The sequence below is a fragment of the Curtobacterium sp. SORGH_AS_0776 genome (assembly GCF_031453355.1).
GTDB lineage: Bacteria > Actinomycetota > Actinomycetes > Actinomycetales > Microbacteriaceae > Curtobacterium.
This window is the reverse complement of the sequence record NZ_JAVIYU010000001.1, coordinates 229,031-341,653: the sequence shown is the minus strand read 5'-3', so window position 1 is coordinate 341,653 and position 112,623 is coordinate 229,031. Positions and strand designations below refer to the sequence as shown.

Genomic DNA, 112,623 nt, shown 5'->3' with positions numbered 1-112,623 from the left:
CGTGGGGAGCACGACCTTGAGGATCGTGAGGTACTTCGGGACGCCGAGGGCGTACGAGGCCTCGCGGAGCTCCATCGGCACGATCTTCAGGACCTCTTCGGTGGAGCGCACGACGATCGGGATCATCAGCACCGACAGCGCCACCGAGCCGACCAGGCCGAAGCGGGCGCCCGGGCCGAGGAACAGCGCGAAGAGCGAGTACGCGAAGAGGCCGGCGACGATCGAGGGGATGCCCGTCATGACGTCGACGAAGAACGTGATGCCCTTGGCGAGGGCGCCCGTGCCGTACTCGACGAGGTAGATCGACGTGAGCAGGCCGATCGGCACCGAGATCAGGGCCGCGAACAGCGTGATCTCGAGCGTGCCGATCAGGGCGTGCAGCGCGCCGCCGCCCTCGGAGATGACGCCGCGCATCGAGTACGAGAAGAACTCCACGTCGAAGCGGGCGAGGCCGTCCGCGAGCACCGTGTACAGCAGCGAGACGAGCGGCAGGACCGCGATCACGAACGCCGTGATGACGAGTGAGGTGATGAGCCGGTCGACGGCCTTGCGACCACCCTCGACGATGCGCGAGACGACCACGATGAGGACATCGAACAGGACCGTGCCGAGGAAGAGCGCCGCGACGACGTTGAAGTCCTTGACCGCGCCGCCGGCGTTGAGCAGGGCGAAGACGAGGATCAGCGCGACCCAGGAGCCGACGAGGAGCAGCCACGGCACGGACTTGTGCAGCTTGCCGTTGGCGTAGACGTTGCCGGCGACGCCGGACTGACGGATGGCGAGGGACATCGGGTCGTACCTCTCAGCTCACTCGCTTGCGGACGATGTACCGCGCGAGCATGTTGATGACCAGGGTGATGACGAAGAGGATCAGACCCGACGCGATGAGCGCGTTCAGGGCCGTGCCGGACGCCTCGGCGAACTGCAGGGCGATGTTCGCCGCGATCGTCGAGGGGTTCAGCGACGTGAGCATCTGGAAGGTGACGTTCGTCGACACCGACAGCACCAGCGCGATCGCCATCGTCTCGCCGAGCGCACGACCGAGGCCGAGCATGATCGCGGACACGATGCCGGACTTGGCGAACGGCAGGACCGACAGGCGGATCATCTCCCACCGGGTCGCGCCGAGGGCCAGGGCCGCTTCCTCGTTGAGGCGCGGTGCCTGCAGGAAGATCTCGCGCATGACCGCGGTCATGATCGGGATGGCCATGACGGCGAGGACGATCGACGCGGTGAGGATCGTGCGACCCGTGCCGGACACCTGCCCGGAGAAGAGCGGGATCCAGCCGAGGTAGGTGTTCAGGAAGACGTAGAACGGCTTCACGAACGGCGCCAGCACCACGATGCCCCAGAGGCCGTAGACGACCGACGGCACCGCGGCCAGCAGGTCGATCACGTAGCCGAGCACCGGGGCGAGCCGCCGCGGTGCGTAGTGCGAGATGAAGAGCGCGATCCCGAGGGCGAGCGGCACGGCGATCACGAGCGCGATGAGCGCGGACCAGACGGTGCCGAAAACGAGGGGGCCGACGTAGTCCCAGAAGTTCGTGGCGCTGTTCGGCAGCTCGCCGACCTTCGCGGAGAACGCCGGGATGCTCTGCCAGACCAGGAAGGCGGCGACGAGCACCAGCACGAAGAGGATGAGCCCGCCGGCGATGACCGACGCGGCGGAGAAGACGCGGTCGCCGATGCGGACGACGGGCTTCGGCTTGGGGGTGACGGGGGCCACTGGCTGGGCCGGTGCGGTCGTCATGGGACTCCTGTCGGAGGAACGCCGGGGGAGGCGACGGGTCGGGGGTGTCCGGTGGTGCGCGGTCCGCTCGGAGCGTGGAGCGGACCGGCGAGGGCCCGGACGCCGGTCAGGTGGGTGGGACCGGCGTCCGGGCGCTCAGGGTGTCTTACTTGATGGAGGCGACGGCCTTCGCGGCCTTCTCGGCGAGGTCGGTCGAGAGGGCGGCCGACTTGGCCTCCTTCGCGGCGGCGTCCTGCGCGTCCTTCGAGACGACGTAGTCGAGGTAGCCCTTCACGAGCTTGCCCTTGTCGGCGTCCTTGTACTCCTGGCAGGCGATCGCGTAGGAGACGAGCACCAGCGGCCAGGCGTTCTCGGCCGTGTCGGTGCGGTTGATGTCGATCGCGAGGTCGTTGTCCGCGCGGCCGGAGGACCGTCTCGGAGTCCGCGACGACCTTGGCAGCACCCTCGGCGGAGATCTCGGTGGCCTTGTCGCCGACCATGAGCTTCGCCTTGTCGAGGTCACCCGCGCCGGAGTCGTCGATGTAGGTGATGGCGTTCGAGGCGCTGGCCATGGCCGAGGCCACACCCGAGGTGCCCTTCGCGCTGTCGCCGACCTGGTACGGGAAGGTCTGGCTGGGGGCCTCGGTCCAGACGTCCTTGGCGTTCGCCGCGACGTACTCGGAGAAGTTCTGCGTGGTGCCCGAGTCGTCGGAGCGGTGCACGACCGTGATGTTCGCGTCCGGCAGGGTCGCGTCCTTGTTCAGGTCGGCGATCTGCGAGTCGTTCCACTTCGTGATCTTGCCCGAGAAGATGCCCGCGATGGTCTTCGCGTCGAGCGTGAGGTCCTTGACGCCGTCGACCTTGTAGGCGATGGCGATCGGGGAGATGTAGACCGGGATGTCGATGGCCTTCGAGTCCGCGGCGCACAGGGCGAACGAGCCCGCGAGCTCCTCGTCCTTCAGCGCGGCGTCGGAGCCGGCGAAGTCGGCGGCACCCGAGATGAAGTTCTTGCGGCCGGCGCCCGAACCGTCGGGCGAGTAGTTGACCGTCACGCCGGAGGCGACGTTCTGGAAACCAGCGGCCCAGGTGGCCTCGGCCGTCTGCTGGGCGGACGAACCCGAGCCGGTCAGCGTGCCCGAGAGCTTCGAGTAGTCGGTGCCGGAGCTCGAGCTGGACGAGGGCGTGTTGCCCGCGTCCTCGTTCGCCGCGCACGAGGAGAGCACGACCGCGCCGGCGATCGCGATTGCCGCGACCGTACCGATTCGCTTGATGTTCACAGGGGTCCCTTCGGGAATGTCAGTGCAGGTGGGACCGCTGCTGGTCCCGTGGGCCGGTGCTGACCCGGGAGCGACTGTAGGGACGCGAGGTGACGGGGATCACCCGCCCTGGTGAACGGGAGGTGAACGAGGGGTTGTCCTGGACGGGGCGCCGTGCGTCGGAGCGCGCGCGGGTGCAGGATCGGGAACGCCGCGCCGTGCGCGGGCGCATGCGTGCGCATGCACACCGCAGAGGCCTGGAGGCGCGGCTCGGCCCGGACGCTCGGCCTACGCCGAGACGGGGTTGCGGTGCGTCTCGACGGCGACGAGCCTGCCGTCGGCGATGTGCAGCACCGAGAAGTCGCCGACCGAGAGCATCGCGGCACGGCGGAGGTCGAACCGGCCGGACTCGTCGGCCGTCGCGGTCGCGATGCGGGCGATGATGTCCGGCAGCACGGGCCCGTGCGAGCACAGGACCGTCGTCTTCGCCTTGTCGAGACGCTTCTGCACGACGCCCTTGACGTCGGCGGCACCCCGGTCGTGGGCGTCCTGGCTGATGTCCGGCGTGCTCGAGACCCCGAGGTGCGTCCGGTCGGAGAGCGGTTCGACCGTCGCGAGGCAGCGGGCCGCGGTGCTGCTGACGATCTTCTTCGGACCGAAGGCGGCCACCGGCGACGCGACCGACTTCGCCTGCGACCGGCCGACGGGCAGGAGCGGACGGGTGGCGTCCGGTCCGTTCCACTCCGAGCCGGGGACCGTCTTGGCGTGCCGGAGGGCGATGAGGGCGAAGGTGCGGTGTTCCCCGGCGGCGACGCGGTCGGCGAACCGGTCGAGGATCGCGACGTCGCGCTCGTACGTCAGTCGGTGCCGGGCGTCGTCGAGCGTGACCCACTCGACCGAGGCGACCTCGTCGTTCGGGCGGAACTTGCCGGCGCGCTCGTACTCCTTCGCGGGGACGCGGGCGGACCAGTAGTGCACCACCTTGTCGCGGCCGCTCGGCAGGACGTACTCGGCCGTGCCCAGGGGAGCGCCGAGGTGCACGCGGTAGCCGGTTTCCTCGTCGATCTCGCGCACGGCGGTCGTCGGGACGCTCTCGCCCGGGTCGACCTTGCCCTTCGGGAACGAGACGTCCTTGTGGTGGTCGCGGTGGATGAGCAGCACGAGCGGGACGCCGTCCTGTTCACGCCAGACGACGGCACCCGCAGCGACGACCGGCCCTGAGGAGCCGCCGCTCACCGAGTGGAGCGCTTCCGCGCCGAGATCTTCCGCATGAGGACATTCTGCACGTCATCGAGCGGTCGGCCGTCCTCGTCCGTCGAGTGGCGCGTCCACTCGCCGTCCGACTCGAGGTGCCACGAGCTCGTCGTGTCCGCCATGGCGAGGTCGAACATCTCGTGGATCTCGTTCACGTGGCCGGGGTCGGACAGCCGCACGAGCGCTTCGACGCGGCGGTCGAGGTTGCGGTGCATCATGTCCGCCGAGCCGATGAACACGGCCGGGTCGCCGTCGTTGTGGAACGCGAACGCCCGCGAGTGCTCGAGGTACCGGCCGACGACGCTGCGCACCCGGATGGTGTCGCTGACGCCTTCCATGCCGGGCTTGAGCGAGCAGATGCCGCGGACCCAGACGTCGATCGGCACACCGGCCTGGCTCGCCAGGTACAGCGCATCGATGATCTGCTCGTCCACCATCGAGTTGACCTTGATGCGGATCCCCGAGGGCTTGCCGGCTCGAGCGTTGTCCGCCTCGGTCGTGATGCGCTTGAGCAGGCCCTTCCGCAGGTGCAGCGGCGCGACGAGCAGGCGCTTGAACTTCTTCTCGATCGCGTAGCCCGACAGCTCGTTGAACAGGCGCGTGAGGTCCTTGCCCACGGTGTCGTCCGACGTGAAGAGCCCCATGTCCTCGTAGATGCGCGAGGTCTTCGGGTTGTAGTTGCCCGTCCCGATGTGGCTGTAGTGCTTGAGCGTGCCGCCCTCCTGCCGGATGACGAGCACGAGCTTCGAGTGCGTCTTCAGCCCGACCAGGCCGTAGACCACGTGCACGCCGGCCTTCTCGAGCTTGCGGGCCCACGTGATGTTGTTCTGCTCGTCGAAGCGCGCCTTGATCTCGACGAGTGCGAGCACCTGCTTGCCCGCGGCCGCGGCGTCGATGAGCGCCTCGACGATGGGGCTGTCGCCCGAGGTGCGGTAGAGCGTCTGCTTGATCGCGAGCACGTTCGGGTCGGCCGCGGCCTGCTCGAGGAACGCCTGCACACTCGTCGCGAAGGACTCGTACGGGTGGTGCACGAGGACGTCCTTGGCCGCGATCGCGCGGAAGAGGTCCGGCTTCGTGTTCGGTTCGCCCGGCTGGAACTGCACCGGGGTCGTCGGCACGTGCTTCGGGTAGTGCAGGTCCGGGCGGGCGATCTTGGCGATCTCGAACAGGCCGCCGAGGTCGAGCGGCGACGGCAGGCGGAACACCTCCTGCTCGGTGATGTCGAGTTCGCGCACGAGCAGGTCGAGCGTCACCGGGTCCATGTCCTCGGTGATCTCGAGACGGATGGGCGGCCCGAACCGACGACGGAGCAGCTCGCGCTCGAGGGCCTGGATGAGGTTCTCGGCCTCGTCCTCCTCGATCTCGACGTCTTCGTTGCGGGTGACCCGGAACACGTGGTGCTCGAGGACCTCCATCCCCCGGGAAGAGGTCGTCGAGGTGGTTCGCGATGAGGTCTTCGAGGGGGATGAAGCGGAGCAGCCCGGAGTCGTCGTCCGGCAGCTTGATGAACCGCGAGAAGTTCTGCGGGACCTTGAGGCGCGCGAACTCCTGCCGCTGCGACTTCGGGTTGCGCACGCGCACCGCGAGGTTGAGCGACAACCCGGAGATGTACGGGAAGGGGTGCGCCGGGTCGACCGCGAGCGGCATGAGCACCGGGAAGATCTGCTCGTTGAAGTACTCGCGCATCCGGAGCCGGTCGGCCTCGTCGAGGTCGGACCAGTGCTCGATGTGGATGCCAGCCGCGTCGAGGTCCGGCTTGAGCGACCCGATGAACGCCTGCGCGTGGCGGTCCTGCAGCTCGTGCGCCTTCGTCGCGATGTCGCGCAGCACGTCGCTCGGTGCGCGACCGACGTTGGTCGGCACGGCGATGCCGGTGTCGATGCGGCGCTTCAGGCCGGCGACCCGGACCATGAAGAACTCGTCGAGGTTGGACGCGAAGATCGCCAGGAAGTTCGCCCGTTCGAGGAGCGGCTGCGTGCGGTCCTCGCCGAGTTCGAGCACGCGCTGGTTGAACCGGAGCCAGCTGAGTTCACGGTCGAAGTAGCGGTCGGTGGGCAGCGACTCGTGCTCGATCTCGACGACCTCGTCGAAGTCGTCGAGGTCCGGTGCGACGGAGTCGCCGTCGAGCTGCGGTTCGGTGTCCATGCCCACATCCTGCCACCCGCCCCCTGCGCCAGGAGGGCCGCACGTGGACGCTGTGGAAACGGGCGGTGAACGACGCCGTGTGGAGGAGCGTCAGCCGGCCGCGTACTGGACGTCGATCGAGTACTGCTCGAACCCGGATCGGCGGTAGAGGGCCAGCGCCGGGGCGTTGTCGCCCTCGACGTAGAGCGCCGCGGCGGAGAGGCCCCGGCCGGTCAGGCGTGCCGTCCCCGCGCGCATCAGGACGCCGCCGAGTCCCCGGCCCTGCAGGTCGGGTCGGACGGCCACGGCGTAGAACTCGCCGGTGTCGCCCTCGACCTTGAGCCAGCACGACCCGGCGAGCTGCCCGGAGTCGTCGCGGAGCAGGAGCAGGTCGTCGCCGGAGAACCAGTCGTCGGCCTCGCGGGCGCGCAGGTCGTCGAGCGTCATCCGGCCCTGTTCCGGGTGGTGCGCGAACGCGGCGGCGTTGAGCGTCAACCAGTCGGCCTCGTCGGCGGGGTCGCCCGTCCGGAACGACGACAGGGACCAGCCGGTGGGCACCGCGGGGTCGGGGGCGACGGACGCGATCGCGGCGCGGAGCTGCAGGAGTGTGCGGACCGCCGTCCAGCCGAAGCGGGCCGCGAGTGCTCGGGCAGCGGGGTGGTCCCCGTGCGCCCACGCGAGCCGAGGGGCCGACCCGTCCACGGGAGCGGCCCCGCCGCCCGGGGTGAGCGCCTGCCGGGCGAGGGCGGTGCCGAGACCGTGGCCCCGCGCCTCCTGGGCGACCACGAGTTCCAGCTCGCCGTCACGGACCACGGCGACCCCGCGCTCGTCGCCGAGCACGGTCGCGCGACCGGCGCGCACGTCGACCAGGGTCTGGTCGGAGAACGGCGGCGCTTCGCCCGGGACGACGAAGCGCGACAGGTCGACCACTACTGGCTCGCGAGCCGGTCGGCCTCGTCGTCGTAGACGTTGAAGCGGTACCCGACGTTGCGGACCGTGCCGATGAGGGACTCGAGGTCGCCGAGCTTCGCGCGGAGGCGCCGCACGTGCACGTCGACCGTCCGGGTGCCGCCGAAGTAGTCGTAGCCCCACACCTCGCTGAGGAGCTGCTCGCGGGTGAAGACCCGCGAGGGGTGCGTGGCGAAGAAGCGGAGGAGCTCGAACTCCTTGAAGGTGAGGTCGAGCGGCCGACCGCGGACCTTCGCCGAGTAGCTGGCCTCGTCGATGACGACACCGGACGCCTGGATCTTCGACCCGGTCTGGTTCTTCGACGCGCGACCGGCCGTGAGACGGATGCGGGCGTCGACCTCGGCCGGGCCGGCGGTCTCGAGCACGACGTCGTCGACGTTCCACTCGCTGTTGACCGCGGTCAGACCACCCTCGGTGACGACCAGGATGATCGGCGTCGTCGAGCCGCTCGTCGCGAGGATCTTGCACAGGGCCTTGGCGCTCGCCAGGTCCGTCCGGGCGTCCACGAACATGAGGTCGCTCTGCGGGGCGTTGACCAGCTGTGCGGCCTCGGCGGGGACGTGGCGGATCCGGTGGCTCAGCAGTCCGAGGCTCGGCAGGACGTCGCCGGGCGCGGCTGAGGTGAGTACCAGGAGCTGGGCCACAGGACCTCCAGGGCGTGGGGGAGTCGTGCACACATCCTAGTGATGCTCGGGAAGCATCCCTCCCGGCCGGACGGTCGGGGACGCGTTCCGGGCACCTTCGGCACGCGGCCCTGTCATGATGGGGCGCGTGACCGAGCCTGTTCAGCCCACCGACCAGCGCCGCCTCCGGCTGACGTCCGTGCTGCCGGTCTGGCTGCTCGCGGTCGTCGGCGCCGTGCTCGTCCTCACCCTCACCGACAAGGACTCGTTCGCGTGGCTGCTGCTCGTGTTCGTGCTCTGCGTGCTGGTCAGCTTCGTGCTGCAGCTCATCACCGCGACGAAGGACGGGCTGGTCGAGCGGATCAGCATCGCGTCGTCCGGGGCGTTCGTCGTCGTGCTCGTCACCGCGGTGGTCCTGCTGGTGCGCTGACGCGCCGCCGTCCGCCTGGCGCCGTCAGGCGTGACGCGTAGACTCCAGCCATGGATTCGCTGCTTGCGCTCGAGCTCTTCTACGTGGGCCTGCTCGGCCTCGCGTCGCTCGCGATCGCGTTCGTCTCGGTGACCGTCGTCGTGAAGCTGTTCAAGGGTCAGCGTTGATCGAACTGCCGGAGGGCCTCGCGCCGGAACTCGTCCCGCTGTCGTGGCTCGTCGGCGTCTGGGAGGGCACCGGTGTGGTCGAGTACCCCGTCGGTGACGAGGACGAACCCCGGAAGTACGAGTTCGGCCAGCGCGTGAGCTTCAGCCACGACGGTCTGCCCTACCTCAACTACTCCTCCACGACGTGGCTGCTCGACGACGAGCACACCCCGCTCGCGGCCGAGATGGGCTACTGGCGGATCGACCGTCCGTCCGAGCCCGGTGACCGCGGCCCGGCGATGCTCCTCGGCGAGGGGCCGACGCCGTTCGGCACCGTCGAGAGCGTCGAGGCGCTGCGGAACACCACGGACGGTTTCGACGTCGAAGCGGCGATCATCCACCCGACCGGCGTCAACGAGCTCTACGTCGGGCGGGTCCGCAAGGGCCGCATCGACCTCGCGACCGACGCCGTGATGCGCTCGCCGAACGCCAAGGACTACTCCGCGGCCACCCGGCTCTACGGCCTGGTCGAGGGCAAGCTCTTCTGGGCGTGGGACATCGCCGCACTCGGCAAGGAGCTGACCTCGCACGCCTCGGGGCAGCTCGCGAAGGTCGACTGATGTCCGCCTTCGCCGGCCGCGCCGGCTTCGTGGCGACGGAATCCGGCCCCGCCGCGCACTTCGGCAACCCGCTCGGCGAGCAGCGTCTGCTCGCCCGCGGCCGTGCCGTCGTCGAACTCGGCCTCGGTGTCGTCACCGTCACCGGCCCGGACCGTCTGTCGTGGCTCAACTCGATCACCTCGCAGCTGCTCACCGGGCTCGCCGCCGGCGTGAGCACCGAGACGCTCGTGCTCGACCAGTCCGGTCGGGTCGAGCACGCGGCGCGCGTCGTCGACGACGGGTCGGTGGCGTGGCTGCTGACCGAGCCCGCCGACGCGGCACCGCTCGCTGCGTGGCTCGACTCGATGCGGTTCATGCTGCGCGTCGAGGTCGCCGACCGTTCGGCGGACTTCGCCACGATCGGCTGGTTCGGCGAGTCCGCGCCGTTCGCGTCGACCGACCTGCCCGAGACCCCGGTCGCCGAGTGGGTCGACCCGTGGGCGTCCGTCACGCCCGGCGGGTGGGGCTACGCCGACCAGGAGGCGCACCCCGCCTCCGACTGGACCCTCCGCATCGCCGTGGTCACCCCCGGCACCGCGGGCGCGATCGCCGCGTCGGACGAACCCGTCGCGGGACTCCTCGCGTACGAGGCCCTGCGCATCGCCGCCTGGCGACCCTCGCTGTCCGACGTCGACGAGCGCACGATCCCGCACGAGCTCGACTGGCTCCGGTCCGCCGTGCACCTGTCGAAGGGCTGCTACCGGGGGCAGGAGACCGTCGCGAAGGTCCACAACCTCGGACACCCGCCGCGCCGGGTCGTCATGCTGCACCTCGACGGATCGGACGGCGTGCTGCCGGCTCCGGGGACGCCGGTCGTCTCCGGCGAGAAGGAGGTCGGACGCCTGACGGCGTCGGGCATCCACCACGAGCTCGGGCCGATCGGGCTCGCGGTCGTGAAGCGTTCCCTCGACCCCGCCGCCACGCTGACGCTCAGCGCCGACGACGTGGTCGTGTCGGCCACGCAAGAGGTCATCGTGCCGCCGGGGGCCGGCGCCACCGCCGACGTCCCGCGCCTGCCCCGCCTCGGCGCCGTCCGCCGCTCGTAGCCGGCGCCGGCCCCCCGGCGCCCGGCGCCCGGCCCCGAGTCTCCGCTCCGCGGACACGTTCGCGCCATCAGGGCCACGAAACTGTCCGCCCGGCCGAGTCTCGGGGTCCCGCGGCGCGCGCCGGCTGGTCAGGCCGGGGCCACCGCGGCCCACGGGACGCTGAGCTCGCCGAGCCGCCACCGCGTCACCCCGTGCAGCACCGGCCACCCCCGGTCCCGCATGCCCCGGACCGTCGCGATCCACCGCTGCCGGGGGCCGTACGTGCCGAGCGGCGCCGCGACCGCCCACGCCAGGTCGAGGTCGCCGAGGAACGCGTGCACCCGCTCGCCGGGAACGTTCCGGTGGATGAGGGCCTTCGGCAGCCGTTCGGCCACGACCGAGGGGACGTCGAGCCCCGCCAGCCGGAGCGACACCGTGAAGGTGCGTGGTGCGACGTCGTCGAGCGTCACCCACGAGGCCACCCGCCCGACCTCGTTGCAGGTCCCCTCGACGAGCGCGCCGCCCGGTTGCAGGCGGTCCTGCATGATCCGCCAGGACTCCACAACCGCGGACTCGTCGTACTGCCGCAGCACGTTGAAGGCGCGGATCACGGCGGGCCGGCGGTTCCCCGGTGTCGGTGTCTCGAACCCGCCGAGCCGGAACGTCACCCCGTCCCGCGTGCCGGCGTTCGCGAGGGCCACCCGGGCCGGCTCGATCTCGATGCCGGTGACCTCGACGTCGGGGCGGACGGCGGCCAGGCGGTCCCGGAGTTCGAGCGTCGTCGTCGGCGAGGCCCCGTACCCGACGTCGGCGACGAGCGGGTCGGCGCTCCGACGGAGGGCCGGCAGCGTGGCGATCCACCGGTCGACGCGGCGGAGCCGGTTGTACCCGGTCGTCCCGCGCGTCACGTTCCCGATGGGCATGCCGACCAGGGTACGGGTCCGGGGACCGGCTGCACGGCGCTCGGTAGACTCGGGGCATGACCTCCACGCTCGTCCTGCTCCGTCACGGCAACAGTGACTGGAACCAGAAGAACCTGTTCACCGGTTGGGTCGACGTCCGGCTCAGCGAGCTGGGCGAGAAGGAGGCGAAGCGCGCCGGCGACCTCATCGCCGAGTCCGGCATCGTCCCCGACGTCCTCTACACGTCGCTCCTCACCCGCGCGATCCAGACGGCCGACATCGCGCTGCTCCAGGCCGACCTGGCGTGGCTGCCGGTGAAGCGCGACTGGCGCCTCAACGAGCGCCACTACGGCGACCTGCAGGGCAAGGACAAGGCCCAGACGCTCGAGCAGTACGGCGAGCAGCAGTTCATGGAGTGGCGCCGGTCGTTCGACGTGCCGCCGCCCCCCATCGCCGACGACGCCGAGTGGTCGCAGTTCGGGGACCGCCGCTACGCCGACCTCGGCGACCAGCTGCCCCGCACCGAGTCGCTCAAGCTCGTGATCGACCGCCTGCTGCCCTACTGGGAGTCCGACATCACGAAGGACCTCGGCGCGGGCAAGACCGTCCTCGTCACGGCGCACGGCAACTCGCTCCGGGCGCTCGTGAAGCACCTCGACGGCATCTCCGACGAGGACATCGCCGGCCTGAACATCCCGACCGGCATCCCGCTGGTGTACGAGCTCGACGACGACTTCCGTCCGACGAAGCCGGCGTACTACCTCGACCCCGAGGCCGCCGCTGCCGGAGCCGCCGCCGTGGCCGCGCAGGGCGCAAAGAAGTAGCAGCGCTGCACACACGAACGCCCCGCCCGGACTGACCGGGCGGGGCGTTCTGCGCGTTCTGTGCGTTCACACGAAGTGGGAGGCGATCTCCTGCACCAGGGCGCCGACGTCGTACGGCTTCGTCGTGTCGACGCGGACCACCGGGACGCCCGGCAGGCCGACCGGCTGGGCGGCGTCGCCGTGCTCGTCCCAGAACGCGAGCACGTCGGCCAGGTCCCCGTGCACCTCGTGGCGCACCGGCACGGTGCCCGGGTCGTACCGGTCGCGCAGCCGGTCCTCGGCGGTGGCCCGGTCCGTGTCGCACCACACCTCGACAGCGCGCGGCGACCCGGCGGAGGCGAGCCGCGCCTCCAGGAGTCCGCGGTCCCGCGACGGCAGCCAGACGGCGTCGAGGACGACCCCGTTCTCGACGGCCTGCGCCATCGACCACATCGTCTCCATCGCGATGGCGCCGAGCGGACGCGACGCGATCATCGGGCCGACGAGGTCGGCGAGGGGCTCCTTGATCCGGTCCTTCGACAGGAACGGGCAGCCGAGCACCTCGGCGAGGGCGGCACCGATGGTGCTCTTGCCGGAACCGGGCATGCCGTTGACGATGATCGCGACCTGGGCCATGCGTCGATCCTGTCAGAACCCAGCGAGCCGAGCGGAACGCAGCGAGCCGGGCGGACCGTGTGGTCCGTCCGGCTCGGTGACGCCACAGCGTCGGGTCAGGCGGGCGACACCGTCACCGAGGACGCGCCGGCCCAGTCACCCGTCGCCAGGTACTCGACCTTCTTGGCGATCGAGACCGCGTGGTCCGCGAAGCGCTCGTGGTACCGCGATGCCAGGGTCGCGTCGACGGTGTCGATCGGCGCACCCTTCCAGGTCTCGCCGAGCACGAAGTCGAACACGCTCGCGTGCAGCTCGTCGATGGCGTCGTCCTCGTCGCGGATCTCGCCGGCGAGGGCGATGTCCTCGGTGGCGAGCAGCCGCGTGAGCTTCTGCGCCATCGCGACGTCGAGCTGGCCCATCTTCTTGAAGGTGCCGCGGAGGCCCTTCGGCACGACCTTCTCGGGGAAGCGCTGCCGGGTGAGCTGGGCGATGTGCTCTGCCATGTCGCCCATGCGCTCGAGCGACGAGCTGACGCGCAGGGCGGTGACCACGACGCGGAGGTCGCGGGCGACCGGGGCCTGGCGCGCGAGGATGTCGATCGCGATCTCGTCGAGGCTGTTCGCCGCCTCGTCGATCTTGGCGTCGTCGGCGATCACCTCCTCGGCGAGGGACACGTCGGACTCGCTGAACGACTGCGTGGCTCGGGTGATGGCGGACTCGACGAGCCCGGCGATCTCGGTCAGTCGCTCCTGGACGTCCTGAAGTTCCTGCTGGAAGACTTCGCGCATGGGGGAGTACCTCTCTCTGCGTACCGGTCGAGTGTCGTCACGTCAGGTGAACGAACGGTGACGTGCGGTTGAACGCTTCGCGATCCGGCCTTCCGCAGACGGTGAACGGTACCGGAACCCCGCATGACCATCCCTACACTGACGGCATGGACAACGCGTGGCTCGTGCCACTGTCGATGCTCCTCGGCGGGGTGTTCGGAGCAGGCGTCGTGGTGCTGATCATCACCGCCGAGCGCACGGCTCGTGCTGCCGACGTGGCGGAACGCACCCTGCCCGACGGCGTCGCCGCGGTCATCGCCACGATGCACAACCCGGCCGTGGTGGTCGACCCCTCGAACACGGTCGTCGCTGCCTCGCCGCAGGCACTGACGGTCGGGCTGGTGGTGCGGCGGAAGCTCGTGCACCGCGAGCTCGTCGACCTCGTCGACCGCGTGCGCAAGAGCGGGGAGATGGGCGCCGAGGACCTCGAGCTGCCCCGTGGTCGGGGCAGCGACCAGATCGGCTACCTGAGCTTCCGCGCCGCGCAGCTCGGCAACCGGTACGTGCTCGTCACGGCCGACGACCTGACCGAGACCCGGCGCATCGACGAGGTCCGGCGGGACTTCGTCGCGAACATCTCGCACGAGCTGAAGACCCCGATCGGCGCGATCGGCCTGCTCTCCGAGACCCTCGTCGCCGCCGCGGACGAACCCCAGCACGTGCGGAAGTTCGCCGCGCAGCTCGTCACCGAGTCGGAGCGGCTGGCCGCCCTGACGAAGGACATCATCGAACTCTCGCGGCTGCAGTCCGTCGACACGCTGGAGAACAGCGAGGAGACGTCGATCGACCGCATCGTGCAGGCCGCCGTCGACGCGAACGAGATCGTCGCCCGCGCCCGGGACATCGAACTCGTGCGGGCGAAGAAGTCGAAGCTGCGGGTGATGGGCGACCCCGCCCTGCTGCAGATCGCGGTGTCGAACCTCATCGCCAACGCGGTCAAGTACTCCCCGGACCACACCCGCGTCGGCGTGGGCGTCCGGTCCGCGAAGGGCTTCGTCGAGATCGCGGTGACCGACCAGGGCGTCGGCATCCCCGAGGCCGACCTCGACCGGGTGTTCGAGCGGTTCTACCGCGTCGACCCCGCCCGGTCCCGTGCCACGGGCGGCACCGGCCTCGGCCTCGCCATCGTGAAGCACGTCGTCGGCAACCACGGCGGGGACGTGCGCGTCTGGTCGCAGCCCGGCAAGGGCTCGACCTTCACCATCCGCCTGCCCGAGGCGGACCCGGAACTGACCACAGCACTCGAAGAGCAACTGGAAGAGCAGCCATCGTGACCAAGATCCTCATCGTCGACGACGAGCCGGCCCTGAGCGAGCCCCTGGAGTTCCTGCTGCAGCGCGAGGGGTACGACACCTCCGTCGCTGCGGACGGCGTTACCGCGCTGTCGAAGTTCGACGCGGAGAACCCCGACCTGGTGCTGCTCGACCTGATGCTGCCGGGACTCTCCGGCACCGAGGTCTGCCGACAGATCCGGACCCGCTCGAACATCCCGATCATCATGCTCACCGCGAAGGACTCCGAGGTGGACATCGTCGTCGGGCTGGAGCTCGGCGCGGACGACTACGTGACGAAGCCGTACTCGACCCGCGAGCTCCTCGCCCGCATCCGTGCGGTCCTGCGTCGCCGGACCGAGGACGACCCCGCGGACAGCGGGATCCTGCAGGTCGGTGGCATCCGGATGGACGTCGAGCGGCACACCGTGGCGGTGGACGGCTCGGAGACGCCGATGCCGCTCAAGGAGTTCGAGCTCCTCGAGCTGCTGCTCCGCAACGCCGGGCGCGTGCTCACCCGGGGGCAGCTCATCGACCGGGTGTGGGGCTCCGACTACTTCGGCGACACGAAGACCCTGGACGTGCACATCAAGCGCATCCGCTCGAAGATCGAGCGCGTGCCGAGCGCGCCGGAGATCCTGGTGACCGTCCGCGGGCTCGGCTACCGCATCGAGGGCTGACGCGAGGTCGGCTGACGCACAGGAGGCGCGGTGCCGGTCCCTGGGACCGGCACCGCGCCTCCTGTGCGTGCGTCTGCTGCTAGTTGCCGGCGTCCTGCGTCGCGTCGTCCGTCGGCGTGGCCGCGGGCGTCTCGACCGGGAGGGTGATCTCGCTGGTGGGCTCCGGCGAGGAGGTCGGCGCGAGCGTCGCGTACTCCTCCTGCTGGCTGGTCAGCACCGGGACGCTCGCCGAGACGCCCTCGGCGCCCGAGTACGAGAAGTAGACCTTGACCAGCGAGCCGGGCTTGGTGTCGGCGTCGTCGAAGACGACCTCGCGCGAGTCGCCGGCGGCCGTGCCCTGCGTGGTGCCGTCGCCCTCTTCCGTCGAGGCGGTGGCCTGCTCGGAGGGCTCCGCGGCCCCGCCGAGGTCGATGTGCGTGTTCGCCGGGACCGTGACGGTCTGGGTGTCCCCGCCGACCTCGATCGAGAGGGTGATGTCGTCCCGCTCGGCGTTGTTCACGATCGTGCCCACGAACCGGGCGCCGTCGGCGTCGTCCGCGATGAGGAGCGCGTTGCGGATGTCCACCTTGCCGGTCGACACGTTCACGCCGTCGGTGATCTGCTTGATCTCCGTCGTCTGTGCGGGCGACATGAACTCGCAGCCGGTGGCGCCGAGCGCGATGGTTGCCGCAACGGCGACGGACACGAGTACCCGAGCTCGCAAGAGATTCCTCCGGAAGATCACGATTGTGGACCGGACGGTCCGGCACCATCCTACCGATCAGCGGGGGTGCCAGTTGTTAGGCGCCCCTTACCCGAACAACGCTTGTGGTAAACTGGGTGTCTCGGAACGGAGCCTGATACATGCAATTCGAGGTCGGCGAGACCGTCGTCTACCCCCATCACGGGGCGGCAACCATCTCTGAAGTCAAGACGCGCGTCATCAAGGGTGAGGAAAAGGTCTACCTGAAGCTGCGGGTCACCCAGGGTGACCTCACGATCGAGGTCCCGGCGGACAACGTCGACCTGGTCGGAGTCCGTGACGTGATCGGCAAGGAAGGCCTCGACAAGGTGTTCGAGGTCCTGCGTGCCCCCTTCACCGAAGAGCCCACGAACTGGTCGCGTCGCTACAAGGCGAACCTCGAGAAGCTCGCTTCCGGTGACGTCATCAAGGTGTCCGAGGTCGTCCGCGACCTCTGGCGCCGCGACCAGGACCGCGGCCTGTCCGCGGGGGAGAAGCGGATGCTCGCCAAGGCGCGGCAGATCCTGATCTCCGAGCTGGCGCTGGCCGAGAAGACCGACGAGGACAAGGCATCGACCGTCCTCGACGAGGTCCTCGCCTCCTGAGCGCACCGAACCACTGAACACGTCCTCGACCGTTCTGTTCCCCCACGGGGTGGACAGGGCGGTCGTCGTCGTTGCGGCCGGTTCCGGCACGCGGCTCGGCATCGGGACGGCCAAGGCGTTCGTCCCCGTGGCCGGCACGCTGATGCTCGCGCGGGCGCTCGAGCCGCTGTTCGCCCTGCCGTCGCCGACGCTCGTCGTGGTGGTCGCGCCGGCGGCGCTCCTCGACGACTGCCGACAGGTGGTCGCGTCCGTCGCCGGGGCTGCGGTCGCCTACACGGCCGTCGTCCCCGGAGGCGCGGATCGCCATGCCTCGGTCGAGGCCGGCCTGGCCGTGCTGCCGGACTCCGTCACCGCGGTGCTGGTGCACGACGCGGCGCGCTGTCTGACGCCGCCAGCCCAGTTCGAGCGGGTGTTCGACGCCGTCGCCGGTTCGCTGCACGACGGGGCGGGTGCCGGGTTCGTCCCCGCACTGCCCGTCACGGACACGATCAAGCGCGTCGACGGGGACGCCGTCGTCGAGACCGTCGACCGCGCGGCACTCGTCGGGGTGCAGACGCCGCAGGGCTTCCCGCTCGCCGCGCTCCGGCAGGCGTACGCCGTGTCGCAGCAGGCCGAGACCGACGACGCCGGGGTGTTCCAGGCGGCGGGCGGTACCGTGCGGTTCGTCCCCGGCGACGCCGACGCCTTCAAGATCACCACCCCGTGGGACCTCGGTCGTGCCGAGTCGATCGTGCGTGCCCGCGCCGCCACCCCCGAGGACACCCGGGTCGGCCTCGGGGTGGACGTGCACGCGTTCGACGCGGCGTCCCCGTGCCGGGTCGGGCTGCTCGACTTCCCCGGTGAAGCGGGGCTCTCCGGCCACAGCGACGGCGACGCGGTCGCGCACGCGGTCTGCGACGCCCTGCTCTCGGCGGGCGGGCTCGGCGACATCGGCGGGACGTTCGGCACGTCGGACCCCGCATACGCCGGGGCGGCGGGTGACGTCTTCGTCCGGGGTGCGGTCGCGATGCTGGCCGCCGCCGGTCTGGTGCCCGTGTCCGTCACCGTGCAGGTCATCGGGAACCGCCCGCGCATCGGCGCACGTCGGACCGAGATGCAGGACGCCCTCGGCGCCGTCGTCGGGGCCCCGGTCGCGGTCTCCGGCACGACGACGGACGGTCTCGGGTTCACCGGCCGCGGCGAGGGGCTCGCCGCGATCGCGACAGCCGTCGTCCGACCGGTCTGACGTCCTAGGCTGGACGCGTGACCGTTCGCCTCTACGACTCCCGCGCCGCTGCCGTCGTCGACCTCGTCCCGCTGGTCGACGGACAGGTGAGCATGTACGTGTGCGGTCCGACCGTGCAGTCGTCGCCGCACATCGGGCACCTCCGCTCCGCTCTCGTCTACGACATCTGGCGCCGCTGGCTCACCCACCGCGGCCTCCGGGTCACGCTCGTGCGGAACGTCACGGACATCGACGACAAGGTGCTCGACCTCGCGCACGGCACCGACGAGGCCTGGTTCGCCCGGGCGTACCGCGTCGAGCTCGAGTTCACGGCCGCGTACAACGCCCTCGGCATCCTGCCCCCGACGTACGAGCCCCGGGCCACCGCGAGCGTGCCGCAGATGCACGACATCATCACCAAGCTCATCGACCGCGGGCACGCCTACGCGGCGGCGGACGGCTCCGGCGACGTCTACTTCGACACCGGCAGCTGGGCGTCCTACGGGGCGCTCACCCGGCAGCGGCGCGAGGACATGGTCGAGGCCACCGACGCCGACCCCCGCGGAAAGCGCGACCCCCGCGACTTCGCGCTCTGGAAGGGCGCCAAGGCCGGGGAGCCGTCGACGGCGAACTGGGACTCGCCCTGGGGCCCCGGCCGCCCGGGCTGGCACATCGAGTGCTCGGCGATGTCCCGGCGCTACCTCGGCCCGGCGTTCGACATCCACGGCGGCGGGCTCGACCTGCGCTTCCCGCACCACGAGAACGAACTCGCGCAGTCCACGGCGGCCGGGGATCCGTTCGCCTCCTACTGGCTGCACAACGGCCTCGTCTCCGTCGACGGGCAGAAGATGTCGAAGTCGCTCGGCAACTCGATCTTCGCCGCGGACTTCCTCGGGTCCGCGCGTCCCGTGGTCGTCCGGTACTTCCTCGGCGCCGCGCACTACCGCTCGTCGATCGACCACCACGACGGCTCCCTGGCCGAGGCCGAGGCGGCGCTCGACCGGATCGAGGGCTTCCTGACCCGGGCCGCACCGCGGCTCGAGGGCGTCCGGCTGGCCGACGCCCCGGGGGTGCCCGAGGCCTTCGCCGCGGCGATGGACGACGACCTCTCGGTGCCCCAGGCCCTCGCCGTGCTGCACGAGACCGTCCGCTCCGGGAACGCCGCCCTCGACGCGGACGATGCGGAAGCGCTCGGAACCGCGTACCATCAGGTGGCTGCGATGGTGGAAGTGCTCGGCATCGATCCGCGAGCCGCCCACTGGTCGGGTGCTGGCCACGACGCATCGGCCGCACCGCTCGCAGCACTCGTCGAACGCCTCGTGCAGGAACGCGCCGACGCCAGGGCCGCACGCGACTTCGCCACGGCCGACCGCGTGCGCGACGACCTCGCATCCGCGGGCATCACGATCGAGGACACCGCAGCAGGTACACGCTGGAGCATCGCCTGACAACGGCAGTGCCGGACAGGAGAGAGCAATGAAGAACGTCTCGGGCAGCAAGAAGGGACGGCCGGGCGCCGTCCGGACCGGTCGCAAGGGCAACAAGCAGGTCGGCTCCGGCGGTCAGGGCGCACAGGCGCTCGAGGGCCGCAAGCCCACGCCGAAGGCCGAGGACCGTCCGTACCACCCCGCCGGCAAGCGCAAGGCGGCGAAGGAGCGCTTCGAGGCCGCTCGCGGGCGTCATGGTGCATCGAGCTCGCCGCAGCAGCGCACCGGTCGTCCGCCGCAGCGGAAGACCGACGACTCCGAGCTGGTCACCGGCCGCAACTCGGTGCTCGAGGCCCTGCGCACGAAGACCCCCTCGACGACGCTGTACATCGCCTCCCGCATCGAGGTTGACGACCGCGTCAAGGAGATCCTCGCGCTCGCCAACCACCGCGGCGTCCCGATCATGGAGATCATGCGTCCGGAGCTCGACCGCATCACGGGGCACGACAGCGTGCACCAGGGTGTCGCGCTCAAGGTCCCGGCGTACGAGTACGCCGTGGCCGAGGACGTCGTCGAGCGGGCGTTCGCCAAGGACGAGGTCCCGCTGCTCGTCGCCCTCGACGGCATCACCGACCCGCGCAACCTCGGTGCGATCATCCGGTCCACCGCGGCCTTCGGCGGCCACGGTGTCGTCGTCCCGCAGCGCCGTTCGGTCGGTGTGACCGCGTCCGCGTGGAAGACCTCGGCCGGTGCGGCCGCCCGGACCCCCGTCGCGATGGCCCCGAACCTCACGCAGACCCTCAAGTCGCTCAAGTCGATGGGCCTGTTCGTCCTCGGCCTCGACGGTGACGGCGACGTGGAGCTCGACGGCCTCGAGCTCGCCGACCGACCGATCGTGATCGTCGTCGGTTCCGAGGGCAAGGGCCTCTCACGCCTCGTCACCGAGACCTGCGACGCGATCGTCTCGATCCCGATCTCGAGCGCGACGGAGTCCCTCAACGCGGGCATCGCCGCGAGCGTCACCCTGTGGGAGGTCGCCCGGCGCCGTCGCGCCGAGTAGTCGCGCACTTCGTGAGCAGGAATGGTCGCCTCCCGGTTCGGGAGGCGACCATTCCTGCTCACCATGCGAGGCGCGCGGGCGCGCGGGCGCGTGGGCGCGCGCCGGGGCGCGGGCGTGCCCGGGGCGCGGGCGTGCCCGGGGCGACCCCGCGCCCGTCAGACCCCGGCGCGCCAGTCCTCGACGTCGTCGGGCGACGCCGGCACCGCGTCGTCGACGACCGGGATCGGCAGCGTCATCGACGACGTCGGCGGGTTGATCAGCAGCCGCTCGTCGCGACGGTGCCGGAGCACGTCGTTGATGTACGCGGTCGTCGCCTCGGGGAGCGACACCGACCGCTCCTCTTCCTGCGACATGAACCAGCGGTGCTCGAGCAGCTCGTGGAAGACCTCGGCCGGCTCGAGCCGCCCGCGCAGGTCCCGCGGGATCGAGCGGATCACCGGCTCGAACACCCGCGACACCCACTCGTGCGCCACCATCTCCTCGTCGAGCAGGTCGCGGCCGTTGCGCGCCCGGTACGAGTCGAGGTCGTTGAGGAGCCGCCGCGCCTGGTTCTCGCCGGCGTCGATCCCGGTGAGGCGCAGGAGTCGTCGCTGGTGGTGTCCGGCGTCGACGACCTTCGGCTGGATGCGCACCTGCGACCCGCCCTCGGTCGTGTGGATCGAGAGCTCCTCGATGTCGAACCCGAGCGCGTTGAGCCGTTCGACGCGGTCGTTGATGCGCCAGCGTTCCTTGACGTCGAACTGCTCGGTGCCGGTGAGTTCCTTCCAGAGCGTCCGGTACTGCGCGACGATCCGGTTCGAGACGTCCACGGCGTCGGCGTTCTCGTCGAGTCGACCGCCGGCCTCGAGGTCGAGGAGCTCGCCGGCGATGTTCACGCGCGCGACCTCGAGGTCGTTCTCCCGCTGACCGTTCGACAGGCCGCCGGGGTAGAGCTTGCCGGTCTCCGCGTCCACCAGGTACGCCGCGAAGGCACCGGCGTCACGTCGGAACAGCGTGTTCGAGAGCGAGACGTCGCCCCAGTAGAAGCCGATGACGTGCAGCCGCACGAGCAGGAGCGCGAGGGCGTCGACCAGACGGGTGGCCGTCTCGGGCCGCAGTGTCTGCGAGTACAGGGCACGGTACGGCAGCGAGAAGCGCAGGTGCCGGGTGACGAGCACCGGGTGCAGGGCCTCGCCGTCGGCGCTGACCCGGTTCGTGATCACCGCGACGGGGTCGACGCACGGCACGTCCATGCGCTGCAGGGTGCGGAGCATCTCGTACTCCGAGCGGGCGACCTCTTCGCCGGTCTCCTTCACGGCGACGACGTACCCGCCGAGCTGCACGAAGCGCACGAGGTGCCGCGAGATGCCCTTCGGGAGCGCGACGATCGTCTCGTCCGGCCAGTCCGCCAGGGGGAGGTCCCACGGCAGGTCGAGGAGTCCGGGGTCGACGGTGGCGGCGGTGATGGACATCGAGTCGGGCACGGTTGGTTCCTCTGGTACGTGTGCGACGGACGGGAGGCGCGGTGCCAGCTGGCACCGCGCCTCCTGTGGGGACCTTCCAGCGTTACGCGCTGACGACGGCCTTGTCGTCGAGCCGCTCGCCCGACTCGGTGTCGAAGGCGTGCACGTGGCCCTGCTTCGGCGTGACGACGATCGTGTCACCGATCGACGGGTGCGAACGCCCGTCGACGCGGGCGACGATGTCGACGCGCGAACCCTTGACGTCGGCGTGACCGTACAGGTAGCCGTCGGCGCCGAGCTCCTCGACCACGTCGACCGTGACCGGCAGGCCCTCGCCCGACTGCGCCACGATGACGTCCTCGGGGCGGATGCCGACCGTGATGTTCCCGGAACGCGCGTTGGAGAGCGTGTCGCGGTCGATGGGGTGGTTGAGCGAACCGAACTTGATGCCGCCCTCGACCACGTCGGCCGGGAGGAGGTTCATCGCCGGCGAGCCGATGAAGCCCGCGACGAAGACGTTGTTCGGCTTCTCGTAGAGGTCGCGCGGCGAGCCGACCTGCTGCAGGATGCCGTCCTTGAGCACCGCGATGCGGTCACCCATGGTGAGCGCCTCGGTCTGGTCGTGCGTGACGTAGACCGTGGTGACGCCGAGACGACGCTGCAGCGAGGCGATCTGGGTGCGGGTCTGGACGCGGAGCTTGGCGTCGAGGTTCGACAGCGGCTCGTCCATGAGGAACACCTGCGGCTGACGGACGATCGCGCGGCCCATCGCGACGCGCTGACGCTGACCACCGGAGAGCGCCTTCGGCTTGCGGCCGAGGTACTGCTCGAGGTCGAGGAGCTTCGCGGCTTCCTGCACGCGGGTGGCGCGCTCGTCCTTGCCGACGCCGGCGATCTTGAGCGCGAAGCCCATGTTCTCGGCAACGGTCATGTGCGGGTACAGCGCGTAGTTCTGGAACACCATCGCGATGTCGCGGTCCTTCGGCGGGACGTCCGTGACATCGCGGTCGCCGATGCGGATCGAGCCGGAGTTGACCTCTTCGAGGCCGGCCAGCATGCGCAGGGACGTGGACTTGCCACAGCCCGAGGGGCCGACGAGGACGAGGAACTCGCCGTCGGCGACGTCCAGGTCGAGGGAGTCGACCGCGGGACGGTTGCCTCCGGGGTAGAGACGGGTTGCCTTGTCATAGGTGACGGACGCCATGAGCGTTCGGTCCTTCCTTCACCGGCAGGTACGTGCCGGACGATCCGAGTGAAGCGGTTGCCCGTGGGGGCCCCGGATGGTCGCCGTCGACCATCGAGGTTCATACAACACGATCTGCCCCGGGAGCGCCAGTGCTCACACCTGGTTGGGTGGTTCCCATCGGGTCCCGGTACGATCGGCGGGTCCGTCCGGCCTGCCGGGGGAAGCCGTACGGACGACGACCAACGTGAGGACACTCGACGCATGACCAACCGCCCCGAGGGTGACGCCCGCGCCGCGCGGAACGAACGACGCGAAGCCGCACGACAGCGTGCCCAGCGTGCCCGCACCCAGCAGAAGCGCCGCCAGCGCGGACTCCGACTCGGCCTGCAGATCGGCATCGGCGTCGTCCTGCTCGCCGCAGCGACCGTCGTGACACTCGTCCTCGTCGACTCCGTGCAGCCCGCGGGCCCCGGCCCGGCGAACACCTCGCAGGGCGGCATCACGATCGGGCAGGACCTCAAGGCGGTCACGGCGTCCTCACAGTCGCCCGCGCCGACCTCGACGGACGCCGCCGGCTCGGTGCGCATCACGATGTACGTCGACTACCTCTGCCCGATCTGCGGCCAGTTCGAGGACGCGAACGGCGAGTACATCCAGAACCTCGTCGACTCCGGTGCGGCGACGGTGGACATCCACCCGATCGCGATCCTCTCGAACCGGTCGCAGGGCACGAAGTACTCGCTCCGGGCCGCGAACGCCGCCGCCTGCGTCGCGGACAGCTCGCCGGACCAGTTCTTCGCCGTCAACCAGGCGCTGTTCGCGAAGCAGCCGGAGGAGGGCACCGCCGGCCTCACCGACGCGCAGCTGACCAAGGTCGTGACGGGCGTGGACGGGCTGCAGAAGCGGTCGACGATCACGAAGTGCATCGAGGACCAGACCTACAGCAAGTGGATCGACGAGCGGACCACCGCGGTGACCGGCGGCGACATCCCCGGGTCGACGCTCAAGGAGTTCCCCGGAACGCCCCTCGTGCTCGTGAACGGGCAGCGCTACGAGCTCACCTCGCCGATCACGAACGACGACTTCCGGACCTTCGTGGTGACGGCTGCCGGTGCGAGCGACGCCACCCCGACGCCCACGCCCACGCCCACGCCGAGTGCCACCCCGACCCGGTCCGCGACGCCGAGCGCCTCGCCGTCGAACTGACCCGGGCTGCTGACCCGGACTACAGGGACGAACCCGGCACGCTGAACGTGTCGCACGCCGTCGCGCCGCGCTGGTAGCCCCGCAGGAACCAGTTCTGGCGCTGCTCGCTCGACCCGTGGGTGAACGAGTCCGGGTCGACCCGACCGCTCGAGCGCTCCTGGATGCTGTCGTCGCCGACGGCGCTCGCGGCGGACAGTGCGTCCTCGATCTCGGCACGCGTGATCGGCTCGAAGAAGGTCTCGCCGTTCGCGTCCTTCGTGGTCGCGGCGCCGCCGACCCAGGCGCCCGCGTAGCAGTCCGCCTGCAGTTCGACGCGGACGCTGCCGGACGACGCTCCGGTCCCGGAGCGGTCGGTGTTCGCGAAGGCACCCTGGAGCTGCTGGATGTGGTGGCCCCACTCGTGCGCGACGACGTACATCTGCGCGAGCGGTCCTCCGGAGGAGCCGTACTTCGACTGCAGGTCGTCGTAGAACGCGGTGTCGAGGTAGATCGCCCGGTCCGGCGGGCAGTAGAACGGGCCGGTCGCCGCCGACGCCTGGCCGCACGAGGTGCTCGTCGAGCCGTCGAACAGGATGAACCCCGGGGTCGTGTAGACGATCCCGAGCTTCCGTGACTCGGACGTCCAGTACCCGTCGAGCGACTCCGCGGCGCCCTCCATCCGGCACTCGATCTTGAGGTTCGCGTCACGGCCCGTTCGGCACTCGGCTGCTGCGTCGACGGTCTCACCGCGCTGCTGGATCTCGGTCGTGCCGTTGCCGCCGTCGATGATGCCGGAGAGGTCTACGCCGGTGAACTGCGCGATGAGGAACACGACGATGGCGCCGACGCCCACCGCGCCGCCGCCGATCGCAGCGCCGCGCCCCCGCCGGGTGACCTTCCCGCCCGTGAGCTGCGAGTCGTCGTTGAACGTCATGCCCCGAATGTACGGGTGGGCGGTGCTCGGTGCCCGCATCGGCGGGAGGAGTAGACCGGACGGCATGCCCGTCCTCGACGAAACCCACCCCCTCTTCCTCTTCGCGATGGACCAGCGGTCCTCGCTCCTCGAGCACACCTACGACGAGTCCGGCGGGGAGCCGCTCGACGAAGCCGAGGCCGAGCGCGTGCGCGCCGGCAAGCAGCTCGTCTACCGCGGTGTCCTCACGGCGCTCGCGGCCGGTGCGTCCCGCGAGCGGACCGGCGTCCTCGTCGACGAGCGCTACGGCGCCGACGTCGCCCGGCTCGTCAAGGAGGCCGGCCTCCAGCTCGCGATGCCGATCGAGCGGTCGGGCCGGGAGTGGTTCGAGCTCGAGTACGGCGAGGACTGGATCGCGCACGTGGACGCCTTCGACCCGGACTGGGTGAAGGTGCTCGTGCGTGACAACCCCGACTTCGACGCGGACCGCCGCGAGCGGCAGGCATCGGAGCTCGCCGACATCGCTGGCGTGCTGCACGGTGCCGGTCGGCCGTTCCTGGTCGAACTGCTCGTTCCGGCGACCGACGAGCAGCGGGCATCGGTCGAGGACTACGACCGCGACCTCCGACCGGACCTCGTCGTGCAGGTCATCGAGTACCTGCAGGACCACGGGGTCGAGGCGGACGTGTGGAAGCTCGAGGGCCTCGACGAGCGCGCGGACGCGGAACGGGTCGTCCGGACCGTGCGTCGCGGTGGCCGGGACGCGGTGCAGTGCATCGTCCTCGGCCGGGACGCCCCCGAGGAGCAGCTCGACCACTGGCTGCGCACCGCCGCCGGGGTGGACGGGTTCGTCGGGTTCGCCATCGGTCGCAGCAACTGGGAGGAACCGCTCGAGGACGTCGTCCGCGAACACCTCGACACCGAGGCCGCCGAGGGGCTCATCGCGGCGAACTACCGCCACTTCGTCGACACCTGGCTCGAGGCCCGCCCGGGCATCGAGCACGGGGTGGACGCCGGCGCGGTCTGACCCCGGGTCCGAGCCCGGGTCTCAGGTGCGGACCAGCGGCTCCACGCCCGCCAGGTCTGCACCGATCCCGACGTCGACGAGCTCGATCCGCCCGGCGAGGCTCGCGCCCGGTCCGCGGAGCAGCCCGGCCTTCACCCCGCCGAACGTCACCGTGACGTCCGCCTGCAGCACGTGGTCGTCCGCGATCGCGCCGGTGTCGACGTCGATGCCGCTCGGCACGTCGACCGCCACGACGAACGGTGCGCGCTGGTCGCGTGCGAGCTGGCGGATCGCCGCGACGACCTCGCGCGCCGGCGAGCGGAGCGCGGACGCGCCGTGCACGCCGATGCCGAGGATCCCGTCGAGCACCAGGTCCGCCTCGAGCGCCGCGTCGGTCGCGACGGCGGCCAGACGCGCAGCGTCATCCCGGGAGGCCGCTGCGAGGAGGTCCGCGGCCGGACGGACCGACCCGGTGTCGGACGGGCGGTCCAGGAGGCGCGCCCCGGCGTCCAGCGCCGCTGCCAGGCCCGCCGCGTGGACGCGTGAGCCGACGCGCAGCACCGTCACGCGCCTCCCGTCCGCCGCCAGGCGTGCCCCCAGCGAACAGCGCGTCACCACCGTTGTCGCCGCTGCCCACCAGCAGCAGGACCGATCCCGGTCCGTCACCCGGACGCACGGCCGGGTCGTCGAGCAGTCCGCCGACGGTCCGCGCCAGCCCGTCCGCCGCACGCTGCATGAGCGGTTCGCCCGCGTCGAGGTGCGGCCGCTCCGCCGCCCGGATCTGATCGCCGCCGTAGCCGTCCATGGCGACCACAGTGCCCCGGTAGCCTGGAGGGGACATGTCACTCGTCCCCGAAGCACCCCGTCCCCGCGTCGTGATGTCCCCGGACGGGCTGAAGATCGCGACCTACGACTTCGGCGACCCCGAGGCGCCGGCGGTCGTCGCCGTGCACGGGTTCGCCTCCGGCGCGCTGCTGAACTGGCACGCCTCGGGGTGGACGCGCGACCTCGTCCGCGCCGGGTACCGCGTCGTCGCGCTCGACCAGCGCGGGCACGGCGCCTCGTCGAAGCCGCACGACCCGTCCGCGTACTCGATGGAGCTCCTCGTCGCGGACGTCGTCAGCGTGATCGACACCTACCTGCTCGACGACGTCGCGTACCTCGGGTACTCGCTCGGCGCCCGCGTCGGGTGGCACACCGCCGAGCAGCTCCCCGACCGGATCACCCGTGCGGTCTTCGGCGGCATCCCCGACGCCGACCCGATGCGGCGCGTGCGGGTCGACCAGGCGAAGGCGTACTTGGCGGACGGCACGCCGATCGAGGACCGCGTGACGAACGGCTACCTGACGATGGCCGCCGGCGTCGAGGGGAACGACCTCGGCGCGCTCGTGGCGATGGTCGAGGGGATGCGGGGCAGCATCGAGCCGACGCCGTCGAACGCGCCCGCGCAGCCCGTGCTGATGGCCGCGGGCAGCGAGGACGGCATCAAGGACAGTGCCGTGCGGCTCGCGGCGGCGGCCCCGGACGCCTCGTTCTTCGAGATCCCGGGCCGGAACCACTTCAACGCGCCGACGTCGCGCGACTTCCGCCAGGCCGCGATCGCCTTCCTGACCGAGACCGCCGTGTCCGACCAGCGCTGACGGGTACTGCCAGGTCCTCGTTGTCCCCGGTGGTCGCGCGTACCGTCCCGGCCATGGACTACAGACTCCTCGGCAACAGCGGGACATCGGTGTCGACGCTGACCCTCGGCACCATGACCTTCGGCAGCGAAGCCGACGAACCCACCTCGCACACCATCATCGACACGTTCGTCGCCGCCGGCGGCACGCTCATCGACACGGCGGACGTCTACTCCGGCAACGAGTCCGAGCGCATCATCGGCCGCTGGCTCGCCGCGCACCCGACCGAGGCGCAGCAGGTCGTCCTCGCCACCAAGGGGCGCTTCCCGCAGGGCGACGGGCCGAACGACCTCGGGCTGTCCCGTCGGCACCTCCGGGTCGCCCTCGACGCCTCGCTCGAGCGGCTCGGCGTCGAGTACATCGACCTGTACCAGATGCACGCGTGGGACGCCCTCACCCCGATCGAGGAGACCCTGCGCTTCCTCGACGACGCCGTGTCCGCGGGCAAGATCGGCTCCTACGGGTTCTCGAACTACCTCGGGTACCAGATCACGAAGGCCGTGTACGAGGCGAAGGGCCACGGGTGGGCCCCGCCCGTGACGCTGCAGCCGCAGTACAACCTGCTCGTCCGCGACATCGAGCACGAGATCGTCCCCGCCTGCCTCGACGCCGGCATCGGCCTGCTGCCCTGGTCGCCCCTCGCCGGCGGCTGGCTCTCCGGCAAGTACCAGCGCGACGAGGCCCCCAGCGGCGCGACCCGGCTCGGCGAGAACCCGGCGCGCGGGATGGAGGCGTGGGAGGCGCGGAACGGCGACGAGCGGACATGGGCCGTCCTCGACGCGGTGTCGGACATCGCCGACGCGCACGGTGCCTCGCGGTCGCAGGTCTCCCTGGCCTGGCTCCTCGCCCGACCGGCCGTGACGAGCGTCATCCTCGGTGCCCGGACGGTCTCGCAGCTCGAGGACAACCTCGGTGCCGCCGACCTCGTCCTCGACGACGCCGAGCTCGCACGGCTCACCGAGGTCAGCGCGCCGCGCATCGACGACTACCCCTACGGCACCGCGGGTGTCGCGCAGCGCGAGCGGAAGATCACCGGGGGTCGCTGAGCGTTCGCTGTCCGACGGGTGCGGCTTTCCGCGAGCTTGACCAGGGATGTGGACACCGTGTTCGGTGCGGTGTCACCATCACTGCACGACCGGCTGGTTACCGCGTCGAGCGCTCGGAACGCCCCCTGATCCGTGTTCCACGCGCCGAAGGCCCCGGGTGTTCCCACCCGGGGCCTTCGCACGTGGCGGGGGACCGTCCCCCAGCGTCGTGTCAGTAATCGACGCGGATGAAGTCGTGCGCCTGGCTCCAGATCGGTCGTTCGGCGACCTTCGTCGTGGTCCAGTCCCCACTCGTCCCGGTGCTCAGACCGTTGCCGTCCAGCACGTACCAGACGCCGTTCACCTTCTTAGAAACGATGCCGACGTGCTGGTCCGAGCCGAAGATGACGATGTCACCGACGCGCGGCGAGGCACCGGCAGGCAGCTGCGTGCCGAGCTTCCGCATGTCGCGCACCCACGTGTAGTAGGTCCCGCCGGTGGTGTTCCGGAGCGCCCAGGTCGAGAACCACGCGCACCAATCGCCGCGGTACCCGTGCCAAGGGGCCGTCGTGGAGGTGTCCACCTGGTAGACCGTCTTGCCCATGTAGGAGCGGGCGTAGTCGACGACCTGCTGTGCTGTCGGCGAGCTCGGCAGACCAGTCGAGGGCGGCGGTGCCGTGACCTTCCCGTCCCAGTCACCGACGATCGGGACCACTGACGTGTTCCCCGCCGGACCCCACGCGAACGCGCTCGAACTCGGGTTGGTGGTGTTGGCGTTCGCAAGGTGGTACGACCCGTCGGAGGGTCGGTACCAGCCGACGGTGTCCTTCCCGTCGCCGTTCCAGTCGCCGGCGATCGCCGTCACGGTGGTGTTGCCAGGCGGGCCAGCGACGAACGCGCTGGAGTCGGCGGTCGTGTTGTTGGCGTTCGCGAGGTGGTACGACCCGTCGGAGGGTCGGTACCAGCCGACGGTGTCCTTGCCGTTGCCGTCCCAGTCCCCGACGACGGGCGTCACGGACGTGTTCCCCGCTGGCCCCCACACGAACGCGCTCGACGACGCGGACGTCGTGTTGGCGTTCGCGAGGTGGTACGACCCGTCGGAGGGTCGGTACCAGCCGACGGTGTCCTTGCCGTCGCCGTCCCAGTCCCCGACGATCGGAGTGATGGACGTGTCGCCTGCTGGCCCCCAGACGAACGCTGCGTCGGACGGGCCGCCGCTGAGATCGTCCGACATGTGCCACGACGCGTCGCTGTAGCGGTACCACGCGATGGAGTCGGCACCGTCGCCGTTCCAGTCGCCCGCCACCGGCACGACCGAGCCGCTGTTGGTCGGCCCGTTCACGAACGCGACGTCGCTCTCGTCACCAGGAGGCGTGTCGAACGACAGGTGCCAGGACGAGTCGCTCGGCCGGTACCAGCCGATGCTGTCCTCGATGGTCTTGGTGTCGGCCGACGCCGAGCTGACCGGTCCGGCGACGATGAGCCCGGCGGCCACGATGCCGAAGACGGAGGCGGTTGCGACGACGCGCAGCCCGCGATTCCCCCGTGCTGAATTCCCCTGATTCCGCTGTTGTTTCACGGCGCTCACCCTGGCAGGGTGAGCATCCGACGGTCAACAGATCTGTCTACCCCAGATCGGGGGGGGTGGGTGGGGCCGGCAGCGGGACTCGAACCCGCAACCCCCGTATTACAAGTACGGTGCGCTACCAATTGCGCCATGCCGGCTGACGCGCCCATCCTAGCGGCGGACGCGCCGGGGCCTCACTCGCTCTTCTCGGAGAAGTTCAGCGAGATCGAGTTCATGCAGTAGCGGTCACCCGTCGGCGTGCCGAACCCGTCGGGGAACACGTGGCCGAGGTGCGAGCCGCAGTTCGCGCAGCGGACCTCGGTGCGTGCCATGCCGAGGGAGTTGTCCTCGAGCAGCTGCACCGCGTCGGGGTCGACCGACTCGTAGAACGACGGCCAACCGCAGCCGGAGTCGAACTTCGTGCCGCTCTTGAACAGCTCCGCGCCGCACGCCGCACAGGTGTAGACACCGGCGCGCTCCTCGTCCAGGAGGTCACCCGTCCACGGGCGCTCCGTACCGGCCTGCCGGAGGACGGCGTACTGGTCCGGGGAGAGCTCCTCGCGCCACTGGGCGTCGGACTTGTCGACGTTGTATGCCATTGTTTCCTCCTGCTCCTGTCGCCGTTGCTGGACGACCACTTCGGTAAACTCGCGACGATGTCCGAACATTCCGTGCACCACGCCCGTTGGGACCGTCTGACGACGGACGAACTGTACGGCATCGTGGTGCTCCGGAACCGCGTGTTCGCACTGGAACAGCGCGTCACGGCCGAGGACTTCGACGGCCGTGACCGTGAACCGGACACCGAGCACTGGTGGTTCGGCACCGACGACCGACCGGTTGGGTACCTGCGGCTCATCCGACCGGCACCGGACGAGGTCCACCCGGACGGTTCGGCTGCACCCGCCTGGGTGATCGGCCGGGTCGCCACCGACCCCGGACACCGCGGGAGCGGGATCGCCGGTCGCCTCGTGGCCGCGGTGCTCGATGCGCACGGGCACGAGCCCTTCGTCCTGCACGCCCAGGAGTACGTCGCCGGACTCTACGAGCGCCACGGCTTCGTCCGCTTCGGAGCGCCCTACGACGAGGCCGGCATCCGTCACGTCGGCATGCACCGTCCCGGTCGCTGATGGACACGCGGGAGCGGTACGCCGCCTACGCGGAGCGCATCGCGGGGGTCTCGCCGTCCTACGCCGCGTGGGCGCGGTCGCTGGACGACGGGGTGGTGTCCGTGCTCGACGATGTCCCGGAGTCGAAGCGGCAGCCAGAGCTCCTCTTCGCGGTCGCCCGGCGCCTGGGCGCCGATCCGGCGGACCCCGGTGCGCTGCGCGCGCTCGTCCAGGAGGCGCGACCCGCCCTGCTCGGCGCCCTCACCTCCGCCACGGTGCAGGCCAACGACCCCAGACGCCTCGCCCCGGTGGTCCCGCTGTTCGCGGCGCTCGCCGCGCGGGTCGGGCGGCCGCTCGGCCTCGTCGACGCGGGGGCGGCGGCGGGGCTGTGCTCGATCCCGGACCGGGTGACGCTCGACTACGTCGTCGGGGCGCGGTCCGAGGTCGTCCGGATGCACACGGCCTCCGTCGAGCCCGGCCTGCACCTCGTCGCGGCGGCCAGCGGCGCGGTGCCGGCGCCGGCAGCGGAACCGATCGAGGTCCGGGCGCGGGTGGCCCTCGACCCGAACCCGATCGACCTCGCCGGGCCCGGGGCGTTCGACCGGCTCGTCGAGGCCGTCCCGCCCGAGGCGACGGACCGCACCGCCCTGATGCGCGAGGCTGCGCGTGCGACGCTCGCCGCGCCTCCCGTCCGCATCCGGGGCACCCTGCCGGGCGACCTCGACCGCGCACTGGAGGCCCTGCCGGACGACGTCGTGCCGGTCGTCCTGACGACCGGGACCCTCGTGTACGTCCCCGGCGCGGACCGCCAGCGGTTCGTCGACCGGGTGCGCGAGCGGGGCGTGCACTGGATCGCGCTGGAACGCACGGGGATCCTCAGCGGGGTCGCCGCGACCCTGCCGGACGACGTCGACCCCGCTGATCCGGACGCGTTCGCGACCGCGTCGCTCGACGGCGTGGCCCTGGCCGTGTCGGACCCGTTCGGGGTCCGCGTCCGGTGGTTGGCCGATCCGAACCTGTGACCGGTCTTCGCGACAGTCCAGCGGCGTGCCAGGGTGGGGATGACCTCCACCCCTACGATGTGCGAGACCCGTTCCCCCACCGTGATCGGAACCGCAGTGACCGCCACACCCGTCGAGCTCGACGAGCTCGCCAAGCACGTGCTCGCGTTCGAGCACGACCGGGCACGGCACGACCGCACGAAGGAAGCGGAGATCCGGGTCGAGTTCGACATGTCGCCCGCTCGGTACTACCAGGTGCTGAACCGTGTGATCGACTCGCCCGCGGCGCTCGCGTACGACCCGCAGCTGGTCTCCCGGCTGCAGCGGCTCCGGTACGCGCGCACCAGTGCCCGGGCGGCGCGCAGTTTCGTCGCGCCCGGTGCAGCTCCCGAAGGACGTGAAGAGGAACGATGACGACGAGATACCCCCGAGACCGGTTCGACGACGTCGCCGACGGCCCCCGGGTCGGGGCGCACCGCGGTGCGCAGCGGCGTGGGCGCGGGTGGATCGCGTTCGCGTGGGCGGCGCTCGCCACCGGTGTCATCGTGGGGGTCTGCGTCGTCGCCCTCGCGCTCCTGAACGGCAGCTACTCGTTCACCGGCTCGGCATCGCCGTCGGCTTCGGCCTCGGCGTCGGCGTCCGCATCGGCGGCGCCGTCGTCGTCCGCGTCCTCGTCGGCGTCGCAGGCACCGGCCGCGGGGACCCCGGCCGACCAGGGGTGCGACGACGCTCGTCGTGCTGAACGGCACGTCGACGACCGGCCTCGCGGCGAAGGGCAGCGCGGCGCTGACCTCGGCCGGGTGGAAGGTGACGTCGACGGGGGACGCCGGCACGACCGGGGCGACCTCGACGATCGTGTACTACCAGCAGGCCGCCCAGGCCGCCGTCGCGCAGGGCATCGCGAAGTCGCTCGGCACGACCGCGGTGCAGCAGTCGGCGGCGTTCCCGAACGCCGACATCAGCGTCGTGCTCGGCGCGGACTACGCCGGCTGATCGTTCCCGGCGCATTCCTGGTCGCGTTCTCCGGTGCGTGAAGCGTGCATTTGTGACGGCCGTGTTTCGAGCACGTTGATTCTTGTCGGAATCGACGTGAAACAACGTCACACCTCTTGCCCTGTCGGCATTGTTCGGTAAGAGTCTCCCCAAGACGGCGACTACGCCGTCCGCACCAGCACCACCGCAGGGAGCAAGAGATCATGGCCAACGGAACCGTGAAGTGGTTCAACGCCGAGAAGGGCTTCGGCTTCATCACCGTCGATGGAGGGGGCCAGGACGTGTTCGTGCACTACTCGGCAATCGACATGTCGGGGTACAAGGTCCTCGAGGAGGGCCAGGCAGTGACGTTCGACGTCGGCACCGGGTCGAAGGGGCCGCAGGCCGAATCGGTTCGTCCCGCCTGACCCGGCAACCACCTCGCGAACGCGCCGTCCCGTCCGGGGCGGCGCGTTCGTCCGTGTGCGGCGACCGGCGTTCGTCGCTTCCGTCCCTCGTGTCGGTGCGTGTCCTGGGAACTCGACCCGCGCCTCCTGGCGGTGTTGCACTCGACCCCTGCGAGTGCCAGAATCGGCGTTGGCACTCGCTCACGCTGAGTGCCAGCACGACCCCCATGACGACGTCCGGGAGGGACGAGAAACTCACATGGCTAAGATCATTGCTTTCGACGAGGAGGCCCGCCGTGGCCTCGAGCGCGGCCTGAACATCCTGGCTGACGCCGTGAAGGTGACGCTCGGCCCGCGCGGCCGCAACGTCGTCCTCGAGAAGAAGTGGGGCGCCCCCACGATCACGAACGACGGTGTCTCCATCGCCAAGGAGATCGAGCTCGACGACCCGTACGAGAAGATCGGTGCGGAGCTCGTCAAGGAGGTCGCCAAGAAGACCGACGACGTCGCCGGTGACGGCACGACCACCGCGACCGTCCTCGCCCAGGCCCTCGTCCGCGAAGGCCTCCGCAACGTCGCCGCCGGTGCCGACCCCGTGTCGCTCAAGCGCGGCATCGAGAAGGCCGTCGCCGCCGTCTCCGACCAGCTCCTCGCCAACGCGAAGGACATCGAGACCAAGGACCAGATCGCCGCGACCGCGTCGATCTCGGCCGCTGACCCGACCATCGGCGCGCTCATCGCCGAGGCCATCGACAAGGTCGGCAAGGAAGGTGTCGTCACCGTCGAGGAGTCGAACACCTTCGGCACCGAGCTCGAGCTCACCGAGGGCATGCGCTTCGACAAGGGCTACCTGTCGCAGTACTTCGTGACCGACCCCGAGCGTCAGGAAGCCGTCTTCGAGGACGCCTACATCCTGATCGTCAACTCGAAGATCTCGAACATCAAGGACCTCCTGCCGGTCGTCGACAAGGTGATCCAGGCGGGCAAGCAGCTCCTGATCATCGCCGAGGACGTCGACGGCGAGGCCCTGGCCACGCTCGTCGTGAACAAGATCCGCGGCATCTTCAAGTCCGTCGCCGTCAAGGCCCCGGGCTTCGGCGACCGTCGCAAGGCCATGCTGCAGGACATCGCGATCCTCACCGGCGGCCAGGTCATCTCGGAAGAGGTCGGCCTCAAGCTCGAGAACGCGACGCTCGACCTGCTCGGCAAGGCCCGCAAGGTCATCATCACCAAGGACGAGACGACCATCGTCGAGGGTGCCGGCGACGAGGAGCAGATCGCGGGCCGCGTCCGTCAGATCCGCTCCGAGATCGAGGCGACCGACTCCGACTACGACCGCGAGAAGCTCCAGGAGCGCCTCGCGAAGCTCGCCGGTGGCGTGGCCGTCATCAAGGCCGGTGCCGCGACCGAGGTCGAGCTCAAGGAGCGCAAGCACCGCATCGAGGACGCCGTCCGCAACGCGAAGGCCGCTGTCGAAGAGGGCATCGTCGCCGGTGGTGGCGTCGCCCTCATCCAGGCGTCCGTCGTGCTCGACACCCTCGAGCTCGAGGGCGACGAGGCGACCGGTGCGAACATCGTCCGCGTCGCGATCGACGCGCCGCTCAAGCAGATCGCGCTGAACGCCGGTCTCGAGCCGGGTGTCGTCGCCGCCAAGGTCCGCGAGCTCGAGTCGGGTCACGGCCTCAACGCCGCGACCGGTGAGTACGTCGACCTCGTCGCCGCGGGCATCATCGACCCGGCCAAGGTCACGCGCTCGGCGCTGCAGAACGCTGCGTCGATCGCCGGTCTGTTCCTCACGACCGAGGCCGTCGTCGCCGACAAGCCCGAGCGCACCCCTGCTGCTCCGGCCGGCGACCCGACGGGTGGCATGGACTTCTAAGCAGTCCTGACGGAAGGGCCTCGCACGCTGCGCGTGCGGGGCCCTTCCGCGTGCGTGGGGGGGGGGTGCGTGCCGGCGGGCGGCGGCGGGCGGGGGCGGGCGTCGAGGTCGCACGAACTGCCGCCCGAGAGCGCGACGGGCGGCAGTTCGTGCGACCTCACCGTCCCGCCCACGGCGTGTTGTGCGACCAGCGCTCACCGCACAGGAGGCGCGGGTCGTCACGTTCTCCACAGTTCGGCTCGAAGGATGGTCGCGGCTCGCACCGCACCGCCACACTCTCGTCATGCCTCGGCCGTCTCCGCTCCCCGACGAACTCGATCCGAACGGCTTCCGGGTCTGCGACGCACTCGCGGCCGGGGTCGACCCGGGTCGACTCCGCCGGCGGGACCTCGCCCGCCCGGTGCACGGCGTCCGGACGACAGCTGCATTGATGTCGCCCGTCGCCGCGCTCGCACTCGTGATGCGCCCAGATCAACACTTCAGTCACACGACCGCTGTCGAGCTCTGGGGTGCCCCGCTCCCGCGCCAGTTCGAGGGCAGCCTGCACGTCACGACGATCGGCGCCGGCCCGCTCATGCGTCGGCCCGGTGTCGTCGGACACCGACGTCGATCCGCGGCGGCCGTGGTGCTGCGGGGCGGCGTACGAGTCAGCGGGCCGGAACACGCGTGGCGCGAGTGCGCTGGGCTGCTGAGCGTCCGACAGCTCGTGGCCGTCGGAGACTTCCTCGTCGGACCGCGAGGCCGGACGACGGTCGACGCCCTGGCCGCCACGATCCTTCCCGGGCAGCGCTCCGTCGCCGTTGCACGTGCGGCCGTCGAACTCATCCGCGTCGGTGCTGAGTCGGCGATGGAGACGTGGCTGCGTCTTGCGGTCGTGGACGCGGGGTTCCCTGAACCGGAACTCCAGATCGAGGTGTTCGACCGTGCACGGCGGTTCCTGGCGCGGGTGGACATGGGCTGGCCGGAGCTCCGGATCGCGCTGGAGTACGACGGGGACCACCACCGCGAGCGCGCGACGTTCGAACACGATCAGCGCCGGGACAACTCCATGACCGTGGAGGGATGGCTCGTCCTCCACGTGAATCGAGGGGACGTCGACCGTCCTGCGGTCCTCTTCGAGCGGCTTCGTCAGGCGTTCGTTGCGCGATCGTCGGCTCGATCACGGGCATGACCTGGTCGAGGTCGCGCGACATGCCGCGCGTGGGGCGTCCGGGTCGCACGAACTGCCGCTGGGCCCGTGGGTGGGCGGCAGGTATTGCGACCTCGGCGTGTGCTGGTGGGTTCGTCGTGAGGTCGCGCGACATGCCGCGCGTGGGGCGTCCGGGTCGCACGAACTGCCGCCGGGCCCGTGGGTGGGCGGCAGGTATTGCGACCTCGGCGTGTGCTGGCGGGTTCGTCGCGAGGTCGTGCGACATGCCGCGCGGGGGGCGTCCGGGTCGCACGAACTGCCGCCGGGCGCGTGGATGGGCGGCAGGTATTGCGACCTCGGGCCAGCGGGCGGGCGGGCGCGGGCGAGCGGACGCCGGCGGGCGGGCGCCCGCGGGCGTCACGCGCCGGCGGGGGCGGGGGCGGCGTAGTCGCGGGGGAGCAGGGGGAGCCACACGCGGAAGGTCGCGCCGCCGCCCTCGGTGTCGAACACCTCGACCGACCCGTGGTGCGCCGCGACGATGCCCGAGACGATCGCGAGCCCCAGGCCCGAGCCGCCGGTGTCCCGCGCGCGCGAGGTGTCGGCACGCCAGAAGCGCTGGAAGATCTTGTCGCGCAGCTGCGGCGGGATGCCCTCGCCGTGGTCGATCACGTCGATGTGCGCCATCCCGCGCTCGTCGTCCACGCCGATGCCGATCTCGATCGGGTCGTCGTGCTCCGTGAAGCGCATGGCGTTGCCCATGAGGTTCGTCACGATCTGGCGGATCTTGTTCTCCTCCGCCAGGACGATCGGCGGCCGCTTCGGCAGCACGACGGTGGGCAGCGGGGTGGTCTCGTCAGTGGGGGCAGCCGCGCCGTCGACACCCATCGCGCGGGTGCGGCGGGCGCGGAGTCGCGCGATCGTCTGGCGCGAGAACGCGATCGGGCCGGTCGTGTTCGCGGACGTCGGCGATGCCGGGGGGCCGTCGCCGGAACCGGGGGCCGAGGCGGGTGCTGACGCCGGACGGACCGCGTGCGGCACGCTCTCGCCGGTCACCGAGTCCTCGACGAGCACCTGGATCTCGCGGTCGGGGTTCGACGCCATCGTGTCGAGCGCGGAGTCACGGGCGATGGCGACGAGGTCGACCGGGCCGAGCTCGAGCGGCTTCGACTCGTCGATGCGGGCGAGCTGCAGCAGGTCCTGCACGAGGAGGCCCATGCGCTGGGCTTCCTTCTCGATGCGCTCCATCGCCTGGGCGACGTCCTCTTCCTTGCGGAGCGCGCCCATCCGGTAGAGCTCGGCGTACCCGCGGAGCGACACGAGGGGCGTGCGGAGCTCGTGGGAGGCGTCCCCGACGAACCGACGCATCTGGTCGATGGTGCGCTGCCGGTCCTCGAACGCGGAGTCGATGCGTTCGAGCATCGAGTTGAGGGACCGGTTCAGTCGACCGACCTCGGTGTTGGGGGTGTCGGCTTCGAGGCGCTGGTTGAAGTCACCGGCGGCGAACCGGGCAGCGGTGTCCTCGACGTCGCGCAGGGGGTCGAAGGTCGCCGTCACGAGGAGCCGCGTGAGCATGGCGCCGAGCAGGATCACCGAGGCACCGAAGCTCAGGAAGATGGCGGTGAATCGCAGGACGGTCTGGTCGGTGTCGGCGCTCGACACCGCGACCAGGACGTACCCGGCCTGCGTCGTGCCGGTCGACTGGTCCTGCAGCGATGCCGGGATGACCTGCGCACGCCACTCGTGGTTGTGCTGGCTGTCGTACAGCGAGAAGCGCGAACTGGTCTGCGCCGCGGAGGAGAAGTCGAGCTCGTGGATGTCGGGGCGGCTCGACGCCGGGGTCTGGCAGATCTGTTTGCCCGCGGAGTCGTAGGCGGCGACGTACGCGCTCTGCGAGAGGACGACGGAGAGCTTGCAGTACTGCTCGCCGTCGCTGATGTTCTGACCCTCGAGCTGTTCCGTCGTCTGACGGACGTTGTTGTCCAGCTGGGCCATGAGGTACGTCGACAGCACCGTCATCGTGCCGAGCCCCGCGACGAGCAGTCCGAGCGCCACCAGGAGCACCGTGATCCCGGTGATCTTGGTGCGCAGGGAGATCCCGTCCCACCAGCGGCTCATTCGCGTGTGCATGCTGCCCCAACGATAGACAGCGGTCGCCCGGTGAAACCGGACGACCGCCGTGAAGACGAACCCCGAGGGATCCGGACGCCCTACGAGGCCTTGGACGCCTTGAGCATGTAGCCGAACCCGCGCTTGGTCTGGATGATCGGCTCGGCCGAGTACTGGTCGAGCTTGCGGCGCAGGTAGGAGATGTACGACTCGACGATGCCGGCGTCGCCGTTGAAGTCGTACTCCCACACGTGGTCGAGGATCTGCGCTTTCGACAGCACGCGGTTCGGGTTGAGCATGAGGTAGCGGAGCAGCTTGAACTCGGTCGGGGAGAGCTCGATCTGCGCGTCGCCGATCGTGACTTCGTGCGTGTCCTGGTCCATCGTGAGCTCGCCGGCGCGGATGATCGCGTCTTCCTCGTCGTTCATCGTGCGACGGAGGATCGCCTTGATGCGGGCGACGATCTCGTCGAGCGAGAACGGCTTGGTGACGTAGTCGTCGCCGCCGACGGTGAGGCCGGTGATCTTGTCCTCGGTGTCGTCCTTGGCGGTGAGGAACAGGATCGGGGAGGTGTAGCCCGACGACCGCAGGCGCTTGGTGACGCCGAAGCCGTTCATGTCGGGCAGCATGACGTCGAGGATGATCAGGTCCGGCTCTTCCTCGAGCACGGCGGAGATCGCCTGTGCTCCGTTGCCCACCGCGCGCACGGCGAAGCCGGCGAAACGCAGCGAGGTCGTCAGGAGGTCGCGGATGTTCGGCTCGTCGTCAACGATCAGGATCTTAGGGCCATCGCTCATGGTCCTATCTTCTGACCGTTCCCTAGTGGTTTCCTGAGAGCGGTTGGTGCGTCAGCCCACGACCGCCTGGACCTGGTCGGCGTCGAGGATCGTGTAGGAGTACCCCTGCTCCGCGAGGAACCGCTGCCGGTTCTGCGCGAAGTCCTGGTCGACGGTGTCCCGCGTGACGAGCGTGTAGAACGACGCGGGCAGCCCGTCCTTGTTCGGGCGGAGGAGTCGGCCGAGTCGCTGGGCCTCTTCCTGACGGGATCCGAACGAGCCGGACACCTGGATCGCCACCGTCGCGTCGGGCAGGTCGACCGAGAAGTTCGCGACCTTCGAGACGACGAGCACGTCGATCGACCCCTCGCGGAAGGCCTGGTAGAGCCGCTCCCGCTCGTCGACGGGGGTCGAACCGGTGATCTCGGCGGCGTCCAGGGACTCGGCGAGCGAGTCGAGCTGGTCGATGTACTGCCCGATCACGAGGATCTGCTCGCCGCGGTGCTTCTCGATGAGCTCGCGCACCACCGGGGTCTTCGCCGGCGAGGTCGCCGCGAGCCGGTACCGCTCGTCGTCGCTCGACGCCGCGTACTCGAGGCGGTCCTGGTGCGGCAGGTCGATGCGCACCTCGTAGCAGGCGGCGGGGGAGATGTACCCCTGCGCCTCGATCTCCTTCCACGGGGCGTCGTAGCGCTTCGGCCCGATGAGCGAGAAGACGTCGCCCTCGCGCCCGTCCTCGCGCACGAGGGTCGCCGTGAGCCCGAGCCGCCGCCGGGCCTGGAGGTCGGCGGTCAGCTTGAAGACCGGCGCCGGCAGCAGGTGCACCTCGTCGTAGACGATGAGTCCCCAGTCGAGGGCGTCGAGGAGCGACAGGTGCGTGTACTCGCCCTTCCGGCGGGCGGTGAGGATCTGGTACGTCGCGATCGTGACCGGACGGATCTCCTTCACGCTGCCCGAGTACTCGCCGATCTCGTCCTCGGTGAGGGTGGTCCGGCGCAGCAGCTCGGATCGCCACTGCCGGGCCGAGACGGTGTTCGTCACGAGGATGAGCGTCGTCGCCTTGACCGTCGCCATCGCCCCGGCGCCCACGAGCGTCTTGCCGGCACCACAGGGCAGCACGACGACGCCGGAGCCCTGTGCGAAGAACGTGTCGACCGCCTGTTCCTGGTAGGGACGCAGGTGCCAGTCGTCGGTGTCGAGGTCGATCGGGTGCGGCTGGCCGGGCGTGTACCCGGCGAGGTCCTCGGCCGGCCAGCCGAGCTTCACGAGCTCTTGTTTGATCTGCCCGCGTGCCCACGGGAGCAGCTCGACCTCTTCCGGGGAGCGCATGTCGCCCAGCAGCGGCTTGATCCGCTTCGAGCGGATGACCTCGGCGAGGACCGTGGGTTCGGACGCGGTGAGGAGCAGGACCGGCTGGCGCTCGAGCGCTTCGGCCGGGGAGTTCGCGATCGCCGGCGCGTCCGGACGCTCTTCGCGCCGGATGACGAGTCGGCCGTACCGTGCCACGGTGTCGCGGATGTCCACCGTGACGCTCTGCGGGACGGGGAACTTCGCGAAGTGCTCGAGCGTGTGGATCATGCTCTCGGCGTCGTGTCCGGCCGCACGCGCGTTCCACAGGCCGAGCCGGGTGATGCGGTACGTGTGCACGTGTTCCGGCGCGCGTTCGAGCTCGGCGAACACCGCGAGGTCGTGCCGTGCGTCCTCGGCGTCGGGGTGCGCCACCTCGAGGAGCACGGTGCGGTCGCTCTGCACGATCAGCGGTCCGTTCATGACGGATCAGCCTAGGCCGCTCGGCTGCGAACCAGCGCGGATCGGCTCACCTGTGGATCAGGCGTCGCTCTCCACAGCCACCACGAGGGAGAGCGGGAGCGTCCGCTCGACGTCGACGGCCGTGTCGCGTCCCCGCACGCGTCCGGCGGCGACCGAGGTCGGCACGATCGAGAACGGCCGCTCGGAGCCGTCCGGCATGCGCACCGTCAGGCGGATCGGCGTGCGGCCCCGGACGGCCAGGTCGATCTGCCGCCCCAGCCACTCCTGCTCGGGCTCGGCCTCGCCGCGCTCGGTGGTGACACGGAGCCGTTCCACGAGTGCGTGCGCCGCCTGCTCCGGGTTGCGTCCGGTGGTGCGTCGACGGCCTGGAGGAACGGATCCCGTCGCCGGGCGGGCTGCGGCCGTCAGGACGGCCGGGTAGCGCTGGTCCTCGAGCGCCGTGTGGACGACGTGCGGCGGGTAGCGGGTCAGCAGGGTGGTCAGGTCGCTGCGCTCCCACGCCAGCTGCCGGAGCTCGGCGTCCACCCCGATGAGGTCGAGCTGGTCGGGCGTACCGTGCACGCGGGCCCCGACCCCGTCGGCGCCGACGTCGACCACGATGCTGCCGTCCCGCGAGGACACCTGGTCGACGAGGTAGGAGAGCGGCTGCGGCAGGCCCGTCGCGGACAGCCGTTCCAGCAGCGCGACGACGTCCTGCCGGGTGTGACCGGCCCGGAACGCGCGGCGGAGCGAGTCCTCGGAGATGCGGTACCGGGCGGCGAGGCCCGGTGCCTCGAGCACGGCGACGGTCCGGAGCGCGGCGTCGTCGACCGGCGCGAGCGGTCCCGGTGCGATGACCGTGAGGTCGTGCTGCAGGTACACGGCGTCGACGGTGCGGGGGAGGTCCTCCGCAGCGGGGGCCGGGTCCCCGTCCAGCAGCGCACGGCCGGTGCTCGTCACGCGGCCGTCGACCGTGAGCCCGAGTGCGGCCGCCGTGCCCGCGACGTCGAGCAGCACCGCGTCGAGCCAGCGCGAGCCCGCCGGGTACGCCCACCGGCCGGCCGACACGAGGTCGCGCAGGTCGTCGCCGGCCACGTCGAGCACGCTCCGGACGGCGGGGTCGAGTGCGTCCCGCCATGCCGACACCAGCGTCGACCAGCGGTCCGGCCAGCTCGCGACGAGCCAGGCGTCGCCCGCTGCCGTGGTCGCCCACGTCCCGTTGCCCGTGTCCGTGAACCCGATCCGTTCGAGCAGCGCGAGGCGGCCGGGGACCACGACGGGGTCCGCGCCGGCACGCTCGCCGAGCGTCTTCGCGAGCGGGGTGCCGATGCCGCCCTTCACGAGCTCGCGCACCGCGCCCTCGGACACCGCCCGGAGGAGTTCGGCGAGCACGGTCATCGTCGCGAAGGCGTGCTCCGCGCCGGTCGTCCGGGCGCGCTCGTCGTCGCCCGTCTCGTCCACCGGAGCGACGGGGCGGGGGTGATCCGCGCCTCCTGGGAGACCGGCGATCTCGTCGTGGGCGGCCAGCCGGGCCGACACCGCGTCGTCGACGCCGCCGTCCTCGTCCGCCAGGCCGAGCGCGACCGCCGGGGCGAGGTCGTCGGCGGAGCCCGCGCCGTCACGCAGCGCGAGCAGCGTCCGACGGGGCAGGTGCTCGATCGCGGCGTCGACCGCGTCGTCGGTGCGGAGCGCCTCGGCGAGGTCGAAGAAGTCCGAGATGCGCAGCGGGCCGGTCTCGGCGAGGACCGCCGCGGGGAGCCGGCGCGCCACGACGAGCCGTTCGAGGGCGTCGTCCGGCATCGCCCGGAGCCGGGCGGCGAGGTCTGCGGTGGTCGTCATCGTCCGCCGCGCTCGTCCGACGCGGTCCTCAGCGCGCCGTCCGGTTCGCTCGGGCCCGACGGGTCCAGGTGATCCCGAGGAGGGTGAACACGAGCACCATCCCGATCGGGAAGCCGATCAGCGGGATCGCCATGATCACGGGCCAGGGCATCGATCCCTGGGCGCTGGGGACGGTCAGCCACATCACGATCATGGCGGCCATGCAGAGGAAGGCGGCGATGAAGATCCCGCCGACCATGAACGCGAGGGCGCGTTCGGTACGATTGAACGTCACCGGGGGCTCCGCGGAGTCCTGCGTGTTCCCGGTGGACCGGGTCGGGTTGGCCATCGACCCAGGATATCCGACGCACCACGGCCGTTTCCACGATCACGAGGAGACCGACGAATGCCCACCGGCAAGGTCAAGTTCTACGACGACCAGAAGGGGTTCGGGTTCATCACCGGCGACGACGGCGAACCCGTCTTCCTGCACGCGTCGTCGCTCCCCGACGGCGTCACGTCGGTGAAGGCCGGTTCGCGGCTCGAGTACGGCGTCGTCCAGGGGAAGAAGGGGTCGCAGGCGCTGTCCGTGCGGCTCCTCGACCCGCAGCCGTCCCTCGCGAAGATGTCGCGACGATCGGCGGACGACATGGCCGTGATCGTCGAGGACCTCGTGAAGGAGCTCGACCGGATCAGCGGGGACTTCCGGCACGGCCGGTACCCGAAGAACGGCACCCGAATCGCTGCGATCCTGCGGCACGTCGCTGACCAGTTGGACGCGTGATGACCGATACCTCCCCTGTTGCTCCTGCCCCCTCCGAGGACCTCACCGCGCTCGCCCGCACGGCGCTGCTCGAGGTGACCCCCGAGTCGACCGTCGGCGCGTTCGCCGGGACCGTCGACGAGGGCGACGGCGTCGTCTCGGTGCTGTTCGCCAACCGCATGGCCGGGTACCCCGGCTGGCGCTGGACCGTCTCGATCGCCCAGGTGTCCGGTGACGAGCCGACCGTGCTCGAGGTCGAGCTCATGCCTGGTGACGGCTCGCTGCTGGCGCCCGACTGGGTGCCGTGGTCCGAGCGGCTCGCCGAGTACCGGGCCGGCCAGGACACCGACGGTGCCGAGGGCGAGCACGACGACGAGTCCGACGAGGACGACGACGAGGACTTCGACGGCGACGAGGACGACGCGGACGAGGACGCCGACTACGACGACTCGGACGACGACGAGTCCGACGACGACGAAGCGGACGACGAGGACGACTTCGACGCCGACGAGGACGACCTCGACGAACCGGACGACGACGACATCGACGGTGTGGACGTCGACGAGCTGGACGGGTCCGAGGACGACACCGACGACGCGGATACCGACGACGCGGACACCGACGACGCCGACCAGCAGGTCGCACCGGCCGAGCCGGCCGAGCCGGCCCGGGGCCGCCGTCGCACCCAGCGGGTGCGCCCGGTCGACCCGGACGCCGACCTCGAGGTCGACCGGCTGGACGCCGGCGAGGTCGACCCGGAGCACCACCGCGCCTGACGGGCGACCGACCGGTCCCCGGACGGACAGGAGGCGCGGTGCCAGCTGGCACCGCGCCTCCTGTCCGTGCGGACCGACCGCGTCAGCGCAGGGCGCTCACCGTGAAGTCGATCGCCTGCACGAGCTTCGCGACGTCGTCCGGGTCGATCGCCGTGAAGGTCGCGATGCGGAGCTGGTTGCGGCCGAGCTTCCGGTACGGCTCGGTGTCGACGATTCCGTTCTGGCGCAGCGTCGCAGCGACGGCCTTGGCGTCGACCGAGTCGTCGAGGTCGATCGTGGCGACGACCTGTGACCGGGCTGCGGGGTCGGTCACGAACGGCGTCGCGTAGTCGACCGACTCCGCCCAGTCGTAGAGCGTCGACGACGAGGTCTTCGTGCGGGTGTCGGCCCAGGCGAGCCCGCCGGACTCGTTGATCCAGCGGACCTGGTCGTCGAGGAGGATCAGGGTCGCGAGCGCCGGGGTGTTCAGCGTCTGGTTCAGCCGCGAGTTGTCGACGGCGTTCTTGAGCGAGAGGAACTCGGGGATGTACCGGCCGCTCGCGGCGATGCGCTCGACACGCTCGATCGCCGCGGGGGAGAACAGCGCGAGCCAGAGGCCACCGTCCGAGGCGAAGTTCTTCTGCGGGGCGAAGTAGTAGACGTCCGTGGCGCTGACGTCGAACGCGGCACCACCGGCGGCGCTCGTGGCGTCGACGACGGTGAGGGCGCCGGCGTCCCCGGCGGCGCGGACGACCGGCGCCATGACACCCGTCGAGGTCTCGTTGTGCGGGTAGGCGTAGACGTCCACGCCCTCGACGATCTCGAGCGGGGCGAGGGATCCGCCGGGGGCTTCCACCACGTGCGGCGCCTCGAGCCAGGGTGCGCCGGCGGCCTTGGCGAACTTCGAGCCGAACTCGCCGAAGGACAGGTTCTCGGCCCGGCGCTCGATGAGCCCGAACGCGGCGGCGTCCCAGAACGCGGTCGAGCCGCCGTTGCCGAGGACGACCTCGTAGCCCTCTGGGAGGTCGAACAGGTCGCCGAGGCCGGCGCGGACGCTGCCCACGAGGTCCTTGACGGGCTTCTGGCGGTGGGACGTGCCGAGGATCGTCGCGCCGCGGGTCACGAGGGACTCGAGCTGCGCGCCACGGATCTTGGACGGTCCGCAGCCGAATCGGCCATCGGTCGGGAGGAGTTCGGCGGGGATGACGATGTCTGCCATGCACCGATCCTAACGAGCGGTATCCCAGCGCGAGTGACCGTGTACCGGCCGGACGGGGCGGCCCGACGCCGCGCCTCCTGGCCGCATCGCGCACGGACTTTCTTGCACCTTGCAAGTGTTGGTCATTCCATGTCGCCTCGAACAAGTAGGGTGGGGCGCGCTGGGCCCAGACATGAGAGGCGGACCGTGACCGATCTCGTCGACACCACGGAGATGTACCTTCGCACCATCCTCGACCTCGAGGAAGAGGCGATCGTGCCGCTGCGCGCCCGCATCTCGGAGCGCCTCGGTCACTCGGGTCCCACCGTCTCGCAGACCATCGCCCGCATGGAGCGCGACGGCCTGGTCGTCGTCTCGGGCGACCGGCACCTCGAACTCACCGACGAAGGACGCTCGCGCGCGACGCACGTGATGCGCAAGCACCGGCTCGCCGAGCGTCTGCTCTCCGACGTCATCGGTCTCGACTGGGCGTTCGTCCACGACGAGGCATGCCGCTGGGAGCACGTGATGAGCGAGCAGGTCGAGGTCCGTCTGCTCGAGATGCTCGGCAACCCGACCGAGTCGCCGTACGGCAACCCGATCCCGGGCCTCGCCGAGATCGGCGGCCCGGCCGCCCCAGGCTTCCTCGACGGCGTGCAGAACATCGTCGCCGCGACCGAGGGCACCGACGCCGTCGCGACCGGGGTCATCCGCCGCCTGGGCGAGCCCGTGCAGTTCGAACCGGAGCTCCTCCACCAGCTGCGGTCCGCCGGTGTCATGCCCGGCCGGGTCGCGAGCGTGCAGCGCGCCGGGGCCTACGTCGCCGTGCGCGTCGACGGCGAGGACGCAGGCATCGAGCTCCCGACCGAGGTCGCGCAGCACGTCTACATCGAGCGCTCCTGACCCGTCTGCCCCCGAAACTGGGGCGGGGCGCGTTTCTGCAGTCTGATCAGGGCTTCTTTACCAATTCGTTACAAAGCGGCGGTTTCATCTCGACAAGGTAACGGTCGACACGTAAACTCGACGAGTCCGCCGGCCACCCACGAGGCCCAGGACCCGTGACAGGACGTCTCGAACCCGTCTCCTGTCTCGATCGGAAACGATGACGAACGGATGGGGTTGCACGGTCGGCGATCACCCCCGCTGGCAGTGGTGACGAGACGCCGGAGACACCCTTGACGCAGACCGGTTCCGCCGCGGACGACCAGACGCCCGCGAACCCGACGAACACCGCGAACGCCACCGACGCCCCCCTCTCGCGCCGAGCAGCCCGCGCCGTCACCCCGGTGCGCGACGCTCCGCTCCCCGGCGGCCGTCGTGCCGCCCAGGCCGCGCGTACCGCCGCCTCCACCAAGGCGAGCTCGTCGGCCCGCAAGCGCCGCTTCCTCGCGCCGGTCGTCCTGACCGTGGCCGCGGGCATGTTCGGCACCGTCGCGGTCGCCCCGGCGTTCGCCGCGACGCAGCAGCCGACCGGGACGGACGCCGCGACCGCGCAGCGCCAGGTCCGCACGACCGAGGCCCAGAACTTCTCCGTCTCCGACGCGGTCGCCCTCGCCGGCACGAGCCGTGACGGCTACGGTGCGACGGCGCAGTCCACCCTCGACGCCGAGGCAGCGCAGAAGGCCGCCGACGCCGCGGCGAAGCAGGCGTCCGAGCAGGCCGCGGCCACCCAGGCCGCCCGCGCGCAGACCGCCTCGCAGTACGCGTCCTACACGGGGCCGAGCGCCTCCGACTACGTCGCCTCGTCGACCGCCGCGAACACCCCGTTCTCGCTGCCGGCCGTGGTCGCCACCGCCAAGCAGTACATCGGCACCCCGTACGTCTTCGGCGGCGCGGACCCGTCGGGCTTCGACTGCTCGGGCTACGTCATGTTCGTGTACGCGCAGTACGGCATCAACCTCGCGCACTCCGTGCCGCTGCAGGACCAGGCCGGCACCACGATCCCCGAGTCCGAGGCGCAGCCGGGCGACGTCGTCATCTTCAACAACGAGGCGCACGACGGCTTCTACATGGGCAACGGCATGATCATGGACGCGCCGAAGCCCGGTGGCTCCGTGTCGATCCGCCCGATCTGGACCAGCGACTACCACATCGTCCGCTTCGGCATCTGACTCCCCGTCGGCGTCTGACTCCGCTTCGGCATCTGACCCGTACCGCGGGCATCGATCCCGTGAACATCGCCGGAACCGGCCCGTGCACTCTCGTGCCGGGCCGGTTTCTGACGTACCCTGACCGTGCACCGGCCCGAACGGTCCGAGCAGGGAGACCCCATGTCAGCGTTCCGCACGACCCGCACCATGGGTCGGCGCGCGCACGTCGACATATGGTCGACCACCGCCTGCGTGCACGAGCACGCCCCTGCATGACCTGAGCACTGCCCATCCGGGTGGTGCTCTTCGTGGTTCAGGGGCCGTTCGCGCGAGCGGAGGTCACCTGCGCGGTACCCCGGTCCGACGCACCCGCACAGCCTGGAAGCCGTCCAGGCACGTCGGAAGGGAACCCATGCGCACTCTCGTCCTCAACGCCGGTTACGAGCCCCTCGCGGTGATCTCGTTCCGTCGGGCCCTCGTGCTGGTCATGAACCAGAAGGCCGCCATCGTCGCCGCCGACCTCGACCACCCGGTCACGGGGTCGACGTCGACCTACGACCGTCCGTCCGTCATCATCCTCACCCGGTACGTCCGCATCCCGCACTCGAGACTCGTGCCGGTGTCGCGCCGGGGCGTCCTCCGCCGGGACGCCAACCGGTGCGCGTACTGCGATCGGCACGCCACCACGATCGACCACGTGCAGCCTCGCTCGCGCGGGGGCGAGGACTCGTGGGAGAACCTCGTCGCCTGCTGCCTGGCGTGCAACAACACCAAGGGCGACCGCACCCCGCAGGAGATGGGGTGGCGGCTCCGCTTCCGCCCGAAGGCGCCGCACGGCTCCTCGTGGGTGGTGCGGGGCATCGAGCGTCCGCAGTCCGAGTGGGACGAGTACCTGGTGGCCGCGTAGCGGTACCGCGCGGCTGACGCCGGGACGGACGGGAGGCGCGGGTCGGGCCCGACCCGCGCCTCCCGTCCGTCCCGGTGCCGGACCAGGACCGTGTCGGCTGTGGCGACCGGCTGTCGGTGGGCGGGCGTAGCGTGCCGCCATGACGGAGACCCCCGAGATCGACGACGCGACGATCGACGACCTGCGTGCGCGCCTGCGCGCGACCCGCTGGCCGGACGCGCCCGCCGGGACCGGGTGGTCGCTCGGCATCGACGTCGACGAGCTGCGCCCGCTCGTCGAGTACTGGGCGGACGGGTTCGACTTCGACGCGCACCGGGCGGCGCTCGCCGCACTGCCGTCGCGCCGGGTCGAGGTGGACGGCATCAGTATCCACGTGCTGCACGCCCGCGCGGCGACGCCGGGTGCGCTGCCCGTGCTGCTCGCGCACGGCTGGCCGGACTCCGGGTGGCGGTACCGCAAGGTGCTGCCGATGCTCGTCGACGCCGGGTTCGACGTGATCGTGCCGGACATGCCCGGCTACGGGTTCTCCGACGCCCCGCCGCAGCCGATCGACGCACGGGCCGTCGCCGGGATGTGGGCGACGCTGATGACCGACCTCGGGTACGAGCGGTTCGCGGCGTCCGGCGGGGACATCGGCACGCACGTCGTGCGGTACCTCGCACTCGACCACCCCGAGCGGGTCGTCGCCGTGCACCGGATCGACGGTGGGCTCGCCTGGCCCGGGCTCGACCCGTCGACGCTGTCCGAGGCGGAGCGTGCCTTCGTCGCCGAGACCGAGCGGTGGCGCACCGACGAGGGCGCCTACGCGATGATGCACCGGACCAAGCCGCAGACCGCGGCGGTCGGCCTGAACGACTCCCCGGCCGGGCTCGCGGCGTGGATCGTCGAGAAGCTCCGCTCGTGGAGCGACTGCGGCGGGGACCTCTGGTCGGTGTACACGCGGGACGAGGTCCTGGCGTTGCTCACCGAGTACTGGGCCACGGCGACGATCGGGTCGGCGATGCGGATGTACCACGCGAACGCGGCGGTTCCGGCAGCGCAGCTCGAGCGTCGGGTCGAGGTGCCGTCCGGGTTCTCGATCTTCCCGGGGGACCTCGTGCGGGCGCCGAAGGAGTGGCTCGAGCGGACGACGAACCTCGTGTACCACCACGAACTCGACCGGGGCGGGCACTTCGCGGCGTTCGAGCAACCGGGGCTGTTCGCCGACGAGCTTCGGGCCTTCCTGGAGCCGTTCCGCCGCTAGAGTGGGTGGGCCAGCCTCTGTAGCTCAATGGAAGAGCAGTTCCGTCCTAAGGAAACGGTTGGGGGTTCGAGTCCCTCCAGGGGCACTTCTCGCGTCGATGTACCGGCTGGACTCCCCGTACGATTGACGTCGTGTCCAAGGTCCTGAGCAGTCTCCCCGTCGGCGAACGAGTCGGCATCGCGTTCTCCGGAGGTCTCGACACCTCCTGCGCGGTCGCCTGGATGCGCGAGAAGGGAGCGGTGCCCTGCACGTACACGGCCGACATCGGCCAGTACGACGAGCCCGACATCGACGCCGTCCCCGGTCGTGCCCACGAGTACGGTGCCGAGATCGCCCGACTCGTCGACGCGAAGAGCGCCCTCGTGGAAGAAGGCCTCGTCGCCCTGCAGACCGGTGCCTTCCACATCCGTTCCGGCGGCAAGACCTACTTCAACACGACGCCCCTCGGTCGCGCCGTGACGGGCACGATGCTCGTCCGCGCCATGAAGGAGGACGGCGTCGACATCTGGGGCGACGGCTCCACGTACAAGGGCAACGACATCGAGCGGTTCTACCGCTACGGCCTGATGGCGAACCCGCGGCTGCGCGTCTACAAGCCGTGGCTCGACTCCGAGTTCGTCGAGGAGCTCGGCGGCCGCAAGGAGATGAGCGAGTGGCTCGTCGCCCGGGGCTTCCCGTACCGCGACTCCACCGAGAAGGCCTACTCGACCGACGCGAACATCTGGGGCGCCACGCACGAGGCGAAGAGCCTCGAGGAGCTCTCGAGCGGCCTGGACATCGTCGAGCCGATCATGGGCGTCGCCGCCTGGCGTGACGACGTCGAGGTCGCCACCGAGGTCGTGAGCGTCCGCTTCGAGGCCGGTCGCCCCGTCGCGATCAACGGTGTCGAGTACGCCGACGCCGTGGCGCTCGTCTACGAGGCGAACGCGATCGGCGGCCGCCACGGCCTCGGCGCGTCCGACCAGATCGAGAACCGCATCATCGAGGCGAAGAGCCGCGGCATCTACGAGGCGCCGGGCATGGCGCTGCTGCACATCGCCTACGAGCGCCTGCTCAACGCGATCCACAACGAGGACACCGTCGCGTCGTACCACACCGAGGGTCGCCGTCTCGGTCGCCTCATGTACGAGGGGCGCTGGCTCGACCCGCAGTCCCTCATGCTGCGTGAGTCGCTGCAGCGCTGGGTCGCCTCGGCCGTCACCGGCGAGGTCACCCTGCGCCTGCGTCGCGGCGACGACTACACGATCCTCGACACCACGGGCCCGGCGCTGTCGTACCACCCGGACAAGCTCTCGATGGAGCGTGTCGGCGACGCGGCGTTCGGCCCGGACGACCGCATCGGCCAGCTGACCATGCGCAACCTCGACATCGCCGACTCGCGGGCACGCCTCGAGCAGTACGCCGCCGCCGGGCTCATCGGCGGGGCGACGGGCGACCTCGTCGGCGAGCTCGAGTCGGGTGAGTCGGAGGAGATCCTGGGCGGCGCGGTCGTCACCTCGGATGCCGACGACGCGCTCGGTCGTGCGACGGATCTCGCATCCGAGGGCGCGGCGTTCGACTCCGGCACCGACTGACGCCGCTCTGCAGCACGACGAAGGGGGCCTCCGCCACGTGCGGAGGCCCCCTTCGTCGTGCTGTGCTGGGCCTCGGTCGGCGGACGGGCCGGAGTCGAACGACATTGTCGACGTCGTACGACATCGACGACGTCGCTGCCGAACGGGTGCAACTGTTGCGTCCGCGGGGGAACGACATGGTCGACGTCGTACGACATCGACGTTGTCGTTCCGGGGCGGCGGCGGCACGGACGGAACGGACGCCGCGACCGCCCGACCGCCCCGACCGCCCGCCCGCGTCAGCGCGCCTCGGCGGACTCCACGCGCTTCTGCCGCCACGGGCGCGCCGGCTTGTCGGGCCCGTCCCACACCTGCACGACGCCCCACGCGGCGGCGAGCAGCGGCACCGAGATGATCGCGCCGGTGATGCCCGCGAGCACCGTGCCGGCGGTCAGACCGATCAGGATGACGAGGCCGTGCAGCTTGAGCGTCTTGCCCATCAGGACGGGCTGGAGCAGGTTGCCCTCGAGCTGGTTCACGAGGACGACGATGCCGACGACGATCAGCGCCTGGACGGGGCCGAGTGCGACGAGGGCGACGAGGGCGGCGAGGATGCCGGCCGCCGTCGCACCGACGATCGGGATGAACGCCGTGATGAACACGACGACGGCGAGGGGCAGTGCGAGCGGCACCCCGACGATCGTGATGCCGACGCCGATGCCGATCGCGTCCACCGCGGCGACGGTGGCGGTCCCGCGGACGTAGCCGCCGAGCGTCTGCACGACCCGGTCACCCACCCGGCGAGCTCGGTCGTAGCGGGCACCGGTGAAGGGACGGAGGAGGAACTCCCAGATGGCCGGACCGTCCTTGAGGAAGAAGAACAGCACCACGATCATCAGCACGAGACCGGTGAGGAAGTTCGCCGTGGCCGATGCCCCCGCGAGCGCGCCGGAGCCGAACTGCGAGCTGGTGACGAAGTCCTGGATGCCCTTCACGGCATCGTCGATCTGCGACTGGTCGATCGAGATCGGCAGCGTCGACACGAAGTCCTGGAGCTGGTCGAAGCCGCTCAGGGCCGACTTCTGCAGGTCGGGCCACTGCGAGATGACGGCCACGACGATGAGCCAGCCGACGAGGCCGAGCACGACGAGCACGCCGATCAGGACGGCGAGGGTCGCGAGCACGGACGGCACCCGGTGCCGCCGCAGCCAGGACACGACGGGGTGCATGGCCGACGCGATGATGAGGGCGAGCAGGACCGGGATCGTGACGACGCTGAGCGTGGCGGCGGCGTAGACGATGCCGATCACGACGACGAGCACGACGATGATCTGCAGGCAGCGGGTGGCCAGAGCGCCGAACGAGTCGGACCACTGCTTCGCCACCTGGCTCGGCGGTGCGTCGGGGTGCGGGGGCTGCGGGGTGCCGAACAGGGGCATGGGGCTCCTCGGGGTACGGGTGTGCCCGCCCACCGTACCGGGGACGCGGAGATCCGGGCCGGGGCGACGTCGGGAGGCGTCGATGCGCGTTCCGGACGGTTCTCGTGCCGACGGTCGAGCGACAGTACGCTGGGGGACATCGGACCGACTCAGGGTTCCGTCGTCTTGATGCTCCTCGCGGTCTGCGGGGTCTGGCGCAACGGGACGGTCCGATCGGATCCGGAGTGCGCATCACTCCGACGAAGGGCTGGTCGACGTGACCGCCACTGTCCACGTGTGCTCGCACCCCGCCGAACTGTTCGTCGGCTCGCCCCGCACTCCCCTCGGCCCGCTGGCCGTGTCCGTCGTCGAGCTGGTGCTCGCGTGACCGTCCGTCGCCAGGAGGACTGGCACCGCCACGGCATGCGCTCGCCCGAGGACATCGCCGGCCTGCTCGCCGCACGCCTCGGCGGCGCGGACGAGACGCTCCGCGCGGTCGGACCGACCTGGGACGAGCCGTCCTACGCGGACTTCCTCGGCGAGCAGCTCTGAACTGACCGCCGACGAGCCGGCCGGCCAGCGACGAGCTGTCGCGGCCACCCGACGGACGGGAGGCGCGGTGCCAGCCGGCACCGCGCCTCCCGTCCGTCGTGGCGTCCCGTCAGACCGCCGCCGCCTCCTCGAGCGCGGCGTCCGCCCGCTCCGGCGAGCCCTCGGCGAGACCGCGGGCGATCCGCCCGCGCGACGCGAGCCAGAGCACCAGCGCCGCGACGAACACGAGCACCTCGGTCACGGTCAGTGCCCAGATGATCCCGGCGAGCCCGAACCACAGGTTCCCGACGATCACGATCGGGATGAACAGCACGCCCTGCGCCATCGACAGCACCATGGCCGGCAACACCATCCCGGTGGCCTGGAACAGCGAGGTCAGCAGCCCGGTGAACCCGTTCACGATCGTGGCGACGAGCTGCGCCGTGAGGATGGTCAGGCCGATCGCGAGCACCGAGTGGTCGCCGGAGAAGACCGTGAAGACCTGCTCGCGGAAGACGAACACCGTGCCGGAGAACAGCAGGACGATCGTCCCGACGGTGAACGCGGCACCGCGGAGTGCGGCTCGGAGCCGAACGGCGTCGCCCTTGCCGAAGGCGTAGGCGAGCAGCGGCAGCACGCCGATGGTCACGCCCATCACGAGGAACTCCGGGACCTGGGCGATGCGGACGGCGACGCCCATGGCCGCGAGCGGGTCGTCCCCGTAGACGGCCGCGAGGTTGTTCAGCACGAGAGTCGTCACGATGAGGAACCCGGACTGCAGCAGTTCGCTCGAGCCGATGCCGAACACCGGCCCGAGGATGTCCGGCCGCAGCGTGAACCACTTCGGTGCGAAGCTCACGTTCGCGCTGTTCCGCTGGAGCCAGACGATCCAGTAGCCGATCGCCACGACGTTGCCGAGGCCGACGGCGAGTGCGGCACCGGCGACGCCCCAGTGCAGGACGAGGATGAAGAGCACGTCGAACACGAGGTTCCCGACGGTCGACAGGACGAGCCCGACCATGGCCTGCCGTGCCGCCCCCTCGGACCGGACGATCTGCTCCAGGGCGAACGACGCGGCGAGCACCGGCACGAACGCGAGCATGACCGAGACGTACGCGCTCGTGGCGGGCACCGCGGCGGCGTCGGCACCGAGCACGGCGACGAGCGGGTGCAGGAACACCAGGCCGAGCACGGCGAGGACCACACCGGTGACGACGGCTCCCCAGAGGGCGAAGGAGGCGACGCGCTTGATGTCCTCGGCCTTGGCGGGATCGTGTTCCGAGGCCCCGAGCATGCGCGACATGAGGGCACTGCCACCGACGCCGAACACGCCGCCGACGGCCATGATGATGCCGAGGAGCGGGGTGCCGAACGTGATCGCGGCGAGCAGCGAGGTGTCGTGCTGCGATCCGATGAAACCGGCGTTGATGACGTTGTAGACGGCGCTGACGACCATCGCGGCGGCCATCGGGACGCACAGGTGGACGAGCGCGCGGCCGATCGGGGCGGCGGACAGGTACCAGCGGTTCTTCGCCGCGGCGGTGTCGGGTGCTGTGGTGCTCATGGCTGCCTCCTTCTGGGCAGGGCGGAGCGCGCGCCGACCGTCGGTCGGCGCCGCAGGGCATGACTGATGACGCGATCGGCGGACGCCGACACGTGGGGGTGGGTCGCGCCTCCTGGACGGGCCTGGAGGCGCGGGTCAGGTCACCGGGTGGGTTCCGGCAGCTCCGCGGTCACCTTGTGCAGGAGCTCCTGCAGGGTGGCGCGCTCGTTGGCGTCGAGCGGCGCGAGCAGGACGTCGTCGAGCGCGATCATGGCGTCCTCGAAGCCGGCGATGAGGGCGATCCCCTCGTCGGTGGCGAAGACGCGCTTCGTCCGGGCGTTCTCGGCGTCCGCCCGGCGTTCGACGAGCCCGCGGCGCTCGAGTCCCTGCAGGAGACTCGAGACGCTGGCCGCACTCGTCCGGGTGATGTCGGCGATGTCGCGCTGGATCGCGCCGGGCGTGTGCTGCAGGTACCCGAGCACGAAGCTCTGCTCCTGGGTGAGGTCGCGTTCGCGGACCCATTCCTCGGCCGCCTTGCGCTGCGCCCACCCGATCCAGCGCATCTGCTGGAGGGGCGTGTCGAACCGGGGTGCCTGCTGCGTCATGTTCAGAACGCTAACCGTTCGACCTCTAACTGTCAACACTCGAACTGATCCGTTCACGGCGTGCCCCGAACGGGGGTATCGCCACGACGGGGGACCCCCCTTGTAGATTGCACAGGAAACGCGGTCTCACCAACCGCTCATCCTCAGCTCGACGACGCCGCCGAGCCCACCCGGGGGGATCAGGACATGGCACGAGGACGAACGATGCGCGCACGATCGATGCGCCCGTCCGTCAACGCTGCCTGCACCGCTCCCCGCCTCGCCGGGGGTGATCACCCCGGATAGCCGCGCCCGCGCGCAGCACGACGCGCACACGTGACTCCGGGCCGCCCCACCAGCGCGCCCGTCGGATCTCCCGCCCCACCAGCGGGGGATGGATCAGCAGGCGGACGACCTCCGCCTGGAGGAAGAGGCACCATGCCACGCACTGCAACACGCTTCGCGCTCCGCGCGGGCGCCACGGCCACCGTCGCGGCCGTGATCATCGGGGGAGCAGCCCTCCCCGCACACGCCGCTGCGACCGACGCGACCCAGGCCGAGGGTCGTCTGCTCTCCGGCAGCGGCTCCGTCGACCTCGACAGCGTCGCGGCGCTCGCCGGGTCCTTCGGCGCGACCGCTCCCGGCGGGGCGACCGCCGGGCAGTCCGACCCGCTCGACCTCTCGGTGCTGAACAGCATCGGGATCAACGTCCCCGGGGGCATCCAGCTGCTCGGCCAGAACGGTCTCGTGAACGTCGGCGTCGCCGGCCAGGTCGCGAGCACGGACACCACCTCGGCGGTCGCGGCCGCCGGAGCCGTCGGCGCGGACGGCGCGATCCAGGTCGGTCCGGGCACCCCCGGCACCGGCGCCACCGTGAACCTCACCCCGCTGCTCGGCGACCTCGACGTCGACGGCGTCGTGAGCGAGCTCTCGGTCGGGCTCGGCGCCCTGTCCGCCCGGGCCGAGGCGACGCGGACGTTCGGCGCTCCGGACGTCACCACCGACTACCAGGTCGCCGGCGCACAGGTCCGGCTCGTCAGCCCCGCCGTCCAGCAGCTCGTGACGTCGCTGGACACGACGCTCGGCACCACCGACGACACCGTGAACGCGGCGATCGGTGAGGACGGTCTCACCACCGACCTCACCGCGGCGCTGCTCGACCCGGTGACCGACGCCGTGAACACCCTCGGGCTCGGGGTCCTGACGCTCGACGACACCACCGCCCAGCTCACCGCCGACGTGGACCTGCAGGGTGCGCTCGCCACCGTGACGCAGCAGCCGCTCACCGACGGGCCGGTCACGATCGACCTGTCCTCGGGCGTGGTCACGATCGACCTCGCGCAGCTCTACACGCTGAACGACCTGCCGGCGAACACCACGCTGCTCGACGACGCGACGATCAACGCGCAGATCACCGGCGCGATCTCGGACATCCTGACCGAGCAGCTGCCGGCACTCCTCACCACGACGCTCACGAACGCCCTGGACGTCGCCGACGTGCAGCTCGTCGTGGACACCGGCGTCGACCTGCTCGGAGCCGACGTGGCGGGGCTGACCCTCACGGTCGACACCACCGTCGGGGACCTGCTCGGCACCGGTGACGGCGCCACGCTCACGGTCACCGGCGACGGGATCCTCGGCCCGGTGCTCGGCACGCTCGACCCGCTGCTGCAGCCGCTGCTCGGCTCGACCATCGTCCCGGCGCTGACCGGCATCCTCGGTGACGTGCTCGGCGGGGACTTCGTGGCGGACACCGTGCAGACCCTGCTCACCACCATCACGTCGACCGTCACGGCGCTCGACCCGCTGCTCGACGTCGTGAACCAGCTCGTCTCCGTCACGATCAACTCGCAGACCGCCCCGGCGTTCACCGAGCCGACCGCCGACGACACCGGGGCCACCACGGTCCGGGCCGTCCGCGTGCAGCTCCTGCCGGCGGCGGACCTGGCGACCGTCGACCTCGCGACGGCGACCGTGCAGGCGGACCCGTTCGCGGGCATCGCCATCACCTCGCCCGAGGACGGGACGGACTACACGGTCCCGGCGGACGACGACACCACCTCGGTGCCGGTCACGGGCACCGCGGAGCCGGGCGCCGACGTCGACGTCACGCTCGACGGTGACGACGAGGGCACGCAGTCGACCGTCGCGGACGAGGACGGCACGTGGACGGTCACGTTCCCCGGGGTCGCCGTCGGTGACCACGAGGCCGAGGCGGTCGAGACGATCGGCACCCTCGTGAGCGACCCCGCCGCGGTGACCTTCGCGGTCGCAGCAGCACCGGTCGACCCGACCGACCCGGGTACGCCCGGTACGCCCGGCACGCCGGGGACCCCCGGCGGCGCGGGCGGCGCGGGCGGCGCAGGCGGTGCGGGCGGTGCCGCCGGTGCCGGTGCCGGCGCGGTCGGCAACGGTGCGGGCACCGGGAGCCTCGCCTACACCGGTGCCGAGCTGGTGCCGCTGCTGCTCCTCGCCGGGCTGCTCCTCGCGGCCGGCGGCGGCACGCTCGTCGCGCGGCGCATGCATCGAGCCTGACCCGGACGGGCGCCGGCGGGTACCGGCGCCCGTCTCCCGGGTCCGCGGCGCGTTCGGGTCGCCGCGGTCCCGCCGGTGCGGTGGTGGTTCGGGCCACCACCGCACCGGCACCCCTCGTCCGCCGGCCGGCCCCTCCCGCCCGGCCGCACCCGATCCACCGCTTCGGACCGCTCCCGACCGCTTCCGACCGATTCCGACCGCGACGTGAGGATCACCGTGCACGACCACGACACCCACCCGCTCGACCGCCACGTCGGACCCCCGCACGTCGAACGCTTCGTCCTCACCCGGGCGCAGGAGACCATCGGCGTCGTCTGCACCTGCGCGATCGGGGCCGACCACGACAACACCATCCGTCCGGTCGGCGCGGATCGCGTCCACTGAACCCTGTGCACGCGGCGGATGCAGCGGGATACTGGGGTGGTGCGTGAACTCCAAGCCGCCATCGCAGCGGACCTCAACGTCCAGCCGACCATCGACCCGGAGCAGGAGATCGCCCGTCGCGTCGGGTTCCTCCGGGACTACCTGCTCACCACCGGCGCCAAGGGCTACCTGCTCGCGATCAGCGGCGGCCAGGACTCGACGCTCGCCGGGCGCCTGACCCAGCTCGCCGTCGAGTCGCTCCGCGCCGAGGGGCACCCCGCAGAGTTCACCACCGTCCGCATGCCGTACCGCGTGCAGGCCGACGAGGACGACGCCCAGCTCGCGCTGCAGTTCATCGCGGCCGACCCGGGCATCACCGTGAACATCGAGCACGGTGTCGACGGGGTCGTGCAGGACACCGCGGCCTCGGGCGTGGAGCTGAGCGACTTCGTGAAGGGCAACGTCAAGGCCCGGATGCGGATGGTCGCGCAGTACGCCGTCGCCGGGCAGCGGGGGCTCCTCGTCGTCGGGACCGACCACGCGGCCGAGGCCGTGACCGGCTTCTTCACGAAGTACGGCGACGGCGGTGTCGATCTCACCCCGCTCACCGGGCTGTCGAAGAGCCAGGGCCGGCAGCTGCTCGAGCACCTCGGCGCCCCGGCCCGCCTGTACGAGAAGGCCCCCACCGCCGACCTGCTCGACGAGACGCCCGGCCAGACGGACGAGGCGAACCTCGGGCTGTCGTACGCCGAGATCGACGCGTACCTGCAGGGCCACGACGTGCCGATCGAGGTCGCCGAGGCGATCGAGTCGCGCTACCGGGCGACGGAGCACAAGCGCCAGGTCCCGGCGACGCCCTTCGACGACTGGTGGCGTGCGGGCGCGTAGGCGCTGACGCGACTCCGTCCAGGAGGCGCGGTGCGGGTCCGACCCACACCGCGCCTCCCGTCTGTCCGTGCGTTCTCCTACGATGGGAGCCAACGGAACAACAGATGCGGAATCCAGGCTGCGGCCTGTTCCACGAGGGGGAGTCATGGAAGTCCTGTTCGCGCTCGGAGCCGTCCCGCTGATCGTCGTGGGGGTCGTCGTCCTGGCGGTCATCGTGCTGATCTACGCGAAGCTCGTCTACCGCAACGCCGGCGCCGACGAAGCGCTCATCATCACCGGCAAGCGCTCCCGCAAGGTGAAGAACCCCGACGGCACCGAGACGGTCGAGTCCGGGATCAAGGTCGTCCTCGGCGCCGGTGTCCTGGTCCGACCGTTCTTCGAGCGCGTCGCCAAGATCTCGCTGAGCTCGCGCGCGATCGACATCAACGTGAACGCGCAGGACTCCCGCGGCGTGACCATCGACGTCGAGGCCGTGGCGCTCGTCAAGGTGGGCGAGGCCGACGCGTCGATCCGGGCCGCCGCGCAGCGGTTCCTCGGCCAGGAGAAGAAGATCGACGACTTCGCGCGCGAGGTCCTGTCCGGTTCCCTCCGTGCCTCGATCGGTGCGACCGACGTGTCGACCATCATCCGCAACCGCGACCAGCTCACCGTCGCCGTGCTCGACGTCGCGAAGGACGCCCTGCACAGCCAGGGACTCGACGTCGACTCGTTCGAGATCAAGGGCATCTCGGACCGCAACGACTACATCAGCGACCTCGGACGTGCCGAGCGCGCGCGGGTCCGGCTCGAGGCCGAGAACGCCGAGGCCCAGGCCGACCGCGAAGCGCGTGAGGCCCGTGCCACGGCCGACCAGGCCATCGCCGAGGCGGAGAACACCCTCGCGATCCGTCGGGCCGCGCTGCAGCTCGACGCCGACCGTGCCTCCGCCGAAGCCGCCGCCGCCGGCCCGCTCGCCCAGGCCCGCGCGGCGCAGGGCGTCGTCGAGCAGGAGCAGCTGACCGCGCAGAAGCGTGCCGAACTCCGCCGTGCCGAGCTCGAGTCCGAGGTCTCCGCGGTGGCCGAGGCACAGGCGCGCAAGACCCGCGTCGAGGCCGAGGCGGCTGCCGCTGCCCAGGTCGAGACCGCCCGTGCCCAGGCAGAGGCCCGACGCATCTCGGCCGAGGCGATCGCCGCCGAGGCCCAGGCCGAGTCCGAGGCGCGCAAGCTCGCGGCCGACGCGTCCCGCGCCGAGGGGGAGGCCGCCGCCGACGCCATCCGCGCCAAGGGCCAGGCCGAGGCCGACGCCACCAAGGCGCAGGCGGACGCGCTCGCCCAGCACTCCGAGGCGGTCCTCCGGGTGAAGGCGATCGAGACGCTGCCGAGCATCGCCCGTGAGCTCGCGGCGCCGATGGGCAACATCGACAAGCTGACCGTGGTGTCCTCCGACGGTGCCGGAGCACTCTCGAAGAGCGTGGTCAGCCAGTTCAGCGAGGTCGACGCCCTGCTCGGGACGACGGCCGGCTTCACGCTGAGCGACATCGTCAAGAGCACCACGACGGGGCAGGCCGCGGCCCGCGCCGTCGTGCGTGAGCAGGAGTCCGCGGCGGCCGAGTAGCCGATCCGTCGTCCGGTGCGGGCGCGGCGGGGGTCAGTCCTCGTCGCGCCCGTCGTCGTCGCGGCGGTCGCGCTGCTGCCCGCCGGCGTCCTCGCGCTCACCGGAGCCGTCGTGTCCGTCCCGGCGCTGGTCCGCCAGACGCTGCTGCCAGACGACGCTGCGGGCGGCTCCCTCGAGGACGTCGTCGACGCTCCGGCCGGTCTGCGCGGCGAGGGCACCGCTGAGGCCCGCGGTGAGCGTGCCCCCGGCCGACGCCAGTCGTTCGACCACCTGCTCCTGCCGTTCGGTCAACGGTTCGTCGATCATCTCGTCGATGGTGTCGCGGATGTTCTGTTCGCTCGCGTCCAGGGCCGCCTCGTCGCCCGAGTGCAGTGCTGCTGCCTCGCCGACGACGACGAGTCCGAGCCGCGCAGCGTCGTCTTCCGGACGCTGGCCTTCGTGCTCGTCAGTCATGTGCGGGACGGTACGCTCGACCGGGTCACGCTTCCTGGACAGCGGGGTACGTGGGTTCTTCCCCCGGCGGCAGTCCTCCCCACCGTCGCAGCAGCCACTCGGCGGCCGCCAGCCCCTCGCGTCGTTGGAAGTCCCGGAGCGTCGGCATGTGCGGGATCGCCGGGCGGGACGCCTTCTCGAAGAACGTCCCGGCGAGCCCGGCGAGGACCGCGTCCACGCTCGACGCCGGCACCCCCGCGAACACCCGGTGGTTGGCGAGGTGGTGCTCGACGTCGGCGTCCTCGCCGCGCACCAGCACGTCGAGCAGGTAGGTGAGCGGGTCGAGCCAGTGCGCGCCGACGGCCGCCCACGGCCAGTCGATGACCCAGACGACACCGTCCGCGTCGACGAGCAGGTTGTCGGCGCGGCAGTCGACGTGCGCCAGGGATCCTCCGTCGACGGCCGCCGCGGCGTCGCGTGCCGCCCGCGCCATCGCAGGGGCAGCGGCGACCACGTGCGCCGGGACGACGTCGGGGAAGCCTGAAGCGGCCATCCGGTCCCAGGCGCCGAAGTCCTCGACGAGGTCGTCCGCGACGCGCGGGAGCTGTGTGAGCGTCCCGGTGGCGGTCGGCAGCGTGTCGAGTGCGTCGAGCACGGCGGTGACGTCAGACCCGTCGCCCGCCGTGCCGGGGTGGTGTCCGGCCACGTCCTCGATGACGAGGGCGATCCAGTCGTCGCCGTCGACGGTCTCGCGCACGGTGTCGATCAGCCGAGGCGCCTGCACCGAACCGGGCAGGTGGCCCATGACCTCGGCCTCACGCTCGTGCATCCCGAAGCCGTCCGGGTTCCGCGACCGCGAGAGCGTCTTCACGAAGGCTCGTCGACCGTGCGCGGTGACCACCCGGTCGGCGCCACCGGGGGAGTACCCACCCGCCTGTGACTCGGCCCGCGCCACCGCACCCCCGAGCACCGTCTCGATGCGCTCCCGCAGGACTGCCGGCACATCGGTCCACGTCGTCCGCCCCATGCGGCCCACGGTACCTGAGGAGGCGTTCACAAACATGCACAACGGGAAAGATTGCGTAGGTAGCAAAGGTGCTCATGGTGTAAAGTTGCAGCGTCTGCAAGGTTGACCCGCCGCCATCGGCCCGCCACGACGCCCCGGCGTCCCTCGCGACCACGACCACCACACGCACCCCTGAAGGACCCCCATGTCTACTGCCACTGCACCCGTCGAGGTGTCGCGCGGACGACAGAGCTCCCCGGCCGGCCAGCCGGGGAAGCCGATCATGTCGCACCGCCAGATCCTCCTCGTCATCTACGGCCTCATGGCCGGCATGTTCCTCTCGTCGCTCGACCAGACGATCGTCGGCACGGCCATCCGCACCATCGGCGACGACCTGCACGGTCTCGACCAGCAGGCCTGGGTCACCACGGCCTACCTGATCGCGTCGACGATCACCACACCGATCTACGGCAAGCTCTCCGACGTCTTCGGCCGTCGTCCCCTCTACATCTTCGGCATCGCGGTCTTCATCATCGGCTCGCTGCTCTCGACCATGTCGACGTCGATGATCATGCTCGCCGCGTTCCGTGCCTTCCAGGGCATCGGTGCCGGTGCGCTGATGTCCCTGCCGCTCGCGATCATGGGCGACATCCTCGCTCCCCGCGAGCGTGCGAAGTACCAGGGGTACTTCCTGGCCGTCTTCGGCATCTCCTCGGTCATCGGTCCGCTCATCGGCGGGCTCTTCTCCGGTGCGTCGACCATCCTCGGCGTCACCGGCTGGCGCTGGGTCTTCCTGATCAACGTCCCGATCGGCGTCGCGGCGCTCCTCATGGTCATCGCGTTCCTGCACCTGCCGAAGTTCGGCGACGCCAAGGCGAAGCCGCGCATCGACTGGTGGGGCGCGACCTCGGTCATCGTGACCCTCGTCCCGCTCCTGCTCGTGGCCGAGCAGGGCCGCACCTGGGGCTGGGGCTCGGCCGCCGCGATCGCCTGCTACGTCATCGGTGCCCTCGGGCTGGTCGCCTTCCTCGTCATCGAGACGCTCATGAAGGACGACGCGATCATCCCGCTGAAGCTCTTCCGCTCGGGCGTCTTCTCGATGGCCACGATCCTCGGCTTCCTCGTGGGCTTCGCGATGTTCGGCGCCATGCTGACCATCCCGCTGTACCTGCAGATCGTCACGGGGCTCACCCCGACCGAGTCCGGCTTCGCGACCCTGCCGATGATCGGCGGGCTCATGATCGCCTCGATCGCCTCCGGCCAGATCGTCGCCCGCACCGGCAAGTACCGGATCTTCCCGGTGATCGGCACCGCGCTCGTCTCGCTCGGCTACGTCGTCCTGACGTTCATGACCATCGACAAGCCGCTCTGGTTCCTGATGATCGGCATGTTCCTCATCGGGCTCGGCCTCGGTCAGCTCATGCAGAGCATCACCCTCGCCTCGCAGAACTCCGTGCAGCCGCGTGACATGGGCGTGGCGACCAGCTCGGCGACGTTCTTCCGCCAGATCGGTGGAACGCTGGGCACCGCGGTGCTCCTGAGCGTCCTGTTCTCGATCATGCCGGCGAACATCCTGCACGCCACGGCCGACCAGAAGAACCTGACCGGTGCACTCGACGCCGCGCTCAACCCGACGGTCGCCAGCGCCGAGGCGAACCAGGGCGTCATGGACCAGATCTGGAACCCGATCGTCACCCCGATCAAGCAGCAGGTCCAGTCCGGGCTCGACCAAGCCACCGCGCAGGTGACCCAGGCCACGGCCGGCGCCCCCGAGGCCGTGCAGCAGCAGGCGCTCACCGCCGCCGCCGACAAGGCGCACGCGTCCGTGCAGGACGGCAAGCTCGTCGTCGACTGGTCCGACTCGGCCCAGCGCACGTACTGGGTGGACGACCTCGTACCGGCGCTGTCGAAGCAGATCGACAAGGGCACGAGCGACAAGGGCGCGTCGAGCAGCGAGACGAGCGACACGTCCTACCTGAACGGTGCAGACGCCGCGCTCACCAGACCGTTCATGACCGGGTTCAACTCGTCGGCCGTCACGGTCTACTGGGTCGGCTTCGCGGTCATCCTGCTCGCCTTCGTCCTGAGCTGGTTCTTCAAGGCGCCGCCGCTCCGCAAGAGCTCGGCCCTGCAGGAGCAGGCGGACAACGAGGGCACGGCTGACGACCTCGAGGTCCAGGCGGTCAAGGCCGCCGACACCATGGGCTCGCCGACCGCTCCCGTCACCGGTTCGATCCCCGTCCAGCGGGGCGCGTCGGACCGCTAGGCCGCACGGGGCCTCCCGCCACCGCGGGAGGCCCCGTCGTCCGTCCGAGGAGCCACCACGTGACCACCACCGAAGCCCCCGCCCCCGGCGACAGCGGCCTGCGGGAGCGCAAGAAGCAGCAGACCCGGGCCGCCATCCACCGGTCCGCGCTCGAGCTCGTCACCGATCGCGGGCTCGCCGGCGTCACGGTCGAGGAGATCTGCGCCGCCGCCGGCGTCTCGCCCCGCACGTTCTTCAACTACTTCCCGTCCAAGGGCAACGCCGCCCTCGGCCTCCCCGCGACCACCGTCCCGGACCCTGCCCGCGCGACCTTCCTCGCCGGTGCAGGCACGCTCGTGTCCGACCTCTGCGATCTCGTCGCGCAGACCGTGACCCTGCCCGAGGACCGCCGCCGGATGAAGTCGCTCGTGCAGGCGCGGTCCGAGATGGTCCCGACGATGCTGCAGTGGATGGCCGAGGCCCGGTCGGCGATCGTCGAGGTCGCCGCCGCACGCACCGACGCCGAGGCGGCGCGGACCGCCGTCACGCTCGTCATGGCCGCCGTCATCGAGGTCGCGCACCGGTTCTCGGTCGCGTCCCGCGACGAGCTCGCGGACCGGCTCCGCGGCGTGGTCGCGGAGATGGGGCGGCTCGCCGCCGTCTGAGCAGCGCGACCACGTCCAGGAGGTGGGCCCCACCGGCCGGTTCCGGCGCGACGCGCCAGCGGCGTGGCGGCCGTGACAGGAGGCGCGGTGCGGGTCCGAACCGCACCGCGCCTCCTGTCTGTCTCCTTGCCGTCGCGTGCTGTCGTCCGATCAATCACTGCGCATCGTGGCTGAAACATCTAGAAATCGGACCTTGACAGCAGAGACATCGGATGTTTCGATGAGTCCGTTCGGTCGACGGAGACCGAACGGGTAGGAGACACGATGAGCCGCATCACCGGTCTGCGCGTCCGCGACGTCCGGTTCCCGACCTCCCGGGACCACGACGGATCCGACGCCATGAACCCGGCGCCCGACTACTCCGCCGCCTACGTCGAGATCGCGACCGACGCCCTGGACGGGCACGTCGGCACCGCCTTCGTCTTCACGATCGGCCGCGGCAACGAGGTGCAGGAAGCAGCGATCGCCGCCCTCCGCGAGCACGTCGTCGGCGCGGACGCCGAGTCGGTCCTCGCGGACATGGGCGGGACGTGGCGCACGCTCGTCCACGACTCGCAGCTCCGGTGGCTCGGGCCCGAGAAGGGCGTGATGCACATGGCGATCGGCGCCGTGGTGAACGCCCTCTGGGACCTCCGGGCGAAGCGTGCCGGGCAGCCGCTCTGGGCGCTGCTCGCCGATCTCAGCCCGGACGAGCTCGTCGACCTGGTGGACTTCCGGTACCTCTCCGACGCCATCACCCCGGCCGACGCACGGGAGCTGTTCGAGGCCGCCGTGCCGCTCCGTGCCGAGCGCCGACGCCGCCTCGAGCACGAGGGCTACCCGGCGTACACCACCACGCCCGGCTGGCTCGGCTACGACGACGAGAAGCTCGCCCGCCTCTGCCGCGAGGCCGTCGACGAGGGCTTCACCCAGATCAAGCTCAAGGTCGGCGGGGACATCGACGAGGACGTCCGACGGCTCGGGATCGCCCGCGCCACGGTCGGTCCGGACATCCGGATCGCGATCGACGCCAACCAGCGCTGGGACGTCGACGAGGCGGTCACGTGGATCGAGCGGCTCCGCCCGTTCGACATCGCGTGGGTCGAGGAACCCACGAGCCCCGACGACGTCCTCGGACACGCCGAGATCGCCCGCCGCATCGCACCGATCCCGGTGGCGACGGGGGAGCACATGGCGAACCGCGTGATCGCGAAGCAGCTCATCCAGGCGGACGCGATGTCGGTGCTCCAGATCGACGCCACGCGGGTCGCCGGGGTGAACGAGAACCTCGCGATCCTGCTCCTCGCGGCCAAGTACGGCGTCCGCGTCTGCCCGCACGCCGGCGGGGTCGGTCTGTGCGAGGCGGTGCAGCACCTCTCGATGTTCGACGCCGTCGCGCTCACCGGAGACCTCGACACCCGCTGCATCGAGTTCGTCGACCACCTGCACGAGCACTTCGTGACACCGGTCGACGTGCACGACGGCCGCTACTGGCCGCCCACCGCTCCCGGCGCGGGCACCGAGATGCACGCCGCCACGCTCGAGGACCACGCGTTCCCCGACGGCCCGGTCTGGGCCGCCGTCGACGCGAGCGTCCCGGACGCCGTCCGCGTCGCATGACGCACACCGACGCCGTCCGCGTCGCTTGACGCACCCCGACCCCGTCCGCGTCGCCTGACGCACCCCGATCGCGACGTCCGACGCCCCTGACACGCACCACGTCCCTCCAGTACCGACCCTCACCCTGATCACCACGACGAAGTGGAGACTCCGATGCACCGACGCCGAATCGTCGCGGGGCTGGCGGCAGCCGCCGCCACCGCGCTCGTCCTCGCTGGTTGTTCCTCCGGCAGCAGTGCCGGCGGCAGCCAGTCCAAGGACGCCATGACCTGGTCCATGTGGATCGCCGGGAAGGAGGACAAGGCCGCCTGGCAGAAGGTCGCCGACACCGTGAAGAGCGAGGACGGCATCACCCTGACGATCCAGGGCGCCCCGTTCGAGAACTACTTCACGAAGCTCAGCACGCAGCTCAGCGCCGGCAGCGCCCAGTGCATCGTGAGCATGCAGTCCCTCCGCGCGGCGAACTACACGTCATCGCTCCTGTCGCTCGACGACCTCGCGAAGAAGGACGGCCTTGACCTGTCGGCGTACGACAGCACGGCGCTCGACGGCATGAAGGTCGACGGCAAGCTCTACGGTCTGCCGTACGACACCGGGCCCATCCTGATGTTCTACAACAAGGACCTCTTCAAGCAGGCCGGCGTGGCGGACCCCGAGCCCGGGTGGACCACCGACGACTTCGAGCAGGCCGGCGAGGCGCTCAAGGCGAAGGGCATCACCGAGTTCGGCTCGACCGTGGGCGACCTCAACCTCGAGTCGATGATCTACGGCTACAACGGCGGCCGGGTGATCACGAAGGCCGGCAAGATCGACGCCACCGACACGAAGTTCGCGGACGGCCTGGACTGGCTCGCGAGCCTGGTGAAGAAGGGCTACGCGACCCAGGCGTCGTCCGACGCGTCGACCCCCGGCAACGACTTCGCCGCCGGCAAGGTCGCGATGTACACGGACGGTCCGTGGTCGCTGATCAGCCAGAAGGCCAAGGTGAAGTTCGACCTCGGCGTCACGACGCTGCCGGCCGGGACCTCGGGCCCGTCGACCTTCGCCGCCGGTTCCGGCTTCGGCGTCTCGAAGCAGTGCAAGTACCCGGAGCAGGCGTTCAAGGCCGTCCAGACGATGACCAGCGAGAAGGTCCTGACGTCCCTCGCCGAGCAGGGGCGTGCCTTCCCGGCCCGCACCGCGGCGCAGGACGCGTGGTACTCCAGCGCCGGCATCGACGGGGCCGAGACCGCGCTCAAGGCGGCCCTCGCCAAGTCCTCGCCGCTCCCGGGCAACAAGCAGAGCGACCAGCTGGGCCAGCTCTTCACGCAGTACGCGCTCCAGGCGGTCAACGGACAGACGTCCGGCAAGGACACGATGTCCTCGATCGCCGGCCAGCTCGGCACGCAGTGACCGACGCGACCGACTGACGGACTGGAGGCGCGGGTCGACCCCGCCCCGCGCCTCCAGTCCGCCACCCCGACAGCAAGCACCCGCGAACGACGAGGAGGTCGTCGCATGACCACCATCCAGGATCCACCGGCGGTCCCCGCCGTCGCGACCGCGGTCGCGACGGGCACCGCGACGCCCCGGCCCAAGGGCGGTGACGCCGACGGCGTCGTCGGTCGGCGCTCGTGGTGGGGCGCCGCCTTCGCCGCGCCGCACTCGATCGGGCTGGTCGTCTTCACGGCGTTCCCGATCATCGCCTCCCTCGTCGTCAGCTTCATGAACTGGCCGATGCTCGGCGAGCGCAGCTTCGCCGGCATCGAGAACTACGCCAGGCTCTTCGCCGACCCGGTGTTCCGGACGGTGACGCTCAACACGGCCCTGTTCGTCGTGCTGTACGTGCCGCTCAACCTCGTCGTGTCGCTCGGGCTCGCCGCCTGGCTGACGCCGCGGATCGCCGGTCGACACGTCTTCCGCGTGCTGTTCTTCATCCCGACCATCACGCCGATCGTCGCGAACGTCGTGGTCTGGCGGATGCTCTACCAGCCGGGCGGCGCGATCGACGCCTCCCTGCAGTCGACGGTCGGCGTGCACGCGCCGAACTTCCTCGCCGACGAGCACTGGGCGATGCTCGCCATCGTCGCCATGAGCGTCTGGCAGGGCTTCGGGTACAACATGCTCATCTTCTCGGCGGCCCTCGACGCCGTGCCCGAGAACCAGATCGAGGCGTCGCAGCTCGACGGCGCGAACGCGTGGCAGACGTTCTGGGCGATCAAGTTCCCGCTCATCTCGCCGTCGGTGTTCTTCGCCACGATGATGACGCTGATCACCTCGTTCCAGGTGTTCGTGCAGCCGTTCGTCCTCACCAAGGGCGGACCGGGCACGGCGACGGAGACCCTCGTGCAGTACATCTACAACACGGGCTTCCAGAACCAGCAGCTCGGGCTGGCCTCCGCCGGTGCCTGGGTGCTGTTCGTCATCATCCTCGGGATCACGGCCGTCCAGTTCCTCGGGCAGAAGCGGTGGGTGCACTATGAGTGAGCTGACCAAGCCCCGCACGACCGGGTTCACGACGTCGAACCGCACGGTCAACCCGCGGTCCGTGCCCCGGACCGCCTCGGCACCCCGGCCCGGACGGCTCCGGCACGCGATCGGCTACGCGCTCCTCTGCCTCGTCGCGCTGCTCTTCGTCTCGCCGCTCATCTACATGGTGGCGACGAGCCTCAAGCCGGCGGACCAGGTGTTCACCACGCCGCCGACGCTCTGGGGACGCTCGCTCGAGTGGGACAACTACGTCCAGGCGTTCACCTACCTGCCGTTCGCCCGATTCATCCTGAACGGGATCTTCGTGGCGGCTGCCGGCACCGTGATCAACGTCGTCGTGGCCGTGCTCTCCGGGTACGCGTTCTCGCGGCTGCGCTGGCGGGGACGGAACACCGTGTTCCTGCTCTTCCTCGTGACGCTGATGATCCCGCAGGACGTCCTCGTCATCCCGATGTACGTGATGATGCAGGGCTTCGGGTGGGTGGACACCTTCCAGGCGCTCATCGTCCCGTGGGCGTTCACGGCGCTCGGCGCGTTCCTCATCCGGCAGTTCTTCCTCACCGTGCCGCAGGAGCTCGACGACGCAGCACGCGTCGACGGCGCCGGCGCCGTCCGGACCTTCGTCTCGGTGATGCTGCCGCTCGCCCGGCCGACGATGGCCGTGCTCGCGGTCTTCTCGTTCATCTCCTACTGGAACTCGTTCCTCTGGCCGCTCGTCGTGGTCAACGACGTCGAGGCCCACGGCACGATCCCGCTCGGCCTGCAGCAGTTCTTCGGGCAGCAGGGGTCCGAGTGGAACCTCGTGATGGCGGCCTCGGTGATCTCCATGCTCCCCACCGTGATCCTCCTCGTCCTGCTCCAGAAGCACCTCGTCAAGGGCATCGTCACCAGCGGCCTCGGCGGCCGGTGACGTGCTGCACTCCTGAAAGGAACACTGGCCACATGACCATCACCGCACCTGCAGAGCCGCAGACCGCGACCGATCCCTCCGGCCTGCCCGCGTGGTTCACCCACGACCGGTTCGGCATGTTCATCCACTGGGGGCTGTACGCCCTGCCGGCACGGCACGAGTGGGTGAAGAACCGCGAGCGGATCACCGACGCCGACTACCAGAAGTACTTCGACCACTTCGACCCGGACCTGTTCGACGCCGCCGACTGGGCCAGACGAGCACGTGAGGCGGGCATGAAGTACGTCGTGCTCACCACGAAGCACCACGAGGGCTTCGCGCTCTGGGACAGCGCACTGACCGACTACAAGTCCACGAACACCCCGTTCGGCCGCGACATCGTGCGCGAGTTCGTCGACGCCGTCCGCGCCGAGGGACTGCGGGTCGGGTTCTACCACTCGCTCATCGACTGGCACCACCCGGACTTCACGATCGACGGCGTGCACCCGAGGCGGGACGACGGCGACGAGGCGATCGCCGCGCTGAACGAGGGCCGGGACATGGCGCGCTACCGGGACTACCTGCACGGGCAGGTGACGGAGCTGTTGTCCGACTACGGGCGGATCGACTACCTGTTCTACGACTTCTCGTACCGCGACAACGACCACGAGGACATCTGGGGCGGCAAGGGCCGCGACGACTGGGGGTCCGAGGAGCTGTTGGCGCTGACCAAGCGGCTCCAGCCCGGCATCATCGTCAACGACCGGCTCGACCTGCCCGGGGACATCGTCACGCCGGAGCAGTACCAGCCGGACAAGCCGATGGAGGTCGACGGCGTGCAGGTGCCGTGGGAGGCCTGCCAGACCCTCAACGGCTCGTGGGGGTACGACCGCGACAACCTGAACGTCAAGAGCACCGACCTGCTCGTGCGCATGCTCGTCGACGGGGTCTCGAACAACGGGAACATGCTCCTCAACGTCGGGCCGACCGGTCGTGGCGAGTTCGACGGGGTCGCACGGACGGCGCTCGCCGGGATCGGCACGTGGATGCACCAGCACGCGCGGTCGGTGTACGGCGCCGGACCGTCGTCGTTCCGGGCGCCAGCGGGCACCGTCTACACGCAGAACGGGAACCGGCTGTACCTGCACCTCTTCACGTGGCCGTTCGAGCACGTGCACCTCGCCGACCTCGCCGGCCGGGTCGAGTACGCCCAGCTCCTGAACGACGCGTCGGAGATCCACTACCGCGAGATCGCGCCCGGCACCCGGGCGCAGAACACCGGCCTCGGTGGACAGCCCGCGGGGACGCTGACGCTCACCCTGCCGATCGTCCGGCCGGACGTGGCGGTGCCCGTGGTCGAGCTCTTCCTGCGCGACTGATGCAGCGCATCCTGACGAGGACCCGGCTGCGGGCGGGGAGCGAGGCGGCGTACGAACGCGTGCACGCCTCGGTCCCGCCCGCGCTGGCGGCACGGCTCCGCGCGGCCGGCGTGCAGGACTGGACGATCTGGCGGGACGGGCAGGACCTCGTGCACCTCGTCGAGGTCGACGACTACCGGGCGATGCGGAGGGCGCTCGCCGACGACCCCGTGAACGCCGACTGGCAGGCCGTGGTGAACCCGCTGCTCGAGGCGGACGACGACTACTCCGGCGACGACGACGGCATCCCCCGGGTGTGGTCGCTCGCGGACCAGGTGGACGCGTGACGGCCCCGGACCTCGACCGCGGACCGTTCTGGTTCGGTGGTGCGGGGATCGGCAACCTGCTGCGCGAGGTGTCCGACGACGAGGCGTGGGCCACGGTCGACGCCGCGTGGGAGGCCGGGGTCCGTGGCTTCGACACCGCGCCGCACTACGGGCTCGGGCTGTCCGAGCGGCGGCTCGGAGCGGCACTCGCCGAACGGCCGCGGTCCGACTACCTGGTGTCGACGAAGGTCGGACGCCTGCTCGTGCCCGGGCGAGGCGACGGGGACGACCTGGACTCCGGCGGGTTCGCGGTGCCGGACGACCTGGTCCGGCAGTGGGACCCCTCGCCGTCGGGCGTGCGGCGGTCCCTCGACGAGTCCCTCGGGCGGCTCGGGCTCGACCACGTGGACATCGCCTACCTGCACGACCCGGACGTGTACTCGCTGCGCGACGGGTTGACCCAGGCGCTGCCGACGCTCGTCGAGCTCCGGGACGAGGGGGTCGTCCGGGCGGTGGGCGTCGGGTCGAACTCCGTCGAGGCCCTCGAGGCGGCGGTCTCCACCGGCATGTGCGACGTGGTCATGCTCGCCGGCCGGTACACGCTGCTTGAGCAGCCCGCGGCGGCGCTGGTCGCACGGTGCGAGGACCTCGGGGTCGCCGTGGTCGCGGTCGGCGTCTACAACTCGGGGCTGCTCGGACGGGACCGGCCGGACGCCTCGGCGACGTACGACTACGCGGTGGCGCCGACGTCGGTCGTCGAACGGGCGAACGCGATCGCGGACGTCTGCGAACGGCACGGCGTCACGCTGCCCCAGGCCGCGCTCGCGTTCCCGCGCCGGGCGGCTGCGGTCCGGGCGATCGCCCTCGGTGCGCAGTCGGCGGAGCAGGTGCGCTCGAACGTCGCTCGGGCGGCCGCGACGGTGCCCGAGGCGCTCTGGGACGACCTGCGCACGGCAGGCCTGCTCGCCGCCTGACGCGGGCGCCCCGCCGCGCGGCGGCCCGCGCCGATCGCCGGCGCCGATCGCGTGCGCACAACGAAAGTCACCCCGAACCATGCGGATGCGCGGTTCGGGGTGACTTCGGTTGTGCGCCGGGTCGTGCCCGGCCACGTCCGACTAGCGGGTGCGGGCGCTCCGGCCGGCGAAGCGCGTGTAGATGAACAGCACGATGACGGCGCCGATGATCGAGCCGATGATGCCGGCGGGCTGGAAGAAGCCGTCCATCGGGTCGTGCTGGAAGATCAGGAACCCGAGGAACCCGCCCACGAACGACCCGATGATGCCGAGCAGGATGGTCATGGGGATCGAGATGTGCTGCTTGCCGGGGACGATGAGCCGCGCGAGGGCGCCGGCGATGAGTCCGATGATGATCAAGCTGATGATGAGACCGATCACGGTTTCCTCCTCGTGGGTGCGGTTGCCGCGGCATGGTTGCCGGAGTCAGGGCCGACAACCGACCCAACTCGCACCTGCCTGGGAGGACTGCCGGGTTCAGTCGAGCGAGCGCCGCAACCAGCGCTCCACACCCTCGACGTGCGCCACGACGAGCGCCTGCACGAGCTGGGGGTCGCGGCGACGGATGGCGTCCACGATCGCCGCGTGCTCGTCGAGCGTGCGCTGCACGGAGCCGTTCTGCGTCAAGCCGCGCCAGACCCGCACCCGGACGGTCTTGCTCGACAGGGCGTCGAGCAGGCCGGACAGGTACTGGTTGCCGCCGATGCCCGCGATCGTCGAGTGGAACTGCAGGTCGTGGGCGACGAGGTCCTCGACGCCGGTGTCCTCGCCGACGGACTGCATGAGCGCGTGCAGGTCGTCGATCTGCTGCTCCGAGGCGCGGGCGGTCGCGAGGACGGCGGACGCGGGCTCGAGGATCCGTCGGACCTCGAGCAGGTCCACGAGCGAGCGGTCGTGGTGCATGTCGACGACGAAGGAGACCGCTTCGAGCAGGACGGTCGGCTCGAGCGACGTCACGTACGTGCCGTCGCCGCGCCGGACGTCGAGCACGCGGATGAGTTCGAGGGCCTTCACCGCTTCGCGGAGGCTGTTCCGCGACAGCCCGAGGGACTCGCTGAGCTCCTTCTCGGGCGGGAGGCGCTGCCCGGGTTGGAGCTCGCCGCTCACGATCATCTGCTGGATGCGTGCGATCGCATCGTCCGTCAGCGACGCCACGTCACCACCTCCTGCTCGGCCACTCGCCCACGCGAGCCGACACGACGACGATAGTCGCGCCTCCAGGGCCCATCAGGCGGGCCGGAGCCGGAGCGCCTGCATCCCGCCGTCGACCGCGAGGTCGACGCCCGTCGTCGACCGGGCGAGCGGACTGGTGAGGTAGGCGACGGCCTCGGCCACCTCCTCGGGGGCGACGAGGCGTCCGTGCGGTTGGCGTGCCTCCAGGGCCGCCCGTTCCGCTGCCGGGTCGTCGGCGCGCTCGAGCAGCCGCGCGACCCAGGGGGTGTCCGCGGTGCCGGGGTTGACGGCGTTGACGCGGATGCCCTCCCGGAGGTGGTCGGCCGCCATGGCGCGGGTGAGGGCGGCGATCGCGCCCTTCGTCGCGGAGTACAGCGCGCGCTGGGGCAGCCCCGCGGTGGCGGCGATCGAGCACGTGTTCACGATGCTGGCGGCGTCGGAGTCGCGGAGGTGCGGCAGGCACGCGCGCGAGAGGCGGACCGCGCCGAGCACGTTCACCTCGTACACGCGGCGCCACTCGTCGTCGGGGTTGTCCTCGACCGTGCCCTGTGCGCCGATGCCGGCGTTGTTGACCAGGACGTCGACGCCGCCGAGCTGTTCGACGGCGTCGGACACCGCTGCCCGGACGGACGTGTCGTCGCCGAGGTCGCAGCGGAACGACAGGGCGTCGTCCGGGGGTTGCAGGTCGAGCACCGCGACGGTCGCACCTCGGTCACGGAGCGCGGCGACGATCGCGGCGCCGATCCCCGAGGCGCCCCCGGTGACGATGGCCCGCAGGCCCTCGTGGGTTCCGGCGGTCATGCTGCGCCGATCGTCTGGCGCTGCGAGCCGAGGCCCTCGGCGGTGAGTTCGACGACGTCGCCGGCCTGCAGGTACGGCGCACCGCTGCCGAGGGCGACCCCCGCGGGTGTGCCGGTGCTGATGACGTCGCCCGGGTAGAGGACCATGAACTGCGACAGGTACCGGACGATCTCGGCCGGCCGGAAGATCATGTCCCGGGTGCTGCCGTCCTGCCGGAGCTCGCCGTTCACCCGGAGCTGCAGCGACAGGGCGTTCGGGTCGAGACCGTCCGCCTCGAGCGCGGACGGCGTGACGAGCCACGGGCCGAGCGGGTTGAACGTCTCGCAGGACTTCCCCTTGTCCCACTGCCCGCCGCGTTCGAGCTGGAACGCGCGCTCCGAGACGTCGTTGGCGATGGCGTAGCCGGCGATGTGCGTCGCGGCCTCGTCCTCGGACGCGCAGTAGCGCGCGGTGGTGCCGATCACGATCGCGAGCTCGATCTCCCAGTCGGTCTTCGTGCTGCCGCGGGGGACGAGGACCTCGTCGTCGGGGCCGATCACCGTCATCGGGTCCTTCATGAACACGATCGGCTCGGTGGGGATGTCGGCGCCGGTCTCGGCGGCGTGGTCGCGGTAGTTCAGGCCGATGCAGACGACCTTGCCGGGGCGGGCGACGGGCGACCCACGCCGGAGTCCGTCCGCCCGGTCGACCACGGGCAGGTCGCCGGCGGCGCGGGCGTGCCGCACGAGGGCGTCGGGGCCGGGGTCGGACGCCAGGAAGCCACCGCTGATGTCACCGGTGAGGCTCCGGAGGTCGAGCACCTCGCCGTCGTCGTCGATCGCGACCGGGATCTCGTCGCCCGCCGGGCCAAGTCGTGCGAACCGCATCGTTCCTCACTCTCCTGCTGCGCCGGTGCAGCGGAAACATCCTATGTCTGAGTGCGGGCTCCGGCAAGGTAGATCCGCTCGGCCGTCCCGCGGAGGACAGCGTCGCGCTCGGTCGGCGACAGGTCGGCCAGGGCATCGCTCGTCGTGCGCAGCACCTCGGCGTAGTCGGCGGCCAGCGTCGACACCGGCCAGTCGGAGCCGAACAGCGAGCGTTCCGGTCCGAAGTGCTCGACGACGTCGCGGGCGTACCGGGCCACCGGACGGTCCCGCCAGTCGACGCCGGCCTCGGTGAGCAGCCCGGAGACCTTGCACGCCACGTTGGGCCTGACGGCGAAGTCCCGCATCCGGTCCGGCCACGAGGGGTCCCCGGTGTCGATCGACGGCTTGCCGGCGTGGTCGAGGACGAACGACGCCTCGGGCACGGCGTCGACGAGGGCGAGGGCGGCGTCGTGCTCCCGGGCCCGCACGAGCAGGTCGAACACGAGGCCGGCACGCGCGACGACACGGACGCCGCGGACGACCTCCGGCCGGGCGAGCCACCCGGGGTCGGGCTCGTCCTGTGCCTGGTGGCGGACGCCGACGAGCCGCTCGCCGCCCGGACCGGTCGACGCCGCCGCCACGCGCTCGGCGACGTCGGGCGCGGTCAGGTCCACCCAGCCGACGACGCCCGCGACCGGCGCGGGCTGCGCGAGGAGCCAGGCGGTCTCGCCTGCGTCGTGCACCGCCTGCACCGCGATCGTCCGCGTGACGGAGGTCCCGGTGGTCGCCGCACGCAGGTCGTCCACGTCGAACCGTCGCCGGATCGGGGCGACCGAGTCGTCCATCCAGGGGTAGGGACGGTCTGCCGGATCCCAGAGGTGGTGGTGAGCGTCGATGATCACGCCGCCATCATGCCCGATTCATCCGATGTCCGGGCGGGGGAGGTGGCGAGAGCGCGCCCGGGCGTCAGACGACGCCGGCGGCCTCGAGCTCCGAGCGCAGTTCGGCGTCCGACGGCTCGACGAAGTGCTTCCCGTTCGGCAGCACGACGACGGGGATGTTCTTCCGCCCGCTGATCTCCTCGGCGCGGTCGGCTGCGGTCAGGTCCGCCTCCACGTCGACGTACTCGTAGTCCACCCCGAGGGTGTCGAGCAGCGCCTTGGAACGGCGGCAGTCGCGGCACCAGTCCGCACCGAACATCGTGACCTTGTCGAAGGATGCATCGCTCATGCCCAGAGAGTACGTCCGACGAGCCCCGCGCATTCCCGTGACCCCCGGCGCGGCCGCGGAGCACCATGGCTCCATGAGCCTGTCCACGGACGTCCGCGCCGCTCACCCGCACCACCGTCACGGCTGGTGGTGGAAGACCCTCCTCGTCGGGTTCCTGCTCTGGGTGGTCACGATCGTCGTCACGATCACGACGCTGAACACGAACCTCGTCCCGACGATCATCCTGCTCGGCAGCTTCCTCGTGCCCTTCACGGTGGTGCTGTTCGTCATCGAGCGGGTGACCGGAACGGTGAGCACGATGCAGCTCATCGTCGCGTTCTTCGTCGGCGGGATCCTCGGCGTGCTCGGGGCGTCTCTGCTCGAGGCGAACCTGCAGCAGGACGCACTCGTGTACATCGTCGTCGGGTTCGTCGAGGAGTTCGTCAAGGGCGTCCTGCTGCTGTTCGTCGGGTGGCGGGTGCGCCCGAAGACGGCTCGGCAGGGAGCGCTCCTCGGGGCGACGGTCGGTGCCGGGTTCGCCGCGTTCGAGTCGGCGGGGTACGCGTTCAACGCGGCGATCACCGCGCGGGGCATCGATCTGGTGTCCCTGCTGCAGACCGAGGTCGTCCGTGCGGTGCTGTCCCCGGTCGGGCACGTGCTCTGGACGTCGATCCTCGGAGCCGTCCTGTTCGGCGCCGCCCGTGGTCGCGACCGGTTCCGGTGGTCGTGGGCCCCGATCGTCGCCTACGTGGGGGTCTCCCTGCTGCACGGGCTGTGGGACTCCAACTCGACGATCTCGACCCTGCTGGCGTTCGTCGTGACGGGGACGCCGTTCTCGGCGGCGCGGAACGGGGTCGTCCCGGCGTCGATCGCCGGCGTCGCGACGACCCTGTACGTGATCGGGCTCGCGATCGTGTCGGCCGTGGGGGTCGCGGTCCTGGTCACGGTGCTGCGCCGGCACCGACGGCTCGACCGGAGCGCGAACGCGCTCGCCGGCTGGCCGGCACCCTGGTCGTCGTCGTCGCCGGCCGACGGGGGATGGGACGGCACGCCCCCACCACACGTCCTGCGCTGACGAGGCCCCCGGCCACCCGCCGGACACGGGCGCGCCGCCCGCTCGCCCTACGATTGGGGCATGCCGCCAGGAGCCGACCCCGAGACCCGCGCCTGGGCCTCGGCGGCCGTCCGGCGCTTCGCGAGCGCGACGAACCTCCTCGTGGCCGCGCGCCGCTTCCGCATCGTCGGCGGCGACCCCCGTGACACCGCGGCGCTGCGCTCCCTGCTGACGGGGCTCGGCGCCCGCGAGGCACTGCCCCACGAACCCGTCGACCAGCTCTGGTGCGCCGGTTCGCCGGAGGACTCCACGCCGGTCATCGAGCGCGAAGCCGACCGCCCCCGGGGTGCGACCCTCGTCGTGGTCGACGCCGGACGACACCTCCCCGCCGTCGACGAGGACGCCTTCGGCCCGGTCACGATCGCCCGTCCGGGTGTCCTCGCGGTGCCGATGACCTCGGACGACGTCTTCCTCGTCTCCACCGGCCGCGACCCCGAGGACGACCCTGCCGCCGAGGCCCGCCTGCGCTGGGCCCGCCGGTCGATGCCCGTGTCGCGAGCGGTCGCCGCCGAGCTGCGCGACGGGGGACTCCTCCGTGGCACCAGGATCGGCGTCGCGATGTTCCTCGAGCCGAAGACCGCCGTGCTGAGCCTGCTCCTCCGCGACGCCGGCGCCGAGGTCGTCGTCTACGCCCACGCCGACGAGACCGACGACGCCGTGGCCGACGCCCTCCGTGCAGCCGGGCTGACCGTGTACGCGAGCAGTGCCGCCTCGCTCCCCGAGCAGCGGGCCCTCGCCCTCGCGATGCTCGACACCCGGCCGCACGTCCTGCTCGACGACGGCTCGCACGTGATCCGTCTCGCGCACCAGGAGCGGCCGGACCTGGTGCCCACGATGCTCGGCGCAGCGGAGGAGACGACGAGCGGCCTCCGCCCGCTCCGCACCATGGCGGCGCGCGGCGAGCTCGGCATCCCCGTCGTCGCGGTGAACGACGCCCGCACCAAGACCTTCTTCGACAACCGGTACGGCACCGGGCAGTCGACGGTGTTCGCGGTGTTCGACCTGCTCGACCGGCTCCCGTCCGGTACGCACCGCGTGGTCCCGGGAGGCGCGGCGGTCGTCGCCGGGTTCGGCCACGTCGGCGAGGGGGTCGCCCTGGTGCTCACGGCACTCGGTCTGCGGGTGACGGTCGCCGAGACGGACCCGGTCCGCGCCCTGCAGGCGCTCTTCGCCGGCTACGCCGTCGCACCCCTCGCCGAGGCGGTGCAGGACGCCGACCTCGTGATGAGCGCCACGGGGGTCGCCGACACGGTCGACCTCCGCGCGTTGCGGTCGTGCGCGGACGGCACGGTCGTCGCGGTCGCGGGCGGCGTCGACCACGAGGTGGCGCTCGACGACGCCCGAGCAGCCGGCGCCGAGCGGGTCCCGGTGGGTCCGAAGGCCGAGCGACTCGTGTTCCCCGGTACGGACGGCGGCCCGATCGTGCTCGACGGCGGCGGCTGCATCAACATCACCGCTGCCGAGGGCAACCCGATCGAGATCATGGACCTGTCCTTCGCCGCACAGCTCGGCGCCGTCCGGATGCTCCTCGAACGGGGTGACGAGCTCGACCGTGCCGTCGTGCCGATCGACCCCGCGGTGGACGAGGCGACCGCCCGCGCGGCGCTCGCCGCCTTCGGAGCGCCAGCCGCGCCTCCTGGACCGCTCGCCGAGCACCCCGCCGACCGTGAGCCCGACGTCCGGACCCGCCGTTTCGGAGACCCGTCGTGACCACCGGGCACCCCGTCACCGTCCACTCGGCGCGCATCGTCGTGCCGATGACCGCGCCGCCCATCGCCGACGGCGCCGTCGCGGTGCAGGACGGCCGCATCCTGCACGTCGGCGACCGGTCGTGGGTCGTCGACCAGCTCGCGGTCTCCGGCGTGCCCTTCACCGAACGGCCGTGGCGAGGTGCCCTCCTCCCCGGTCTCGTGAACGCGCACTCGCACCTGCAGTACACCGGCATGGCCAGTGTCGGGCAGCGGCAGTACAGCGGTTTCGAGGACTGGGCCCGCGCGTTCAACGAGGACTACGCCGAGCCGCACGACTGGCACGCCGAGGCGGCAGCGGGCGCGACGTCGTCGATCCTCGCCGGTGTGACGAGCATCGCCGACGTCGTCACGGACATCGAGGCGTCGACCGTGCTCGCCGAAGCGGGCCTCGGGGGCATCGCCTACTGGGAGGTCATGGACTGGGAGAACGCGGCCTGGCAGTCCCACGGCCGCGACCAGGTCCTCGCCGAACTCGAGCGGATCCCGACGGACCCGGGCGCCGGGCTCTCCCCGCACGCGCCGTACTCGCTCGAGGTCGCCCCGCTGCTCGAACTCCCCGACATCGTGCGCCAGCGCGGTCTCCGGCTGCACCTGCACCTCGGCGAGGCCGCGTTCGAGGGCGAGCGCGTCGCCCTCGGGCCGGTGCCCGGACTCGAGGGAGTCGACGGCGTCGGCCACGGCAACGACTGGCACCTGGCGAACGTGCCGTCGTTCCGGGCCATGCGCGCGCTCGGCTTCGGTGCGAGCGCGACCGCGTTCGTCGACCGGCTGGGCGTGCTCGGGCCCGACTGCCACATCGCGCACGGTGTGTACATGACCGCCGCCGACCGCGCACTGCTGCGCGCGCGGGGGACCGCCGTCGCGCTCTGCCCGCGATCGAACGCCGTCATCGGGCTCGATCCGCCACCCGTCGCCGACTACCTGCGCGAGGGCAGCCCGATCGCGATCGGCACGGACTCGCTGTCGTCGTCGCCGTCCCTCGACCTGATGGCCGACGTCACCGCGCTGCACCGGATCGCCCGGTCGCAGGGCTACGGGCACCGCGACCTGCACGAACGACTGCTCGCCGCGGCGACCCTCGGCGGCGCGCACGCCATGGGGCTCGCCGTCGGGCCGGACCGGATCGGGCACCTCGCCGTCGGGGCACGCGCCGACCTCGCCGTCTTCGACGTCGACGCCCGGACCGTGCCGGACGCCCTCGCCGAACTCGTCGAGGACGGTGCCGGCCGTGCCGTCGCGACCGTGGTCCGCGGTGTCGTCAGGGCCGTCGACGGTGCGCTGACCGGCCCGCCCGCCCCACCTGATCGTTCCTTGGAGGAATCATGACCGAGACCGCACCCCGCCCGGGCATGGCCGCCCGTCGCACCGTCGACGGAACCCTGATCGAGTGGCTCGACGTGCCGAAGCGCGCCGTCGCCTTGGGTATGGAGCCGCACCCGGAGGGCGGCTGGTACGTCCGCACCTGGACCTCGCCCGCGACCGTGTCGACCCCGGCGGGCGACCGGCCCGCCGCGACCCTGATCCACTTCCTGCTGCCCCCGGGTGAGGCCTCGGCCTGGCACCGGGTCACGAGCGACGAGATCTGGATGTGGCACGGGCCGGACAGCGTCGACCTGCAGCTCGGCGGCGACGGCGAGCAGCCCGAGCCCGGTGCGACGATCACGCTCGGCCCGGACGCCGGGCGCGACCGGGTGAACGACGCGCAGGCGTTCGTGCGCGGCGGCGTGTGGCAGCGGACCCTGCCGGGCGACGGCGAGGTGCTGCTGAGCTGCCTGGTGTCGCCCGGGTTCTCGTTCGACGACTTCACGCTCGCCGAGTAGTCGCGAGACATCCGTTTCGCGTTGGTATCCCAGCGCGAAGTACACTTCGTCCTGCCCCCACCCCCTCGCACGAAGGCCCGACCGTGACCCGATCCCTCCGTCTCACCATCGCCGTCGCGACCGCTGCGGTCGCCGCACTCGCGCTCTCGTCCTGCTCGGCGGGCGGCAGCGGCAACGCCGACGGCACCGTCACCGACGGCAAGCTCACCATCGCGACCGGGCAGCCCGCGTACTCGCCCTGGGTCGAGGACAACAAGCCGCAGTCCGGCAAGGGCTTCGAGGCCGCCGTGGCCTACGCCGTCGCGAAGGAGATGGGCTACGACAAGTCGGACGTCGTGTGGAAGCGGAGCACCTTCGACAGTGCCATCGCACCGGGCCCGAAGGACTGGGACATGAACGTCCAGCAGTTCTCGATCGACGCCAAGCGCAAGAAGGCCGTCGACATGTCGAGCGCGTACTACACGACGACCCAGGCGGTCGTGACGACGCAGTCCTCGAAGGCCGCCGACGACACCACCATCGCGGCGCTGAAGCAGGACGCGATCGGTGTCGCGACCGGGTCGACGAGCATCCAGAGCGTGAAGGACGTCCTCGGGGTCACCCCGCAGGTCTTCAACTCGAACGACGACGCCGTCCTCGCGCTCAAGTCGGGCCAGATCGACGCGATCGTGACCGACCTGCCGACCGCCTTCTACATGTCCGGCGCGCAGCTCGACGGCAAGGGCACGGTCTCGGCGCAGTTCCCGTCCGACGGCACGGGCGACCAGTTCGGCTTCGTGCTGCCGAAGGACTCCGAACTGACGAGCAAGGTCGACAAGGCGATCAAGTCGCTCAAGGCGGACGGCACGCTCCAGGACCTGCAGACCAAGTGGCTCTCCTCGGAGACCGACACCCCCGTCCTGAAGTAGCCGCATGACCGCTCCAGCAGGTGCCGGCACCCCGGTGGCCGCAGCCGCGCCGAGCCAGGTCGAGCTGGAGCGTCGGCTCTACCGTCGGCAGCGCGGACGCCGGTCGATCGTGGTGTCCGTCGCGTCGACGCTCGTCGTGATCGCCGTCGTCTACTTCGGCGTCGTGAACACCCCCGGCTGGGCCGCCGTCCAGCAGTCGTTCTTCGACCCGCAGACCGCGATCGACTCGTTCCCGTCGATCCTCGAGGGCCTCTGGCTGAACATCCGGATCCTGTTCTTCAGCGCCATCGGCGTCGCGGTGTTCGGAACCCTGCTGGCGGTCGTCCGGGGCCTGCGGAGCCCGGTGTTCTTCCCCCTGCGGATGCTCGCCACCGGCTACACCGACCTGTTCCGCGGCCTGCCGCTCATCATCGTGCTGTACCTGGTGGGCTACGGGATCCCCGGGCTCGGGGTCTTCCCGCGCCTCCCCGCCGAGGTCTGGGGCACCATCGCGATCGTGCTCACGTACTCGTCGTACATCGCCGAGGTGCTCCGCGCCGGCATGGAGGCCGTGCACCCCTCGCAGCGCCTCGCCGCCCGGTCGCTCGGGCTGTCGCACGCGAAGACCCTGCGCCTCGTCGTGCTGCCGCAGGCGATCCGCAAGGTCACGCCCGCGCTCATGAACGACTTCGTGTCGATGCAGAAGGACGTCGGTCTCGTGTCGATCCTCGGCGCGGTGGACGCGGTCCGCTCCGCGCAGATCGCCCAGGCCGAGACCTACAACTTCACGCCCTACTTCGTCGCCGGACTGCTCTTCGTCGTGATCAGCCTGCCGCTGATCCGCGTCACGGACGCGATCGCGCGTCGCCAGCAGCGGCGCGAGCAGATCGGAGGGACCGTATGACGGGCCAGGAGGCGCGGATCACCCCCGAGACGTCGGCCGCGGTCCTCGAGCTGCGCGGGTTGCGCAAGGCGTTCGGCGAGCACGAGGTCCTGCGTGGGATCGACCTGACGGTGCACCGCCACGAGGTCATCTGCGTCATCGGGGCCTCGGGCTCCGGCAAGTCGACGCTCCTCAAGACGGTGAACCTGCTCGAGGGCATCGACGACGGCGAGATCCTGCTGCAGGGCACGGACATCGCCGATCCCCGCATCGACGTCGACGCCACCCGGGCCCGGATCGGCGTCGTGTTCCAGCAGTTCAACCTGTTCCCGCACATGAGCGTGCTCGACAACGTGACGCTCGCCTCCCGGCAGGTGCACGGCGTCGGCAGGGCGTCGGCGGAGGAGACCGCGCGGCGGCTCCTCGGGCGGATCGGCCTCGCGGACTTCGCCGGGGCCTACCCGGACCGGCTCTCCGGCGGGCAGCAGCAGCGCGTGGCGATCGTGCGGGCGATCGCGTCCGACCCCGAACTCCTGCTGCTCGACGAGGTCACGAGTGCGCTCGACCCGCAGCTCGTCGGCGAGGTGCTCGACCTGGTGACCGAGCTGAAGCGGCAGGGCTCGACGATCCTGATGACCACGCACGAGATGCACTTCGCGCGGAACGTGGCCGACCGGATCGTGTTCCTGCACCAGGGCGCGGTCGTCGAGCAGGGTGCCCCGGCCGAGGTCCTCGACGCTCCCCGGCACCCCGCGCTCGTCGAGTTCCTCGCCCGCGTCCACGCCTGACGCGCCCGCCCGGGTGCTGCGCGCCTAGGGCGTCAGCAGCACCTTCCCGACGACCTCGCCGTCCCGGACCCGCCGGTGCGCCTCGGCGGCCTCGGCGAGCGGCAGGACCGAGTCGATCACCGGGCGCACCCGACCGTCCGCCACGAACGGCCAGACGTTGTACCGGACGGCCTCGACGATCGCGGCCTTCTCGCCGAGCGGCCGGGCACGCAGGGTCGTCGCACTGATCGTCGCCCGCTTCCGCATCATCGCGCCGAGGTCGAGCTCGCCGGTGCGGCCGCTGCCCGAGGCGATCACGGCGACGTGCCCGTTCGGCGCGAGCACCTCGATGTTCCGCGCCAGGTAGTCCGGCCCGACGACGTCGAGCACCACGTCGACGCCACGGCCCCCGGTGAACTCGAGCGCCCGTGCGACGAAGTCCTCCGAGCGGTGGTCGACCACGAGGTCCGCGCCGAGCTCCCGGGAGGCCTGCACCTTCCGCTCGCCCCCGGACGTCGCGATCACCGTCGCTCCGAGCGCCTTCGCCCAGAGCACCGCGTGCGACCCCATGCCGCCGGTGCCGCCGTGCACGAGCAGGGTCTGTCCGGGTCGGAGCCCGGCGAGCATGCCGACGTTCGAGTACACCGTGCACGCGGCTTCCGGAAGCCCCGCGGCTTCGACGAGGTCGATCCCCTCCGGCACCGGCAGCACCTGGGTCTCCGGGGCGACGACGAGTGCCGCGTAGCCGCCGCCGGACAGCAGCGCGCAGACCCGGTCACCGACGGCGAACCCCTCGACGCCATCGCCGAGTGCGCGGACGGTGCCGGAGACCTCGAGGCCGAGGACGTCCGACGCCCCGGGAGGCGGCGGGTAGTTGCCGGCCGCCTGCTGCAGGTCGGCGTTGTTCACCCCGGCGGCCGCGACCTCGATGAGGACCTCGCCGGCCCCGGGGACCGGGTCGGGGAGGTCGTGCAGGTCGAGGGTGCCGTTCTCGGAGGTGATCGCTCGCATGCCCCCGACGCTACGCGTCGCGAACACGGCGAGGAATCTCTCGCATGTGATATTCTTATTTCACCTCGGGTGGAAGAGAGAGCACATGACGACACCGATCAACGCCTTCTGGTGGTCTCCCCGTCGGGATCTCCGCGCACTGGCGCACGAACTCCGTGACCACGCCCCCGCGTGGTCCAGGCTCGCACTCGGGCGTGGACGAGCGTTCACGAACCACGGGGACGAGCTCTCGGAGCTCGTTCTCACGGAGGCCCTCGGACGGCGCGTCCGGTGGGCGCCCCTCGGCCGTGAAGACGTCGTCGCCATCGGCAGCGCGATCGTGCCGTACCTCACGCGCGGTGGCGTCGGCCAGATCTGGGGGACCGGCCTGCACACGCCGGACGTCCCTGCGGACCGTGCGGCTGCCGTCCGCGACCGCGTCCTCGCGATCCGTGGACCGCTCGCGCGGGCGGCGCTGGGCCTGCCGGAGTCCACCCAGATCGGCGACCCGGGACTCCTCGTCCGGTCGCTCCGTCCGGGCCTGCCCAGGGAACGCCGTCGCGGCACAGTGCTCGTCTCGCACTTCACGTCCCACATGACCGCGGTCGAGCGGCGGACGATCTCCGCGATCTGCTCGACCGGGGTGCGCCTCCTCCCGCCGACCCTGACGCCCGCCGACATGCTGGCCGAGCTCGGTGCGGCGGAGCACGTGATGAGCGCTGGCATGCACGGCGTGATCCTCGCGCACTCGCTGCGGACGCCCGCGACCCTCGTCTCGCTGAAGTCTCCCGCCGCCACCGAAGCGGCCTTCAAGTACCACGACTACCACCAGTCCGTCGGCCTCGACGTCCACCCGACCCCGTGGACGAGCGTCCTGGACGCCGACGGGCGTCACGCTGCGAGGGAACGTGGCGAACGAGACCTCGCGATCGCCGACGCCCGGATCGACGAACTCGTCGAGGGGCTCTTCCGTTCGGCCGCGCCGCTCCGCAGCGGGCACTGAGCGACTGCGACGGCAACGCGGTCCACCTGTGGACCTCCCATGTAGCCTCGACGCGGATCCGCACCCCATCCCGGGGTCGCGGGCACGACTCCGGGGGGACCCACCACCATGCGCACCAAGCTCGTCTCGCTCACCACGGCCGCCATCGCCGTCGCACTCCTCGCCGGCTGCTCCGCTGGCGGCTCCGGCTCGGACGCCACGACGGCCGCCAAGTCGACGCCGACCCCGACGCAGACCAAGGCCGAGGCCTGCAAGCTGTTCACGAACGAGGTCACCGACGCTACGAAGGGCATGCAGATGCAGCTCACCGAGCTGCAGAGCGACCCGCAGGCCGCGATGGCGAAGCTCGACGAGTTCGACGCCACGCTCGAGGACAGCGCCGACAAGGTGACCAACACCGAGGTGAAGCCGAAGACCGACGCGTTCGCGGGCGCCTTCTCGGACTTCGTGGGCATGACGAAGGACCTCGCGGCGTCGAAGGACCCGTCCGCGCTGTCCAGCTCCGGCTTCACCGAGGGGCTGCAGAAGCTGGAGACGACGGGCAAGGACTTCCAGGAGGTCTGCCAGTCCTGACGCGCGCCGACGCGTGATCGCGACCCGCGCCTCCAGGGCAGTCCAGGAGGCGCGGGTCGCGTCGTCTACGCCACCGCCGGCTGCGAGGCGTCCAGTCGGGCCACGTCCTCGGGACGGAGCTTGATGGTCGCGGCCGTCACCGAGTCGAGGATCGACTGTGGGCGCGATGCCCCGGGGATGGGGACGACGACGTCGCTCTTCTGCAGCTCCCACGCCAGCGCGACGACCTGCGGGCTGACGCCGCGGTCGCGGGCGATGTACGCGAAGTCCTCGTAGGCGGTGCCGAGGTCCGCGGCGTTCGCGATGCCGCCGAGGGGGCTCCACGGCAGGAACGCGATCCCGAGCTCATCGCACAGTGCGAGTTCCGGTTCGCTCGAGCGGAACTTCGGCGAGAACTGGTTCTGCACCGAGGCGAGTCGGCCGTCGAGGACCTCGTTCGCCGTCCGGATCTGGTCGGGGTCGGCGTTCGAGATGCCGGCCATCCGGATGACGCCCTCGTCGAGGAGCTCGGCGAGCGCACCGATCGAGTCCGCGTAGGGCACCGCCGGGTCCGGTCGGTGGAACTGGTAGAGCCCGACGGCGTCCACGCCGAGGCGCTTCGCGGACGCCTTCGCCGCTTCCTTGAGGTACTCCGGACGGCCGTTCTGCGCCCACGGGCCGGGCTCCGGCCGGAGGTGCCCGCCCTTCGTGGCGATCAGGACGTCCGAGGTGTCGCCGTGGAACTCCCGGACGGCCTTCGCGATGAGCGACTCGTTGTGCCCCACCTCGTCGTAGGCGGCCAGGTGGTACGCGTCGGCGGTGTCGATGAGCGTGACGCCGGCCTCGAGCGCGGCGTGGATCGTCGCGATGGACTGCCGCTCGTCCGGGCGCCCCTCGATGGACATGGGCATCCCGCCGAGTCCGATGGCACTGACCGACACGTCTCCGATGACTCGTTGCTTCATGTCCCCAGCATGCGCCGGGAGGGACGGGTCGTGTCCAGGGTCAGCGCCGTGCCCAGGCGGGGGCGTCCTCGGGGAGCGGTCCGAAGGCGATCCCGCGCGCGTAGAGGCCGCGGACGGGCGGCACGTACCGGGCGAGCAGGACGGGGAGCCGCGGCGGGCCGGCCTGCAGGGCCCCGGCGAAGGCCCGCTCGAACACCACGCGGTGCAGGAACGCCTGGGCGGTCTGGACGACCACGGCCGGCGGGGTGCGCCGGCGCTGCACCGCGGCGAGGGCACGGTCGAGGTCCGCGCCGCGGAGCCCCCGTCCGAGCGCCGGCGCCAGGATCGCAGCCGTCGCGACCGCGTCCTGCACCGCCAGGTTGATGCCGACGCCGCCCGCCGGGGACATGGCGTGCGCCGCGTCGCCGATGCAGAGCAGTCCCGGGCGCCACCACCGGGTGAGCCGGTCCATCCGGACGTCGAGCACGTGCACGTCGTCCATCGACGCGATCGTGTCCACGCGGCCCGCGAAGTCCGGTCGGAGCCGCGCGACCCGGGCCCGGAAGGACTCGACCCCGGCGGCGCGGAGGGCCGCGTCCGACCCCTTCGGCGCGAAGTACGCGACCTGGTGGTAATCGGGCCGCGGGAAGCTGAGCAGGACGTCGGTGCCGGAGAACGCCGGGACGAGCGCGGTCGTCGCGTCGCCGGGCTCGCGGGGGAGCCGGAACCACCACGTGTCGAACGGCACCGGGAACGACCGCGGGTGGAGGCCGGCGGCGCTGCGCAGCACCGAGTCGCGGCCGTCGCAGGCGATGACGACGTCGGCGCGGAGTTCCTCGGTCACGCCGTCCGGATCGCGGTACGGCGCCAGGTGCACGCCCGTCACGACGCCGTTCTCCTCGATCGTGTCGGTGGCCGCGAGACCCATCGTGATCTCGAACGAGGGCTCCTCGCGGGCGGCGGTGACGAGCAGGTCGAGCAGGTCCCACTGCGGCACCATCGCCACGTGGTCGTACGGCGGGCGCAGGCGCGAGAAGTCGCCGAGGAGCGCGCGCGAACCGTCCGGCATCGGCAGGGAGAAGTCGTCGAGGCGTGACTGCGGCAGGGCGGCGAACCGCTCCCCGAGCCCGAGCTCGTCGAGCAGCCGGATCGTCGAGGCGTGCACGGTGTCACCGCGGAAGTCCCGGTTGAAGTCGTCGTGCTTCTCGACGAGCCGGACCGCGATGCCGGCACGGGCGAGGAGCAGGCCGAGGACGACCCCGGCGGGGCCGCCACCGACCACCGCGACCGTCGTCCGCGAGACCGTCACCATGCCCCGGACGCTACCCCGGTCCGGGCCGGACCGCAGGCGTCAGGCTGTGGGGGAGACCGAGGAGGACGCCGAGCCGCCGTCCGCCGCCCCCGCGAAGACGACGCCGCCCCACGTGATGACCACGATCGCGAGCACGAAGCCGATCGCGGCGATCCACCACGACGACCGGCGGCGGATCCACGCGCCGATCGACAGGACGATCGTGGCGACGCCGATCACGAAGGCACCGCCGACCGCGATCGCGGTCCCACCGATGTAGCCACCCGGGGTGCAGCCGGTGGCGGCGTCGCACGTGGCGGTCGCCGAGATGACGGCGATGATCCCGACGACCGCGGTGACGACCGTCATGACGGCGCCGAACGCCAGGAGCAGCACGGTCGAGATCCGGTCGGCGAGCTTCCCCGGCGGGAACAGCGTCGAGCCGCTCTGCTCCCACGTGGCCCGCTGGGCGCCGGTGGGGTCGGAGGGTGAGGACTGCGGCGGACCGCCGGGCACGTTGGACCAGGTCATGGGTGCAGTCCTACCGCGCCTCGACGCCGAACGCCTGTGCGAGGCGCTGGATCTTCTGCGCGCGACCGAGTCTGGGCAGGTCGGAGCCGTCGCGGATGACCCGGCCGCGGGCCTCGAAGTCGTCGAGGAAGTCCTGCGCCCAGGCGACGTCGGTCGGCGTGGGGGAGATGACCTCGTTGATGACGGGCAGTTGCTCGGTGTCGAGGCACAGCTTGCCGGTGAGCCCGAGCGAGACCGCGACCTGCGACTGCTCGCGGAGGATCGGGTGCGAGGACCCCACCGTCGGGCCGTCGATCGGGCCGGGCAGGTCGCCCACGCGGGACGCCACGACGAGCTTCGACCGCGGGTACGCCATCGCGAGCGTGTCCGCGCTCGTCCCGGTGTCCCGCCGGTAGTCGCCCGAGCCGAACGCCAGCCGGAACGCCCCCTGCGCCTTCGCGATGGGCACCGACTCCTCGATGCCCAGGGCCGACTCGACCAGGGCGATCACCGGGGTGTGGCCGCCGAGTCGGTGCCACGTGTCGGTGACCTGCGCCGGGGACTCGGTCTTCGCGAGCATGACGCCCTGCAGCCCGGGCAGCCCGCGGAGCTCCTCGACGTCGTCCGCCCAGAAGTCCGTCGTCACGTCGTTGATCCGCACCCAGGCCTCGCCGCCGCCGGCCAGCCACGCGGCGACGCCCTGGCGGGCCGACGGCTTGGCGGCGGGGTCCACCGCGTCCTCGATGTCCAGGATGATCTGGTCGGCACGGGACCGCTGCGACTTCTCGAACCGGTCGGTCGCGGTGCCGGAGACGAGGAGCCACGAACGGGAGATCTCGGCGGGGACCGATCGACGTCGGTTCGGTGCGGGAGCGGACTCCGGCGCGGAGGTGGGGGGAGCGGTGCGGTCGTCGATGGCCATGCCCCGTTGGTACCACACCGGCGCGCCCGGTCGCGCATCGGCGGGGGCCGGAAAGTCCGAAACCTCGGTTCATTGCCAGAGTGCCAGCCCGCTTCCGCCTACAGTGTCGGATGTGTGGCGAGCGGACAGGGTGACCGACGGCGAGGACGACGTGAACGACGACGTCCCCGTCGAGGGCGCCGACGCGCCCGCGGACGGGCGTGACGGACAGCAGGACGGGCGCGACGGACAGCAGGGGGAGCAGGACCGACGGGGACAGCAGGAAGAGACCGCCGTGACGGACGAACCCGACCGCACCCTGCGCCCGGAACTGCAGCTCACGAGTCCGCAGGCGATCAGCCTGGGTGATCCGCGCCTCCAGGCCGGCAACGCCGCCGAACCCGTCTGGGACGTCTGGCGCGGGCAGCTGACCGGCGTCGGCGGCACCAGCCCCCTCACGCACTTCGCCGACCACCCCCGGGCCCGCATCGAGCTCTCGACGACGCACCCGGGTGGCCTCGCGCAGTTCATCACCGGCAAGACGACGCTGCTGTCGAGCCTGATCCGTGACGAGGTGGCACTCCGGGCCGCCCGCATCGCCGCCGGTCACGTCGAGGCCAAGGGCACCGAGCTGTCCACCGTGCGCGGCATCGACGCCGTGAAGCTCGGCATCGGCATGGCCGACTGGCAGCACGGCGACGAGCAGTTCCGCGGCCCGGTGCTGCTGCGCCCGCTCGCGATCCGTCGGCACGGCCGCGACTTCGAGGTCCGCCTGCTCGGCGAGCCCGTCCTCAACCCCGGCCTCGCCGACGCGCTGCACGAGCAGTTCGGCGTCATCCTCGACGCCCAGTCCTTCGTGGCGCTCGCGCAGCAGGACGGCTCCTTCACGCCGAACCCGGTGATCGACCGGCTCCGCGGGCTCACCGCGCACATCCCGGGCTTCTCGGTGCACGCACGCCTGGTCGTGTCCACGTTCGCCGAGGTCGCGACCGGGATGGTCGAGGACACCGAGGACCTGTCCCACCCGGTGCTCGACGCCCTCGCCGGCAACCCGAGCGCGAAGTGGCAGGTCGAGCAGTCGTACCACCCGGTCGAGCAGACCCCGTCGGACGAGCGGAGCCCGGAGACCGACACGCTCCTGCTCGACGCCGACGACGAGCAGGAGAACGTGATCGCGCAGATCACGGCCGGCAACTCGATCGTGGTGAAGACCCTCCCGGGCACGGGTGGCACGCAGACGATCGTGAACGCGCTCGGCGGCCTCGTCGCGGCGAACAAGCGCGTCCTCGTGGTGAGCCCGCGCCGTGCGACCCTGCGCGGCATCGCGGCGCGGTTCTCCGAGGTGCAGCTGCCCGGCGTCGCCGTGACCCCGGGCACCCTCCGTCGTGACGTCGTCCGTGCGATCGCCCGCAACGAGAAGGCCTCGCGTCCGAACCTGCGCGAGGTCGACGACGCCCTGGTCCGGCTCCGCAAGGTCCTCAAGGACTACCGCGGCTCGCTGACGCGCGTCGACCCCGACTTCCGCGTCTCGGTGCTCGACTGCCTGGTCGAGCTGTCGCGCCTGTCGCTGCTGCCCGTCCCGCCGTCGACGACCGCACGCCTGTCGAAGACCTCGGTGACGAGCATGGTCGAGGGGCGCTCGCGCGTCGCCGAGACCATGGTCAGCGCGGCGAACCTCGGCGAGTTCCGCTACGGCCCGGACGACTCGCCCTGGTACGGCGCGAAGTTCTCCTCGAGCGACGGTGCCCAGCGCGCCCACCGGATCGCGAAGGACCTCGACGCCGACGGCCTGCCGACCCTGCTCCGCCGTGCCCACGACCTCGTCGCCACGACGCACATGCGGCAGTTCACGACGATCAACGAGCTCGGCATCTACCTGCGCCTGCTCACCGAGATCCGCGACACCCTCGACCGCTTCCTGCCCGTCGTCTTCGACCGCTCGGTGTCCGAGCTCGTGGCCGCCACCGCCCCGCGCGGCGAGGGTGCGCCGATGTCGAGCACGAACCGGCGCCGGCTGAAGAAGCTCGCCCGCGAGTACGTCCGCCCCGGTGTGCACGTGTCCGACCTGCACGAGGCGCTGACCCGCGTCCAGCAGCAGCGCGTCCTCTGGCAGCGCTACGTCGCCGCCGGCGTGAACCCCGAGGTGCCCACCGGCATCGCGGACGTCCAGGTGCTGTTCTCGAACGTCGTCGAGGACCTCGCGCGCCTCGACGAGCCGCTGGGTCGCACCGCCCGCGAGACCCAGCTGGCGAACGTCCCGATCGACGAGCTCGTCCCGACGATCGCCCGCCTCGCCGAGGAGTCCGACGTCCTGCACAACCTGCAGGAGCGGACCGAGCTCATGCAGACCCTGCGCGACCTGCAGCTCGAACCGCTCATCACGGACCTGGCGAACCGGCACGTGCCGGACACCCACGTCCCCGCCGAGCTCGAGCTCGCGTGGTGGCAGTCCGCCCTCGAGACGATGCTCGAGTCCGACCGGGCCCTGCTCGGCGCGAACACCGACATGCTCGACCGGGTCGAGGCCGACTTCCGGCTCGTCGACGACGCGCACGCGGCCGGGGTCTCCCAGGGCCTGGCGTGGCAGCTGGCCGAGAACTGGAAGGTCGGACTCGTCGACTGGCCGGACGAGGCCACCGCGCTGAAGACCCAGCTGCGGGACGGCGCGATCACCTCGCGTCTGCTGCAGGACTCCGCGCCGCACCTGTCCCGGTCGATCGCACCGGTGTGGCTCGCGTCGCCCTACGAGGTGTCGCAGATCGCCGACACGATGCCCTTCGACACCGTGATCCTCGTCGACGCGGGCGCCGTCACCATCGCCGAGACCGTCGGGGCCGTCCGCCGTGCCCGTCAGACCGTCGTGTTCGGCGACCCGGTCACGCAGACCCCGTCGCCGTTCCGGATCGCGGTCGACCCGGCGCACCGCGCGCTGCAGGTCGACGAGGGCACGCTCGACGCCTTCCACGCCGACTCCGCGCTCGCGAAGCTCTCCACGCTGCTGCCGACCCTGTCGCTCACCCGCTCGTACCGCGCCGGCGGCGAGGACCTCGCCGAGCTCGTCAACCGTCGCTTCTACGGCGGACGCATCGAGTCGCTGCCCTGGGCCGGCTCGTTCCTCGGGCACGGCTCGATCGCGCTCGACTACGTCAGCGACGGCAAGGCCGTGCCGGACCCCGAGTCGGGGGCGGTCGAGAGCGTCGACGCCGAGGTGGACCGCGTCGTCCGGCTCGTCACGGACCACGCCCGCACCCGTCCGACCGAGTCGCTCATGGTCATCACCGCCTCGGCGAAGCACGCCGTCCGCGTCGAGCAGGCCGTGCTCACCGCGGCGCAGGGGCACAAGGACCTCACCGAGTTCGTCATCGGCGACCGGGCCGAGCCGTTCATCGTCGCGACGCTCGAGCAGTCCGTCGCCCAGAGCCGCGACCGCGTCGTGTTCTCGATCGGCTACGGTCGCACCCCGCACGGCCGTGTCCTGCGCGACTTCGGTCCGCTCGGCAAGCCCGGTGGGGAGCGCCTGCTCGCCGTCGCGATGACCCGGGCACGTCGCTCGATGGTCATCGTCACCTGCTTCCAGCCGTCCGACATCGAGGCCGAGCGGATGGGCCACGGCACCGTCGCCCTCGCCGAGATCCTCGCCGAGGTCCGTGCACGCACCACGGCCGAGTACGTCCCGGACGACTCCGACCCGCTGCTCGTCGACCTCGCCCGCCGGCTCGAGATGCGGGGCATCCCCGTCGCGCTCGGCCACCGCGGCAAGCTCGGCCTGGTCGCCGCGCACGGTGGGGTGTGCGTCACGATCGAGACCGACGCGACGCTCGTGAAGGGGTCGCTCCGCGAGTCGCTCCGGCTCCGACCCGAGGTGCTCCGACGACTCGGTTGGCACTACGTGCGCGTGCACGCGTTCCAGCTCTTCTCGGACCCGGACCGCGTCGCGAACACCGTCGCCGCCGTGCTCGGGGTCGACCGCGGTGTCACGCAGGAGATCTCCATCCCCCCGATCCCCGCACGCCGGTGACTCCTCGGCCGAGCCGGCGGGCCTCCCGGCCGGCCGGTCCGGTGACGCCCGAGACGGACCAGCTGGTGGGCACGTGGACGCGGGCCGACGACGCGTCGTCAGCCGCGCCTCCCGTCCCGTCGGCGACCGACGACGGTGAGGCGGATGCGCAGCCGGGAGGCGCGGTGGGGCGCCGCAGGCGCGTCACCACCCAGCCGGTGCCGGGCTACGACCCGGTCGCGCCGCCGGAACCGGCCCGCCACCGCGACGGGGAGAACGACGACCAGCTCCGGCGCGACGTCCCGCCGCACTGGTGAGCAGGTAGCCTGTCCTGCGATGACTGACACCGTGCGGGAGCGCCCCGACTGGCAGACCTGGCCGAACCTGATCTCGCTGTTCCGGCTGCTGCTGATCCCGGTGTTCGTGTGGCTCGTCGTCGCTGGACACCCCGGCTGGGCACTCGTCGCGCTCGTCGTCATCGGGGTGAGCGACTGGGCGGACGGCTTCATCGCTCGCAAGTTCGACCAGGGCTCGAAGCTCGGCAAGGCGATCGACCCCGTCGCCGACCGACTCGCGATCATCGCGATCGTGCTGTCGCTCGTGCTGACCGGCTTGCTGCCGTGGTGGGTCGTCGCCGTCGTGGTGCTCGTCGACCTGGTGCTCGTCGTGCTCTCGAGCGTGCTGTTCCACGGCAACCCCGACCTCGACGTCACGTGGACCGGCAAGATCCGGTCGGCGCTGCTCTTCGTCGGGCTGCCGGTGCTGCTGTTCTCCGCGGTGCACACCGTCGACGAGAACGCGCCGTGGGTCCGCGTCGTCGCCCTCGTGTTCGTCTACCTCGGGACCGTCGGGCACGTGCTGGCGGGCGTCCAGTACGCGATCGCGATGTTCGCGAAGCGGCGCGAGGTGTCGGCCGCGCGCTGACGTCCGCCGCGCGCTGCGCCTGCCGCGCGCTGCGCCGGCCGCGCGCTGCGCCGGGTGCGCGCTGGCGCCGGGCGCGCGCACAAGCAAAACCCGCCCGAGCCACGTGATCGCGTGGTTCGGGCGGGTTTCGGTTGTGCGGGAGCAGCTAGAGCTTCGTCGTGCCGCCGATACCGGGACCCTCGGGAGCGGTGGACGGCGCCACGTGCGCACCGCCGCCGGTGTTCGCGGGCACGCCGTTCTGCGAGCGGAGCAGGTCGCGGATCTCGAGCAGCACCTCGACGTCGGTCGGCGGGACGTCCTGCGGCGTCTGCTCCTCGTCGTTCTTGACCCGCTCGAACGCGACCTTCTTGAGGTGGTTCACGGGGAGCACGAGGGCGAAGTACACGACGGCCGCGACGATGACGAAGTTGATCACCGCGCCGATCACCGAGCCGAACATCAGCGTCGCCGGCTTGCCGCCCGCCACGGTCGGGATGTCGACCTTGAGCGCGTCGTCGAGGCTCGACGCGTTGAACACCGCGCCGATCGCCGGGTTGATGATCGCGTTCACGATGACGGTCACGATGGCGGTGAACGCTGCACCGATGACGACTGCGACGGCCAGGTCGATGACGTTGCCGCGGAGCAGGAACTCCTTGAAGCCCTTCACGGGACTCCTTCCGGGTCGAGGACGGCCGCCGGACGGCGACCCCATCAACCTACCGAGGAGTCCGGACCCCGGTCAGGACCCAGCGGGCTTCGGCGTGGTCGAGGCAGCGGGCTTCGCTGCTGCGGGCTTCGACTCGGACTTCGCCGGCGCCGAGGACGAGGACGACGAGGACGACGAGGACGACGACTCGGACGAGCGCGACGACTCCGACGAGCCCTTCGGCGCCGCCCGGGAATCGGTCCGGTAGAAGCCGCCCCCGTTGAACGTCACCCCGACCGGCGAGAAGACCTTGCGCAGCACGCCGCCGCACGCCGGGCACTCGTTGAGCGTGGCGTCGGAGAACGACTGCTTGATGTCGAAGGCGTTGCCGCACTCCGTGCAGCGGTACGAGTAGGTGGGCACCCTAGCTCCGGAAGGTGATGATGCGCGACGGCGTGATGATGCCGTCGACGGGTTCGTCGTGGGTCTCGCGCGGGACCTCGTCGAGGTACTCCGCGTCGAAGATCACAGCATAGACGGGCGGGCGGTTCGCCATCGACCCGAGCGTCTTGTCGTAGTAGCCGCGTCCCCAGCCCATCCGGACGCCGTCGTGTCCCACCGCGGCGGCGGGGGCGAGGATCGCGTCGACGTCGTTGATCGCGAGTGGGGAGAGCACCTCGCCGACGACCTCGGGCACGCCGGCCAGCCCCTCGGCCTCGGAGGCGCCGTCGCCGACCGCCCAGTCGAGCAGGCCGTCCTCGCGGGTGATCGGCAGGAGCACCCGGATGCCGCGCTCGAACGCCCAGTTCAGGAACGGGCGGACGTCGGGTTCCTCGGGTGCGGAGAGGTACAGCGCGATCGACTCGACCTGGCGCTCCTCGGCGAAGCGCTGCAGGGTCGCGGTGAGCGCCGCGGTGTCGGTCTCGCGTTCGGTCGTGGTCCGGGTGCGCCGCCGCTGCCGGAGCTCGGCTCGCAGGGCGCGCTTCTCGTTCCCGAGATCGGCGATCATGCCGAGGAGTCTACCGAGGGCACGTCTTGCGGCTTTCCGCCGCCGAGCGCGAGAAGCCGTGTCCTCCGTAGCGACGACATGCCCCCTCCAGGGGTCATCCGATACCGTCCAGGCATGGGCTTCCAGATTTCGAAGGCCGTGATCCCCGCCGCAGGCCTGGGCACGCGCTTCCTCCCCGCCACCAAGGCGATGCCGAAGGAGATGCTCCCCGTCGTCGACAAGCCGGCCATCCAGTACGTGGTGGAAGAGGCCGTCGGCGCAGGGCTCACCGACGTGCTGATGATCACGGGCCGCAACAAGAACGCGCTCGAGAACCACTTCGACCACGTGTCCGAGCTCGAGGAGACCCTCAAGAAGAAGGGCGACCACGAGAAGCTGCAGAAGGTGAACCAGTCCACGGACCTCGCCGACATGCACTACGTCCGCCAGGGTGACCCGCTGGGCCTCGGCCACGCCGTGCTCCGCGCCAAGATGCACGTCGGCCGCGAGCCGTTCGCCGTGCTCCTCGGGGACGACATCATCGACGCCCGCGACCCGCTGCTCAAGCGCATGATCGAGGTCCAGGGCGAGAAGAACGCCACCGTCGTCGCCCTGCTCGAGGTCCCGGAGTCGCAGACCCACCTCTACGGCATCGCCACGGTCGAGGAGACCGACACCGACGACGTCGTGAAGATCACCGGCCTCGTCGAGAAGCCCCCGCAGGGCGAGGCGCCCTCGAACCTGGCCATCATCGGCCGCTACGTCATCCGTCCCGAGGTCTTCGACGTCCTCGAGAAGCAGGAGCCGGGCAAGGGCGGCGAGATCCAGCTGACCGACGCGCTCATGAAGATGGCGAACGCCGAGGAGTGGACCGGCGGCGTGTACGGCGTCGTGTTCCGTGGACGCCGGTACGACACCGGTGACAAACTCGACTACATCAAGGCGATCGTCCAGCTCGCCTCGGACCGCGAAGACCTCGGCCCCGACCTCAAGTCGTGGCTCAAGGAGTTCAACGCGGGCGAATAGACGACCCGTCGCCGAACGGGTCCGGGGAACACCCCCGGGCCCGTTCGACGCTCCCGGAGGAACCAGCGCGATGACGACGATCCCGACCCTGTCCCACGGGCGGGTCACCATCCGGCCCCTCCGACTCCGCGACACCCGCGACCTCGACGTCGCCCTCGCGAGCAACCGCTCGTGGCTCCGCACGTGGGAGGCCACGAACCCCTCCGGTCACGTCTCCACCGACGTCCGTGGCAGCATCCGCGCGCTCCAGGCCAACGCCCGCGCGGGGCTCGGACTCCCGTTCGCGATGGAGCTCGACGGCCGCTTCGTCGGGCAGCTCAACGTCTCCGGCATCACGTACGGCTCCCTGGCCAGTGCTTCGATCGGCTACTGGGTCGTCGAGGACGCCGCCGGCCACAACGTCACGCCGATCGCCGTCGCGATGGCGGTGGACCACTGCTTCCGCGTGGTCGGGATCCACCGCATCGAGATCTGCATCCGTCCCGAGAACGCCCCGTCGCTGCGGGTGGTCGAGAAGCTCGGCTTCCGGTTCGAGGGGCTCCGCCGCCGGTACATCCACATCAACGGCGACTGGCGCGACCACTTCTGCTTCGCCCTCGTCGCCGAAGAGGTCCGCGAGGGCGTCCTCGAACGCTGGGTCCGCGGCCAGGTCCCGCCCGGCGTCGGTTCGGTCCCCCTCGCGGCACGCGACGAGGCCGCGATGCCGCTGCACACCACGCCCCGCGTCTGACCCGCGGGTCCGGTCCGTCCGGCGGGGCGGCCCGGGAGGCGCGGCTCACCCCCGGTGATTTCGTCGCGACACGCGCAACACGCGTCCGGCAATCACCGGCCGGGGGAACGCCCACCCCTACCGTGTCCCCATGGCAGGTATCGGCTCCTGGGGCGGCGGCATCGTCCTGCTCATCGCGGCCGTGCTCTGGCTCGTCTACCTCATGCCGTCCTGGGCGGCCCGTCGGCAGTACCTCGCGACCGAGCGGAACGCGATCCGGCTGCAGCAGACCCTCCGCATCCTCGCGCAGACCGCCGAGCTGCCGGACGAGGTCCGCATCGAGATGAACGCGAAGTCCCTCGCCGAGGCCCAGCGGGTCGCGAAGTCGGAGGAGGCGAAGCGCACCGCGATCGTCCGCGCCCACGAGGCCGCCCGGCAGCGGGAGATCACCCGACGACTGGCCGAGCAGGCACCCGTGCTCGAGCGGGCCTCGGCGGTCCCCGCACTCACCGCGATGCGCATGCGTCGGTCCCGACTGGGGGCGACCCTGCTCGGCACGCTCGGCCTCGTCGTCGCGGTCGTCGTGTTCGTCGCGGCCCCCGCCGCCTGGCTCGTCGGTGTCGCCGGCCTCGTCGCCGCCGGTGGGTCCGCAGCGGTCCTCGCCCAGCTGCACCAGGTGGCGAAGGCGCGGAAGGCCCGGACCGCGACGGTCGTGCCGGAGTCGAGCCGCGCCTCCAGGCCCGCGAGCGAGTGGACGGACCCGGCGCCGCCGCTGTCGACCGAGCAGCCCGCCGAGCCCGCTCGTGACCGCAGCTGGACGCCGAACCGCGTCCCGAAGCCGCTGTACGTCGAACGCCCGAAGGTCCCGGCGGCCACGCCGGAGTCCTCGGCGGAGCTCGCCGCCCGCCTGAAGGAGCGGGTCGCCGCGGCCAAGGCGGAAGCCGAGGCCGAGGCGGCCGCGATCCGTGCCGCCGAGACCGACCCGTCGCTCGCGCGGGTGTCGCCCATGCGCCCGGACGTCGAGGAGGCCGTCGCGTCGCTCTCCGCGCACGACCAGGGACGGCTCGCCGAGCGGCTGGGCCTGCGCGCGCCGGCCGGGACGGGAACCCCCGTCGCGCAGGTCGCTCCCGCTCCGGAACCCGCTGCCCCCGCCGCGCCCCCGGCGGCGCCGAGCAAGTGGGCCGGCATGGGGGTCCTCGGCGAGGACGCCTACGAGCAGGCGGACCTCGACGCCATCATGCGTCGCCGCCGCGCCGTCTGATCGCCCGATTTCGGATCGGGCCGACGCGGGTGCTAGTGTGGACGCGTTCTCGGGGCTATGGCGCAGTTGGTAGCGCGTCTCGTTCGCAATGAGAAGGTCAGGGGTTCGAATCCCCTTAGCTCCACTCCGAGACAGAAGGCCACCCGATCGGGTGGCCTTCGTCGTTCCGGGGCGGGCCCGGGTCAGCCGGGGACGCTCTCCGTCAGGATCCCGGCCTGGGCGAGCTCGCCGTGGATCGCGTTGGCGGCCTGCTCGAAGGCGCGGTTGCCGCGCGAGATGCCGAGCGCACCGCCCTTGAGCGCCGACTTGCCGGCACCGCGCAGGAGCCGCGCGACCGTCCGACCGTCCGGCGTGACCATGATCTGCACGTCGAGGCGGGTGTGGAAGGTCCGGTCGTTCGCCATGCCGCCGATGAGCAGCGTGAGGCCCATGCTGCCGCGGGTGGCGCGGAGGGCTCCCTGATCGCCGTCGTCGACGGTGTAGCCCTCGCGGACGAGTGCGCCGCGGACGAGTGCGCGGACGTGGTCGGGGGCGGCTGCGACGAAGAAGTCGTGGCTCTCGGGCATGGGTGGTCTGATCCTCTCGACGGTGGTTCCTGCCAGAGATCATGCCGTGTCGTCGCCTACCCTGGGAAGCACCATGACTGCTTCCCTGACGCGCCGCTCCCTGCTGTCCCTCGCCGGCGTGACCGGCATCGGGCTCGCCGTCGCCGCGTGCTCGTCGGGGGACGGCGGAACGGGCAAGGCATCCGGTCGTGGCACGAGCAACGGTGGCGGTTCGTCCACGCCCACCGCGAAGCCGGTCGCGAAGTCGCTCAGCCCTGCGCAGGTCCCGCTCGCCGGCGGTGTGACGATCACCGTCGCCGGCTCCGGGCTGGCAGCGGTCACGGGCGTCACGGTCGGGGGCATCGCCGCGCGGGACGTCAAGGCGACCGCCACGAAGGTGACCTTCACGGCACCGCACCAGGCGATGTACACGGCGGGGTCGGCGGACGTCGCGCTCTTCACGACCGCGATCGAGCCCTCACCGTCCGCCAACCAGTCCTCGGACGGCGACGGCAGCGCCGCGAACGACGGGCAGACCGGGGCGACGCAGGACTCCGCGACGGCCACGCCGACGCCGACCACCGCGCCCGTCCCGGACGCCTCGACGGCGGTCGCGACCTCGACCCTGGCCTACGCGGCACTGACCGACGTCGACCGGCAGCTCGAGTACGCGATGGCGCACTGGAAGGACTACAACCTCGCCGAGTACGGCACCATGAACCCGATCGGTGGTGACTGCGCGAACTACGTGTCGCAGACCTTGATCGCCCGCGGCTGGCAGCAGCGATCCGACTGGTACAACCGCTCGGCCGGGGCGGAGCACTCGGCGACGTGGACCTACTGCCCGACGATGGACCCGTGGCTGACCGCGAACGCCGCGGAGTTCGGGCTCACCCGCCGCTCCCTCGACGAACGCGACAAGGTCAAGGTCGGCGACATCGTGTTCTACGACTGGAACGACAACGACTCGCCGGACCACACCACGATCGTGTCCGAGGTGTTCACCGAGCCGGACGGCACGGTCCGGATCAAGTCGGCGAGCCACAACCAGGACGGGCCGTACCGCGACCTCGACGAGATGATCACGGTGCAGCACCCGGGCGGGACCGCCTGGTTCCACACGTTCGACGCGTAGCGCCGGCGCGCGCCGGGGCCGCGGGTGTCTGGTGGTGCTCGCAGCCGGTTCGGCGGGGCAGCGCACAACGAAAGTGCGCTCGAACCGCGGCAACCCCCGGCGCGGAGTGACTTTGGTTGTGCGCGCCGCGCCGAGCCGCGCCGCGCCGGGCCGCGCCGCGCGTCAGGGGTACCCGAGGAACCAGAGCAGCACGACGGCGACCGGCTGCAGGCACACACCCACGACGAGCCACACGACCGCCCGCCGCCGCGTCCGCACGAGCACGTCCGACCCGAGCAGCGGCGCCGTCGGCATGAGCAACCGGGGCAGGGACTGCTGCGGCAGGAACACCGCCACGAGGTACAGCGCGTACGCCGCCGTGAACGCCCACACGTCCACCCCGAGGGCCCGGACCGACCTCCGCGTCCAGAACCACACCGCCCCCGCGAGCACGGCGACCACGAGCACGATCCCGAGCGGCCCGAGCCACGTCCCCGCCATCGTGAACCACGGCGAGAGCGGCGCGAAGTGCTGCCGCCCCACGAACCCCACCCACCACGACAGCTCGGTGTCGAGGTACGCGTTCGGCCGACCCGTCACGGCCGAGGCGATCACCGGCCACGCCAGCCCCGCCGCAGCCACCACCAGCCCCGACACGACGATCGCCACGGCGTCCCGCAGCGGGAGCGCCCGACGCTCCTGCACCCACCGCACGACGAGGTGCACCGCGAGCGCCACGGCCAACGCCAGCACCCCCGGCTTCGTGAACGCGGCCACGAGCCCGAGCGGCGCGACCAGCCAGTAGCGTCGGCGAACGAGCGCCAGCAAGGCCCCGAACAGCAGCAGCAGGAACGTGCTCTCGGCGTAGGCCACCTGCAGCAGGAATCCGGTCGGACCGAACGCGAACAGCGCCGTCGCCCACCGCGCGCGATGCGAGCAGCCGACGGCGAGCACCAGCCGGTAGAGCAACACGCACGCCCCGGCCCCGGCGAGCGTCGCCACGAGCACCCCCGCGACCCAGAACGACCCGCCCGTCAGGGGCATGACGGCGCGCACGAGCGTCGGGAACACGGGCAGGAACGCCCAGGCGTTCGGGAGGACGTGCCCCGAGTCATCGAGCGGCAGCGTCGTCGGGTACCCGTGCTCCGCGATGATCCGGTAGAAGGACGCGTCCCACGACCCCGAGAACGTGAAGAAGGACGGGTCGCGTCGGGACGACGCGAACGGCCAGCCGTTCGCCGTCGCCACGAAGTAGACCGTCGCGAGCAGGACCGTGCTGACCACGCGCGAGGCCAACCACAGGAGCAGTGGAGTGGTCCAGCCGCTGTGGCGCGCCTCCAGGGCCGGCCTGGAGGCGCGGCTCGTCTCCCCGGCGCTCGTCACCGCCCGATCCTCGCACGTCCACGGCATGCGGCCGGTGTCCGCAAGGCGTACGCTTCCAGCCTCGGTGAGGGCCCGCGGCGTTGCATGGTCGGTGTTCCCTGGAAGACGCAACCACCGGAGGCACCATGCCGTTCATCACCGTCGGAGCCGAGAACGGGCACGACATCGACCTGCACTACGACGACTTCGGATCGGGCGACCCGGTCGTCCTCATCCACGGCTGGCCCCTGTCCGGCCGCTCGTGGGAGGGCCAGATCCCGGCCCTCGTCGAGGCCGGGCACCGTGTCGTCGCGTACGACCGTCGTGGCTTCGGGCAGTCGTCGCAGCCGTGGGGCGGGTACGACTACGACACGTTCGCCGCCGACCTCGACACCCTGCTCGACCAGCTCGGGCTGACCGAGGTCACGCTGATCGGGTTCTCGATGGGTGGCGGTGAGCTCGCGCGCTACGTGTCCACCTACGGCACGGGCCGGGTGAAGAAGCTCGTGTTCGCGAGCGCGGTGCCGCCGTACCTCTGGAAGTCCGACGACAACCCCGACGGCGGGGTCGACCAGGACCTCGCGGACTGGTTCTCGAACGGGATCACCGGGGACCGCCCCGCGTTCCTGCACGAGTTCGTCGACCTGTTCTACACGGCGGGCAAGCCCTCGCTCGTGAACAAGCCCCTGGTGTCGGGCGACCAGCGCGCGTACGACCTCGCGATCGCCGAGCTCGCATCGCCGAAGGGCACGCTCGACTGCACCGTCGCGTTCGCCACGACGGACTTCCGCGACGACCTCACCAAGGTCGACGTGCCGACGCTCGTGATCCACGGCGACTCCGACGGCATCGTGCCGTTCGAGGTGTCCGGCAAGCGGACCGCTGCGGCGATCCCGAACGCGCAGACCCACGTCATCGAGGGCGGGCCGCACGGGGTGCTCGCATCGCACAAGGACGAGTGGAACGAGGCCGTCCTGCGGTTCCTCGCTTCCTGATCCGCGCGTCTGGTGAGCAGGAACGGTCGGGTCCCATCGTCGGACCCGACCGTTCCTGCTCACCTGCGTCGCGTCAGCGACCGGTGACCGCGCGCCGGATCTGCTCGATCGGCACCTTCGGGGTGCGGTCCGCGTTCAGCAGGCCGTTCGTCTCCTGCATCGTGTCCGTGAGCTGTGTCCAGCAGGACCCGGCGAGGAACGAACTCGCGCGGACCGCGTCGTACAGCGCCGTTATCCGCGCGACCCAGTCGTCGCCGTCGGCCGCGGTCGTGTAGCCCCAGCCGTCCTCGCGCTGGACGCCGGGCTGGTAGTTCACGCCGCCGAACTCGGTGAGCATCACCGGCTGCCCGCGGTCGACCGCCCCGCCGACGAGGATGCGCCGGTCGGCCGGCCCGATTCCCTGCACCAGTGTCGTGCGCGCCGCGTCGTCGGCGTAGGTCGCCGCGAGCCGGGAGCCGTCGCCCTCGTAGTCGTGGACGGTGATGATGTCGGATGCGACGTGCTCCCACCCGTCGTTCGAGATCACCGGCCGTGTCGGGTCGATCGCCCTCGTGACGTCGGCCAACGACCGCGCGTAGGCCTGCTGCGCGGGATCGGTCGCGATGTGCTGCACGCCCCAGCTCTCGTTCGCCGGGACCCACGTGACGATCGACGGGTGCGAGGCGTCGCGCTCGACGGCGTCCATCCACTCGCGCATCAGCCGCTGCACGGCCCGCGGCGAGAACGCGTACGCACCCGGCGCCTCGCCCCACACGAGGACGCCGAGCCGGTCCGCCCAGTAGAGGAAGCGCGGGTCCTCGATCTTCTGGTGGTTGCGTGCGGCGTTGAAGCCGAGCTCCTTGATGAGCTCGACCTCGCGGCGGAGCGCCTCGCGGGAGGGGGCTGCGATGTGCGAGTCCGGCCAGTACCCCTGGTTGAGGACGCTGCGGACGTCGTAGCTCCGGCCGTTGAGGAGGAACGCGCCACCGTCGACGCCGACGGTGCGCACGCCGAAGTAGGACGCGACGGCGTCGATCGGGGCGCGGTCGCTGCCGGATCCCAGCAGGGTGACCGTGGCGTCGACGAGCCGCGGTGCCTCCGGCGACCAGTGCAGTTCGTCCTCGGCCTGCCCGTTCGCCTGCCGGGCGATCGGGACGAGCACGTCGAACTCGTTCGCCGTCGCACCGAGCGTGGTCTCGATCGTCGCGAGGTCTTCGTCGCGCTCGTCCCAGCGGGCGTCGACGCGGAGGCGCTCGCCGCCGGCCCGGACCCCGGCGAGCCGGACGGTCAGGCGGAGCGTCTGGTGGTCGAGGTTGGTCCAGCGGAGGTACTCGATCGACGTGGTCGGCACGGCCTCGAGCCAGACGGTCTGCCAGATGCCGGTGGTGCGGCGGTACCAGATGGCGTGCGGGTCCTCGTGCCAGTCCTGCTTGCCGCGGGGCTGGGTGAGGTCGTGCGGGTCGTCCTCGGCGCGGACGACGAGGGTGTGCACGGCGTCGGAGGCGTCGCCGCCGGCGGTGGCGGTGGCGGTCAGGACGTCGGTCACGTCGAACGAGAACGGCGTGTGGCCGCCCTCGTGCTCGCCGATGAACTGCCCGTCGATCCAGACCCGGGCGCGGTGGTCCACCGCGCCGAAGTGCAGCAGGAGCCGGGGTGCCGCGTCGCCGCGTCCGGCGGCCTCGAGCTCGGCGCGGCCGATGGTGCGGGAGTACCAGACGACGGGGTGGAAGCCCGGCTCGTCGATGCCCGACGCGACGGACTCGGGCGGGAACGGGACGACGATGTCCCGTGCGTCCGGGAAGCCGGTCCGCCAGGCGGGGTCGTCGCCGTCGTTGCGGAAGGACCACGTGCCGTCGAGGTCGGCCCAGTGCGGGCGGAGCATCTGCGGCCGGGGGTACGTGCCGTCCTGCCGGGAGGCGAGCGGGAGGGCCTGCGGGGAAGCGGTGTCAGGTGCGGCGACGATGCCGTCGAGCGTGCTCATGCCTCCATGCTGGCGTGGCGGGTACATCGTTGTAAAGAGCGCGGAGATGATTCCCGCCGAGTGCCCGCCCGGCCCGTCAGGCGATCGCGGCGTCCCGCGTCAGGACCATGACGTCCATGCGCCCCTGCTGCACGGTCTCGCCCCGCTGGTTCCGGAGCGACACCGTCCGCTCGACGATGCCCGTCGTCCCGGAGCTCGTCAGCCGCGTCGACAGGATCTCGACCTCGCACGTCAGGGTGTCCCCGATGAACACCGGCGCCGTGAAGCGCCACTGGTCGATGCCGAGCAGCGCGACGGCCGAGCCCTCGAACACCCCGGTGCGGGCGATCAGCCCGAGGCAGAGCGAGGTGCCGAGCAGCCCGTGCACGACCCGCTGGCCGTATCGGGTCCTGGCGGCGAACTCGACGTCGGTGTGGACCTGGTTGTTGTCGTTCGTCCACGAGGCGAAGGAAACGACGTCCGCCTCGGTGATGGTCCGGCCCGGGGTCGTGAAGGTCTGTCCGGCGGCGAGGTCTTCGAGGTAGTGCGGCACCCGGTCATCCTCGCAGACCGGTCGCCACGCGCGACCGCAGGCGGGCGACGAGGTGCTCGGCCCGGTCCCGCTCGCGCTCGACGACGGCGTGCTCGGTCGTGGCGAGGACCCCGGCGCCGAACGTGTCCGCCCCGCTCCTCGCCGCGAGGGTCGCCAGCTCCCGGTGGGCCGCGGTGGCGTGTGCCGCGTCGAGCACCTCGCCGAGGCCGTCCTGGACCCGCCGCAGCAACCCGAGGCGCCGCTTCCCGAGGTCCGTCGCCCCGTCGGCGGCCTGCAGGGCGTAGCGCAGGCGCCGCGCCGCCTTTCGGATCTCGTGCAGGTCGTCGAGCGTCTCGGTGCCGCCGTCGATCGCCTTCGCGACCCGCTTCCGCTCGCGCGCGATCCGGTGGACGGCGAACGCCTGGGCGTCGTCGTCGGCGTGCGGTCCCCGCGGCACCCGGGCGACGAGGTCGTCGAGGCGGTCGAGTGCCCGGAACCACGTCGCCGAGCGCAGGGTGTGCCGGAGGTCGGCGGCCGCCGCCGCGCGGGACTCGGCGATGTGCGCACCGATCCGGTCGAGGGTCTCGGCGTCGACGAAGCCCTCGGGAGCGCGGCCGGCCGTGCGGAGCAACCGGTCGCGCAGGACCTCGGCGTCGCGGGCGACACCGGCCACCCGCGAGACCTCGGCCAGTTCGGCGCGCAGGGGTTCGGTGGCGTCGCGATCGAGGGCACCGCGGTACGCGGCCAGCACGCTCCGCAGCCGACGCAGGACCTTCCGGAGGTCGTGCACCGACCAATGCTCGTCGGCACGCACCCTCGGGTCGACCGCGACGAGGTCCGCGCGCAACGATCGGAGCACCGCTCGCAGGGCAGCGGCCGCGGAGCCCCGTCGGGGGCGTGCCGCCGTCCCCTTCCGACGCTCGGGGGCGGCACGGAGCGCAGGGTGCCCGGCCCCGCCACCAGCGCGCCCGGCCCCGCCTCGGGCGCCACCACCCGCCCCGGGTTCCGCCGCGTCCGCCAGCGCCCGCTCCGCAGCCCGGGACACCGTCCCACCGCGCCCGTCGTCGCTCAGCGCCCACCACCGAGCCGACCGGAGCACCGCGGCGTCGGGCTCGCCCTCGTCCACACGGACGTCGGCCACCTCGGCCCGGAGCCGCCCGTCCCGCCCGCGCAGCTCGACGAGGGTCGTCACCGTGTCCCGCACCCGGACGACCCGGACCGGGCGGCCGCGCAGGAAGACCTCGACCACGTCGCGCGGTACGTGGTCCGCATCCTGGTCGTCGCCGCCGTCGAGGTCCGGGGGCACCTCGACCGGCCCGTCACCGCGGTCGACGCTCCACCCGGCGTCCGACCGGAGGAGCTCGACGCCCTCGGCCGCGAGGACCCGGTCGTCGGTGTCCCACAGGTGCTCGCGCAGCACCACGGGACCGTGCCGGTGGACGCGGTCGGCGAAGGGTTCGAGGGCGGGCAGTCGCCGGTCGTCGGCGATGCGCCACGTGCGATGGGGGTCGGTGCGGCCGAGTGGCTCCGGGTGCGGGGTCTGCATGCCGTCAGTGTCGTCCGCCGCGGGGCCCTCGTCACCGGGCCAGCCGCGTTCTGTGGATGCCGCACCCGGAACGACGCCCTGTGGAGGACAGCGGTCGACCCGAACCCAGCGCCCCACGACCCCAGCGCCCCGCGCCCCACGACCCAGCGCACCACCCTCAGCCCCCGGCGCGTACGGTTCGCCCCATGAGCGACGAGGCACCCGTCCCCGCCCCCGGCGAGCCCACCGACCGCACCCTCGAGGGCTGGATCGCCCACCAGCGCTGGTACACGGCGAAGGGCACCACCCCGCGGCTCCGCACCCTCGCGCAGCCCGCCGGTACCCGCCTCGTCCTCGACGACGCCCCGACCGGCCCCGTCCTCTACCAGGCGCCGGTCAGCCCCGACGCGGCCGGGGCCGTGCACGACGCGACCGCCGATCCGGACTGGATCCGGTCCCTCGCCGCGCGCATCGACGCCGACGACGAGAGTCTCGTCCCGATCGGCACGGTCAGGCGGTCCCGGGTGCTCAGCGGCGAACAGTCGAACACCTCGGTCATCTGCGAGACCGACACCGGCGCCGAGGTCATCGTGAAGGTCTTCCGCGTGCTGCACCACGGCGACAACCCGGACGTCACCACGCAGCTCGCCCTCTCGGCCGCGGGCAGCGCCCGGGTGCCGCGCGTGTACGGCGCGCTCCGCGGGAGCTGGCCGGACCCGGGGCGCTCCGACGGCACCGCGAGCGGGCACCTCGCCTTCGCCCAGGAGTTCCTGCCGGGGCTGCAGGACGCCTGGCGTGTGGCACTCGGCGACGCCCGCGAGGGCATCCCCTTCGCATCCGACGCCGAGCGGCTGGGGCTCGCGCTCGCCGAGGTGCACCGCACCCTCGCCGAGGCCCTGCCGACCGAGCCCGCCGACGACGACCGCCGTGCCGCCGCGATCGCGACGATGCACGGCCGGCTCGACGCCGCGGCACGCGAGGCCCCGGCGATCGCCCCGCACGTCGACGCCGTCCGTGCGGTCTACGCCCGGGCCGCCGACGCCGACTGGCCCGACCTCCAGCGCATCCACGGCGACCTGCACCTCGGACAGGTGCTCGCCGCTCCGGAACCCCGCGGCTGGGTCTTCCTCGACTTCGAGGGCGAGCCGCTCCGGCCGCTCACCGAGCGCTCCCTGCCGGACGTCACGCTCCGGGACGTCGCCGGCATGCTGCGCTCGTTCGACTACGTCCAGGGGTCGCTCGCCCAGGACGCCGAACCCGTCGACGCGGGGGAGTGGGCGCAGGACGCCCGGTCGGCGTTCCTCGACGGCTACCAGCAGGGGACGAGATCGGACCTGCGTGCCCACCGGGAACTGCTCGACGCGTTCGAACTCGACAAGGCCGTCTACGAGGTCGTCTACGAGACCCGGAACCGTCCCGACTGGGTCGGGATCCCGCTCGCCGCGGTCACGCGCCTGGTCGCGCGCAGCGCGGCCTGACCGACGGACCGAGGGCTGCGGCCCTGGACCGGACCGGATGACGGACGGGAGGCGCGGTGCCAGCCGGCACCGCGCCTCCCGTCCGTCATCCGGTGACGCCCGTCAGTTGACGGGTCCGGTGTACTTCTCGCCCGGACCGGCGCCCGGCGCGTCCTGGATGCTCGACGCCTCGCGGAACGCGAGCTGCACCGAACGGAGCCCGTCGCGCAGCGGGCGGGCGTGGTGGTCCCCGATCTCCGTCGCCGCGGCGGTGACGAGCCCCGCGAGCGCCGTGATGAGCTTGCGCGCCTCGTCGAGGTCCGTCTGCTGCTCGGGGTCGTCCGCGAGACCCACCTTGACGGCGGCCGCGCTGAGGAGGTGCACCGCCACGGTGTTGATGAGTTCGACGGCCGGCACCTCCGAGATGTCGCGGGCGGCCTCGTCGGGCTCGGGGGATGGGGTGTCGGTCACGGTGCTCCTCTGCTAGACTCGTCCGCGGCAGATGCTGTCAGTGTGCCCGGACTCGTGCGAACGAGGCCGATCACTCCCGCAGCGTCACGAAAGAGGAGTCTCTCCCACCCGCGGCCGCGCACCACAGGCTACCGGGTCCACACCGCTCCACCGGCGTCCGCGTCGGTCGGCCGTCCCGCAGGGGTCGGCGTCGGGCGGCTGCCGAACGGGTCACGATCCGTGCGTCAGATCTCCTCTCTCGTGCCGTCGTCCAGGGCAAACGCCCCGGACGGCCACCACCTGATTGAAGGAGCTCCGCATTCCCGATCCCCGTACCAACGACCGAATCCGCGTCCCCGAGGTCCGACTCGTCGGCCCCCAGGGCGAGCAGGTCGGCGTTGTCCCCATCGCCGTCGCACTGCGCCTCGCGCAGGAAGCCGAGCTGGATCTGGTCGAGGTCGCGCCGAACTCGAAGCCGCCCGTGGCGAAGATCATGGACTACGGCAAGTTCAAGTACGAGGCCGCTCAGAAGGCCAAGGAAGCGCGTCGCAACCAGGTGAACACGGACCTCAAGGAAGTCCGTTTCCGCCTGAAGATCGACGTGCACGACTACGAGACGAAGCGCAAGCGCGCCGAGGGCTTCCTCCTCGGTGGCGACAAGGTGAAGGCGATGATCCTCTTCCGTGGCCGCGAGCAGTCGCGTCCGGAGCAGGGTGTCCGTCTCCTCCAGAAGTTCGCCGAGGAGATCGCCGAGTTCGGTGTCGTCGAGTCGCGTCCGACCCAGGACGGCCGCAACATGACGATGATCATCGCCCCGCTCAAGAACAAGTCCGACGTCAAGGGCGAGCAGAACGCCAAGCGCGCTGCTCAGAAGGCCGAGCGTCGTGCGTCGGAGCACGCTGCGAAGGGCAAGGACGAGACCACCGACGTGGCTCCCGAGCCCGCGCAGGCCGAAGCTCCCGCCGAATAGGTCCCACCGACCGATCCCGCAACGACGCGGCTCCCCATCCATCCCCACGGAAAGGCACCACCATGCCCAAGCAGAAGACCCACTCCGGGTCGAAGAAGCGCTTCAAGGTCACCGGCAGCGGCAAGATCATGAAGCAGCAGGCCGGTATGCGTCACAACCTCGAGGTCAAGAGCGCCAAGCGCAAGGCCCGCCTCAACGAGGACCAGGTCCTCGCCAAGGCTGACGCGAAGAACGTCAAGAAGCTCCTCGGCCACTGAGCCCCGCAGAACGTAAAGGAATAGATCAATGGCACGAGTAAAGAGAGCGGTCAACGCCGCCAAGAAGCGCCGCGTCATCCTCGAGCGCGCCGAGGGCTACCGCGGTCAGCGTTCGCGTCTGTACCGCAAGGCCAAGGAGCAGGTCACCCACTCCCTCGTCTACGCGTACCGCGACCGTCACGCGAAGAAGGGCGAGTTCCGTCGCCTCTGGATCCAGCGCATCAACGCCGCGTCGCGTGCGAACGGCCTGACCTACAACCGCCTCATCCAGGGCCTCGGCCTTGCCGGCGTCGAGGTCGACCGTCGCATCCTCGCGGACCTCGCGGTGAACAACCCCGAGACGTTCGCGGCGCTCGTCGAGACCGCCAAGAAGGCGCTCCCGGCCGACACCTCGGCCCCGAAGGCTGCGTAGTCAGTTCTTCTGCTCGCGAAACCCCCGCCGGTCCGGCGGGGGTTTCGTCGTTCCTAGACTTGTCCCGTGAGCGATCTCCTCGAGAACCCCAAGGCCGGCCGTGTCCGTGCCGTCGCAGCGCTGTCGAAGAAGGACGTGCGCGCCGACACGGGCCTGTTCCTGCTCGAAGGGCCGCAGGCGGTGCGTGAGGCGATCGAGTACCGCCCGGAGCTCCTCCGCGAGCTCTACGTGACCCCGACGGCGGCCGCGCGCTACGGCCTCGACGACGCGCCGGTCGACACGTGGTTCGTGACCGAACAGGTCCTCGACGCGATGGCGGACACCGTGACGCCGCAGGGCGTCGTCGCGGTGTGCCAGCAGTTCCCGACGTCGGTGAAGGACGTCTTCCCCGACGCCGGTGCCGCCCAGGAGGCGCGTGGCGGCCTGCCGGGGATCGTCGCGATCCTCGAAGAGGTGCGTGATCCGGGCAACGCCGGCACCATCATCCGTGCGGCCGACGCCGCCGGCGCCGACGCGGTGGTCCTCGCCGGGCGCAGCGTCGACCCGTACAACCCGAAGGTCGTGCGGTCGACCACGGGCTCGCTCTTCCACGTGCCGGTGTCGGTCGGCGTGACGCTCGCCGACGCGGTGTCCCGTGCCCGGGGCCTCGGGTACACGATCCTGGCCGCCGACGTCTCGGGCGACGACCTGCCCGAGGTCCGCGCCGACGGCATGCTCGACGGTCCGACCGCATGGGTGTTCGGCAACGAGGCACGTGGTCTGACCACCGAGGACCTCGCCCTCGTCGACCGCGCCGTGAAGGTACCGATCTACGGCAAGGCGGAGTCGATGAACCTCGCGACCGC

At 71.3% G+C, this 112,623-nt stretch carries 110 protein-coding genes, 3 tRNA genes and 2 pseudogenes (2 of these 115 only partly in view); 66 read left to right on the top strand and 49 right to left on the bottom strand.

Annotation, left to right across the window (positions count from 1 at the left end):
• From pstA to QE359_RS01680, 7 genes and pseudogenes are all read right to left on the bottom strand, one after another.
• On the bottom strand, positions 1-789 hold the 5' portion of the coding sequence (gene pstA, locus QE359_RS01710; RefSeq protein ID WP_070417789.1) for a phosphate ABC transporter permease PstA. 297 nt of this gene lie to the left of the window's left edge; 789 of the gene's 1,086 nt are visible here — the first part of the coding sequence; the start codon lies at positions 787-789; its stop codon lies beyond the left edge, outside the window.
• 13 nt (positions 790-802) lie between these two features.
• Complete coding sequence (gene pstC, locus QE359_RS01705; protein ID WP_071302101.1) at positions 803-1,750, bottom strand: phosphate ABC transporter permease subunit PstC; 948 nt, start codon at positions 1,748-1,750, stop codon at positions 803-805.
• A 145-nt stretch (positions 1,751-1,895) separates the two neighbouring features.
• Positions 1,896-3,006: pseudogene (locus tag QE359_RS01700) on the bottom strand (phosphate ABC transporter substrate-binding protein PstS).
• Positions 3,007-3,273: 267 nt separating this feature from the next.
• The gene (locus tag QE359_RS01695; protein ID WP_229085269.1) at positions 3,274-4,221 is read right to left on the bottom strand and encodes an NUDIX hydrolase; all 948 of its coding nucleotides are present in this window, start codon (positions 4,219-4,221) and stop codon (positions 3,274-3,276) included.
• A pseudogene (locus QE359_RS01690) lies at positions 4,218-6,384 on the bottom strand (RNA degradosome polyphosphate kinase). Before QE359_RS01690 ends, QE359_RS01695 begins: the two are co-directional and overlap by 4 nt.
• A gap of 90 nt (positions 6,385-6,474) precedes the next feature.
• Positions 6,475-7,293, bottom strand: coding sequence for a mycothiol synthase (gene mshD / locus QE359_RS01685; RefSeq protein ID WP_309777151.1), 819 nt, complete (start codon positions 7,291-7,293; stop codon positions 6,475-6,477).
• Complete coding sequence (locus QE359_RS01680; RefSeq protein ID WP_309777150.1) at positions 7,293-7,976, bottom strand: response regulator transcription factor; 684 nt, start codon at positions 7,974-7,976, stop codon at positions 7,293-7,295. Before QE359_RS01680 ends, mshD begins: the two co-directional genes overlap by 1 nt.
• Positions 7,977-8,103: 127 nt before the next feature.
• Here QE359_RS01680 and QE359_RS01675 point away from each other — a divergent pair, with 127 nt between their 5' ends.
• The 3 genes from QE359_RS01675 to QE359_RS01665 all read left to right on the top strand — a co-directional run bounded on the left by QE359_RS01675 (position 8,104) and on the right by QE359_RS01665 (position 10,236).
• Positions 8,104-8,385: a hypothetical protein gene (locus tag QE359_RS01675; protein WP_083403399.1), complete on the top strand. Its 282-nt coding sequence runs from the start codon at positions 8,104-8,106 to the stop codon at positions 8,383-8,385.
• Positions 8,386-8,548: 163 nt separating this feature from the next.
• Positions 8,549-9,151 carry an FABP family protein gene (locus QE359_RS01670; RefSeq protein ID WP_071295875.1) on the top strand — a complete coding sequence of 201 codons (603 nt, stop codon included), beginning with the start codon at positions 8,549-8,551 and terminating at the stop codon, positions 9,149-9,151.
• Positions 9,151-10,236: a folate-binding protein gene (locus QE359_RS01665; RefSeq protein ID WP_309777149.1), complete on the top strand. Its 1,086-nt coding sequence runs from the start codon at positions 9,151-9,153 to the stop codon at positions 10,234-10,236. Before QE359_RS01670 ends, QE359_RS01665 begins: the two co-directional genes overlap by 1 nt.
• Before the next feature lie 128 nt (positions 10,237-10,364).
• Here QE359_RS01665 and QE359_RS01660 read toward each other — a convergent pair whose 3' ends face one another.
• Positions 10,365-11,138 (bottom strand): methylase, encoded by a 774-nt coding sequence (locus tag QE359_RS01660; RefSeq protein ID WP_070417797.1) that lies wholly within the window; start codon positions 11,136-11,138, stop codon positions 10,365-10,367.
• A gap of 56 nt (positions 11,139-11,194) precedes the next feature.
• Here QE359_RS01660 and QE359_RS01655 point away from each other — a divergent pair, with 56 nt between their 5' ends.
• Positions 11,195-11,941: a phosphoglyceromutase gene (locus QE359_RS01655; protein WP_070417798.1), complete on the top strand. Its 747-nt coding sequence runs from the start codon at positions 11,195-11,197 to the stop codon at positions 11,939-11,941.
• Between the two features lie 66 nt (positions 11,942-12,007).
• On the opposite strand, the gene QE359_RS01650 is transcribed toward QE359_RS01655, so the two are convergent.
• Positions 12,008-12,556 carry an AAA family ATPase gene (locus QE359_RS01650; RefSeq protein WP_309777148.1) on the bottom strand — a complete coding sequence of 183 codons (549 nt, stop codon included), beginning with the start codon at positions 12,554-12,556 and terminating at the stop codon, positions 12,008-12,010.
• Positions 12,557-12,651: 95 nt separating this feature from the next.
• Positions 12,652-13,323, bottom strand: coding sequence for a phosphate signaling complex protein PhoU (gene phoU / locus QE359_RS01645; protein ID WP_309777147.1), 672 nt, complete (start codon positions 13,321-13,323; stop codon positions 12,652-12,654).
• Positions 13,324-13,469: 146 nt separating this feature from the next.
• Here phoU and QE359_RS01640 point away from each other — a divergent pair, with 146 nt between their 5' ends.
• Positions 13,470-14,636 (top strand): cell wall metabolism sensor histidine kinase WalK, encoded by a 1,167-nt coding sequence (locus tag QE359_RS01640; RefSeq protein ID WP_229085273.1) that lies wholly within the window; start codon positions 13,470-13,472, stop codon positions 14,634-14,636.
• Positions 14,633-15,313 carry a response regulator transcription factor gene (locus tag QE359_RS01635; protein WP_022906624.1) on the top strand — a complete coding sequence of 227 codons (681 nt, stop codon included), beginning with the start codon at positions 14,633-14,635 and terminating at the stop codon, positions 15,311-15,313. Before QE359_RS01640 ends, QE359_RS01635 begins: the two co-directional genes overlap by 4 nt.
• Before the next feature lie 79 nt (positions 15,314-15,392).
• Here QE359_RS01635 and QE359_RS01630 read toward each other — a convergent pair whose 3' ends face one another.
• Complete coding sequence (locus QE359_RS01630) at positions 15,393-15,998, bottom strand: hypothetical protein (protein ID WP_071295879.1); 606 nt, start codon at positions 15,996-15,998, stop codon at positions 15,393-15,395.
• Between the two features lie 158 nt (positions 15,999-16,156).
• Here QE359_RS01630 and QE359_RS01625 point away from each other — a divergent pair, with 158 nt between their 5' ends.
• From QE359_RS01625 to rlmB, 4 genes are read left to right on the top strand one after another with little or no spacing between them, the layout of a single operon-like run.
• Positions 16,157-16,639: a CarD family transcriptional regulator gene (locus QE359_RS01625; RefSeq protein ID WP_017888066.1), complete on the top strand. Its 483-nt coding sequence runs from the start codon at positions 16,157-16,159 to the stop codon at positions 16,637-16,639.
• 49 nt (positions 16,640-16,688) lie between these two features.
• Positions 16,689-17,864: a 2-C-methyl-D-erythritol 4-phosphate cytidylyltransferase gene (ispD, locus tag QE359_RS01620; RefSeq protein ID WP_309777134.1), complete on the top strand. Its 1,176-nt coding sequence runs from the start codon at positions 16,689-16,691 to the stop codon at positions 17,862-17,864.
• A 17-nt stretch (positions 17,865-17,881) separates the two neighbouring features.
• Positions 17,882-19,291 (top strand): cysteine--tRNA ligase, encoded by a 1,410-nt coding sequence (cysS, locus tag QE359_RS01615; protein ID WP_309777132.1) that lies wholly within the window; start codon positions 17,882-17,884, stop codon positions 19,289-19,291.
• A 28-nt stretch (positions 19,292-19,319) separates the two neighbouring features.
• Positions 19,320-20,330 (top strand): 23S rRNA (guanosine(2251)-2'-O)-methyltransferase RlmB, encoded by a 1,011-nt coding sequence (gene rlmB, locus QE359_RS01610; protein ID WP_070417805.1) that lies wholly within the window; start codon positions 19,320-19,322, stop codon positions 20,328-20,330.
• 155 nt (positions 20,331-20,485) lie between these two features.
• On the opposite strand, the gene QE359_RS01605 is transcribed toward rlmB, so the two are convergent.
• Complete coding sequence (locus QE359_RS01605; protein ID WP_092385133.1) at positions 20,486-21,793, bottom strand: DUF4032 domain-containing protein; 1,308 nt, start codon at positions 21,791-21,793, stop codon at positions 20,486-20,488.
• An 82-nt stretch (positions 21,794-21,875) separates the two neighbouring features.
• The gene (locus tag QE359_RS01600; protein ID WP_070417806.1) at positions 21,876-22,976 is read right to left on the bottom strand and encodes an ABC transporter ATP-binding protein; all 1,101 of its coding nucleotides are present in this window, start codon (positions 22,974-22,976) and stop codon (positions 21,876-21,878) included.
• Positions 22,977-23,219: 243 nt separating this feature from the next.
• On the opposite strand from QE359_RS01600, the gene QE359_RS01595 reads away from it, so the two are divergent.
• Positions 23,220-24,164 carry a thioredoxin domain-containing protein gene (locus QE359_RS01595; RefSeq protein ID WP_070417807.1) on the top strand — a complete coding sequence of 315 codons (945 nt, stop codon included), beginning with the start codon at positions 23,220-23,222 and terminating at the stop codon, positions 24,162-24,164.
• 19 nt (positions 24,165-24,183) lie between these two features.
• Here QE359_RS01595 and QE359_RS01590 read toward each other — a convergent pair whose 3' ends face one another.
• Positions 24,184-25,077 (bottom strand): neutral zinc metallopeptidase, encoded by an 894-nt coding sequence (locus tag QE359_RS01590; protein WP_309777129.1) that lies wholly within the window; start codon positions 25,075-25,077, stop codon positions 24,184-24,186.
• Here QE359_RS01590 and QE359_RS01585 point away from each other — a divergent pair.
• A complete protein-coding gene (locus QE359_RS01585; protein WP_309777127.1) occupies positions 25,076-26,083 on the top strand; it encodes a 2-deoxy-5-keto-D-gluconate 6-phosphate aldolase domain-containing protein in 1,008 nt (335 codons plus the stop codon). The genes QE359_RS01590 and QE359_RS01585 overlap by 2 nt on opposite strands.
• A 21-nt stretch (positions 26,084-26,104) precedes the next feature.
• Here QE359_RS01585 and QE359_RS01580 read toward each other — a convergent pair whose 3' ends face one another.
• Positions 26,105-26,629, bottom strand: a complete 525-nt coding sequence (locus QE359_RS01580; RefSeq protein WP_309777126.1) for an NAD(P)H-hydrate epimerase — start codon at positions 26,627-26,629, stop codon at positions 26,105-26,107.
• A gap of 272 nt (positions 26,630-26,901) precedes the next feature.
• Between QE359_RS01580 and QE359_RS01570 the strand changes: the two genes are divergently transcribed.
• A complete protein-coding gene (locus tag QE359_RS01570; protein ID WP_309777122.1) occupies positions 26,902-27,702 on the top strand; it encodes an alpha/beta hydrolase in 801 nt (266 codons plus the stop codon).
• A 53-nt stretch (positions 27,703-27,755) separates the two neighbouring features.
• Positions 27,756-28,787, top strand: coding sequence for an aldo/keto reductase (locus tag QE359_RS01565; protein ID WP_309777120.1), 1,032 nt, complete (start codon positions 27,756-27,758; stop codon positions 28,785-28,787).
• A gap of 211 nt (positions 28,788-28,998) precedes the next feature.
• Here QE359_RS01565 and QE359_RS01560 read toward each other — a convergent pair whose 3' ends face one another.
• From QE359_RS01560 to msrB, 3 genes are all read right to left on the bottom strand, one after another.
• A complete protein-coding gene (locus QE359_RS01560) occupies positions 28,999-30,261 on the bottom strand; it encodes a CHAP domain-containing protein (RefSeq protein ID WP_309777119.1) in 1,263 nt (420 codons plus the stop codon).
• Between the two features lie 154 nt (positions 30,262-30,415).
• A tRNA-Thr gene (locus tag QE359_RS01555) sits at positions 30,416-30,491 on the bottom strand.
• A gap of 36 nt (positions 30,492-30,527) precedes the next feature.
• Positions 30,528-30,932 carry a peptide-methionine (R)-S-oxide reductase MsrB gene (gene msrB, locus QE359_RS01550; protein WP_070417813.1) on the bottom strand — a complete coding sequence of 135 codons (405 nt, stop codon included), beginning with the start codon at positions 30,930-30,932 and terminating at the stop codon, positions 30,528-30,530.
• A 57-nt stretch (positions 30,933-30,989) separates the two neighbouring features.
• Here msrB and QE359_RS01545 point away from each other — a divergent pair, with 57 nt between their 5' ends.
• From QE359_RS01545 to QE359_RS01515, 7 genes are all read left to right on the top strand, one after another.
• The gene (locus QE359_RS01545; protein WP_309777117.1) at positions 30,990-31,463 is read left to right on the top strand and encodes a GNAT family N-acetyltransferase; all 474 of its coding nucleotides are present in this window, start codon (positions 30,990-30,992) and stop codon (positions 31,461-31,463) included.
• On the top strand, positions 31,463-32,464 hold the full coding sequence (locus QE359_RS01540; RefSeq protein WP_309777115.1) for a DUF2332 family protein: 1,002 nt from the start codon (positions 31,463-31,465) through the stop codon (positions 32,462-32,464). Before QE359_RS01545 ends, QE359_RS01540 begins: the two co-directional genes overlap by 1 nt.
• Before the next feature lie 96 nt (positions 32,465-32,560).
• On the top strand, positions 32,561-32,857 hold the full coding sequence (locus QE359_RS01535) for a DUF3263 domain-containing protein (protein WP_229085283.1): 297 nt from the start codon (positions 32,561-32,563) through the stop codon (positions 32,855-32,857).
• Between the two features lie 321 nt (positions 32,858-33,178).
• A complete protein-coding gene (locus QE359_RS01530) occupies positions 33,179-33,436 on the top strand; it encodes a LytR C-terminal domain-containing protein (protein ID WP_309777114.1) in 258 nt (85 codons plus the stop codon).
• A 203-nt stretch (positions 33,437-33,639) separates the two neighbouring features.
• Positions 33,640-33,843, top strand: a complete 204-nt coding sequence (locus tag QE359_RS01525; protein WP_022903461.1) for a cold-shock protein — start codon at positions 33,640-33,642, stop codon at positions 33,841-33,843.
• 238 nt (positions 33,844-34,081) lie between these two features.
• Positions 34,082-35,701: a chaperonin GroEL gene (gene groL, locus QE359_RS01520; protein WP_070417818.1), complete on the top strand. Its 1,620-nt coding sequence runs from the start codon at positions 34,082-34,084 to the stop codon at positions 35,699-35,701.
• Between the two features lie 283 nt (positions 35,702-35,984).
• Positions 35,985-36,872, top strand: coding sequence for a hypothetical protein (locus QE359_RS01515; protein ID WP_309777102.1), 888 nt, complete (start codon positions 35,985-35,987; stop codon positions 36,870-36,872).
• 375 nt (positions 36,873-37,247) lie between these two features.
• On the opposite strand, the gene QE359_RS01510 is transcribed toward QE359_RS01515, so the two are convergent.
• From QE359_RS01510 to QE359_RS01490, 5 genes are all read right to left on the bottom strand, one after another.
• Entirely contained in the window at positions 37,248-38,957 is a 1,710-nt protein-coding gene (locus QE359_RS01510) for a HAMP domain-containing sensor histidine kinase (RefSeq protein WP_309777100.1), read from the bottom strand.
• An 80-nt stretch (positions 38,958-39,037) separates the two neighbouring features.
• Positions 39,038-39,733 carry a response regulator transcription factor gene (locus tag QE359_RS01505; protein ID WP_017888045.1) on the bottom strand — a complete coding sequence of 232 codons (696 nt, stop codon included), beginning with the start codon at positions 39,731-39,733 and terminating at the stop codon, positions 39,038-39,040.
• A gap of 51 nt (positions 39,734-39,784) precedes the next feature.
• Complete coding sequence (locus tag QE359_RS01500) at positions 39,785-41,482, bottom strand: DNA repair helicase XPB (protein ID WP_071302086.1); 1,698 nt, start codon at positions 41,480-41,482, stop codon at positions 39,785-39,787.
• A 57-nt stretch (positions 41,483-41,539) separates the two neighbouring features.
• The gene (locus tag QE359_RS01495) at positions 41,540-43,300 is read right to left on the bottom strand and encodes a helicase-associated domain-containing protein (RefSeq protein ID WP_309777051.1); all 1,761 of its coding nucleotides are present in this window, start codon (positions 43,298-43,300) and stop codon (positions 41,540-41,542) included.
• Positions 43,301-43,328: 28 nt separating this feature from the next.
• The gene (locus QE359_RS01490) at positions 43,329-43,628 is read right to left on the bottom strand and encodes a hypothetical protein (protein WP_309777048.1); all 300 of its coding nucleotides are present in this window, start codon (positions 43,626-43,628) and stop codon (positions 43,329-43,331) included.
• Between the two features lie 57 nt (positions 43,629-43,685).
• Between QE359_RS01490 and QE359_RS01485 the strand changes: the two genes are divergently transcribed.
• Positions 43,686-44,063, top strand: a complete 378-nt coding sequence (locus QE359_RS01485) for a cold-shock protein (RefSeq protein ID WP_022906598.1) — start codon at positions 43,686-43,688, stop codon at positions 44,061-44,063.
• Positions 44,063-44,818 carry a DUF3027 domain-containing protein gene (locus QE359_RS01480; protein WP_309777045.1) on the top strand — a complete coding sequence of 252 codons (756 nt, stop codon included), beginning with the start codon at positions 44,063-44,065 and terminating at the stop codon, positions 44,816-44,818. The genes QE359_RS01485 and QE359_RS01480 overlap by 1 nt, the downstream gene beginning before the upstream one ends.
• A gap of 82 nt (positions 44,819-44,900) precedes the next feature.
• On the opposite strand, the gene serC is transcribed toward QE359_RS01480, so the two are convergent.
• The gene (serC, locus tag QE359_RS01475; protein WP_309777043.1) at positions 44,901-46,016 is read right to left on the bottom strand and encodes a phosphoserine transaminase; all 1,116 of its coding nucleotides are present in this window, start codon (positions 46,014-46,016) and stop codon (positions 44,901-44,903) included.
• A gap of 186 nt (positions 46,017-46,202) precedes the next feature.
• Here serC and QE359_RS01470 point away from each other — a divergent pair, with 186 nt between their 5' ends.
• The 6 genes from QE359_RS01470 to argG all read left to right on the top strand — a co-directional run bounded on the left by QE359_RS01470 (position 46,203) and on the right by argG (position 51,809).
• Positions 46,203-46,898: a metal-dependent transcriptional regulator gene (locus tag QE359_RS01470; protein WP_022906596.1), complete on the top strand. Its 696-nt coding sequence runs from the start codon at positions 46,203-46,205 to the stop codon at positions 46,896-46,898.
• Positions 46,899-47,170: 272 nt separating this feature from the next.
• Positions 47,171-48,106 (top strand): C40 family peptidase, encoded by a 936-nt coding sequence (locus tag QE359_RS01465; protein WP_309777041.1) that lies wholly within the window; start codon positions 47,171-47,173, stop codon positions 48,104-48,106.
• 391 nt (positions 48,107-48,497) lie between these two features.
• Positions 48,498-48,992, top strand: a complete 495-nt coding sequence (locus QE359_RS01460) for an HNH endonuclease (protein WP_070417828.1) — start codon at positions 48,498-48,500, stop codon at positions 48,990-48,992.
• Positions 48,993-49,131: 139 nt separating this feature from the next.
• On the top strand, positions 49,132-50,235 hold the full coding sequence (locus QE359_RS01455; protein ID WP_309777040.1) for an alpha/beta fold hydrolase: 1,104 nt from the start codon (positions 49,132-49,134) through the stop codon (positions 50,233-50,235).
• A gap of 13 nt (positions 50,236-50,248) precedes the next feature.
• Positions 50,249-50,320 (top strand) — tRNA-Arg (locus QE359_RS01450).
• 46 nt (positions 50,321-50,366) lie between these two features.
• Complete coding sequence (gene argG, locus QE359_RS01445; protein ID WP_070417830.1) at positions 50,367-51,809, top strand: argininosuccinate synthase; 1,443 nt, start codon at positions 50,367-50,369, stop codon at positions 51,807-51,809.
• Between the two features lie 278 nt (positions 51,810-52,087).
• Here argG and QE359_RS01440 read toward each other — a convergent pair whose 3' ends face one another.
• Positions 52,088-53,227: an AI-2E family transporter gene (locus QE359_RS01440; RefSeq protein ID WP_309777039.1), complete on the bottom strand. Its 1,140-nt coding sequence runs from the start codon at positions 53,225-53,227 to the stop codon at positions 52,088-52,090.
• Positions 53,228-53,590: 363 nt separating this feature from the next.
• Here QE359_RS01440 and QE359_RS01435 point away from each other — a divergent pair, with 363 nt between their 5' ends.
• A complete protein-coding gene (locus QE359_RS01435) occupies positions 53,591-53,758 on the top strand; it encodes a hypothetical protein (RefSeq protein ID WP_309777037.1) in 168 nt (55 codons plus the stop codon).
• A 109-nt stretch (positions 53,759-53,867) separates the two neighbouring features.
• On the opposite strand, the gene QE359_RS01430 is transcribed toward QE359_RS01435, so the two are convergent.
• A complete protein-coding gene (locus tag QE359_RS01430) occupies positions 53,868-55,301 on the bottom strand; it encodes an MATE family efflux transporter (protein WP_309777036.1) in 1,434 nt (477 codons plus the stop codon).
• A 140-nt stretch (positions 55,302-55,441) separates the two neighbouring features.
• Positions 55,442-55,885 (bottom strand): MarR family transcriptional regulator, encoded by a 444-nt coding sequence (locus QE359_RS01425; RefSeq protein ID WP_309777034.1) that lies wholly within the window; start codon positions 55,883-55,885, stop codon positions 55,442-55,444.
• A gap of 417 nt (positions 55,886-56,302) precedes the next feature.
• Between QE359_RS01425 and QE359_RS01420 the strand changes: the two genes are divergently transcribed.
• From QE359_RS01420 to QE359_RS01405, 4 genes are all read left to right on the top strand, one after another.
• On the top strand, positions 56,303-58,399 hold the full coding sequence (locus tag QE359_RS01420) for a choice-of-anchor G family protein (RefSeq protein ID WP_309777032.1): 2,097 nt from the start codon (positions 56,303-56,305) through the stop codon (positions 58,397-58,399).
• Between the two features lie 216 nt (positions 58,400-58,615).
• Positions 58,616-58,783, top strand: a complete 168-nt coding sequence (locus QE359_RS01415; RefSeq protein ID WP_309777031.1) for a hypothetical protein — start codon at positions 58,616-58,618, stop codon at positions 58,781-58,783.
• Between the two features lie 39 nt (positions 58,784-58,822).
• Positions 58,823-59,650 carry an ammonia-dependent NAD(+) synthetase gene (nadE, locus tag QE359_RS01410; RefSeq protein WP_139199207.1) on the top strand — a complete coding sequence of 276 codons (828 nt, stop codon included), beginning with the start codon at positions 58,823-58,825 and terminating at the stop codon, positions 59,648-59,650.
• 145 nt (positions 59,651-59,795) lie between these two features.
• Positions 59,796-61,244 carry a flotillin family protein gene (locus QE359_RS01405; protein WP_070417837.1) on the top strand — a complete coding sequence of 483 codons (1,449 nt, stop codon included), beginning with the start codon at positions 59,796-59,798 and terminating at the stop codon, positions 61,242-61,244.
• Between the two features lie 33 nt (positions 61,245-61,277).
• Here the strand turns inward: QE359_RS01405 and QE359_RS01400 are convergent, their stop codons facing one another.
• Together QE359_RS01400 and QE359_RS01395 are read right to left on the bottom strand one after the other, a co-directional pair.
• Positions 61,278-61,697, bottom strand: coding sequence for a hypothetical protein (locus QE359_RS01400; protein ID WP_309777029.1), 420 nt, complete (start codon positions 61,695-61,697; stop codon positions 61,278-61,280).
• A 25-nt stretch (positions 61,698-61,722) separates the two neighbouring features.
• A complete protein-coding gene (locus QE359_RS01395; RefSeq protein WP_309777027.1) occupies positions 61,723-62,703 on the bottom strand; it encodes a phosphotransferase in 981 nt (326 codons plus the stop codon).
• 184 nt (positions 62,704-62,887) lie between these two features.
• On the opposite strand from QE359_RS01395, the gene QE359_RS01390 reads away from it, so the two are divergent.
• From QE359_RS01390 to QE359_RS01350, 9 genes are all read left to right on the top strand, one after another.
• The gene (locus tag QE359_RS01390) at positions 62,888-64,948 is read left to right on the top strand and encodes an MDR family MFS transporter (protein WP_309777026.1); all 2,061 of its coding nucleotides are present in this window, start codon (positions 62,888-62,890) and stop codon (positions 64,946-64,948) included.
• Between the two features lie 59 nt (positions 64,949-65,007).
• Positions 65,008-65,592, top strand: a complete 585-nt coding sequence (locus QE359_RS01385) for a TetR family transcriptional regulator (protein ID WP_309777025.1) — start codon at positions 65,008-65,010, stop codon at positions 65,590-65,592.
• Between the two features lie 264 nt (positions 65,593-65,856).
• Entirely contained in the window at positions 65,857-67,191 is a 1,335-nt protein-coding gene (locus tag QE359_RS01380; protein WP_309777024.1) for an enolase C-terminal domain-like protein, read from the top strand.
• A gap of 153 nt (positions 67,192-67,344) precedes the next feature.
• Positions 67,345-68,583, top strand: a complete 1,239-nt coding sequence (locus QE359_RS01375; RefSeq protein WP_254790869.1) for a sugar ABC transporter substrate-binding protein — start codon at positions 67,345-67,347, stop codon at positions 68,581-68,583.
• A 105-nt stretch (positions 68,584-68,688) separates the two neighbouring features.
• Positions 68,689-69,657 carry a carbohydrate ABC transporter permease gene (locus tag QE359_RS01370; RefSeq protein WP_070417844.1) on the top strand — a complete coding sequence of 323 codons (969 nt, stop codon included), beginning with the start codon at positions 68,689-68,691 and terminating at the stop codon, positions 69,655-69,657.
• A complete protein-coding gene (locus tag QE359_RS01365; protein ID WP_309777022.1) occupies positions 69,650-70,570 on the top strand; it encodes a carbohydrate ABC transporter permease in 921 nt (306 codons plus the stop codon). The genes QE359_RS01370 and QE359_RS01365 overlap by 8 nt, the downstream gene beginning before the upstream one ends.
• A 32-nt stretch (positions 70,571-70,602) precedes the next feature.
• Positions 70,603-71,928 carry an alpha-L-fucosidase gene (locus QE359_RS01360; protein ID WP_229085758.1) on the top strand — a complete coding sequence of 442 codons (1,326 nt, stop codon included), beginning with the start codon at positions 70,603-70,605 and terminating at the stop codon, positions 71,926-71,928.
• A complete protein-coding gene (locus QE359_RS01355) occupies positions 71,928-72,254 on the top strand; it encodes an L-rhamnose mutarotase (RefSeq protein ID WP_309777021.1) in 327 nt (108 codons plus the stop codon). Before QE359_RS01360 ends, QE359_RS01355 begins: the two co-directional genes overlap by 1 nt.
• Entirely contained in the window at positions 72,251-73,207 is a 957-nt protein-coding gene (locus QE359_RS01350) for an aldo/keto reductase (RefSeq protein ID WP_309777019.1), read from the top strand. The genes QE359_RS01355 and QE359_RS01350 overlap by 4 nt, the downstream gene beginning before the upstream one ends.
• 141 nt (positions 73,208-73,348) lie before the next feature.
• On the opposite strand, the gene QE359_RS01345 is transcribed toward QE359_RS01350, so the two are convergent.
• From QE359_RS01345 to QE359_RS01320, 6 genes are all read right to left on the bottom strand, one after another.
• Positions 73,349-73,627 carry a GlsB/YeaQ/YmgE family stress response membrane protein gene (locus QE359_RS01345; RefSeq protein ID WP_071295836.1) on the bottom strand — a complete coding sequence of 93 codons (279 nt, stop codon included), beginning with the start codon at positions 73,625-73,627 and terminating at the stop codon, positions 73,349-73,351.
• 96 nt (positions 73,628-73,723) lie between these two features.
• Positions 73,724-74,359, bottom strand: coding sequence for a FadR/GntR family transcriptional regulator (locus QE359_RS01340; RefSeq protein ID WP_070419373.1), 636 nt, complete (start codon positions 74,357-74,359; stop codon positions 73,724-73,726).
• 114 nt (positions 74,360-74,473) lie between these two features.
• The gene (locus QE359_RS01335; RefSeq protein ID WP_309777018.1) at positions 74,474-75,220 is read right to left on the bottom strand and encodes an SDR family oxidoreductase; all 747 of its coding nucleotides are present in this window, start codon (positions 75,218-75,220) and stop codon (positions 74,474-74,476) included.
• Positions 75,217-76,086, bottom strand: a complete 870-nt coding sequence (locus QE359_RS01330; protein ID WP_309777017.1) for a fumarylacetoacetate hydrolase family protein — start codon at positions 76,084-76,086, stop codon at positions 75,217-75,219. The genes QE359_RS01335 and QE359_RS01330 overlap by 4 nt, the downstream gene beginning before the upstream one ends.
• Before the next feature lie 41 nt (positions 76,087-76,127).
• Positions 76,128-76,967, bottom strand: coding sequence for an amidohydrolase family protein (locus tag QE359_RS01325; RefSeq protein WP_309777015.1), 840 nt, complete (start codon positions 76,965-76,967; stop codon positions 76,128-76,130).
• Positions 76,968-77,031: 64 nt separating this feature from the next.
• Positions 77,032-77,295: a glutaredoxin family protein gene (locus tag QE359_RS01320; protein WP_071295832.1), complete on the bottom strand. Its 264-nt coding sequence runs from the start codon at positions 77,293-77,295 to the stop codon at positions 77,032-77,034.
• A 73-nt stretch (positions 77,296-77,368) separates the two neighbouring features.
• On the opposite strand from QE359_RS01320, the gene QE359_RS01315 reads away from it, so the two are divergent.
• The 7 genes from QE359_RS01315 to QE359_RS01285 all read left to right on the top strand — a co-directional run bounded on the left by QE359_RS01315 (position 77,369) and on the right by QE359_RS01285 (position 84,517).
• Positions 77,369-78,349, top strand: a complete 981-nt coding sequence (locus tag QE359_RS01315) for a PrsW family intramembrane metalloprotease (RefSeq protein WP_309777014.1) — start codon at positions 77,369-77,371, stop codon at positions 78,347-78,349.
• 60 nt (positions 78,350-78,409) lie between these two features.
• A complete protein-coding gene (locus QE359_RS01310) occupies positions 78,410-80,098 on the top strand; it encodes an adenosylhomocysteinase (protein ID WP_309777013.1) in 1,689 nt (562 codons plus the stop codon).
• Positions 80,095-81,465, top strand: coding sequence for an amidohydrolase family protein (locus QE359_RS01305; RefSeq protein ID WP_309777010.1), 1,371 nt, complete (start codon positions 80,095-80,097; stop codon positions 81,463-81,465). Before QE359_RS01310 ends, QE359_RS01305 begins: the two co-directional genes overlap by 4 nt.
• Positions 81,462-81,959 (top strand): cupin domain-containing protein, encoded by a 498-nt coding sequence (locus QE359_RS01300; protein ID WP_254791776.1) that lies wholly within the window; start codon positions 81,462-81,464, stop codon positions 81,957-81,959. Before QE359_RS01305 ends, QE359_RS01300 begins: the two co-directional genes overlap by 4 nt.
• An 83-nt stretch (positions 81,960-82,042) precedes the next feature.
• On the top strand, positions 82,043-82,867 hold the full coding sequence (locus QE359_RS01295; RefSeq protein WP_309777008.1) for an ABC transporter substrate-binding protein: 825 nt from the start codon (positions 82,043-82,045) through the stop codon (positions 82,865-82,867).
• 4 nt (positions 82,868-82,871) lie between these two features.
• Positions 82,872-83,750: an amino acid ABC transporter permease gene (locus QE359_RS01290; RefSeq protein WP_309777007.1), complete on the top strand. Its 879-nt coding sequence runs from the start codon at positions 82,872-82,874 to the stop codon at positions 83,748-83,750.
• A complete protein-coding gene (locus QE359_RS01285) occupies positions 83,747-84,517 on the top strand; it encodes an amino acid ABC transporter ATP-binding protein (protein ID WP_309777004.1) in 771 nt (256 codons plus the stop codon). Before QE359_RS01290 ends, QE359_RS01285 begins: the two co-directional genes overlap by 4 nt.
• 24 nt (positions 84,518-84,541) lie before the next feature.
• Here the strand turns inward: QE359_RS01285 and QE359_RS01280 are convergent, their stop codons facing one another.
• On the bottom strand, positions 84,542-85,507 hold the full coding sequence (locus QE359_RS01280; RefSeq protein ID WP_309777003.1) for an NAD(P)H-quinone oxidoreductase: 966 nt from the start codon (positions 85,505-85,507) through the stop codon (positions 84,542-84,544).
• Positions 85,508-85,592: 85 nt separating this feature from the next.
• Between QE359_RS01280 and QE359_RS01275 the strand changes: the two genes are divergently transcribed.
• Together QE359_RS01275 and QE359_RS01270 are read left to right on the top strand one after the other, a co-directional pair.
• The gene (locus tag QE359_RS01275) at positions 85,593-86,489 is read left to right on the top strand and encodes a polysaccharide pyruvyl transferase family protein (protein WP_309777002.1); all 897 of its coding nucleotides are present in this window, start codon (positions 85,593-85,595) and stop codon (positions 86,487-86,489) included.
• 108 nt (positions 86,490-86,597) lie between these two features.
• Positions 86,598-87,062: a hypothetical protein gene (locus tag QE359_RS01270; protein WP_070417860.1), complete on the top strand. Its 465-nt coding sequence runs from the start codon at positions 86,598-86,600 to the stop codon at positions 87,060-87,062.
• Between the two features lie 65 nt (positions 87,063-87,127).
• Here the strand turns inward: QE359_RS01270 and QE359_RS01265 are convergent, their stop codons facing one another.
• The 4 genes from QE359_RS01265 to QE359_RS01250 are packed head-to-tail and all read right to left on the bottom strand — an operon-like array spanning position 87,128 to position 90,708.
• Positions 87,128-88,006 carry an aldo/keto reductase gene (locus QE359_RS01265; RefSeq protein WP_309776999.1) on the bottom strand — a complete coding sequence of 293 codons (879 nt, stop codon included), beginning with the start codon at positions 88,004-88,006 and terminating at the stop codon, positions 87,128-87,130.
• A gap of 40 nt (positions 88,007-88,046) precedes the next feature.
• Positions 88,047-89,297 carry an FAD-dependent oxidoreductase gene (locus QE359_RS01260; RefSeq protein ID WP_309776998.1) on the bottom strand — a complete coding sequence of 417 codons (1,251 nt, stop codon included), beginning with the start codon at positions 89,295-89,297 and terminating at the stop codon, positions 88,047-88,049.
• A 39-nt stretch (positions 89,298-89,336) separates the two neighbouring features.
• Entirely contained in the window at positions 89,337-89,807 is a 471-nt protein-coding gene (locus QE359_RS01255) for a DUF6264 family protein (RefSeq protein WP_309776996.1), read from the bottom strand.
• Between the two features lie 10 nt (positions 89,808-89,817).
• Complete coding sequence (locus tag QE359_RS01250; RefSeq protein ID WP_309776995.1) at positions 89,818-90,708, bottom strand: CoA ester lyase; 891 nt, start codon at positions 90,706-90,708, stop codon at positions 89,818-89,820.
• A gap of 130 nt (positions 90,709-90,838) precedes the next feature.
• Here QE359_RS01250 and QE359_RS01245 point away from each other — a divergent pair, with 130 nt between their 5' ends.
• The 3 genes from QE359_RS01245 (at position 90,839) to QE359_RS01235 (ending at position 95,608) form a co-directional block, all read left to right on the top strand.
• A complete protein-coding gene (locus tag QE359_RS01245) occupies positions 90,839-94,705 on the top strand; it encodes an AAA family ATPase (protein ID WP_309776994.1) in 3,867 nt (1,288 codons plus the stop codon).
• A gap of 65 nt (positions 94,706-94,770) precedes the next feature.
• Positions 94,771-95,001, top strand: a complete 231-nt coding sequence (locus tag QE359_RS01240) for a hypothetical protein (RefSeq protein WP_309776993.1) — start codon at positions 94,771-94,773, stop codon at positions 94,999-95,001.
• A gap of 19 nt (positions 95,002-95,020) precedes the next feature.
• Positions 95,021-95,608, top strand: coding sequence for a CDP-alcohol phosphatidyltransferase family protein (locus QE359_RS01235; protein ID WP_071295818.1), 588 nt, complete (start codon positions 95,021-95,023; stop codon positions 95,606-95,608).
• A gap of 145 nt (positions 95,609-95,753) precedes the next feature.
• Here QE359_RS01235 and mscL read toward each other — a convergent pair whose 3' ends face one another.
• The 3 genes from mscL to QE359_RS01220 form a co-directional block, all read right to left on the bottom strand.
• Positions 95,754-96,257, bottom strand: a complete 504-nt coding sequence (mscL, locus tag QE359_RS01230; RefSeq protein WP_070417867.1) for a large conductance mechanosensitive channel protein MscL — start codon at positions 96,255-96,257, stop codon at positions 95,754-95,756.
• Positions 96,258-96,329: 72 nt separating this feature from the next.
• The gene (locus QE359_RS01225) at positions 96,330-96,659 is read right to left on the bottom strand and encodes an FmdB family zinc ribbon protein (RefSeq protein ID WP_309776992.1); all 330 of its coding nucleotides are present in this window, start codon (positions 96,657-96,659) and stop codon (positions 96,330-96,332) included.
• A gap of 1 nt (position 96,660) precedes the next feature.
• Positions 96,661-97,245 carry a 5-formyltetrahydrofolate cyclo-ligase gene (locus QE359_RS01220; RefSeq protein ID WP_070417869.1) on the bottom strand — a complete coding sequence of 195 codons (585 nt, stop codon included), beginning with the start codon at positions 97,243-97,245 and terminating at the stop codon, positions 96,661-96,663.
• A 114-nt stretch (positions 97,246-97,359) separates the two neighbouring features.
• Between QE359_RS01220 and galU the strand changes: the two genes are divergently transcribed.
• From galU to QE359_RS01200, 4 genes are all read left to right on the top strand, one after another.
• Positions 97,360-98,250, top strand: coding sequence for a UTP--glucose-1-phosphate uridylyltransferase GalU (galU, locus tag QE359_RS01215; RefSeq protein ID WP_022907539.1), 891 nt, complete (start codon positions 97,360-97,362; stop codon positions 98,248-98,250).
• A gap of 70 nt (positions 98,251-98,320) precedes the next feature.
• The gene (locus QE359_RS01210) at positions 98,321-98,980 is read left to right on the top strand and encodes a GNAT family protein (RefSeq protein WP_309776990.1); all 660 of its coding nucleotides are present in this window, start codon (positions 98,321-98,323) and stop codon (positions 98,978-98,980) included.
• 130 nt (positions 98,981-99,110) lie between these two features.
• Positions 99,111-100,220: a hypothetical protein gene (locus tag QE359_RS01205; protein ID WP_309776989.1), complete on the top strand. Its 1,110-nt coding sequence runs from the start codon at positions 99,111-99,113 to the stop codon at positions 100,218-100,220.
• Positions 100,221-100,271: 51 nt separating this feature from the next.
• Positions 100,272-100,344: transfer RNA gene (locus tag QE359_RS01200), tRNA-Ala, on the top strand.
• A gap of 58 nt (positions 100,345-100,402) precedes the next feature.
• On the opposite strand, the gene QE359_RS01195 is transcribed toward QE359_RS01200, so the two are convergent.
• The gene (locus tag QE359_RS01195; protein ID WP_071295815.1) at positions 100,403-100,786 is read right to left on the bottom strand and encodes a hypothetical protein; all 384 of its coding nucleotides are present in this window, start codon (positions 100,784-100,786) and stop codon (positions 100,403-100,405) included.
• Between the two features lie 73 nt (positions 100,787-100,859).
• Here QE359_RS01195 and QE359_RS01190 point away from each other — a divergent pair, with 73 nt between their 5' ends.
• On the top strand, positions 100,860-101,900 hold the full coding sequence (locus QE359_RS01190; RefSeq protein ID WP_309776986.1) for an amidase domain-containing protein: 1,041 nt from the start codon (positions 100,860-100,862) through the stop codon (positions 101,898-101,900).
• A 162-nt stretch (positions 101,901-102,062) separates the two neighbouring features.
• Here QE359_RS01190 and QE359_RS01185 read toward each other — a convergent pair whose 3' ends face one another.
• Positions 102,063-103,262, bottom strand: a complete 1,200-nt coding sequence (locus QE359_RS01185) for a hypothetical protein (RefSeq protein ID WP_309776984.1) — start codon at positions 103,260-103,262, stop codon at positions 102,063-102,065.
• A 125-nt stretch (positions 103,263-103,387) separates the two neighbouring features.
• Here QE359_RS01185 and QE359_RS01180 point away from each other — a divergent pair, with 125 nt between their 5' ends.
• Positions 103,388-104,236, top strand: a complete 849-nt coding sequence (locus QE359_RS01180) for an alpha/beta fold hydrolase (protein WP_071295813.1) — start codon at positions 103,388-103,390, stop codon at positions 104,234-104,236.
• 73 nt (positions 104,237-104,309) lie between these two features.
• On the opposite strand, the gene QE359_RS01175 is transcribed toward QE359_RS01180, so the two are convergent.
• The 3 genes from QE359_RS01175 to QE359_RS01165 all read right to left on the bottom strand — a co-directional run bounded on the left by QE359_RS01175 (position 104,310) and on the right by QE359_RS01165 (position 108,253).
• Complete coding sequence (locus QE359_RS01175; RefSeq protein ID WP_309776981.1) at positions 104,310-106,196, bottom strand: glycoside hydrolase family 2 TIM barrel-domain containing protein; 1,887 nt, start codon at positions 106,194-106,196, stop codon at positions 104,310-104,312.
• 76 nt (positions 106,197-106,272) lie between these two features.
• Positions 106,273-106,728, bottom strand: a complete 456-nt coding sequence (locus QE359_RS01170; protein WP_070417876.1) for a MaoC/PaaZ C-terminal domain-containing protein — start codon at positions 106,726-106,728, stop codon at positions 106,273-106,275.
• 4 nt (positions 106,729-106,732) lie between these two features.
• Complete coding sequence (locus QE359_RS01165) at positions 106,733-108,253, bottom strand: CHAD domain-containing protein (RefSeq protein ID WP_309776978.1); 1,521 nt, start codon at positions 108,251-108,253, stop codon at positions 106,733-106,735.
• Positions 108,254-108,438: 185 nt separating this feature from the next.
• On the opposite strand from QE359_RS01165, the gene QE359_RS01160 reads away from it, so the two are divergent.
• Complete coding sequence (locus QE359_RS01160; protein WP_309776976.1) at positions 108,439-109,710, top strand: phosphotransferase; 1,272 nt, start codon at positions 108,439-108,441, stop codon at positions 109,708-109,710.
• 102 nt (positions 109,711-109,812) lie between these two features.
• Here the strand turns inward: QE359_RS01160 and QE359_RS01155 are convergent, their stop codons facing one another.
• On the bottom strand, positions 109,813-110,160 hold the full coding sequence (locus QE359_RS01155) for a DUF1844 domain-containing protein (protein WP_071295810.1): 348 nt from the start codon (positions 110,158-110,160) through the stop codon (positions 109,813-109,815).
• Between the two features lie 283 nt (positions 110,161-110,443).
• Between QE359_RS01155 and infC the strand changes: the two genes are divergently transcribed.
• From infC to QE359_RS01135, 4 genes are all read left to right on the top strand, one after another.
• Entirely contained in the window at positions 110,444-111,109 is a 666-nt protein-coding gene (infC, locus tag QE359_RS01150; protein ID WP_070417880.1) for a translation initiation factor IF-3, read from the top strand.
• 62 nt (positions 111,110-111,171) lie between these two features.
• Positions 111,172-111,366, top strand: a complete 195-nt coding sequence (gene rpmI, locus QE359_RS01145) for a 50S ribosomal protein L35 (protein WP_022903519.1) — start codon at positions 111,172-111,174, stop codon at positions 111,364-111,366.
• A gap of 28 nt (positions 111,367-111,394) precedes the next feature.
• Positions 111,395-111,778: a 50S ribosomal protein L20 gene (gene rplT, locus QE359_RS01140; protein ID WP_022908516.1), complete on the top strand. Its 384-nt coding sequence runs from the start codon at positions 111,395-111,397 to the stop codon at positions 111,776-111,778.
• Between the two features lie 66 nt (positions 111,779-111,844).
• Positions 111,845-112,623, top strand: the 5' portion of a protein-coding gene (locus QE359_RS01135) for an RNA methyltransferase (protein WP_309776966.1). 67 nt of this gene lie beyond the right edge of the window; only the first 779 of its 846 coding nucleotides appear in the window; the start codon lies at positions 111,845-111,847; its stop codon lies beyond the right edge, outside the window.

What these genes read in the sequence shown, in the direction of transcription:
- pstC (WP_071302101.1), bottom strand. Translation starts at nt 1,750, where the DNA reads ATGACGACCGCACCGGCCCAGCCAGTGGCCCCCGTCACCCCCAAGCCG.
- QE359_RS01665 (WP_309777149.1), top strand. Translation starts at nt 9,151, where the DNA reads ATGTCCGCCTTCGCCGGCCGCGCCGGCTTCGTGGCGACGGAATCCGGC.
- QE359_RS01660 (WP_070417797.1), bottom strand. Translation starts at nt 11,138, where the DNA reads ATGCCCATCGGGAACGTGACGCGCGGGACGACCGGGTACAACCGGCTC.
- QE359_RS01655 (WP_070417798.1), top strand. Translation starts at nt 11,195, where the DNA reads ATGACCTCCACGCTCGTCCTGCTCCGTCACGGCAACAGTGACTGGAAC.
- QE359_RS01650 (WP_309777148.1), bottom strand. Translation starts at nt 12,556, where the DNA reads ATGGCCCAGGTCGCGATCATCGTCAACGGCATGCCCGGTTCCGGCAAG.
- phoU (WP_309777147.1), bottom strand. Translation starts at nt 13,323, where the DNA reads ATGCGCGAAGTCTTCCAGCAGGAACTTCAGGACGTCCAGGAGCGACTG.
- QE359_RS01640 (WP_229085273.1), top strand. Translation starts at nt 13,470, where the DNA reads ATGGACAACGCGTGGCTCGTGCCACTGTCGATGCTCCTCGGCGGGGTG.
- QE359_RS01625 (WP_017888066.1), top strand. Translation starts at nt 16,157, where the DNA reads ATGCAATTCGAGGTCGGCGAGACCGTCGTCTACCCCCATCACGGGGCG.
- rlmB (WP_070417805.1), top strand. Translation starts at nt 19,320, where the DNA reads ATGAAGAACGTCTCGGGCAGCAAGAAGGGACGGCCGGGCGCCGTCCGG.
- QE359_RS01600 (WP_070417806.1), bottom strand. Translation starts at nt 22,976, where the DNA reads ATGGCGTCCGTCACCTATGACAAGGCAACCCGTCTCTACCCCGGAGGC.
- QE359_RS01595 (WP_070417807.1), top strand. Translation starts at nt 23,220, where the DNA reads ATGACCAACCGCCCCGAGGGTGACGCCCGCGCCGCGCGGAACGAACGA.
- QE359_RS01585 (WP_309777127.1), top strand. Translation starts at nt 25,076, where the DNA reads ATGCCCCGAATGTACGGGTGGGCGGTGCTCGGTGCCCGCATCGGCGGG.
- QE359_RS01590 (WP_309777129.1), bottom strand. Translation starts at nt 25,077, where the DNA reads ATGACGTTCAACGACGACTCGCAGCTCACGGGCGGGAAGGTCACCCGG.
- QE359_RS01570 (WP_309777122.1), top strand. Translation starts at nt 26,902, where the DNA reads ATGTCACTCGTCCCCGAAGCACCCCGTCCCCGCGTCGTGATGTCCCCG.
- QE359_RS01565 (WP_309777120.1), top strand. Translation starts at nt 27,756, where the DNA reads ATGGACTACAGACTCCTCGGCAACAGCGGGACATCGGTGTCGACGCTG.
- msrB (WP_070417813.1), bottom strand. Translation starts at nt 30,932, where the DNA reads ATGGCATACAACGTCGACAAGTCCGACGCCCAGTGGCGCGAGGAGCTC.
- QE359_RS01545 (WP_309777117.1), top strand. Translation starts at nt 30,990, where the DNA reads ATGTCCGAACATTCCGTGCACCACGCCCGTTGGGACCGTCTGACGACG.
- QE359_RS01540 (WP_309777115.1), top strand. Translation starts at nt 31,463, where the DNA reads ATGGACACGCGGGAGCGGTACGCCGCCTACGCGGAGCGCATCGCGGGG.
- QE359_RS01525 (WP_022903461.1), top strand. Translation starts at nt 33,640, where the DNA reads ATGGCCAACGGAACCGTGAAGTGGTTCAACGCCGAGAAGGGCTTCGGC.
- groL (WP_070417818.1), top strand. Translation starts at nt 34,082, where the DNA reads ATGGCTAAGATCATTGCTTTCGACGAGGAGGCCCGCCGTGGCCTCGAG.
- QE359_RS01515 (WP_309777102.1), top strand. Translation starts at nt 35,985, where the DNA reads ATGCCTCGGCCGTCTCCGCTCCCCGACGAACTCGATCCGAACGGCTTC.
- QE359_RS01510 (WP_309777100.1), bottom strand. Translation starts at nt 38,957, where the DNA reads ATGCACACGCGAATGAGCCGCTGGTGGGACGGGATCTCCCTGCGCACC.
- QE359_RS01505 (WP_017888045.1), bottom strand. Translation starts at nt 39,733, where the DNA reads ATGAGCGATGGCCCTAAGATCCTGATCGTTGACGACGAGCCGAACATC.
- QE359_RS01500 (WP_071302086.1), bottom strand. Translation starts at nt 41,482, where the DNA reads ATGAACGGACCGCTGATCGTGCAGAGCGACCGCACCGTGCTCCTCGAG.
- QE359_RS01495 (WP_309777051.1), bottom strand. Translation starts at nt 43,300, where the DNA reads ATGACGACCACCGCAGACCTCGCCGCCCGGCTCCGGGCGATGCCGGAC.
- QE359_RS01490 (WP_309777048.1), bottom strand. Translation starts at nt 43,628, where the DNA reads ATGGCCAACCCGACCCGGTCCACCGGGAACACGCAGGACTCCGCGGAG.
- QE359_RS01485 (WP_022906598.1), top strand. Translation starts at nt 43,686, where the DNA reads ATGCCCACCGGCAAGGTCAAGTTCTACGACGACCAGAAGGGGTTCGGG.
- QE359_RS01480 (WP_309777045.1), top strand. Translation starts at nt 44,063, where the DNA reads ATGACCGATACCTCCCCTGTTGCTCCTGCCCCCTCCGAGGACCTCACC.
- serC (WP_309777043.1), bottom strand. Translation starts at nt 46,016, where the DNA reads ATGGCAGACATCGTCATCCCCGCCGAACTCCTCCCGACCGATGGCCGA.
- QE359_RS01460 (WP_070417828.1), top strand. Translation starts at nt 48,498, where the DNA reads ATGCGCACTCTCGTCCTCAACGCCGGTTACGAGCCCCTCGCGGTGATC.
- QE359_RS01455 (WP_309777040.1), top strand. Translation starts at nt 49,132, where the DNA reads ATGACGGAGACCCCCGAGATCGACGACGCGACGATCGACGACCTGCGT.
- QE359_RS01440 (WP_309777039.1), bottom strand. Translation starts at nt 53,227, where the DNA reads ATGCCCCTGTTCGGCACCCCGCAGCCCCCGCACCCCGACGCACCGCCG.
- QE359_RS01430 (WP_309777036.1), bottom strand. Translation starts at nt 55,301, where the DNA reads ATGAGCACCACAGCACCCGACACCGCCGCGGCGAAGAACCGCTGGTAC.
- QE359_RS01425 (WP_309777034.1), bottom strand. Translation starts at nt 55,885, where the DNA reads ATGACGCAGCAGGCACCCCGGTTCGACACGCCCCTCCAGCAGATGCGC.
- QE359_RS01420 (WP_309777032.1), top strand. Translation starts at nt 56,303, where the DNA reads ATGCCACGCACTGCAACACGCTTCGCGCTCCGCGCGGGCGCCACGGCC.
- QE359_RS01405 (WP_070417837.1), top strand. Translation starts at nt 59,796, where the DNA reads ATGGAAGTCCTGTTCGCGCTCGGAGCCGTCCCGCTGATCGTCGTGGGG.
- QE359_RS01400 (WP_309777029.1), bottom strand. Translation starts at nt 61,697, where the DNA reads ATGACTGACGAGCACGAAGGCCAGCGTCCGGAAGACGACGCTGCGCGG.
- QE359_RS01395 (WP_309777027.1), bottom strand. Translation starts at nt 62,703, where the DNA reads ATGGGGCGGACGACGTGGACCGATGTGCCGGCAGTCCTGCGGGAGCGC.
- QE359_RS01390 (WP_309777026.1), top strand. Translation starts at nt 62,888, where the DNA reads ATGTCTACTGCCACTGCACCCGTCGAGGTGTCGCGCGGACGACAGAGC.
- QE359_RS01380 (WP_309777024.1), top strand. Translation starts at nt 65,857, where the DNA reads ATGAGCCGCATCACCGGTCTGCGCGTCCGCGACGTCCGGTTCCCGACC.
- QE359_RS01375 (WP_254790869.1), top strand. Translation starts at nt 67,345, where the DNA reads ATGCACCGACGCCGAATCGTCGCGGGGCTGGCGGCAGCCGCCGCCACC.
- QE359_RS01370 (WP_070417844.1), top strand. Translation starts at nt 68,689, where the DNA reads ATGACCACCATCCAGGATCCACCGGCGGTCCCCGCCGTCGCGACCGCG.
- QE359_RS01365 (WP_309777022.1), top strand. Translation starts at nt 69,650, where the DNA reads ATGAGTGAGCTGACCAAGCCCCGCACGACCGGGTTCACGACGTCGAAC.
- QE359_RS01360 (WP_229085758.1), top strand. Translation starts at nt 70,603, where the DNA reads ATGACCATCACCGCACCTGCAGAGCCGCAGACCGCGACCGATCCCTCC.
- QE359_RS01355 (WP_309777021.1), top strand. Translation starts at nt 71,928, where the DNA reads ATGCAGCGCATCCTGACGAGGACCCGGCTGCGGGCGGGGAGCGAGGCG.
- QE359_RS01340 (WP_070419373.1), bottom strand. Translation starts at nt 74,359, where the DNA reads ATGATCGTGAGCGGCGAGCTCCAACCCGGGCAGCGCCTCCCGCCCGAG.
- QE359_RS01335 (WP_309777018.1), bottom strand. Translation starts at nt 75,220, where the DNA reads ATGACCGCCGGAACCCACGAGGGCCTGCGGGCCATCGTCACCGGGGGC.
- QE359_RS01330 (WP_309777017.1), bottom strand. Translation starts at nt 76,086, where the DNA reads ATGCGGTTCGCACGACTTGGCCCGGCGGGCGACGAGATCCCGGTCGCG.
- QE359_RS01320 (WP_071295832.1), bottom strand. Translation starts at nt 77,295, where the DNA reads ATGAGCGATGCATCCTTCGACAAGGTCACGATGTTCGGTGCGGACTGG.
- QE359_RS01315 (WP_309777014.1), top strand. Translation starts at nt 77,369, where the DNA reads ATGAGCCTGTCCACGGACGTCCGCGCCGCTCACCCGCACCACCGTCAC.
- QE359_RS01310 (WP_309777013.1), top strand. Translation starts at nt 78,410, where the DNA reads ATGCCGCCAGGAGCCGACCCCGAGACCCGCGCCTGGGCCTCGGCGGCC.
- QE359_RS01300 (WP_254791776.1), top strand. Translation starts at nt 81,462, where the DNA reads ATGACCGAGACCGCACCCCGCCCGGGCATGGCCGCCCGTCGCACCGTC.
- QE359_RS01290 (WP_309777007.1), top strand. Translation starts at nt 82,872, where the DNA reads ATGACCGCTCCAGCAGGTGCCGGCACCCCGGTGGCCGCAGCCGCGCCG.
- QE359_RS01285 (WP_309777004.1), top strand. Translation starts at nt 83,747, where the DNA reads ATGACGGGCCAGGAGGCGCGGATCACCCCCGAGACGTCGGCCGCGGTC.
- QE359_RS01280 (WP_309777003.1), bottom strand. Translation starts at nt 85,507, where the DNA reads ATGCGAGCGATCACCTCCGAGAACGGCACCCTCGACCTGCACGACCTC.
- QE359_RS01275 (WP_309777002.1), top strand. Translation starts at nt 85,593, where the DNA reads ATGACGACACCGATCAACGCCTTCTGGTGGTCTCCCCGTCGGGATCTC.
- QE359_RS01270 (WP_070417860.1), top strand. Translation starts at nt 86,598, where the DNA reads ATGCGCACCAAGCTCGTCTCGCTCACCACGGCCGCCATCGCCGTCGCA.
- QE359_RS01265 (WP_309776999.1), bottom strand. Translation starts at nt 88,006, where the DNA reads ATGAAGCAACGAGTCATCGGAGACGTGTCGGTCAGTGCCATCGGACTC.
- QE359_RS01260 (WP_309776998.1), bottom strand. Translation starts at nt 89,297, where the DNA reads ATGGTGACGGTCTCGCGGACGACGGTCGCGGTGGTCGGTGGCGGCCCC.
- QE359_RS01255 (WP_309776996.1), bottom strand. Translation starts at nt 89,807, where the DNA reads ATGACCTGGTCCAACGTGCCCGGCGGTCCGCCGCAGTCCTCACCCTCC.
- QE359_RS01250 (WP_309776995.1), bottom strand. Translation starts at nt 90,708, where the DNA reads ATGGCCATCGACGACCGCACCGCTCCCCCCACCTCCGCGCCGGAGTCC.
- QE359_RS01235 (WP_071295818.1), top strand. Translation starts at nt 95,021, where the DNA reads ATGACTGACACCGTGCGGGAGCGCCCCGACTGGCAGACCTGGCCGAAC.
- QE359_RS01220 (WP_070417869.1), bottom strand. Translation starts at nt 97,245, where the DNA reads ATGATCGCCGATCTCGGGAACGAGAAGCGCGCCCTGCGAGCCGAGCTC.
- galU (WP_022907539.1), top strand. Translation starts at nt 97,360, where the DNA reads ATGGGCTTCCAGATTTCGAAGGCCGTGATCCCCGCCGCAGGCCTGGGC.
- QE359_RS01210 (WP_309776990.1), top strand. Translation starts at nt 98,321, where the DNA reads ATGACGACGATCCCGACCCTGTCCCACGGGCGGGTCACCATCCGGCCC.
- QE359_RS01205 (WP_309776989.1), top strand. Translation starts at nt 99,111, where the DNA reads ATGGCAGGTATCGGCTCCTGGGGCGGCGGCATCGTCCTGCTCATCGCG.
- QE359_RS01195 (WP_071295815.1), bottom strand. Translation starts at nt 100,786, where the DNA reads ATGCCCGAGAGCCACGACTTCTTCGTCGCAGCCGCCCCCGACCACGTC.
- QE359_RS01190 (WP_309776986.1), top strand. Translation starts at nt 100,860, where the DNA reads ATGACTGCTTCCCTGACGCGCCGCTCCCTGCTGTCCCTCGCCGGCGTG.
- QE359_RS01180 (WP_071295813.1), top strand. Translation starts at nt 103,388, where the DNA reads ATGCCGTTCATCACCGTCGGAGCCGAGAACGGGCACGACATCGACCTG.
- QE359_RS01175 (WP_309776981.1), bottom strand. Translation starts at nt 106,196, where the DNA reads ATGAGCACGCTCGACGGCATCGTCGCCGCACCTGACACCGCTTCCCCG.
- QE359_RS01165 (WP_309776978.1), bottom strand. Translation starts at nt 108,253, where the DNA reads ATGCAGACCCCGCACCCGGAGCCACTCGGCCGCACCGACCCCCATCGC.
- QE359_RS01160 (WP_309776976.1), top strand. Translation starts at nt 108,439, where the DNA reads ATGAGCGACGAGGCACCCGTCCCCGCCCCCGGCGAGCCCACCGACCGC.
- rpmI (WP_022903519.1), top strand. Translation starts at nt 111,172, where the DNA reads ATGCCCAAGCAGAAGACCCACTCCGGGTCGAAGAAGCGCTTCAAGGTC.
- rplT (WP_022908516.1), top strand. Translation starts at nt 111,395, where the DNA reads ATGGCACGAGTAAAGAGAGCGGTCAACGCCGCCAAGAAGCGCCGCGTC.